At 59.8% G+C, this 112,827-nt stretch carries 101 protein-coding genes and 5 pseudogenes (1 of these 106 cut by a window edge); 45 read left to right on the top strand and 61 right to left on the bottom strand.

What is annotated here, in order from left to right:
- From ACZ9DP_RS06460 to ACZ9DP_RS06405, 12 genes and pseudogenes are all read left to right on the top strand, one after another.
- Positions 1 to 329, top strand: partial view of a CmpA/NrtA family ABC transporter substrate-binding protein gene (locus tag ACZ9DP_RS06460; RefSeq protein WP_194730992.1) — the 3' portion only. Its footprint begins 946 nt before the window's first position; the window shows 329 of its 1,275 coding nt (coding positions 947-1,275); its start codon lies off the left edge, out of view; it ends in the stop codon at positions 327 to 329.
- Positions 330 to 688: 359 nt separating this feature from the next.
- Positions 689 to 1,987, top strand: coding sequence for a CmpA/NrtA family ABC transporter substrate-binding protein (locus tag ACZ9DP_RS06455; protein WP_074073095.1), 1,299 nt, complete (start codon positions 689 to 691; stop codon positions 1,985 to 1,987).
- Between the two features lie 59 nt (positions 1,988 to 2,046).
- Positions 2,047 to 2,937 (top strand): nitrate ABC transporter permease, encoded by an 891-nt coding sequence (gene ntrB / locus ACZ9DP_RS06450; RefSeq protein ID WP_074072121.1) that lies wholly within the window; start codon positions 2,047 to 2,049, stop codon positions 2,935 to 2,937.
- 11 nt (positions 2,938 to 2,948) lie between these two features.
- The gene (locus ACZ9DP_RS06445; RefSeq protein WP_074072122.1) at positions 2,949 to 3,746 is read left to right on the top strand and encodes an ABC transporter ATP-binding protein; all 798 of its coding nucleotides are present in this window, start codon (positions 2,949 to 2,951) and stop codon (positions 3,744 to 3,746) included.
- 209 nt (positions 3,747 to 3,955) lie between these two features.
- Positions 3,956 to 4,558 carry an ANTAR domain-containing response regulator gene (locus ACZ9DP_RS06440; protein WP_022716198.1) on the top strand — a complete coding sequence of 201 codons (603 nt, stop codon included), beginning with the start codon at positions 3,956 to 3,958 and terminating at the stop codon, positions 4,556 to 4,558.
- Complete coding sequence (locus tag ACZ9DP_RS06435; RefSeq protein WP_239600476.1) at positions 4,555 to 5,769, top strand: CmpA/NrtA family ABC transporter substrate-binding protein; 1,215 nt, start codon at positions 4,555 to 4,557, stop codon at positions 5,767 to 5,769. Before ACZ9DP_RS06440 ends, ACZ9DP_RS06435 begins: the two co-directional genes overlap by 4 nt.
- Before the next feature lie 314 nt (positions 5,770 to 6,083).
- Positions 6,084 to 7,355, top strand: coding sequence for an MFS transporter (locus ACZ9DP_RS06430; RefSeq protein WP_074072124.1), 1,272 nt, complete (start codon positions 6,084 to 6,086; stop codon positions 7,353 to 7,355).
- 17 nt (positions 7,356 to 7,372) lie between these two features.
- Positions 7,373 to 9,823, top strand: coding sequence for a nitrite reductase large subunit NirB (gene nirB / locus ACZ9DP_RS06425; RefSeq protein WP_194730988.1), 2,451 nt, complete (start codon positions 7,373 to 7,375; stop codon positions 9,821 to 9,823).
- 10 nt (positions 9,824 to 9,833) lie between these two features.
- Positions 9,834 to 10,163, top strand: coding sequence for a nitrite reductase small subunit NirD (gene nirD, locus ACZ9DP_RS06420; protein WP_476200840.1), 330 nt, complete (start codon positions 9,834 to 9,836; stop codon positions 10,161 to 10,163).
- Positions 10,164 to 12,821, top strand: coding sequence for a nitrate reductase (locus ACZ9DP_RS06415; RefSeq protein ID WP_476200838.1), 2,658 nt, complete (start codon positions 10,164 to 10,166; stop codon positions 12,819 to 12,821).
- The gene (cysG, locus tag ACZ9DP_RS06410) at positions 12,793 to 14,262 is read left to right on the top strand and encodes a siroheme synthase CysG (RefSeq protein ID WP_476200837.1); all 1,470 of its coding nucleotides are present in this window, start codon (positions 12,793 to 12,795) and stop codon (positions 14,260 to 14,262) included. Before ACZ9DP_RS06415 ends, cysG begins: the two co-directional genes overlap by 29 nt.
- A gap of 202 nt (positions 14,263 to 14,464) precedes the next feature.
- Positions 14,465 to 15,075, top strand: a pseudogene (locus tag ACZ9DP_RS06405) (ABC transporter ATP-binding protein); the annotation flags it as partial.
- 19 nt (positions 15,076 to 15,094) lie between these two features.
- Here the strand turns inward: ACZ9DP_RS06405 and ACZ9DP_RS06400 are convergent.
- The 5 genes and pseudogenes from ACZ9DP_RS06400 to ACZ9DP_RS06380 form a co-directional block, all read right to left on the bottom strand.
- Positions 15,095 to 15,832 (bottom strand): ABC transporter ATP-binding protein, encoded by a 738-nt coding sequence (locus ACZ9DP_RS06400; protein ID WP_194730979.1) that lies wholly within the window; start codon positions 15,830 to 15,832, stop codon positions 15,095 to 15,097.
- Complete coding sequence (locus ACZ9DP_RS06395) at positions 15,829 to 16,674, bottom strand: ABC transporter ATP-binding protein (protein WP_476200835.1); 846 nt, start codon at positions 16,672 to 16,674, stop codon at positions 15,829 to 15,831. The genes ACZ9DP_RS06400 and ACZ9DP_RS06395 overlap by 4 nt, the downstream gene beginning before the upstream one ends.
- Positions 16,661 to 17,563 (bottom strand): ABC transporter permease, encoded by a 903-nt coding sequence (locus tag ACZ9DP_RS06390; protein WP_040115694.1) that lies wholly within the window; start codon positions 17,561 to 17,563, stop codon positions 16,661 to 16,663. Before ACZ9DP_RS06390 ends, ACZ9DP_RS06395 begins: the two co-directional genes overlap by 14 nt.
- Positions 17,560 to 18,589 (bottom strand): annotated as a pseudogene (locus ACZ9DP_RS06385) (ABC transporter permease). Before ACZ9DP_RS06385 ends, ACZ9DP_RS06390 begins: the two are co-directional and overlap by 4 nt.
- Before the next feature lie 19 nt (positions 18,590 to 18,608).
- Entirely contained in the window at positions 18,609 to 20,204 is a 1,596-nt protein-coding gene (locus tag ACZ9DP_RS06380; protein WP_476200834.1) for an ABC transporter substrate-binding protein, read from the bottom strand.
- A gap of 140 nt (positions 20,205 to 20,344) precedes the next feature.
- Between ACZ9DP_RS06380 and ACZ9DP_RS06375 the strand changes: the two genes are divergently transcribed.
- The 3 genes from ACZ9DP_RS06375 to kdgD all read left to right on the top strand — a co-directional run bounded on the left by ACZ9DP_RS06375 (position 20,345) and on the right by kdgD (position 23,067).
- Positions 20,345 to 21,046 (top strand): FadR/GntR family transcriptional regulator, encoded by a 702-nt coding sequence (locus ACZ9DP_RS06375; protein WP_040116614.1) that lies wholly within the window; start codon positions 20,345 to 20,347, stop codon positions 21,044 to 21,046.
- 69 nt (positions 21,047 to 21,115) lie between these two features.
- Complete coding sequence (locus ACZ9DP_RS06370) at positions 21,116 to 22,096, top strand: mannonate dehydratase (protein WP_194730973.1); 981 nt, start codon at positions 21,116 to 21,118, stop codon at positions 22,094 to 22,096.
- Between the two features lie 47 nt (positions 22,097 to 22,143).
- Entirely contained in the window at positions 22,144 to 23,067 is a 924-nt protein-coding gene (kdgD, locus tag ACZ9DP_RS06365) for a 5-dehydro-4-deoxyglucarate dehydratase (protein ID WP_476200833.1), read from the top strand.
- Positions 23,068 to 23,168: 101 nt separating this feature from the next.
- Here kdgD and ACZ9DP_RS06360 read toward each other — a convergent pair whose 3' ends face one another.
- Positions 23,169 to 23,318: a hypothetical protein gene (locus tag ACZ9DP_RS06360; protein ID WP_476200832.1), complete on the bottom strand. Its 150-nt coding sequence runs from the start codon at positions 23,316 to 23,318 to the stop codon at positions 23,169 to 23,171.
- Positions 23,319 to 23,423: 105 nt separating this feature from the next.
- Positions 23,424 to 24,758: a dicarboxylate/amino acid:cation symporter gene (locus ACZ9DP_RS06355; protein WP_194730971.1), complete on the bottom strand. Its 1,335-nt coding sequence runs from the start codon at positions 24,756 to 24,758 to the stop codon at positions 23,424 to 23,426.
- 247 nt (positions 24,759 to 25,005) lie between these two features.
- On the opposite strand from ACZ9DP_RS06355, the gene ACZ9DP_RS06350 reads away from it, so the two are divergent.
- From ACZ9DP_RS06350 to ACZ9DP_RS06325, 6 genes and pseudogenes are all read left to right on the top strand, one after another.
- A complete protein-coding gene (locus ACZ9DP_RS06350; RefSeq protein WP_476200830.1) occupies positions 25,006 to 26,868 on the top strand; it encodes a sensor histidine kinase in 1,863 nt (620 codons plus the stop codon).
- Positions 26,865 to 28,233 (top strand): annotated as a pseudogene (locus ACZ9DP_RS06345) (sigma-54-dependent transcriptional regulator). The gene ACZ9DP_RS06350 and the pseudogene ACZ9DP_RS06345 overlap by 4 nt, the downstream one beginning before the upstream one ends.
- Positions 28,234 to 28,843: 610 nt before the next feature.
- Positions 28,844 to 29,968 (top strand): sugar ABC transporter substrate-binding protein, encoded by a 1,125-nt coding sequence (locus tag ACZ9DP_RS06340; RefSeq protein WP_476200828.1) that lies wholly within the window; start codon positions 28,844 to 28,846, stop codon positions 29,966 to 29,968.
- Positions 29,969 to 30,047: 79 nt separating this feature from the next.
- Positions 30,048 to 31,601, top strand: coding sequence for a sugar ABC transporter ATP-binding protein (locus ACZ9DP_RS06335; protein WP_476200827.1), 1,554 nt, complete (start codon positions 30,048 to 30,050; stop codon positions 31,599 to 31,601).
- Complete coding sequence (locus ACZ9DP_RS06330; protein WP_074072158.1) at positions 31,598 to 32,578, top strand: ABC transporter permease; 981 nt, start codon at positions 31,598 to 31,600, stop codon at positions 32,576 to 32,578. Before ACZ9DP_RS06335 ends, ACZ9DP_RS06330 begins: the two co-directional genes overlap by 4 nt.
- Positions 32,575 to 33,561 (top strand): ABC transporter permease, encoded by a 987-nt coding sequence (locus ACZ9DP_RS06325; protein WP_476200826.1) that lies wholly within the window; start codon positions 32,575 to 32,577, stop codon positions 33,559 to 33,561. The genes ACZ9DP_RS06330 and ACZ9DP_RS06325 overlap by 4 nt, the downstream gene beginning before the upstream one ends.
- A 37-nt stretch (positions 33,562 to 33,598) precedes the next feature.
- Here the strand turns inward: ACZ9DP_RS06325 and ACZ9DP_RS06320 are convergent, their stop codons facing one another.
- The 7 genes from ACZ9DP_RS06320 to ACZ9DP_RS06290 all read right to left on the bottom strand — a co-directional run bounded on the left by ACZ9DP_RS06320 (position 33,599) and on the right by ACZ9DP_RS06290 (position 41,231).
- The gene (locus ACZ9DP_RS06320) at positions 33,599 to 34,588 is read right to left on the bottom strand and encodes a beta-ketoacyl-ACP synthase III (protein WP_476200825.1); all 990 of its coding nucleotides are present in this window, start codon (positions 34,586 to 34,588) and stop codon (positions 33,599 to 33,601) included.
- Positions 34,585 to 35,850 (bottom strand): adenosylmethionine--8-amino-7-oxononanoate transaminase, encoded by a 1,266-nt coding sequence (locus ACZ9DP_RS06315; RefSeq protein WP_476200824.1) that lies wholly within the window; start codon positions 35,848 to 35,850, stop codon positions 34,585 to 34,587. Before ACZ9DP_RS06315 ends, ACZ9DP_RS06320 begins: the two co-directional genes overlap by 4 nt.
- On the bottom strand, positions 35,847 to 36,485 hold the full coding sequence (gene bioD, locus ACZ9DP_RS06310; RefSeq protein ID WP_476200822.1) for a dethiobiotin synthase: 639 nt from the start codon (positions 36,483 to 36,485) through the stop codon (positions 35,847 to 35,849). The genes ACZ9DP_RS06315 and bioD overlap by 4 nt, the downstream gene beginning before the upstream one ends.
- On the bottom strand, positions 36,482 to 37,630 hold the full coding sequence (locus tag ACZ9DP_RS06305) for an 8-amino-7-oxononanoate synthase (protein ID WP_476200820.1): 1,149 nt from the start codon (positions 37,628 to 37,630) through the stop codon (positions 36,482 to 36,484). Before ACZ9DP_RS06305 ends, bioD begins: the two co-directional genes overlap by 4 nt.
- Positions 37,627 to 38,640: a biotin synthase BioB gene (bioB, locus tag ACZ9DP_RS06300; protein WP_194730961.1), complete on the bottom strand. Its 1,014-nt coding sequence runs from the start codon at positions 38,638 to 38,640 to the stop codon at positions 37,627 to 37,629. The genes ACZ9DP_RS06305 and bioB overlap by 4 nt, the downstream gene beginning before the upstream one ends.
- 140 nt (positions 38,641 to 38,780) lie before the next feature.
- A complete protein-coding gene (locus ACZ9DP_RS06295) occupies positions 38,781 to 39,449 on the bottom strand; it encodes a GntR family transcriptional regulator (RefSeq protein ID WP_476200819.1) in 669 nt (222 codons plus the stop codon).
- Positions 39,450 to 39,509: 60 nt separating this feature from the next.
- Entirely contained in the window at positions 39,510 to 41,231 is a 1,722-nt protein-coding gene (locus ACZ9DP_RS06290; RefSeq protein ID WP_476200817.1) for an ABC transporter ATP-binding protein, read from the bottom strand.
- 186 nt (positions 41,232 to 41,417) lie between these two features.
- Between ACZ9DP_RS06290 and ACZ9DP_RS06285 the strand changes: the two genes are divergently transcribed.
- The 4 genes from ACZ9DP_RS06285 (at position 41,418) to fhuB (ending at position 47,307) form a co-directional block, all read left to right on the top strand.
- On the top strand, positions 41,418 to 42,182 hold the full coding sequence (locus ACZ9DP_RS06285) for an ATP-binding cassette domain-containing protein (RefSeq protein WP_074072165.1): 765 nt from the start codon (positions 41,418 to 41,420) through the stop codon (positions 42,180 to 42,182).
- Positions 42,183 to 42,332: 150 nt separating this feature from the next.
- Entirely contained in the window at positions 42,333 to 44,453 is a 2,121-nt protein-coding gene (locus ACZ9DP_RS06280; protein WP_476200816.1) for a TonB-dependent siderophore receptor, read from the top strand.
- Entirely contained in the window at positions 44,453 to 45,310 is an 858-nt protein-coding gene (locus ACZ9DP_RS06275) for an ABC transporter substrate-binding protein (RefSeq protein ID WP_476202214.1), read from the top strand. Before ACZ9DP_RS06280 ends, ACZ9DP_RS06275 begins: the two co-directional genes overlap by 1 nt.
- Positions 45,310 to 47,307 carry a Fe(3+)-hydroxamate ABC transporter permease FhuB gene (gene fhuB, locus ACZ9DP_RS06270; protein ID WP_476200815.1) on the top strand — a complete coding sequence of 666 codons (1,998 nt, stop codon included), beginning with the start codon at positions 45,310 to 45,312 and terminating at the stop codon, positions 47,305 to 47,307. Before ACZ9DP_RS06275 ends, fhuB begins: the two co-directional genes overlap by 1 nt.
- A 31-nt stretch (positions 47,308 to 47,338) precedes the next feature.
- On the opposite strand, the pseudogene ACZ9DP_RS06265 reads toward fhuB, so the two are convergent.
- The 6 genes and pseudogenes from ACZ9DP_RS06265 to ACZ9DP_RS06240 form a co-directional block, all read right to left on the bottom strand.
- Positions 47,339 to 48,974 (bottom strand): annotated as a pseudogene (locus ACZ9DP_RS06265) (FGGY-family carbohydrate kinase).
- 2 nt (positions 48,975 to 48,976) lie between these two features.
- Positions 48,977 to 49,705, bottom strand: coding sequence for an SDR family oxidoreductase (locus ACZ9DP_RS06260; RefSeq protein ID WP_194730955.1), 729 nt, complete (start codon positions 49,703 to 49,705; stop codon positions 48,977 to 48,979).
- A gap of 25 nt (positions 49,706 to 49,730) precedes the next feature.
- Positions 49,731 to 50,981, bottom strand: a complete 1,251-nt coding sequence (locus ACZ9DP_RS06255; protein WP_239600455.1) for a sugar ABC transporter permease — start codon at positions 50,979 to 50,981, stop codon at positions 49,731 to 49,733.
- Positions 50,978 to 51,799, bottom strand: coding sequence for an ATP-binding cassette domain-containing protein (locus tag ACZ9DP_RS06250; protein ID WP_074073100.1), 822 nt, complete (start codon positions 51,797 to 51,799; stop codon positions 50,978 to 50,980). Before ACZ9DP_RS06250 ends, ACZ9DP_RS06255 begins: the two co-directional genes overlap by 4 nt.
- A 49-nt stretch (positions 51,800 to 51,848) precedes the next feature.
- Positions 51,849 to 52,934: an ABC transporter substrate-binding protein gene (locus tag ACZ9DP_RS06245; RefSeq protein ID WP_476200813.1), complete on the bottom strand. Its 1,086-nt coding sequence runs from the start codon at positions 52,932 to 52,934 to the stop codon at positions 51,849 to 51,851.
- Positions 52,935 to 53,143: 209 nt separating this feature from the next.
- Entirely contained in the window at positions 53,144 to 54,028 is an 885-nt protein-coding gene (locus ACZ9DP_RS06240; protein ID WP_194730951.1) for an AraC family transcriptional regulator, read from the bottom strand.
- Positions 54,029 to 54,505: 477 nt separating this feature from the next.
- On the opposite strand from ACZ9DP_RS06240, the gene ACZ9DP_RS06235 reads away from it, so the two are divergent.
- The 5 genes and pseudogenes from ACZ9DP_RS06235 to ACZ9DP_RS06215 all read left to right on the top strand — a co-directional run bounded on the left by ACZ9DP_RS06235 (position 54,506) and on the right by ACZ9DP_RS06215 (position 60,045).
- Positions 54,506 to 55,585, top strand: coding sequence for a hypothetical protein (locus tag ACZ9DP_RS06235; RefSeq protein WP_476200812.1), 1,080 nt, complete (start codon positions 54,506 to 54,508; stop codon positions 55,583 to 55,585).
- A gap of 268 nt (positions 55,586 to 55,853) precedes the next feature.
- The gene (locus ACZ9DP_RS06230) at positions 55,854 to 56,441 is read left to right on the top strand and encodes a PE-PGRS family protein (RefSeq protein ID WP_476200810.1); all 588 of its coding nucleotides are present in this window, start codon (positions 55,854 to 55,856) and stop codon (positions 56,439 to 56,441) included.
- Positions 56,442 to 56,539: 98 nt separating this feature from the next.
- Entirely contained in the window at positions 56,540 to 58,255 is a 1,716-nt protein-coding gene (locus ACZ9DP_RS06225; protein ID WP_476200809.1) for a type I secretion system permease/ATPase, read from the top strand.
- A 9-nt stretch (positions 58,256 to 58,264) separates the two neighbouring features.
- Positions 58,265 to 59,708 (top strand): annotated as a pseudogene (locus ACZ9DP_RS06220) (HlyD family type I secretion periplasmic adaptor subunit).
- 67 nt (positions 59,709 to 59,775) lie between these two features.
- Positions 59,776 to 60,045, top strand: coding sequence for a transposase (locus ACZ9DP_RS06215; protein WP_074073102.1), 270 nt, complete (start codon positions 59,776 to 59,778; stop codon positions 60,043 to 60,045).
- Here ACZ9DP_RS06215 and ACZ9DP_RS06210 read toward each other — a convergent pair.
- The 7 genes from ACZ9DP_RS06210 to otnK all read right to left on the bottom strand — a co-directional run bounded on the left by ACZ9DP_RS06210 (position 60,014) and on the right by otnK (position 67,298).
- Complete coding sequence (locus ACZ9DP_RS06210) at positions 60,014 to 60,787, bottom strand: LuxR C-terminal-related transcriptional regulator (protein WP_476200808.1); 774 nt, start codon at positions 60,785 to 60,787, stop codon at positions 60,014 to 60,016. The two genes, ACZ9DP_RS06215 and ACZ9DP_RS06210, sit on opposite strands and share 32 nt — an antisense overlap.
- Positions 60,788 to 61,650: 863 nt before the next feature.
- Positions 61,651 to 62,355: a DUF899 family protein gene (locus tag ACZ9DP_RS06205; RefSeq protein ID WP_476200807.1), complete on the bottom strand. Its 705-nt coding sequence runs from the start codon at positions 62,353 to 62,355 to the stop codon at positions 61,651 to 61,653.
- Between the two features lie 248 nt (positions 62,356 to 62,603).
- Positions 62,604 to 63,434 carry a 3-methyl-2-oxobutanoate hydroxymethyltransferase gene (panB, locus tag ACZ9DP_RS06200; protein WP_022716154.1) on the bottom strand — a complete coding sequence of 277 codons (831 nt, stop codon included), beginning with the start codon at positions 63,432 to 63,434 and terminating at the stop codon, positions 62,604 to 62,606.
- On the bottom strand, positions 63,434 to 64,309 hold the full coding sequence (gene panC, locus ACZ9DP_RS06195; RefSeq protein ID WP_476200805.1) for a pantoate--beta-alanine ligase: 876 nt from the start codon (positions 64,307 to 64,309) through the stop codon (positions 63,434 to 63,436). Before panC ends, panB begins: the two co-directional genes overlap by 1 nt.
- 131 nt (positions 64,310 to 64,440) lie before the next feature.
- Positions 64,441 to 65,334, bottom strand: a complete 894-nt coding sequence (locus tag ACZ9DP_RS06190; RefSeq protein ID WP_476200803.1) for an NAD(P)-dependent oxidoreductase — start codon at positions 65,332 to 65,334, stop codon at positions 64,441 to 64,443.
- A gap of 46 nt (positions 65,335 to 65,380) precedes the next feature.
- Positions 65,381 to 66,022 carry a 3-oxo-tetronate 4-phosphate decarboxylase gene (gene otnC, locus ACZ9DP_RS06185; RefSeq protein WP_074072178.1) on the bottom strand — a complete coding sequence of 214 codons (642 nt, stop codon included), beginning with the start codon at positions 66,020 to 66,022 and terminating at the stop codon, positions 65,381 to 65,383.
- Positions 66,009 to 67,298 (bottom strand): 3-oxo-tetronate kinase, encoded by a 1,290-nt coding sequence (gene otnK / locus ACZ9DP_RS06180; RefSeq protein ID WP_476200802.1) that lies wholly within the window; start codon positions 67,296 to 67,298, stop codon positions 66,009 to 66,011. The genes otnC and otnK overlap by 14 nt, the downstream gene beginning before the upstream one ends.
- Before the next feature lie 189 nt (positions 67,299 to 67,487).
- On the opposite strand from otnK, the gene ltnD reads away from it, so the two are divergent.
- The 3 genes from ltnD (at position 67,488) to ACZ9DP_RS06165 (ending at position 70,322) form a co-directional block, all read left to right on the top strand.
- On the top strand, positions 67,488 to 68,408 hold the full coding sequence (ltnD, locus tag ACZ9DP_RS06175) for an L-threonate dehydrogenase (RefSeq protein ID WP_476200800.1): 921 nt from the start codon (positions 67,488 to 67,490) through the stop codon (positions 68,406 to 68,408).
- Positions 68,408 to 69,184: a 2-oxo-tetronate isomerase gene (otnI, locus tag ACZ9DP_RS06170; protein ID WP_074072181.1), complete on the top strand. Its 777-nt coding sequence runs from the start codon at positions 68,408 to 68,410 to the stop codon at positions 69,182 to 69,184. Before ltnD ends, otnI begins: the two co-directional genes overlap by 1 nt.
- Positions 69,185 to 69,296: 112 nt before the next feature.
- Positions 69,297 to 70,322, top strand: coding sequence for a LacI family DNA-binding transcriptional regulator (locus ACZ9DP_RS06165; protein ID WP_476200799.1), 1,026 nt, complete (start codon positions 69,297 to 69,299; stop codon positions 70,320 to 70,322).
- A gap of 24 nt (positions 70,323 to 70,346) precedes the next feature.
- Here ACZ9DP_RS06165 and ACZ9DP_RS06160 read toward each other — a convergent pair whose 3' ends face one another.
- From ACZ9DP_RS06160 to ACZ9DP_RS06120, 9 genes are all read right to left on the bottom strand, one after another.
- Entirely contained in the window at positions 70,347 to 71,093 is a 747-nt protein-coding gene (locus ACZ9DP_RS06160) for an SDR family NAD(P)-dependent oxidoreductase (protein ID WP_074072183.1), read from the bottom strand.
- A 39-nt stretch (positions 71,094 to 71,132) separates the two neighbouring features.
- A complete protein-coding gene (locus tag ACZ9DP_RS06155; protein WP_027510397.1) occupies positions 71,133 to 72,026 on the bottom strand; it encodes a carbohydrate ABC transporter permease in 894 nt (297 codons plus the stop codon).
- Positions 72,027 to 72,042: 16 nt separating this feature from the next.
- Entirely contained in the window at positions 72,043 to 72,978 is a 936-nt protein-coding gene (locus tag ACZ9DP_RS06150; protein WP_022716144.1) for a carbohydrate ABC transporter permease, read from the bottom strand.
- 66 nt (positions 72,979 to 73,044) lie between these two features.
- Positions 73,045 to 74,358: an ABC transporter substrate-binding protein gene (locus ACZ9DP_RS06145; protein WP_239600439.1), complete on the bottom strand. Its 1,314-nt coding sequence runs from the start codon at positions 74,356 to 74,358 to the stop codon at positions 73,045 to 73,047.
- A gap of 128 nt (positions 74,359 to 74,486) precedes the next feature.
- Positions 74,487 to 75,554, bottom strand: a complete 1,068-nt coding sequence (locus tag ACZ9DP_RS06140) for an ABC transporter ATP-binding protein (RefSeq protein ID WP_476200797.1) — start codon at positions 75,552 to 75,554, stop codon at positions 74,487 to 74,489.
- A 106-nt stretch (positions 75,555 to 75,660) separates the two neighbouring features.
- Positions 75,661 to 76,437 (bottom strand): SDR family oxidoreductase, encoded by a 777-nt coding sequence (locus ACZ9DP_RS06135; protein WP_283072650.1) that lies wholly within the window; start codon positions 76,435 to 76,437, stop codon positions 75,661 to 75,663.
- Between the two features lies 1 nt (position 76,438).
- Positions 76,439 to 77,422 (bottom strand): D-erythronate dehydrogenase, encoded by a 984-nt coding sequence (denD, locus tag ACZ9DP_RS06130; RefSeq protein ID WP_476200796.1) that lies wholly within the window; start codon positions 77,420 to 77,422, stop codon positions 76,439 to 76,441.
- A 29-nt stretch (positions 77,423 to 77,451) separates the two neighbouring features.
- On the bottom strand, positions 77,452 to 78,195 hold the full coding sequence (locus ACZ9DP_RS06125; protein WP_476200794.1) for a FadR/GntR family transcriptional regulator: 744 nt from the start codon (positions 78,193 to 78,195) through the stop codon (positions 77,452 to 77,454).
- 190 nt (positions 78,196 to 78,385) lie between these two features.
- Complete coding sequence (locus ACZ9DP_RS06120; protein ID WP_476200793.1) at positions 78,386 to 78,829, bottom strand: CBS domain-containing protein; 444 nt, start codon at positions 78,827 to 78,829, stop codon at positions 78,386 to 78,388.
- Positions 78,830 to 79,077: 248 nt separating this feature from the next.
- On the opposite strand from ACZ9DP_RS06120, the gene ACZ9DP_RS06115 reads away from it, so the two are divergent.
- The gene (locus ACZ9DP_RS06115) at positions 79,078 to 79,518 is read left to right on the top strand and encodes a DUF2267 domain-containing protein (protein ID WP_239600437.1); all 441 of its coding nucleotides are present in this window, start codon (positions 79,078 to 79,080) and stop codon (positions 79,516 to 79,518) included.
- A gap of 100 nt (positions 79,519 to 79,618) precedes the next feature.
- Here the strand turns inward: ACZ9DP_RS06115 and ACZ9DP_RS06110 are convergent, their stop codons facing one another.
- The 4 genes from ACZ9DP_RS06110 to ACZ9DP_RS06095 form a co-directional block, all read right to left on the bottom strand.
- Positions 79,619 to 80,080, bottom strand: coding sequence for a YbhB/YbcL family Raf kinase inhibitor-like protein (locus ACZ9DP_RS06110; protein WP_194730929.1), 462 nt, complete (start codon positions 80,078 to 80,080; stop codon positions 79,619 to 79,621).
- Positions 80,081 to 80,193: 113 nt separating this feature from the next.
- Positions 80,194 to 80,382 carry a hypothetical protein gene (locus ACZ9DP_RS06105; protein WP_476200791.1) on the bottom strand — a complete coding sequence of 63 codons (189 nt, stop codon included), beginning with the start codon at positions 80,380 to 80,382 and terminating at the stop codon, positions 80,194 to 80,196.
- Positions 80,383 to 80,625: 243 nt separating this feature from the next.
- Entirely contained in the window at positions 80,626 to 81,249 is a 624-nt protein-coding gene (locus ACZ9DP_RS06100; RefSeq protein ID WP_476200789.1) for a TenA family protein, read from the bottom strand.
- 19 nt (positions 81,250 to 81,268) lie between these two features.
- Positions 81,269 to 82,111, bottom strand: a complete 843-nt coding sequence (locus ACZ9DP_RS06095) for a BtpA/SgcQ family protein (RefSeq protein ID WP_074072192.1) — start codon at positions 82,109 to 82,111, stop codon at positions 81,269 to 81,271.
- A 24-nt stretch (positions 82,112 to 82,135) separates the two neighbouring features.
- On the opposite strand from ACZ9DP_RS06095, the gene ACZ9DP_RS06090 reads away from it, so the two are divergent.
- The gene (locus ACZ9DP_RS06090; protein WP_476200788.1) at positions 82,136 to 83,032 is read left to right on the top strand and encodes a ribokinase; all 897 of its coding nucleotides are present in this window, start codon (positions 82,136 to 82,138) and stop codon (positions 83,030 to 83,032) included.
- 3 nt (positions 83,033 to 83,035) lie between these two features.
- Here ACZ9DP_RS06090 and ACZ9DP_RS06085 read toward each other — a convergent pair whose 3' ends face one another.
- The 7 genes from ACZ9DP_RS06085 to ACZ9DP_RS06055 form a co-directional block, all read right to left on the bottom strand.
- Entirely contained in the window at positions 83,036 to 83,806 is a 771-nt protein-coding gene (locus ACZ9DP_RS06085) for a glutamine amidotransferase (RefSeq protein WP_194730926.1), read from the bottom strand.
- Between the two features lie 32 nt (positions 83,807 to 83,838).
- On the bottom strand, positions 83,839 to 84,906 hold the full coding sequence (locus ACZ9DP_RS06080; RefSeq protein WP_476200786.1) for a phosphotriesterase family protein: 1,068 nt from the start codon (positions 84,904 to 84,906) through the stop codon (positions 83,839 to 83,841).
- Positions 84,907 to 84,909: 3 nt separating this feature from the next.
- Positions 84,910 to 85,914: an ABC transporter permease gene (locus tag ACZ9DP_RS06075; RefSeq protein WP_194730925.1), complete on the bottom strand. Its 1,005-nt coding sequence runs from the start codon at positions 85,912 to 85,914 to the stop codon at positions 84,910 to 84,912.
- A complete protein-coding gene (locus ACZ9DP_RS06070; RefSeq protein WP_074072197.1) occupies positions 85,911 to 86,723 on the bottom strand; it encodes an ATP-binding cassette domain-containing protein in 813 nt (270 codons plus the stop codon). Before ACZ9DP_RS06070 ends, ACZ9DP_RS06075 begins: the two co-directional genes overlap by 4 nt.
- Positions 86,720 to 87,676, bottom strand: coding sequence for a substrate-binding domain-containing protein (locus ACZ9DP_RS06065; protein WP_239600431.1), 957 nt, complete (start codon positions 87,674 to 87,676; stop codon positions 86,720 to 86,722). Before ACZ9DP_RS06065 ends, ACZ9DP_RS06070 begins: the two co-directional genes overlap by 4 nt.
- A 4-nt stretch (positions 87,677 to 87,680) precedes the next feature.
- Positions 87,681 to 88,739, bottom strand: a complete 1,059-nt coding sequence (locus ACZ9DP_RS06060; RefSeq protein ID WP_476202212.1) for a LacI family DNA-binding transcriptional regulator — start codon at positions 88,737 to 88,739, stop codon at positions 87,681 to 87,683.
- A gap of 113 nt (positions 88,740 to 88,852) precedes the next feature.
- Complete coding sequence (locus ACZ9DP_RS06055) at positions 88,853 to 89,758, bottom strand: S1C family serine protease (protein ID WP_194730923.1); 906 nt, start codon at positions 89,756 to 89,758, stop codon at positions 88,853 to 88,855.
- A gap of 327 nt (positions 89,759 to 90,085) precedes the next feature.
- On the opposite strand from ACZ9DP_RS06055, the gene ACZ9DP_RS06050 reads away from it, so the two are divergent.
- The 3 genes from ACZ9DP_RS06050 (at position 90,086) to ACZ9DP_RS06040 (ending at position 91,663) form a co-directional block, all read left to right on the top strand.
- On the top strand, positions 90,086 to 90,829 hold the full coding sequence (locus ACZ9DP_RS06050; protein WP_348651989.1) for a metallophosphoesterase: 744 nt from the start codon (positions 90,086 to 90,088) through the stop codon (positions 90,827 to 90,829).
- Positions 90,830 to 91,397: 568 nt separating this feature from the next.
- Entirely contained in the window at positions 91,398 to 91,541 is a 144-nt protein-coding gene (locus tag ACZ9DP_RS06045) for a type II toxin-antitoxin system prevent-host-death family antitoxin (RefSeq protein ID WP_476200784.1), read from the top strand.
- Positions 91,538 to 91,663, top strand: a complete 126-nt coding sequence (locus tag ACZ9DP_RS06040; RefSeq protein WP_476200783.1) for a hypothetical protein — start codon at positions 91,538 to 91,540, stop codon at positions 91,661 to 91,663. Before ACZ9DP_RS06045 ends, ACZ9DP_RS06040 begins: the two co-directional genes overlap by 4 nt.
- A 556-nt stretch (positions 91,664 to 92,219) precedes the next feature.
- Here ACZ9DP_RS06040 and ACZ9DP_RS06035 read toward each other — a convergent pair.
- The 3 genes from ACZ9DP_RS06035 to ACZ9DP_RS06025 all read right to left on the bottom strand — a co-directional run bounded on the left by ACZ9DP_RS06035 (position 92,220) and on the right by ACZ9DP_RS06025 (position 94,653).
- Complete coding sequence (locus ACZ9DP_RS06035; RefSeq protein ID WP_074072204.1) at positions 92,220 to 92,423, bottom strand: hypothetical protein; 204 nt, start codon at positions 92,421 to 92,423, stop codon at positions 92,220 to 92,222.
- A 413-nt stretch (positions 92,424 to 92,836) separates the two neighbouring features.
- Positions 92,837 to 93,835, bottom strand: a complete 999-nt coding sequence (locus ACZ9DP_RS06030) for an ABC transporter permease (RefSeq protein WP_074073105.1) — start codon at positions 93,833 to 93,835, stop codon at positions 92,837 to 92,839.
- Positions 93,836 to 93,873: 38 nt separating this feature from the next.
- Positions 93,874 to 94,653, bottom strand: a complete 780-nt coding sequence (locus tag ACZ9DP_RS06025) for an ATP-binding cassette domain-containing protein (RefSeq protein ID WP_074072206.1) — start codon at positions 94,651 to 94,653, stop codon at positions 93,874 to 93,876.
- Positions 94,654 to 94,868: 215 nt separating this feature from the next.
- Here ACZ9DP_RS06025 and ACZ9DP_RS06020 point away from each other — a divergent pair, with 215 nt between their 5' ends.
- The 3 genes from ACZ9DP_RS06020 to ACZ9DP_RS06010 all read left to right on the top strand — a co-directional run bounded on the left by ACZ9DP_RS06020 (position 94,869) and on the right by ACZ9DP_RS06010 (position 97,772).
- Positions 94,869 to 95,849 (top strand): NAD-dependent epimerase/dehydratase family protein, encoded by a 981-nt coding sequence (locus ACZ9DP_RS06020; protein ID WP_476200780.1) that lies wholly within the window; start codon positions 94,869 to 94,871, stop codon positions 95,847 to 95,849.
- A gap of 48 nt (positions 95,850 to 95,897) precedes the next feature.
- On the top strand, positions 95,898 to 96,884 hold the full coding sequence (locus tag ACZ9DP_RS06015) for a sugar-binding protein (protein ID WP_040115745.1): 987 nt from the start codon (positions 95,898 to 95,900) through the stop codon (positions 96,882 to 96,884).
- Between the two features lie 150 nt (positions 96,885 to 97,034).
- Entirely contained in the window at positions 97,035 to 97,772 is a 738-nt protein-coding gene (locus tag ACZ9DP_RS06010; protein WP_372431320.1) for a FadR/GntR family transcriptional regulator, read from the top strand.
- Positions 97,773 to 97,933: 161 nt separating this feature from the next.
- On the opposite strand, the gene mctP is transcribed toward ACZ9DP_RS06010, so the two are convergent.
- The 4 genes from mctP to mctS form a co-directional block, all read right to left on the bottom strand.
- Positions 97,934 to 99,409 carry a monocarboxylate uptake permease MctP gene (mctP, locus tag ACZ9DP_RS06005; protein WP_476200778.1) on the bottom strand — a complete coding sequence of 492 codons (1,476 nt, stop codon included), beginning with the start codon at positions 99,407 to 99,409 and terminating at the stop codon, positions 97,934 to 97,936.
- Positions 99,399 to 99,596 carry a DUF3311 domain-containing protein gene (locus ACZ9DP_RS06000; protein ID WP_074072210.1) on the bottom strand — a complete coding sequence of 66 codons (198 nt, stop codon included), beginning with the start codon at positions 99,594 to 99,596 and terminating at the stop codon, positions 99,399 to 99,401. Before ACZ9DP_RS06000 ends, mctP begins: the two co-directional genes overlap by 11 nt.
- A gap of 687 nt (positions 99,597 to 100,283) precedes the next feature.
- A complete protein-coding gene (gene mctR / locus ACZ9DP_RS05995) occupies positions 100,284 to 100,928 on the bottom strand; it encodes a two-component system response regulator MctR (protein ID WP_074072211.1) in 645 nt (214 codons plus the stop codon).
- Positions 100,925 to 102,316, bottom strand: coding sequence for a two-component system sensor histidine kinase MctS (gene mctS, locus ACZ9DP_RS05990; protein ID WP_476200776.1), 1,392 nt, complete (start codon positions 102,314 to 102,316; stop codon positions 100,925 to 100,927). The genes mctR and mctS overlap by 4 nt, the downstream gene beginning before the upstream one ends.
- Before the next feature lie 299 nt (positions 102,317 to 102,615).
- Here mctS and ACZ9DP_RS05985 point away from each other — a divergent pair, with 299 nt between their 5' ends.
- Positions 102,616 to 103,017, top strand: a complete 402-nt coding sequence (locus tag ACZ9DP_RS05985; RefSeq protein WP_476202211.1) for a response regulator — start codon at positions 102,616 to 102,618, stop codon at positions 103,015 to 103,017.
- A gap of 322 nt (positions 103,018 to 103,339) precedes the next feature.
- Positions 103,340 to 104,404 (top strand): glycosyltransferase family 2 protein, encoded by a 1,065-nt coding sequence (locus ACZ9DP_RS05980; RefSeq protein ID WP_476200775.1) that lies wholly within the window; start codon positions 103,340 to 103,342, stop codon positions 104,402 to 104,404.
- 39 nt (positions 104,405 to 104,443) lie between these two features.
- Here ACZ9DP_RS05980 and pqqE read toward each other — a convergent pair whose 3' ends face one another.
- From pqqE to ACZ9DP_RS05945, 7 genes are all read right to left on the bottom strand, one after another.
- Positions 104,444 to 105,550 (bottom strand): pyrroloquinoline quinone biosynthesis protein PqqE, encoded by a 1,107-nt coding sequence (gene pqqE / locus ACZ9DP_RS05975; protein WP_283072665.1) that lies wholly within the window; start codon positions 105,548 to 105,550, stop codon positions 104,444 to 104,446.
- Entirely contained in the window at positions 105,547 to 105,846 is a 300-nt protein-coding gene (gene pqqD, locus ACZ9DP_RS05970) for a pyrroloquinoline quinone biosynthesis peptide chaperone PqqD (protein ID WP_476200773.1), read from the bottom strand. Before pqqD ends, pqqE begins: the two co-directional genes overlap by 4 nt.
- On the bottom strand, positions 105,843 to 106,598 hold the full coding sequence (gene pqqC / locus ACZ9DP_RS05965; protein ID WP_476200772.1) for a pyrroloquinoline-quinone synthase PqqC: 756 nt from the start codon (positions 106,596 to 106,598) through the stop codon (positions 105,843 to 105,845). Before pqqC ends, pqqD begins: the two co-directional genes overlap by 4 nt.
- Positions 106,595 to 107,533 (bottom strand): pyrroloquinoline quinone biosynthesis protein PqqB, encoded by a 939-nt coding sequence (gene pqqB, locus ACZ9DP_RS05960; protein WP_476200771.1) that lies wholly within the window; start codon positions 107,531 to 107,533, stop codon positions 106,595 to 106,597. Before pqqB ends, pqqC begins: the two co-directional genes overlap by 4 nt.
- A gap of 294 nt (positions 107,534 to 107,827) precedes the next feature.
- The gene (locus tag ACZ9DP_RS05955; protein ID WP_194730910.1) at positions 107,828 to 108,685 is read right to left on the bottom strand and encodes a substrate-binding domain-containing protein; all 858 of its coding nucleotides are present in this window, start codon (positions 108,683 to 108,685) and stop codon (positions 107,828 to 107,830) included.
- A 4-nt stretch (positions 108,686 to 108,689) separates the two neighbouring features.
- Positions 108,690 to 109,175 carry a c-type cytochrome, methanol metabolism-related gene (locus ACZ9DP_RS05950; protein WP_074073107.1) on the bottom strand — a complete coding sequence of 162 codons (486 nt, stop codon included), beginning with the start codon at positions 109,173 to 109,175 and terminating at the stop codon, positions 108,690 to 108,692.
- A gap of 214 nt (positions 109,176 to 109,389) precedes the next feature.
- Positions 109,390 to 111,237, bottom strand: a complete 1,848-nt coding sequence (locus tag ACZ9DP_RS05945; protein ID WP_476202208.1) for a methanol/ethanol family PQQ-dependent dehydrogenase — start codon at positions 111,235 to 111,237, stop codon at positions 109,390 to 109,392.
- 473 nt (positions 111,238 to 111,710) lie between these two features.
- On the opposite strand from ACZ9DP_RS05945, the gene ACZ9DP_RS05940 reads away from it, so the two are divergent.
- Positions 111,711 to 112,061, top strand: coding sequence for a hypothetical protein (locus tag ACZ9DP_RS05940; RefSeq protein ID WP_476200769.1), 351 nt, complete (start codon positions 111,711 to 111,713; stop codon positions 112,059 to 112,061).
- A gap of 492 nt (positions 112,062 to 112,553) precedes the next feature.
- Entirely contained in the window at positions 112,554 to 112,802 is a 249-nt protein-coding gene (locus tag ACZ9DP_RS05935; RefSeq protein WP_476200767.1) for a hypothetical protein, read from the top strand.
- Positions 112,803 to 112,827 lie beyond the last annotated feature (25 nt).

The raw sequence follows: 112,827 nt of genomic DNA, 5'->3' as shown, positions 1-112,827 counted from the left end.
ATTACTTCATGTTCCATGGCGGCTTTGCAAACTACCCGCGGCCGAGCCAGGCATTGTGGATCTATAGCCAGATGGTCCGCTGGGGACAGGCGTCAATCAGCCTGAATAGCGCGCGCGCGGCAGCTTCCGCCTATCGCCCCGACCTTTACAGGACGGCACTCGGCGAGGCGTGCACGCCTCAGGACGCCGATATCCGCATCGAAGGCGACAGCGACTACGACCGCTTCATGGACGGCCGTATTTTCGATCCGGCGCGGCTCGTGGAGTATGTCCGCGGATTTACGGTTAGGAGCACCCTGCCCTTTGCACCGGACGTGGCCGAAATCTAATTTCTCCTGCTTTGCACAAAAGGCTGGCAGCCGTCTGCGCATGAGAAACATCATTTGCATAATATATAAGCATTTCTATCATAAGCTCAAAAATTATGCATATGAGCTTAAAGCGCGGATCTTGATTTAGTTTCAATGATCTATAGTTCACATCAAAAACTGGCACACGGCTTGCAAGGGTGATCTTGCCCGGATCAATGGCGATCTTGGCGAGAAAGCGCGCGATCAGCGCTTGCAAAAGACATCGACGTCGCACGGGCTTTGCTGTCCGGGAACTCTCCCTTCCCGCAGACGCAATCTCCGGGCGGCGTTTTTTTATTCCGAAAATTCCTGCGACGACCAACAAGGGGAACCAGCGCATGAACAAGATCCTTACGACCGGCATGAGCCGCCGAAGCCTCCTGAAAACGACCGCCGCGGCTGCCTTGATCGGCGCAGTCCGCACAGCTTTTCCGTCCGGCGCCTTTGCAGCAGCCGCAGCACCTGAAGTCACGGGCGCCAAACTCGGCTTCATCGCGCTGACCGACGCTGCCGCGTTGATCGTCGCCAAGGAGAAGGGGCTTTTTGAAAAACATGGCCTTCCCGATGTCGAGGTCGCCAAGCAGGCTTCCTGGGGGGCAACACGCGACAATCTGGTTCTCGGCGGGGCTTCGAACGGTATCGACGGCGCCCATATCCTTTCGCCGCTGCCCTATCTGATGCATACGGGCAAGGTGACCCAGAACAATCAGCCGGTACCGATGGCCCTGCTCGCCCGCCTGAATTACGACAGCCAGGGCATTTCCGTCGCCAAGGAATATGCCGATACCGGCGTCCAGCTCGACGCATCCAAGCTGAAGGCGGCCTTCGAAAAAAAGAAGGCCGAAGGCAAGGAAGTGAAGGCCGCAATGACCTTCCCGGGGGGCACCCATGACCTTTGGATCCGCTACTGGCTTGCCGCCGGCGGCATCGATCCGGACAAGGACGTCTCGACCATCGTCGTGCCGCCGCCGCAGATGGTGGCAAACATGAAGGTCGGCAACATGGATGTCTTCTGTGTCGGCGAGCCGTGGAACGAGCAGCTCGTCAATCAGGGCGTCGGCTTTACCGCAGCAACGACCGGCGAACTCTGGAAGGGACATCCGGAAAAGGCGCTCGGCATGCGCGCCGACTGGGTCGAGAAGAACCCGAATGCCACAAGAGCCCTGCTGATGGCCGTGATGGAAGCCCAGCAATGGTGCGACAGCATGGACAACAAGGAGGAGATGGCGACAATCCTCGGCAAGCGCCAATGGTTCAACGTGCCGCCGAAGGACATCCTCGGCCGCCTCAAGGGTGACATCAACTACGGCAACGGCCGTGTCGCCCATGGCACCGATCTTTACATGAAATTCTGGGCAGGCGGCGCCTCCTACCCCTTCAAGAGCCACGACACCTGGTTCATGGCCGAGAACGTCCGCTGGGGCAAGTTCGCACCTGACACCGACATCAAGGCTCTCGTCGACCAGGTCAACCGGGAGGATCTCTGGCGCGATGCGGCCAAGGCGCTGGGTGTCGCCGCCGCCGACATTCCGTCTTCTCCGTCCCGGGGCAAGGAAACCTTCTTTGACGGCAAGGTCTTCGATCCGGAAAATCCGTCCGCCTATCTCGATAGCCTTGCCATCAAGGCCGCATCCTGATCCCCACCTCCGGCGCGTCACAGGCGCGCCGGCCTTTTGTTCACGACGAGGAGCGCCTCATGTCCGCCCTGGCAAAGAAAGAACCCATACCGGCAAAGACTGCGCCGAAGGCCGCAAATGTCGTCCGCCTTGCAAGACAACCGGCGCCCCGGATCAATGTCCGCGGCGTTGCGATGGTGGCCGCGCGCAGCATCGTGCCGCCGCTTGTCGTGCTTACGATCATTCTGACCATCTGGCAGGTGCTCTGTTCGTCGCCCGACGCCTCGCTGCCCTCTCCGCACCGGGTCTGGCAGGAAAGCTTTGATCTGATCGCTTATCCGTTCTTCAACTACGGCTCCCAGGACATCGGGCTTGGCTGGCGCGTCATCATCTCGCTGCAGCGCGTCGCCTACGGCTTCGGCCTTGCCGCAATCTCGGGTGTCGTCATCGGCGCCGTCATTGGCCAATCGGTCTGGGCCATGCGCGGGCTCGACCCGATCTTTCAGGTATTGCGCACCGTCCCGCCACTTGCCTGGCTGCCGCTGTCGCTCGCTGCCTTCCAGGATTCCAATCCTTCAGCAATCTTCGTGATCTTCATCACCTCCATCTGGCCGGTGATCATCAACACGGCCGTTGGCGTGCGCAATATCCCCCAGGACTATCGCAACGTGGCACAGGTGCTGCGGCTCAACCATTTCGAATTCTTCTTCAAGATCATGCTACCATCGGCTGCGCCCTACATCTTTACCGGCCTTCGTATCGGCGTCGGTCTGTCGTGGCTTGCCATCGTCGCAGCCGAGATGCTGACCGGCGGCGTCGGTATCGGCTTCTTCATCTGGGATGCGTGGAACTCGTCGCGCCTGCCAGACATCATCGTCGCCCTGGCCTATATCGGCGTCGTCGGTTTCGCGCTCGACAAGCTGGTGGCCGCCGCAGGCCGACTGATCACCCGCGGCGCTTCGGCCAACTGAGAGGAACGATCATGACTGCCTATCTCAAGCTCGACCATATCGACAAGCATTTTGACCGGGCCGGAACGCGCGCCGAAGTGCTGAAGGGCATCAACCTGACGATTGCCAAGGGTGAGTTCGTATCGATCATCGGCCACTCCGGCTGCGGTAAATCCACGCTTTTGAACCTGATCGCCGGCTTAACGCCAGTTTCGGCCGGTGCAGTGCTTCTCGAAAACCGGGAAGTCAATGCGCCCGGTCCCGAACGCGCCGTCGTGTTCCAAAACCACAGCCTGCTTCCCTGGCTCACCGTCTATGAAAACGTCAACCTGGCCGTTTCCAAGGTCTTCAGCAGCTCAAAGAGCAGGGCGGAGCGTCACGAATGGGTCATGGCCAATCTTGATCTCGTCCAGATGGCCCACGCCAAGGACAAGCGGCCTTCTGAGATTTCCGGCGGCATGAAGCAGCGTGTCGGCATCGCCCGTGCGTTGTCGATGGAGCCGAAGATCCTCCTGCTCGACGAACCCTTCGGTGCGCTCGACGCGCTAACGCGTGCCCATCTGCAGGATGCGGTGATGGACATCCACGCACGTCTCGGCAACACGATGGTGATGATCACCCACGATGTCGACGAGGCCGTGCTGCTCTCTGACCGCATCGTGATGATGACCAACGGGCCAGCGGCCAAGATCGGTGAAATCCTCGATGTGCCGATCGAGAAGCCCCGCAACCGCATCGAACTCGCTTCGGACCGCACTTATCTCAAGTGCCGCGAGGCCGTTTTGAAGTTTCTTTACGAACGTCACCGCTTCGTTGAAGCCGCGGAGTAACTTACAACGATTACCGCTGTGCAGATGCCGTGTTCGACCACTCGGCTAGGGACGGACCCCGTTCGCGCGGGCAGAGCATGAGATCAGGCAGCCAAGATACTGCTTGATTTTGTGGCTGTATTCGCGCATCTGCGGCGTCGTGTCCGTTGGCTCCTGCACCATCGGCGCGCCTGTAGCGAATGAATGCCAGTAACCCGTGGCGCGGTCTCATGAAAGCTAACAGTCTGAATGTTCTGGTCATTGATGAGAACCGCATTCGTGCGTCCATCATCGAGGACGGTTTGCGCGAGGCCGGTTATGACAGGGTCACGATCATCGATGACATGAATGGTCTTGCCAGGCGCATCACCGAGATCAATCCCGATGTGATCGTCATCGATCTCGAAAACCCCAACCGCGACATGTTGGAGAGCATCTTCCAGATATCGCGTGCGGTGAAGAGGCCCATCGCCATGTTCGTGGACAAGTCCGATGAAGCCTCGATCGAAGCTGCGGTCGAGGCAGGGGTTTCCGCATATATCGTTGATGGCCTGAAGCAGGAACGGGTCCGACCCATCCTCAAGATGGCGATCAGTCGTTTCAATGCGTTTGCGCGATTGAGTCGAGAGCTGGAAGAAACTCGCGGCGAGTTGGAAAAACGCAAACTGATCGATCGCGCCAAGGGGTTGCTGATGCGCACCCGCGGGCTGTCGGAAGAGGAAGCTTACGCGCTATTGCGGCGCACGGCTATGAACCAGAACAGGAAAGTCGTCGAGATCGCTCAAAGCCTCGTCACCGCGGCAAACCTGCTTGATCCTGGAGCGGACGTATGAGGAACAGGCATGACATCACCGCGGGCTTCGTTCCGCTTCTCGACAGCGCGCTGCTCGTCGTCGCCAAAGAGAAGGGCTTTGCTGAAGCGCAGGAAGTGGCCCTCACGCTCGTGCGGGAGCGATCCTGGGCAACGATCAGGGACAGGCTGGCGGTCGGCCATTTCGAAGTCGCTCATATTCTTGCCCCCATGCCGATCGCCTGCAATCTCGGTCTCATGGCCCCCGCGCCGCGCATGATCGTACCCATGGCGCTTGGGCTTGGCGGAAATGCCGTCACCGTTTCGGGCGCCTTGTGGCGGGAAATGGCCGACGATGGCGCAGCCGATGCACTTGATGCGCGCTCAAGCGGTGCGGCGCTGAAAAAAGTGATTTCGCAGCGGGCAGGCGACAGGCTTCGTTTCGGTATCGTACACCCCTACTCCGGACATAACTACGAATTGCGCTACTGGCTTTCTGGAAGCGGTATCGACCCAGACCACGAGATCGAGATCGTGACCCTTCCGCCGCAGGATATGGGTGACGCGCTGAGGTCCGGTCTGATCGACGGCTATTGTGCTGGAGAACCGTGGAATACCTTCGGCGTCCTCAAACGCGGCGCGCACCTTGCAACCGTCAAGGCGGCGATCTGGAAATCCAGTCCCGAAAAGGTGCTGGGCGTGAACAGTCGCTGGGGCGATAGCCATCCTGACGCACTCGTGGCCCTCCTGCGAGCGCTTTACAATGCCTCACTCTGGTGCGCCGACCCCGCCAATCATGAAGAGCTTGCCCTATTGCTTTCGGGTCCGGCCTATATCAACAGCCCGGCAGAGTGGCTGCGTCCATCCGTCACCGGCGTGCTTAAAGTTGGCCGCAACGCAACGCAGACGGTCAGCGACTTCTTCGTCCCGCACGCCAAGGCGGCGACGTTTCCATGGAAGAGCCACGCCCTTTGGTTCTACACGCAGATGGTCCGCTGGGGCCACGTCGATCACACCGCGGCCCACCAGAACGTGGCCGGCAACACCTACCGGCCGGATATCTACCGCAATGCTCTAAAGGCGCTCGGCGTTGCAATGCCGGCTGCAAGTTCGAAGGTTGAGGGCGCCTTGCGCATGGAAACGCCAGTTGGCTCCAGCGGCACGATGACGCTCGGTCCGGATGGCTTTTTCGACGGCAATCTCTTTGATCCCGATTGCGTCGATGCGTATATTGCTGCTCAAAAGCAGGCATAGCATGACGCCTATTTTCTATGCATTGCATAATTTTTGGCCGAAGGAACCGGCGGTCTCGCCCTAGTCATCCTGACCAAAAAGGCTGACTTGCGGAGAGAAAAGACGAAATTCGCCTAGATTTCGAATTGGCACGCCTCTTGCATTGATAATCACGAGGCCGAAAGGTCGCATGTTTCGGCGTCCAAAGACGGGCGCCTCAGGCAAAGCCGCTGATCAGGATATCCCGCGCATTCGTGTGCGCGACCTGGCCAGCGGCTTTTTGTTTTAACTCTCAATGATGGATTGGCACGACATTGTCGGGCCCTGGAGAAGCCATGCCTTTTTCTGAGAAACCCCAGTCTATGTCTGCTGGCGAGCCAGCCAGAGCATTGTGGATTTCGACGGTCGCCTTCACCGTTTGCTTCGCCGTCTGGACGATCTTTGCGATTATAGGCGTTCGTATCAAACAGGAACTCGGCCTCAACGAGGCAGAATTCGGATTGCTGGTGGGCACCCCTGTGTTGACCGGCTCGCTCGTCCGGATCGTGCTTGGCATATGGACGAGCCGCTACGGCGGTCGTCTGGTCTACACGCTCACCATGGTGGCAGCGGCCATAGCGACTTTCCTGCTCTCCTACGCAACAAGCTACACAGAAATGCTGATCGCAGGACTCGGGATCGGCCTCGCCGGTGGTTCCTTCGCAGTTGGTGTCGCATATGTCTCGCCGTTCTTTCCGCCAGAAAAGCAGGGAACCGCGCTCGGGATTTTCGGCGCCGGCAATGTCGGAGCCGCGGTTACCAAGTTCGCGGCGCCCTTCGTGCTCATCGCCTGGGGATGGCAGGCGGTTGCTGAAATCTGGGCTCTCGTTCTTGTGGCGATGGCAATCGTCTTCTGGTTTTCGACCACCGACGACCCGGCCTTTCGCGACCGCCGCTGTCGCGGCGTCGCCTCTAAGAGCTTCCTCGAAGAATTCGCTCCTCTCAAGAACATCCAGGTCTGGCGTTTCTCGCTTTATTATTTTTTCGCCTTCGGCGGCTTTGTCGCCCTGTCTTTGTGGTTGCCGCGTTATCTGGTCGGTGTCTACGGATTCAATCTGGAAATCGCCGGCATGATTGCCGCGGCCTATTCCGTGCCAGGCAGCATCTTTAGAGCATTCGGCGGCGTTCTATCCGACAAGAAGGGCGCAAGAAGCGTGATGTACGCGATGCTGGCCGTTTCCGCCGCCGCCACCCTCATCCTGTCTCTACCGGCTGCATCTCCATCGGGACCCGGGCCTGCGTTTGGTATCACGCCAGCAATCTTCATCATCGTCATCTTCGTGCTCGGGTTCTTCATGAGCCTCGGCAAAGCAGCCGTCTACAAGCACATTCCGGCCTACTATCCAGAAAGCGTCGGCGCAGTCGGCGGCGTCGTCGGGATGATGGGCGGCCTTGGCGGTTTCATCCTTCCGATCGCTTTCGGCCTGCTCAAGGACATCACCGGCCTTTGGTCCAGCTGCTTCCTGCTGCTCTTTGCGATCGTCGTGACGTCGCTCATCTGGATGCACCTGTCCGTAAAGCACCTGTCACGCCAGGGGCACGCCGTGCCTGCAGTGGCGGCAACCTAATCTAAGGACTTGTAACTATGACAGAAAAACTCGTTATCATCGGCAACGGCATGGCGCCCGGGCGCATGCTCGAGCACCTCTTCGAAACGGCCCCAGGCCAATACGAGGTCACAATCTTCAACGCCGAGCCGCGCGTCAATTATGACCGCATCATGCTCTCTCCTGTTCTTTCCGGAGAAAAGGACTATGAGCAGATCATCATTCACGGCGACGGCTGGTACATCAAGCACGGCATCACGCTCTACAAGGGCCACAAGATCGTTGCGATCGATCGGCACGCGAAGACCGTGACCTCCGACCACGGCGTCACCGAAAGCTACGACAAGCTGGTGATCGCCACCGGCTCCGTGCCCTTCATCATTCCGGTTCCCGGCAAGGATCTACCTGGCGTCATTACCTACCGCGACCTCGACGACGTGCAGGCAATGCTGCTTGCTGCCCAGTCACGCGAAAAGGCGATCGTCATCGGCGGCGGCCTGCTCGGTCTTGAGGCGGCAGCCGGCCTTGCCCAGCGTGGCATGGACGTGACCGTGCTGCATGTCATGCCGACGCTGATGGAGCGTCAGCTCGATCCTGCGGCCGGCTATCTGCTGCAAAGGGCAGTCGAGGAGCGCGGCATCAAGGTCATCACCAAGGCCAATACCAAGGCAATCATCGGTGATGGCAGGGTCGAGGGCATCGAGCTCGACGACGGACGGATCATTCCGGCCACGCTCGTCGTCATGGCCGTCGGCATCCGTCCGAATGTCGGCCTGGCGAAAGAGGCTGGCATCGCGGTCAATCGCGGCATCGTCGTCGATAACGGCATGCAGACCTCGGACGGCAGCATCATGGCGCTCGGCGAATGCGCAGAAGTCGGTGGACAGGTCTACGGTCTCGTCGCTCCGCTCTACGAAATGGCCCGCGTTGCCGCAGCCCACCTCTGCGGCGACACCTCGGCGACCTTCGTTCACTCCGACACCCCGACCAAGCTCAAGGTCACCGGCATCGAGCTCTACTCGCTTGGCGATTTCGCCGACGGCGACGACCGCGAGGAGATCGTCCTTCGCGACGCTTCGGCTGGTGTCTACAAGCGCCTGGTGCTGAAGGATAACAAGATCATCGGAACTGTGCTCTACGGCGAAACCGCAGACGGCGCCTGGTTCAACGATCTCAAGAAGAAGCAGACCGATATTTCCGAGATGCGCGAGACGCTGATCTTCGGACAGGCCTACCAGGGAGGGTCCCCACTGGACCCTATGGCGGCCGTTGCAGCCTTGCCGGATGACGCGGAAATCTGTGGCTGCAACGGCGTATGCAAGGGCAAAATCACCTCGACGATCACGGCCAAGGGGCTGACCTCGCTGGACGACGTGCGCGCCCACACAAAGGCGTCGGCGTCCTGCGGCTCCTGTACCGGCCTCGTTGAGCAATTGATGGCGCTGACGCTCGGCGATAGCTATAACCCTGCCGCCGTACAGCCGATGTGCACCTGCACCGAACTTGGCCATGACGACGTCCGACGCCTGATCAAGGCCAAGGGGCTGAAGACCATTCCTGCCGTCATGCAGGAGCTGGAGTGGAAGACATCCTGCGGTTGTGCCAAGTGCCGTCCAGCGCTCAACTACTACCTCGTCTGCGACTGGCCGGACGAATATGCCGACGATTATCAGTCGCGCTTCATCAACGAGCGCGTCCACGCCAACATCCAGAAGGACGGCACTTATTCGGTGGTGCCGCGCATGTGGGGCGGTGTTACCAGCTCCAAGGAGCTGCGGGCCATCGCCGACGTGGTCGACAAGTTCGAAATCCCGATGGTGAAGGTCACCGGGGGCCAGCGCATCGACCTGCTCGGCGTCGAGAAAGAGGACCTTCCGGCCGTCTGGGCCGATCTCGGCAAGGCAGGCTTCGTCTCCGGTCAGGCCTATGCCAAGGGCCTGCGCACGGTAAAGACCTGTGTCGGCTCCGACTGGTGCCGCTTCGGCACGCAGGATTCAACCGGGCTCGGCATCCGCATTGAAAAGTTCATGTGGGGCTCCTGGACGCCGGCAAAGCTAAAGATGGCTGTCTCCGGATGTCCGCGCAACTGCGCGGAGGCGACCTGCAAGGATGTCGGCGTCATCTGCGTGGATTCCGGCTACGAAATTCACTTCGCCGGTGCGGCCGGTCTCGACATCAAGGGCACCGAGATCCTCGGTCTCGTCAAGACCGATGACGAAGCGTTGGAGCATATCGTTGCGCTGACGCAGATGTACCGGGAGCAGGCACGTTATCTCGAGCGCATTTACAAGTGGGCCAAGCGCATCGGCCTCGACGAGATTCGTCGCCAGATCATGGGCGATGCCGAAAAGCGCAAGGCCTATTTCGACCGCTTCGTGTTCAGCCAGAAATTCGCCCAGGTCGATCCCTGGTCGGAGCGTGTTTCCGGCAAGGATAAGCATGAATTCAAGCCGATGGCGACGATCGGCTATCCGCAGGCTGCAGAGTAAGGAGATCAACATGAACTGGATTGCGATCGGTGATATCTCCGACATCCCGCTGCGCGGAGCGCGCTGCGTGAAGACGCCGCAGGGCAAGATCGCCGTCTTCCGGACGGCTGAAAACGAAGTCTTCGCCATAGAAGATCACTGCCCCCACAAGGGCGGCCCTCTCAGCCAGGGTATCGTGCATGCCAAGGCGGTCACCTGCCCGCTGCACAACTGGGTCATCTCGCTCGAAACCGGCAAGGCGCTTGGCGCCGATGACGGCGCGGTGCGGACCATTCCGGTCCGCAACCAGGACGGCGCGCTCTTCATTGCCCTCGAAAGCTTGATGATGGCGGCGGAATAGATGGCAGAAGAGATCAAGACAACCTGTCCCTACTGCGGCGTCGGCTGCGGGGTGATCGCCAAGATCGCAGATGACGGCAATGTGTCCGTCATGGGCGACCCGGACCATCCGGCCAATTTCGGGCGGCTGTGCTCGAAGGGCTCGGCGCTCGCCGAAACGATCGATCTCGACGGACGCGTATTGCATCCGGAGATCGCGGGACGGCGGGCCGGATGGAATGAGGCTCTTGATCTCGTGGCGCAGCGCTTTTCGGATTCCATTGCCGAGCACGGGCCTGACTCCGTCGCCTTTTATGTCTCCGGCCAGCTGCTGACCGAGGACTATTACGTCGCCAACAAGCTGATGAAGGGTTTCATCGGCTCGGCCAACATCGACACCAACTCGCGCCTGTGCATGTCATCTTCCGTCGCCGGCCACCGCCGCGCCTTCGGCACCGATACTGTGCCCGGGACCTATGAGGATCTGGAACTGGCCGATCTGGTCATCCTTACCGGGTCCAACCTCGCCTGGTGCCATCCTGTCATCTATCAGCGGCTGGCGGCCGCCAAGGCGGCGCGTCCCGGCATGAAGGTCGTCGTCATCGATCCGCGCCGGACGATGACTGCCGACATCGCAGATCTGCACCTAGCGATCCGGCCAGACAGCGATGTCGCTCTTTTCCTCGGCCTCTTCGAGCACCTGATCGCAAACAATGCCATCGACCAGAATTATGTAGCCGAACACACGAACGGCTTTGCCGAGGCTTTTGCATCCGCCTCTGGTGTCTCCTTCAACGAGGTCCTGGAACTGACCGGCTTACCGGCAATGCAGCTTCGCGAATTCTATCGCCTCTTCGCGGCGACCGAGAAGGCCGTCACCTGCTACAGCCAGGGCGTCAACCAATCCTCGTCAGGGACCGATAAGGTCAACGCCATCATCAACTGTCACCTCGCCACCGGACGCATCGGCAAGCCGGGCATGGGTCCCTTCTCGCTGACGGGCCAGCCGAACGCGATGGGCGGCCGTGAGGTTGGCGGCTTGGCAAACATGCTTGCCGCCCACATGGCGATTGAGAGCGCACAAGACCGCGATCGCGTGCAACGCTTCTGGCAGTCGCCGGCGATTGCCGAAAAGCCGGGTCTGAAGGCCGTCGACATGTTCGAGGCAGTCGGCGACGGCCGCATCAAGGCGCTCTGGATCATGGCGACGAACCCGGTGGTCTCGCTGCCGGATGCCGATGCCGTCGAGACGGCGATCAAGGCCTGCCCGTTCGTCGTCGTCTCGGATATCCTCAAGACGACCGACACCGCCCGCCATGCCCACGTATTGCTGCCTTCCCTTGGCTGGGGCGAAAAGAGCGGTACAGTCACCAATTCCGAACGCCGCATTTCGCGCCAGCGTTCCTTCATCGACGCCCCCGGCGATGCGCGCGCGGATTGGTGGCAATTGGCCGAGGTCGCACGCCGCATGGGTTTTGCCGATGCGTTCGCCTTTGCCTCTCCGTCAGACATTTTCGATGAGCACGCAGCGCTTTCGGCCTTCGAAAACAGTGGCAACCGCGATTTCGACATCGGCGCCTATGCCGGCATCGAGAAAGCTGCCTACGACGCGATGACACCCTTTCAGTGGCCGCAGCCCGTCGGCGACGAGAGGACTGTGACCCGCTTCTTTGCGAAGGGCAGCTTTTTTCATCCCGATCGCAAGGCACGCTTCGTGCCGGTCGAACCGCCCGCATCCGACCGCACCAGCGCCGACTACCCCTTCACGCTTAACACGGGACGTATCCGAGACCAGTGGCACACGATGACGCGCACTGGCAAAAGTGCGCGCCTTTCCGCCCATATCGCCGAACCCTTTGCCGAACTACACCCCCGAGATGCGATGGAAATCGGTGTCGGCAATGCCGGTCTGGTCAAAATTGAAAGCCCGCAGGGAAAGGCCGTCGTGCGCGCGCTGATCACCGAACGCCAGGCCCGCGGCAGCATTTTCGTACCCATGCACTGGAACGATCAGTTTGCCGCCAAGGCTCGCATCGACGCAGTGGTTGCCCCGCTCACCGATCCGTTCTCCGGCCAGCCTGCCTCCAAGAACGTCGCCGTCGCCGCCCGGCCATTGAAGGCAGCCCGCTACGGCTTTGCAGTCTCGGCGGGCAAACCGCAAAACCTTGGCGCCGCCTATTGGGCCTTGGCGAAAGCAGATGGCGGCTGGCGACTGGAACTCGCCTTCGACCACGCGGTCGAAGACTGGTGCGGCTGGTGCCGCAGCACCTTTGGTATTCCTGCCGAGATCGAGCCGCTCGGCTACGCGGATCAGCAATCCGGCGATCTGCGGCTCGCCTTCTTCGACGGCACGCGCCTTTTTGCTGCGCTGTTCCTCGCCCGCGAACCGGTCGCCGTCGCTCGCAGCTGGGCGATCTCACAGCTTGCCGCCGACCATGGCGACTTGCGCAAGCGCTTTGCTCTTGTCGCCGGCCGGCCGGGCGCCGACAAGCCGGACCCAGGTGCCACGGTCTGTTCCTGCTTCGCCGTCGGCGTCAATCAGATCGTAGCGGCGGTCCGCGGCGGCTGCCGCAGCGTCGAGGCAGTCGGTAAAGAGCTCAACGCCGGCACCAACTGCGGCTCGTGCCGCGCCGAAATCAAGGGGATCATCGATGGATGTCTTGCAGCAGCCGCGGAATGACAATCCCGCCCGCATGGAGCCGCTTGCAAAGCTGCCCGTCTTCTGGGCGCTTGAAGGCAAGCGGTGCGTGGTGGCCGGCGGCTCCGACGCCTGCGCCTGGAAGGCGGAACTTCTTGCTGCCTGCGGCGCTCATGTCGAAATCTACGCCGAAACGCTGAGCGGCACCTTCAAGGCGCTTCTCGCCCGCAATCTCGAGCACGCCGCGGCCAGACTGATCCATCATCCGGGGCACTGGCAGATGGAAGGTCTGACCGGCGCTGCCATTGCAATTGCCGACTGCGACGACGAGATTGAAGCCAGGCGCTTCTTCGACGCGGCATGCGCGACGGGCGTTCCGGTCAATGTCATCGACAAGCCGGATTTCTGCCAGTTCCAGTTCGGATCTATCGTCAACCGCTCCCCCGTCGTTGTTGCAATCTCGACGGATGGCGCAGCACCCATTCTTGCCCAGACCATCCGCCGCAAGATCGAGACCTTGCTCCCGCGCACGCTGAAATCCTGGGCTGGACTTGCCCAGTCGATACGCGGCAGGGTCAACGGGCTCCTTGAAACCGCTTCCGCGCGGCGACTTTTCTGGGAAAAATTCGCCGACATGGCTTTCGACGGTTCTGCTGTCAACCAGGCCGAGGCGCAGCTTTTGCTTGCTGCTCGGGGCTTGAAATCCACAACAAGCACAACCGGACGCGTCACTCTCGTCGGCGCGGGCCCTGGCGATGCCGAGCTTCTGACGCTGAAGGCGGTTCGCGCGCTGCAGGCCGCCGACGTTATCCTTTTCGATGATCTCGTTTCCGCCGAGGTGCTGGAACTCGCGCGCCGCGAGGCCAAGCGCATGCTGGTCGGCAAGCGCGGCGGCCGCAGCAGCTGCCGCCAGGAAGACATCAACGCGATGATGGTAAAACTCGCAAAGGCGGGCAAGCGCGTCGTCCGCCTCAAGGCCGGCGATCCCATGATCTTCGGCCGCGCCGGCGAAGAGATCGCTCATCTTGATCGCGAAAACATTCCGGTCGACGTCATTCCCGGCATCACGGCCGCAAGCGCTATGGCCTCACGCCTCGGCATTTCGCTGACCCATCGCGAGCATGCCCAGTCTGTACGCTTCATCACCGGCCATTCCCGCCATGGCGGATTGCCGATGGATGTCGATTGGACCACCGCTGCCGATCCGCATACGACCACCGTCTTTTATATGGGCGGGAGAACAGCGCCGCTCATTGCCGACCGGCTGATCGCCGAAGGCCTGTCGCCCGAAACGCCAGCCGTCATCATGAGCGACGTGAGCCGCACGACGCAGCGTCAGTGGCACGGGAACCTTGCAGGTCTTGGCGAAGGCATCAGCGAGATCGGCTACGAAAACCCCGTCCTGATCGCAGTCGGTCACGTTTTCGCCGCCCGGCAACACGCCGTGCACGCAGCACCTTTGTCGGCCGCTGCGTCCTTATAGGTGCTTTTCAACTGCTGCGACCGCAAAGATCTATTCTTACGCATAAAGGAGAAACGGCCGAGGGGCAGCGAGATTCTGCGTTGCATTTCCTTCGAAGGAATCTCGGAAAATGGTTTAGAAATAAGCTGTTCGGCGGACTTCTTAAACGAATGGTTCAGGCTGCAGCTCGCAACGGCAGCATCGTCATTGACCCATTTGCGGGCAAACTCTCGACCGCAAGCCGAAGGCGCTTTCCGGCGGGCAAAGGCAGCGCGTTGCCATCGGCCGCGCGATCGTTCGTGATCCGAAGGTCTTCCTGTTCGACGAGCCGCTCTCGAACCTCGACGCATCTTTGCGAGCCCAAATGCGGCTTGAGATTGCAGAACTCCATACCCGCCTGAAGACAACCATGATCTACGTTACCCATGACCAAGTCGAGGCGATGACGATGGCCGACAAGATCGTCGTCTTGAACGGTGGCAAGGTCGAGCAGGTGGGCAGCCCGATGGAACTCTGCCGCAAGCCGGCGACGCCCTTCGTCGCGGGCTTTATCGGCAGCGCGAAGATGAACCTTATACCGGCGAGGTTGCGCAGCGCTTCGGGTGCCAGACCTACGGGTCCGACCCGAGCATATTCGCCTTTCCCAAGCTAAAGGCGCGTGGCAAGGCAGGGTTAGACATATCGAGTTGCCTCGGCGCCGATGCCATCCTCTATCTGGATGTTCCGCAAATCGGCGAAATGGTGGTGCGCGCCGAAGGAGAGACCGCCTTTGCAACAGGTGCCACCGTTTCGGCAAGTCCGGTGGAAGGCGCGGCGCACAGATTCGGCGCATAGCCGGCTCGTCGAGCCGGAATCAGAGAAAACTTGCCTCGAAAAGTTCGCGTGAGTAATCGGCATGGGTGACGCCTGATTGAAGATCGGCTTTCGTCAGTTCATCGACGAAAGCACCATCTTTCATGATAAGCACCCTGTCGCACATGTGCGCGATCACTGCGAGATCGTGGCTCACGAGCACATAGGTCAGCCCATGCTCGTCGCGCTTGTCTGCAAGAAGATTGAGGATCTCGGCCTGAACGGAGACGTCGAGTGCCGAGGTTGGCTCATCGAGCAGCAGGATTGGCGGCGACAGGATAAGCGCCCGCGCAATGGCAACGCGCTGACGCTGGCCTCCCGACAATTCATGGGGAAACCGGTTGGCAAAGCTGTCGGGCAGTCCCACCTGCCGTAGCGCCTTTTGAACGGCAGACCAGCCATCACCGTGTCCCATCGAGCGGAGAGGCTCGGCCAGGGCCGTCCCGATGCGATGACGCGGGTGAAGCGAACCATAGGGATCCTGAAACACCATTTGAGCGCACTTCAGCTCATTTCGCGACCGGATCTTTCCGATTGCCTTGCCGTCGAGTTCTATTGAACCCGTCCATCCCTGCTCGATACCGGCCAGAGCCCGCAGGACCGTTGATTTGCCGCAGCCGGATTCCCCGACGATGCCAAGCGTTTCGCCCTTGCCGACCTCAAAGCCTACCCCTCTTACGACGTGGTTGCGCGTTTTGCCCGCACCATAGACAACATCGAGATTGCTGATCCTGATCATTGCGCCGCCTCTGCTTCCAATGCCTTCCTGTCCAGTACTTTCAGTCTGCGGACCGGATGAAGGGGGTCGGGAAGCGCCGCAATCAGGCCACGGGTATAGGGATGCCGGGCGTCATCGAGGCTCGTGAGCGTTTCAACGACACGACCCGCATACATGACCAGGATCCGCTGGCAGAAAGCCGCGACCATGCGGATATCGTGGCTGATGAGGATGAGGCCGGAATCATTTTCCCGCACCAGTTCGTCGAGCAGGACGAGGACGTCCTTCCTGACACTGACATCGAGTGCCGACGTAGGCTCGTCGGCAATGACCAGCTTCGGCTTGGCAAGCAGCATCATCGCAATCATCACGCGCTGACCCATGCCACCGGATATCTGATGCGGGTAAAGTGCCATGACGCGGTCTGCATCACTGATCCTGACGCGTTGGAGCATGCTTCTTGCACTCTCCATCGCTTGAGCGCGACCAAGGCCAAGATGAAGCCTTGCCGCCTCCGCCACCTGCCTGCCGATGGTCAGCACCGGATTAAGCGAATAGCGTGGATCTTGCATGATAAGCGCCATCTCCTTGCCGCGCAGTGCACCCATCTGTCGTTCGCTCTTTTCAAGCAGCGGACTGCCGGCAAGATCGAAACGCTCCGCCGAGATCGCGGCGCTCGGCGAAAGAAGGCGCATGATCGCCCGTCCGGTTGTCGATTTTCCGGAACCGGATTCGCCCACAATTCCTAGCCTTTCCCGCCCCAGGTCGAAGCTGACTTCGCTTACGGCCGGTATTGAACTGCGCCCAAAGCGCACGTTCAAATTCCGGACGGAAAGGATTGTTGAGGTTTCACGATCTTGCATGGCGCGGATCCAGGATATCGCGCAGCGTATCGCCGGCGATGTTGAAGGCGAGGCTCGTGAGCAAGATGGCAATGCCCGGCATGACGGCAACCCACCAGTAATCGAGCATGAACTTGCGTCCGCTTGATATCATCGCGCCCCATTCGGGCGCCGGCGGCTGCGCGCCAAGCCCGAGGAAGCCGAGCGATGCCGCCGTCAGGATGATGCCGGCCATATTGAGCGTCAGGCGCACGATCACCGACGGGACGCACATGGGTGCGATGTAGAGAAGCAATATTCTCAACGAAGACGCTCCATAAAGGCGGGCTGCGGCGACGTAATCGGCGTTGCGGACGACCAAGGCCTCGGCTCGGGCAAGCCGGGCAATCGGCGGCCAGGCCGTTAAGGAGATCGCGATGATCGCCGTGTTCAATCCCGCTCCAAGGGCGGCGGCAAATGCAAGGGCAAGGATCAGCGAGGGAAAGGACAGGACGATATCGGTTGCACGCATCAAGATTGCGTCTGTCCGACCGCCGAAAAAGCCGGATACGATGCCGATGAGCAAACCCACAGGGCCGACAATTATGGATATCGAGAGAACAGTCTGAATGGTGATCCTTGTCCCATAGACGAGGCGGCTGAAGATATCGCGTCCAAACTCATCTGTCCCTGCAAGATGTGCAAGGCTGGGCGGCTGCAGTGCATCACTCAGCATTTGGACATTTGGATCATAAGGCGCAAGCGCCGGCGCAATGATTGCGACGATGCAAAGCACGGCGAGGATGAGGAAGCCGGAGAGACCGAGCGGCTCGTCGGCAAGCTGACGTCCGGCGCGAGCGAGCGAGGCGGCGATGCGGGCCGGGATTGGCGGCCGCCTGATCTCGCTTTGAGAGTGAAGCGCGTCGGTCATTGCGTGGCCTCCCGGGTGCGCGGATCAAGCAGCGCATAGGCAATGTCTGCTACAAAGTTGAGGAACATGAAGATGAAGCCAACGATGATTGTTGCGGCCAGGATGGCGTTCATATCGCCGATCATCAACGCATTCGTCATGTATTGTCCGATCCCCGGCCATGAGAAGACGATCTCGGTCACGACGGCGCCTTTCCAGAAGATTTCCATAGGAAATCGCAAGGACGGTGATCAGCTGCACGGCAATGTTCGGCAGAACATGACCGATCACCGTATTCGCCGGCCCGACCCCTTTGGCTCGCGCTGCGATGACGTAGTCCTGATTGAGCTGCTCAAGTGTAAAGCTGCGGGTCATGCGGGTGATGTATGCCATCGCGGCGTAAGCAAGGATGATGGCTGGCAGAATGATGTGCGAGAGCGCATTCCAGAAAATTTCGGGCTCGCCTTCAAGCAGGCTGTCCAACAGCATCAGACCGGTCCTTGGGGTTACGATACCCTCGTAATAGACATCGACCCTGCCCGGACCGCCGACCCAGTTAAGCCCGGCATAGAAAATTACCAACCCGACGATACCGAACCAGAAGACCGGTATCGAATGACCGACGAGAGCCACGACCCGCGCCGTCTTGTCGATCCAGCTGTCGCGGAAAAGTGCTGCCGCAAGTCCGAGCGGCACACCTATGAATGTCGATATGATGACCGCCAGGGTGGCAAGCTCAAACGTTGCCGGAAATGCCTGCGCCAGATCCTTCGAAACGGGATTGCCAGTCAGGATTGCCGTTCCGAAATCACCCTGCAGCAAGCCCGTCAGATAAATGAAGAACTGCTGATAAAGTGGCAGATCAAGCCCAAGGCGCGCGCGCATCGCCGCGTAGGCGGCAGGGTCGGCAAGCTCGCCGACCACTGCGCCGACGGGATCGGCGGGCATGACGCGGCCGATCACGAAGGTGACGCAAAGCAGTATGAACAGACTGACGATGAGTTGGAGGACGCGCCTTCCAAGCTCACTCGTGGACAATTCCTTCATGATCGGCTGCCTGCCTCGGTTATTCGGTTTCTGCCTTGGTCACGGCTTCAAGTCGCGTCGTCATGTTCGGATGGCCGACATAGTCTTTAACGCGCGCATTAAGAACGATCGGCTCATAACGCTCGAAGAGCGGCAGCACTGCCGGTTTGAGGTCGACGAACATCTTTTGCATTTCGACATAAAGCTCGCCGCGTTTCTTGGCATCCGGCTCCAGCGAAGCCTTTGCGGTCAGCTTCGTCAGTTCGGGGATATCCCAGGCCGAGCGCCAGACGAAGTTGCCGGCGTTGTTTGCCTCCTTCGAATTGTCCGGATTGCTGGAGAACTGCTCCATCGAGCCAAGGACGTTCGGCATGTAGGCGCCTGTCTGCGGGATCAGGAGGTCGAAATCGCGGGCACGGTGGGCGGCGATGATCTCCGATCCATTACCCTGCTGGATATTGACCTTGATGCCGATCTGCGCAAGCGAGGCCTGGATAGCTGTCGCAAGATCGATACGCGGCGTCTGCGCGATCGTCTTCAAAGATAGCGAAAAGCCATCCTTGAACCCGGCCTCCGCCAACAGCGACTTGGCCTTTTCGACATCGAGATGCCAGTCAGGGCTCGAAATGGCATATTCGTAATTCTCCGGCACCGGCACCGTCCGCACCCTGCCGTAAGGCCCCATGATCGTCTTTTCGATGCCGGCATAATCGATGCCGTAGGCAATCGCCTCGCGGACCTTTGGATGAGACAGATATTGGTTTCCGGCATTCATGGACAGCACATAGAACCCCCCGGTCGGCACGCGCTGAATTTGGAATCCCTGCTTATTTTGAAACGTCCCAAGATCAGATGCGCTCAATGCGCTTGCAATGTCGATGTCGCCGCGCTCCAGCATCAGGCGCTCGACCTGGCTTTCGGGAACATGCCGGATAACGACGCGCCGCATATTCGGTTCGCCCCCGACATAATCCTTGTTGACGTCCAGGATGACGATCTCGTTGGGTGTCCAGCGATTGAGCGTGAATGGCCCCGAACCGGCAGAGTTCGTGCGCAGCCACGCGTTTCCATAGTCGTTATCCTTGACGTGCTTCTCAACCTCGACGCTGTCGACAACGCTGGTAGTCACCATGGCGAGACGATAGAGAAGCAATTCCGGGGTAACCTCGCCCGAAAGATCAATGCGCACTGTGCGCTCATCGGGTGCCGTCACCAGCTTTTCAACATTGTTAGCATTGTAGCCGACTCGCTTCAGGTTGGCCGCAGCCGCCTGGTTCATCTTGAGGAGACGCGTCAGCGAAAAAACAACATCCTTGGATGTCACCGGATTACCGGAGGCAAACGCCGCTTCCCTGAGCTTGAACGTGATCCCTTTGTCATCGATCGCCCAGCTCTCTGCCAGTTGCGGTGCGATCTTGCCCCCCGGCGTCGCCAGGACCAGACGGTCATAGAGATTGCACATGATTTCATTGGCCTTGCCTTCCGTCGCCTGCTGCGGATCAAGCGACAACACCTGGGCAAGCGACGTGCCGATGACGAGTTGGTCCTTCGGCGTTTCGGCTACGGCGGCAGAAGCAGTCAGCGCCAGCAAGCTGATGGCGGCTCCAACGAATAGCCCCTTACGAAAATGCTTCATTTCAATTCCTCCCTGGTCTACTATAGAAGACATATTATGTCATCGGTATGTCGTATTATGATTTACAGAACTTTCCGCGGGTTGGCAAGAGCCGCCCATGGGCATTTGCGACAGGCGCTGTGAGGGGTTGGGATTTAAGAATGCGACGGAGCCGAGAAAGACTTGCACAGCAGTTGATCGATCAGATGCGTGCCCAGATCGAATCAGGAAAACTCAAAGAGGGCGACCAGTTGCCCACCGAGCCGCAACTGGAGGCGACTTTCGGCGTGAGCCGCACCGTTGTTCGCGAAGCCATCGCGGATCTTCGCTCAGCCGGCTATGTCCGACCGATCCAGGGAAAGGGAGTGTTCGTCAGCAATCCATCCGCACAAAAGGCATTTTCGTTAACGCCGGTAGAAATCAAGAGCATCCCGGAAACCCTTGAATTACTTGAATTTCGCATGGCCGCTGAGGGAGAAGCGGCAGCCATTGCGGCCTATCGAAGAACAGCTGAACAAGAGGCTGCGATCCGTGCAGCCAACCGCAAGATGGCCCAGATGATCGAAGATGGCGCCCCCACTGTTGAAGCAGATTACGAGTTTCACATGGCGATCGCAGCGGCGACGAATAACCGCTTCTATGTCGACGTTTTGCGGCATTTCGGGCCTCGCGCCATCCCCAGAGGGCAGTTCCCGACCCTGCCCGAGGCTCATGATCGCGCCTACCTCGACAAGGTCCACGCAGAACACATCGAGATCCTTGAGGCCATTGCGGATCAGGAGCCCGAGCGGGCGCGGCAGGCCATGCGCGCGCATTTGCTTGCCAGCCAGCGGCGCTACCGGATGCTGGCCGAACAGCAATAAGATACTCGACACCTCTCAAAATTCATATTATGTCATACGACATTACTGAATTGGAGAGGATTTCAAAACATGTATGTTGGAACCCAGGTCGCGGTTCGGGACGACGACGATTTCCGTGTTTTCGCACAGCTCGGGCTGAAGCATATCTGCGCCGACCCACCCGGACCGCCTGCGAGCTGGACCCTTGACGATTTGGAACGCCACCGCGACAAGGTCGAGAGCTTCGGATTGATTCTCGATATGGTCCAGCTGCCCCTTCCCTCGCGGCCGATCGAGAACGCCTCTTATCCAGATATTCTTCTTGCCGGTCCTAAGCGTGATCGTCAGATCGATGCCGTCTGCAGACTGATCGAGGATATTGCCGCCGCAGGCATTCCAGCGGCGAAGTACAACCTCAATCTGATCGGCATCCCCCGCACGCCGATGGAACCGGGCCGCGGCGGCTCGATGAACGAGGCCTTTCGCTGGGAAAAAGTCGATCAGGCGGCGGCGCCGGGCCTAGCCGGGGAGCTTTGCGAGGACGAAAACTGGGAAAGAATCGATTATTTCCTCAAGCGTGTCGTGCCGGTTGCCGAAACCAATCGCGTGCGGCTCGCCTGCCATCCGCATGATCCCTACACGCCCCCCGGCTATCGCGGCGTCACCCGCGTCCTTGGGACGGTCGACGGTCTGAAGAAATTCGTGACCATGCACGAAAGCCCCTATCACGGACTGAATTTCTGCCAGGGGTCGATCGGCGAGATGCTTGAGAACCCGCGTGAAGAAATCGATGACATCATCCGCTGGTTCGGAACGCGCGGAAAAATTTTCAATGTCCACTTCCGCAACATCAGAGGCGGAAAACTGTCCTTCATGGAAACCTTTCCCGACGAGGGCGACATGGACATGGTCCGCTCTGCACGGGTCTACAAGGAGGTCGGCTACAAATACATGCTGATGCCCGACCACGTCCCGACGATCAGCGGCAAGGATCCTTCCGGCGTCGCCTTTGCCTTTTGCTACGGCTACATCGCAGCGCTCATCGAAGCGCTTGAGACAGCGTCTGTTTAAGCCGATCCCGCATCCCTTCATCAATGAACATCGAACAGGAATGAACAATGGATCCAATTGAACTCAAGCGAGCGGTGGGCAGCGGGCTCCTCTCCTTCCCGGTCACACATTTCCAACAAGATCTCAAATTCGACGAGGATGCTTACCGCAAACACATCGAATGGCTGGCCGGCTATGACGCAGCCGCTTTGTTCGCCGCGGGCGGTACAGGCGAATTCTTTTCGCTCAATCCGCAGGAAATTCCCTCGGTCGTGGCGGCGGCAAAAGGATCGGCAGGGAAAACACCCATCATCTCCGGCGCCGGATACGGCACCTCGCTTGCAATCGACATCGCGAAATCCGCCGAAAAAGCCGGCGCAGACGGTCTATTGCTTTTGCCGCCCTATCTGATGTTCAGCGAACAAGCCGGCCTCATCAACCATGTGAGGTCCGTCTGCAAATCGGTCGGCATCGGTGTCATCGTCTATAACCGTGATAATGCGGTCTTGACGGCGGACAGCATTGCAAGGCTTTGCGATGAGTGCCCGAACCTCATCGGCTTTAAAGACGGCGTAGGTGATGTCGACAAGGTGATCGAGATCACAACCAAGCTTCAGGACCGTCTGGTCTATGTCGGCGGCATGCCGACGCATGAGGTGTATGCGCAGGCCTATTTTGCAGCCGGCGTCACCACTTACTCCTCGGCCGTGTTCAATTTCGTACCGGCGCTCGCCCACCGTTTCTATCAGGCGCTTCGCTCAGGCAATCAGCCTGTTGTCGACGAGATCCTGAAGAATTTCTTCTTTCCCTTTGTGGCGTTGCGCAATCGCAAGAAGGGCTACGCGGTCTCGATCATCAAGGCCGGGCTGCGGGTGCTTGACCGGGACCCCGGCCCCGTCCGCCCGCCGCTTATTGATCTCAGCCCGGAAGAGACGGCGCTGCTTGAGCGTATCGTTCAGGCAAACGACATCGACAAAATCGCAGCGGAATGAAGAGGCAGCAGGGCTATCCCCTCCCAGCCGTCCTGAACCACCTCTTCAAGAACGGGCGCGCGGCATTATTGGACCCGCGCGGCCGTCTGCTGACCAGGCTTTTAGCCTAACGGCAGGATCAGCACATCGCGCGGCGAAATTTCGAACTGGCCGCCATAATGGATCCAGCCGATGGGCCATGACGCTCTTTCGCCAGTAAACGCTGCCCTTCCCTCGGCAAGCTCGACCCTGGTCGCCTGCGCGTTGCGCATCGGATTGACGAACCAGAGAATGCTGCCTTTTTCGCCTTTGTGGAGGCGGGAAAGCCGCGCCCTCTTCAGAGCGCGGCGACTTCTCGATCAGTGACACCTCAGTCCTTATTCGGCAGCCTGCAGTGCCGGCACGCTCACGTCACCATTCTCCGGCAACTCACCGGCCATTGCCGCAGCAAACTTCGTCTGGTCCAGTTCGTTCTCCCAGCGCGCGACGACAACGGTGGCGACTGCGTTTCCGACGAAATTCGTCAACGCGCGGCATTCCGACATGAAGCGGTCGATGCCGAGGATGAGCGCCATGCCGGCGACGGGAACCGACGGAACGACCGAGAGCGTGGCAGCGAGCGTGATGAAGCCCGCGCCGGTAATGCCTGCAGCACCCTTCGAACTCAACATGGCGACCAGCAAGAGCAGGATCTGGTCGGCGAAGGACAGCGGCGTGTCTGTCGCCTGGGCGATGAACAGGGCTGCAAGCGTCATATAGATGTTGGTTCCGTCGAGATTGAAGGAATAGCCGGTCGGGATCACCAGCCCGACGACGGAGCGTTTGCATCCGGCCTGTTCCATCTTCGCCATGAGGCCGGGAAGGGCTGCTTCCGACGACGACGTACCCAGAACAAGCAGCAGTTCTTCCTTGATGTAGCGGATCAGCGCCAGGATCGAGAAGCCGTTGTAGCGGGCAACCCCGCCAAGCACGACGAGCACGAAAAGCAGCGATGTCAGATAGAAGGTTCCGATGAGCATGGCAAGGTTGGCGATCGAACCGATGCCATATTTGCCGATGGTAAAGGCCATCGCACCGAAGGCTCCGATGGGGGCCGCCTTCATCAGGATCGCCACGAGGCGGAAGATCGGCGTCGTCAAAGCCTGCAGGAAATCCACGACCGGCCGGCCGCGGTCGCCGACCATGGCGAGCGCAATACCGAACAGCACCGAGAAGAACAGCACCTGCAGGATGTCGCCGTCGGCAAAAGCACCGACGATGGTCGTCGGGATGATGTTCATCAAGAAGCCGGTAATGGTCGAGTCATGGGCTTTTTCGGCATAGGTCGCAACCGCCTTGGCGTCGAGCGTGGCCGGATCGATATGCATGCCCGCACCCGGCTGGATGACGTTGGAAACGACAAGACCGACGGCAAGTGCGAGCGTCGAAAAGACGAGGAAGTAGATCATCGCCTTGCCGGCGACGCGCCCGACCTTGTGCAGATCGGACATGCCGGCGATACCGGTTGCCACCGTCAGGAAAATGACCGGTGCGATGATCATCTTGACGAGCTTGATAAAGGCATCGCCAAGCGGTTTCAGCGCCGTGCCGACCTCGGGGTAGAAGTGCCCGAGCAGCATGCCTGCACAGATGGCGAAAACGACCTGCACATAGAGATGCCGGTAGAATGGAACTTTGCCGCGCGCCGGCGCGGCTGGAATTGCTACACCCATAGTGTCCTCCATAAAGCCCCAAACCGACAATGGCCTCCCGGGGCGGATGATGCGGATATCTGGTAATTCAACAGCCACCCGGCTGTTTGCAAATACTTTGCAACGGGCGTGCCAGTTTGCTTTTATGCCTCTAAGGCGCTGTTTTTTCGTATCTTCTTGAAAAGCCGCTCAGGAACGCGAGCTCGCTTGGGCGTCTTTTCGCACAAAGTGATTTGACCATTGTGCGAGATTGCGCACATTCTCCGTCATGCTTCAGCGATCAACCACAGACAACGTTCGAACCCCGCCGGACGTCATTCGCCAGGCGCGCCGTGCCTGGATCCTGTTCTTAGCTGTATCTGCGATCCTCATTGCGGCAGCGCTGGTAGGCGCCGAACTTTACGGGCGCCGGTCGGCGATCGAAGGGCTGGAAAGCCAGGCCCGCACCGACGCCAATCTCAAGGTCGCTTTGCTGACGGCCGTTCTGGAGCGGCCTCGCGCCCTGCCGCTTCTTCTTTCGGAGGATCAACAGGTTCTCGACGCCCTTTCGTCTGCAAAGAGCGGCACGACCGATCTCTTGAACCGCAAGCTGGAGCGGCTCGTCACCGGCACGCAAGCCGCCGTGCTTTATGTCATCGGTCCGGACGGGATAGCCGTCTCCTCAAGCAACTGGCGCGAGCCGATCAGTTTCGTCGGAAACGACTACGCGTTCCGTGACTATTTCCGTCGCGCGATGGAGCAAGGCACGGCTGAGCACTTCGCGCTTGGCAGCGTCAGCAAACGTCCCGGCCTTTACATCTCCCGCAGGGTCGGCAGCGCGGCTGCTCCGCTCGGCGTCGTGGTCGTCAAAATGGAATTCGACCGCCTGGAAAACGACTGGCGTGACGCAAGCAGGCCCGTTTACGTGACGGACAACCACGGGGTCGTTCTGATCACGAGCATTCCTTCCTGGCGTTTCATGACCACCGGGCCGGTACCGCAGCAGGATCTTGCATCCATTCGAAGCAGTCTGCAGTTCGGAGATGCACCGCTGGCAGAGCTTCCCATCATGCATCCGTCAACCATCGGCCCGGACGCATCCATTGTTTCTGCCGTCCTGCCCGGCGGCGGAGAGGCCCAGTATCTGCGCCTCTTTGCGGCCGTTCCGACGACGCCATGGCGGCTGGAATATTTAGTTCCAACCGAAATGCCGGTCGCGTCGGCCGTGCGGGAGATGCGGCTTCTCGCACTGGCGTTTTTGCTGCCCATTCTCGCAATCGCGGCCTTTTTGCTGAGACGGCGGCAGGTCTCCGTGATGAGGATCGCCAGCGAACAGGCCATGCGCGAGGAACTGGAGCGCCGGGTCGTTGCCAGGACAGATGAATTGAGTCGCGCTCGCGATCGCTTGCAGGCGGAAATTTCCGATCATCGCGATACGGAGGCGAAGCTGCAAATCGTGCAACAGGAGCTCGTGCAGGCGAACCGGCTCGCCATCCTCGGGCAGGTTGCAGCCGGCGTCGCCCATGAGATCAATCAGCCGGTTGCCACGATCCGCGCTTACGCAGATAACGCCCGCGTCTTCCTCCAGCGGAAAGAGCCAAGTTCGGCCGAGGAGAATTTAGGCGCCATTGCTCAGCTCACCGAAAGAATCGGCACGATTACCGAGGAATTGAAAGCCTTTGCGCGCAAGGGGAGAACGGCTGCCGAACCCGTTGAGCTTAGCACCATCATCGAAGGCGCCGTCGTCTTGCTGAAGAGCCGGTTTGCCGGGCAGTTGAACGCACTCGACATCCGAATGCCGCCACCGGGTCTCTTCGTCATGGGCAATCGGATCCGGCTGGAGCAAATCCTGATCAATCTCTTCCAGAACGCCCTTGAGGCGCTCGAAGGCCGCGACGACGCGAAGGTGGAGATATCCGTTGCAGAAACGCCCGAGCAGGTCGCCATCGCCGTTTCGGATAATGGACCCGGCATTCCACCGGCAATTCTCGACACTCTTTTTACGCCGTTCCATACATCCAAGGAAAAAGGCTTGGGCCTCGGGCTTGTCATTTCAAAGGACATTGTTGCCGACTACGGCGGCCGGATCGATGTTACAAGCAGCGGCAACGGCACATGTTTTACAGTCCACCTTATGAGGGCAAAGGCATGAGGGATGCGTTATCGATCTTTCTCATCGACGATGACAAGGACCTTCTTCGGGCCACCAAGCAAACCTTGGAGCTTGCGGGCTTAAAAGTTTCAGCCTTTTCGGTGGCAAGTGAAGCGCTCGGTGCCCTTAACGCCGATTTTGCAGGCGCGGTCGTTTCCGATATCCGCATGCCGCAGATTGACGGCCTGCAGCTTTTCGATCGCGTGCGGAAGGAAGATGAGGACCTGCCGGTCATCCTGATCACCGGCCACGGCGATATTCCAATGGCGGTGAAGGCCATTCAGGACGGCGCCTACGACTTCATCACCAAACCGTTTGCAACCGACAGGCTGGTGCAAGCAGTCAAGAGGGCGGTGGAAAAACGCAGCCTCGTTCTGGAGAATAGGGCGCTGCGCCGGGCCGCCGACCAAGCTCGGGACGACCTGCCGCTGATCGGCCAGACACCGACCATGGAGCGGCTGCGCCGGACCTTGCGCCAGATCGCCGATACCGAGGTCGATGTGCTCGTCACGGGCGAGACCGGCAGCGGCAAGGAGGTGGTCGCCAGCCTGCTGCATCGATGGAGCCGCAGAGCGTCGGGCAACTTCGTTGCGCTCAACTGCGGGGCGCTGCCCGAGACGGTCATAGAGAGCGAGCTCTTCGGCCATGAGCCAGGCGCCTTTACCGGAGCGCAAAAGAAGCGCGTCGGGCGCATCGAGCATGCAAGCGGCGGCACGCTTTTTCTCGACGAGATCGAGAGCATGCCTCCATCGACCCAGGTGCACATGCTGCGCGTTCTCGAGATGCGGGAAGTGACGCCGCTCGGCACCAATGAGGTCAGACCCGTCGACCTGCGCGTCGTCGCCGCCGCAAAGGTGGATCTTGGAGACCCGGAACAGCGTGGGGGTTTTTCGTGAGGATCTCTATTATCGGCTCAATGTGGTCACGATCTCGATCCCGCCGCTTAGAGAACGCCGAGACGACATCCCCCTCCTCTTTGGCCATTTTGCCGAACGCGCGGCGTCCCGGTTCAAACGCGAAGTTCCGGCGATCTCGTCAGCCGTTCAACGTCATTTGCAGGGTCACGGCTGGCCAGGCAACGTGCGCGAGCTGTCGCACTTTGCCGAACGCTTCGTCCTCGGCGTTGAGCAGTTACCGGCAAGTACACGGCCGTCGGCACCTGAGACGGGCGAAGTGCTTCCGCTGCCCGATAGACTGGACCGCTATGAGGCCAGCATCATCCGTGAGGCGCTCGATGCCAATGGCGGCGACGTCCGCCGCACGATTGCGGAGCTCGGCATACCGCGCAAGACTTTTTACGACAAGCTCCAGCGCCACGGCATCGTCCGCAGTCAATTCGCAGCATCCAAATCCGGGCAGATTTAAACGGAGCTAGCAAATTCCACCGGGGCGGCTGCGTCCGGCCCGTTTAGGCAATAGCAATGCCTCAACACTGGCCGGCCAGAGTTTGCCGCGCAACGCTTCTGCAAGCTCTTCGTGTTTGGCAAGATTGAAAACCAATATGATGCACCGCGTTTTGCCTGATGCGCGATGCCTCCAAATAGGCCTCGAACCCCGCGGAGGGCTTGGCCGTGGCTCCACAACGGCTGCATGGGCACAGACGGCCTTCAGCCGCGCCGCTAGGTTGTGGCATATCCAGTGCCGGTTTAAAGGTCCGCGCCACGGAAAGGCCGCAGCAGAAAGACCCGCCATCAATCTCGGTTTGGACATCGATTGCTCAAAAATGCAATGCTTCTGAATCGCAAGAATCCCTGACAGAGCAGGTCATTCCAGGCCGCTTTACAATCATGGTTGGCAGCGCTAGCATCGCCCGCATGACGCAGGGGAGAGGAGCCCGTCTGACGTCATCTGGATAGCGTATCGACATGCCTTGCCGGACCGGCACCCGACTGCAGAAAACAATCCGCAGCGGACCGTCGATGATGCCGACACCCATTCGATGCCAGTCCAAGCACGGCAACAATGGGAGGATTCGATGTATAAGACATTGGTCGGCGGCATCCTGGCCGCGGCTGCATTCACGCTTTCCCACTCCACGGCCCTTGCCGAGCCGGAAATCGTCAGCGGGCCTGCGGCCGAAGCTGACTGCTTCGTGCCGTGGGCGGCAGAAACCAAGTTCTTCAAGTTTCCAAAGAAGGACGGCCCCTACCGCATAGCGCTCGCCAACGGCTATATCGCCAATACCTGGCGCATCCAGATGATCCAGACGGCGAAAGCCTATGCCGCGCAGCCGGATGTCGCCTCAAAACTCAAGGAGTTCAAGGTCGTTTCGACCGGCGAGGACGTGCCTGCGCAAATTTCGGCAATCAACAACTTCATCGATTCAGGCTATGACGCCATCGTCGTCAATGCGCAGAACCCGACGGCATTCGGACCGGTCATCAAGCGCGCCAAGCAGGCCGGCGTCATCCTGGTCGCCTTCGACAACATCCTTGACACCGAAGACGCAATCAACGTCAACGTCGATCAGAAGGGCCTCGGCGTATTGTGGGCAAACTGGCTGGCAAAGCACCTGCCTGACGGCGGCAAGGTTCTCGAAGTGCGCGGCGTTGCCGGCACCTCGGTCGATACCGATCGTCACAACGGTATTCACGAAACCTTTGCTGCGACCGGCAAGAAATGGGATGTCGTCGAAGTGCTCGGAAAATGGGACGATCCGACAGCACAAAAGGCGACCGCTGACGCAATTGCCGTGCACAAGAAATTTGACGGCATCACTGCGCAGGGCGGCGATACCGGCGTCGTACAGGCGATGATCGATGCCGGACATCCGTTTGTGCCTTTCGGGGGAGAGACCGAAAACGGTTTTCGCAAGTTCTGCGCCAAGCATGCCGCCGAGGGCCTGAAATGCTCCTCGGCCGGTACGGGACCCGCACAGGTGGCGGTTGCCATCAAGACGGCGATTGCTGCGCTTGAAGGAAAGGTCGTGCCGCAATCCATCAAGCTGCCGCTGGCAATTGTTGAAGACCCGAATTTCAAGGAAGGCGAGGACTTTTATCCCGATCAATCCGACAACTTCTTCGTCGGCAATGCCTTCCCGACCTGCGGCATCAACTTCACCGCGCAGGAGATCATGGGGCAGTCGAAGGAAAACCAGTAGACCGGGTCCAAGCCGCTCGCTTGAACGGCGCGTCGCGGGTACCCGCGACGCGCCAGAAAAACCGGTTTCGAGGAACCTTATGATCACATCAGAAATACCGGCGGCAACGCCCCTCTTCCAGATGAGCGGTGTTTCGAAGCGTTACGGCGGCGTTCACGCACTGGAAAATGCCGAACTTGCCGTCAAACCCGGGCGGATTCACGCTATTCTCGGCGAGAATGGCGCGGGAAAATCGACCCTTATCAAGATCATGGCAGGTGTCGTCGCGCCCGATGAAGGCCAAATGTTGCTGAACGGACGCCCGGTCAGCTTCAGGTCCCCCGCCGAAGCCTCCGCTGCCGGGGTCACCTGTGTGTTCCAGGAGCTTTCGCTCATCCCCGACCTGAGCGTTGCCGACAACATCTGCATCGCCGCGCCGCCGCGCCATTTCGGCCTGATCAACCGCAGGGCCCAGCGTGCGATCGCCGAGGAGATGCTGGCCCGGGCAGGCGCCGAAGACATCCATCCGCGGGCGCTGGTCAAGGATCTGTCATTGTCGCGTCGGCAACTGGTCGAGATCGCCAAGGCGCTCGCATGGAAGCCGCGCATTCTTATTCTCGACGAGGGAACGTCGGCGCTGACGGCAGCTGACGTCGTCAAGGTTTTTTCTGTCCTGAGGCGACTACGATCCGAGGGCTTGGCGCTGCTTTACATTTCACACCGCATGCAAGAGATCGCCGAACTGGCCGATGAATGCACGGTTTTGCGCAATGGCCGCAATGTCATGAGCTTTGCGGCCGGAACGCGCAGCGGCAGCGAGATCGTCGAAATGATGATCGGCCGTGAATATTCCAGCGCCTTCCCGCCGAAGCCGGCGCGAGCGGCAACCGATACGGCTCCTCCCCCTCTTGAGTGCCGCAAGCTCTGCTGGGGGGACAGCCTGCGCGACATTTCTCTTACCGTCGGCAGAGGCGAGGTGGTCGGCCTTGGCGGTCTGGACGGGCAAGGACAGCGCGAAATGCTGCTTGCCCTTTTCGGCGTGCTTCGCGGCACCATCGGCTCCGTCCTTGTCGATGGCAAGCCCGTCGCACTCACCAGTCCGGCAGTCGCACGCTCAAAGCATATAGGCATGGCTCTGATCCCCGAGGACCGCAAGACCGAAGGATTGATGCTGCCGATGACGGTTCGGGAAAATCTCTCCTTCGCGGTGCTGGACCGGGTATCCAAGGGTGGCGTCATAGATCGGCAAAAGGAAGAACAGCTGATCGACGAGATGGTGCAGTTGCTGGCGATCAAGACGGCAGGCCTCGACATTCCGGTCGGCGCGCTTTCTGGCGGCAATCAGCAAAAGGTCGTCATTGCCAAATGGCTGATGCGCCGGCCTCGGATCGTGCTGCTCAACGACCCCACACGCGGCATCGATGTCGGCACCAAACAGGAAATTTACCAGTTGCTGCGGCGGCTTGCCGAGGCAGGCGCGGCCATTCTTTTTTATTCGACGGATTACGATGAACTGATCGGCTGCTGCGATCGCGTTCTCGTGTTTTATAACGGCAGCATCGTGCGCGAACTGAGGGACGACGGCATTACACAGCATGCTTTGGTCGCAAGCGCGCTCAATGTCGAGGGCGAGAAGGCGGAGAGCGCGGCATGAAGGAATGGCGTTACCGGTTGAACGAACGGCGCAGCACGCTGATGGCAGCCGGTATTTTCCTCGTCATGTTTGCCATCTATGTCTCCAACCATCCGGCCGGTTTAACGGCCAACGTCGTGCAGACCGCCGCCAACAAGGGTGTTCTTCTTGCCTTTGTCGCGATGGCGCAGACGCTGGTCGTGATCACGGCGGGCATCGACCTATCCGTCGGCATGATCTTCATCCTTACCAATGCGTTGGCCTCCTGGATCGTTCTTGGAACGGCGATCGAAACGGCCTTCGGCGTGATCGCCGTTCTGGCCACCGGTCTTTTCTGCGGGGCATTGAACGGCCTGATCGTCATTTATGGGAGATTGCAGCCGATTGTCGCCACCATCGCGACGGGCGCGGTCTTCTTCGGGATCGCCTTGCTGCTGCGGCCCTTTCCCGGCGGCTCGGTTAATGAGGAACTGGCAGATATCATGACCGGAAAGATATTCGGCACTGTGCCCGCCAGCCTGGTTGCCCTGGCTGCCATCGTTCTCATCATTTGGGTGCCGTTCAGCCGGTCTGTCATCGGACGGACGGCTTATGCATCCGGCTCGTCGGAGACCGCAGCCTATATGTCCGGACTACCGATCCGCCGCGCCAAGTTTACTGCCTATGCGCTGGCCGGCCTTCTTGCCTCGATCGGCGGTCTGTTTCTCACATTCTTCACTTTCACAGGCGAGGCAGCCCTTGCAAGCGGCAATGCCTACACGCTTTTCTCGATCGCCTCGGTCGTCCTTGGCGGCGTATCCCTTTTTGGCGGCAAGGGCAGTGCGATCGGTGCGATATTCGGAGCGCTCGCCTTCCGCACCATCGGCGACCTGCTTTTCGTCTTCGATTTCGATCCGCTGTGGCAGCCTCTGTTCCAGGGTGTGGTGCTGCTCGTCGCCGTCAGCCTCGGAGCCTTCGGATTGTTCCGCGTCCGCAATCGCCTGGAGTGGTTCGGATGAGCAACGCAGCGCGAGAAGAGCCGGTGAGCTCTCTGCCTAAAATCGTGCGGCGGCTCGATCCGGCGATCGCGACGGCCTTCGGCTGCATCATCCTTTTGCTGATCATCGGCAGTTTTTATTCGACGAGTTTCCTGTCGCCCGAATATCTCCTGCAGCAGTTGAAAGTGGCATCCTTCCTTGGCGTCATTGCCACCGGCATGATGATCGTCATCTTGCTCGGCCAGATTGATCTTTCCGTTCCCTGGTCGGTTGCCGTTGGCGGAATGATGGCTTGTGCTGCGGCCGCATATGGTCCTGCAGGCGAGATGCTTGCTATTCCCTTCGGAATTGTCTGCGGCATGGCAATCGGCCTCGCAAACGGGATCGGCGTCGCTTATCTGCGCATTCCCTCGATGATCATCACGCTTGCGACCAACGCCGTCGCTCAGGGGTTGATGGTCCTTTATACTGGTGGTTTCTCGCCACAGGATTCGGCTACATTTGCCATGCGTTATCTGGCAACCGGCTTTCTTCTCCCCGGCATACCCAATGCCGTGCTCATCTGGGCCGTGATCGGTGCCGGCACGGTCTTTGCCCTCACGCGCACGACATTCGGCCGCTCCGTCTACGGCATCGGCAACCGCGAGAGCGCGGCCTATCTATCCGGCATCAACACCCGCCGGATCGTCCTGATCGCCTTCATCGCCTCCGGTGCCCTTAGCGCCTTTGGCGGCGGCCTGCTTGCCGGCTATGCGTCGAAGGCGGCCCAATCGATGGGCGATGCTTATCTTTTGCCCTCGATCGCCGCCGTCGTCCTCGGCGGAACATCCATTCTCGGCGGCAGGGGCTCCTACCTCGGCACAGTCGCCGGCGTGATCTTAATCACCCTCCTGCAATCGATCCTCTCGGTCATGCAGATGCCGGAGGCAGGACGGCAGATCATCTACGGCATGGTCATCATCGCCATGCTGCTGCTTTACGGCCGCAGCCCTGCCAACCGGTGACCCGCGGCCCTACCGGATTTATCCGCTGGCAAACCTCTCAAAATCCCAAAACCAAGGCACCACCGGTCAATCCGGCGCCCGCAGCCGTTAGAAGCACCGCCTCGCCCGAGGCAAACGGCCGTTTCTCCTTGGCAATCGACAGCGACAGGGCAATGGTCGCGGCAGATGAATTGCCGTAGTCGGCAATTGTGCTGACGGTTTTGACGTCCGAAATACCCAGTTTCTCGCCCACGGCGCTGAAGATTCGCGTATTGGCCTGGTGCGGCACGAACCGGCTGACATTCGACGTGACCATGCCCGCGCGCTCGAGCGCCCGCAGCGAAGAAGCCGTCATCATCTCGACAGCACGCGAAAACACCTCACGTCCGTCGCGCATCGTCATGAGAAAGTCCTCGGCCCTCATCCCCGGCGCAAACGGGCGGTTGCTGCCGCCGGCAGCGATCGAGATCAGGTCGTAACCGCTTCCATCGGACGTAAGATCGACGCCGAGGAGACCGGTGCCGGGCTCGAGCGATGGCGAAAGCACGACCGCACCAGCTGCGTCGGCAAACAGAACCGAGCTCGCGCGCTCGGCCGGGTTGATCCGCCGGCTTAAGATGTTTGCGGCAACGACGAGTACCGGTCTTGCTTGGCTTCGAACAAAGCCGTCGGCAAGTGTCAGCGCATAAAGAAAGCCCGAGCAGGCGCCTGCAAGATCGATCGCTCCGGAATTTGCAAGACCGAGGCGATGGGCAAGCAGGGGCGCTGACGGCGGCAGCAAATGGTCAGGGGTCGAGGTTGCAAGCAGCGTCAAGGCGATTTCGGCCCGGTCGACGCCGGCATCGCTAAGGGCCATGGCCCCGGCGCGGGCCGCAAGCCCGCTCAAGGTGTCGCCCTCTTGCGCCCAGTGCCTGGCACGAATGCCTGTACGGCGTTCGATCCAGCCGGGTTCCAGCCCAAGCGCCCTCTCAATCTCGCCGTTTTCGACCCGTCGCGCCGGCACGCTGTGCCCGAAGCCCGCCAGCCGCGAAGCCCTCGCCGCGGTCATGCCGACACCCTGAAGTGAAAGGCGGCTTCTTCGATCGCTTCATAGGCGCGATCGAGCTCCTTGGCCGTGATGCAATAGGGCGGCATCAGGTAGATGACGTTGCCGAGCGGCCGGATGAGCAGGTGACGCTCGCGGAAGAACGCGCGCAGCCTCGGCCCGACCTCTGCCAAGTATCCGCCCGCCACGACATCGAGATCAAGAGCCGCGATCGTTCCGATTTGCCGAACATTGCGGAAACGCACGTCGTTCGAAAAGCGGGTCAGATGCGCCCGATGCACGTCCGCGAGAGCCTTAAGCCGTGCCTGCACCGGCTCATCCCGCCAGACGGAAAGATTGGCAACCGCTGCTGCGCAGGCGATCGGATTGGCTGTGTAGGAACTCGAATGAAAGAAGGTTCTGCGGCGGTCAGTGGAGAGGTGCGCGTCGAAGATTTCCGCCGTGCACAACGTTGCCGCCAGCGGTAGAGCACCTCCCGTCAGGCCTTTCGACGTACAGAGGATGTCCGGGGTGATCGCTGCCTGCTCACAGCCAAAAAGCGTTCCGGTGCGCCCCCAACCGGTCATCACTTCATCGGCAATGAGAAGCGTACCGCAATGCTCGGCAACCTCCTTGAGGCTCGCAAGAAGCGACGGCGCATAGATCTTCATGCCGCCCGCCCCGAGGACGAGCGGCTCGATGAGAAGAGCTGCGACTTCGCCTGACCGGCAGTAGCTTTCGAAGGCATCGAGAGTTTCCTGCTCGCGGCCGGCCTCTGGGAAAGGCAGCCGGTCGACGGCAAAGAGCAGCGGTTCGTAGGCAGCATTGAACACGCCGCGCTCACCGGCCGACATCGTGCCGATCGTATCGCCGTGATAGGCATGTTCCATGACGACGATGCGATTGCGCCGCTCGCCTTTGTTATGGAAAAAACCGAGCGCCATCTTCAGTGCGACCTCAACTGCGGTCGATCCGCTGTCGGAATAAAAGACATGGGCCAGTCCGGGCGGTGCAACGGCGATCAGCCCTTCAGCCAGCTCTTCGGCCGGCGCATGCGTATATTCGGCGAAGATGAGCTGGTCATAGCGTCCAGCGGCTGCGCCAATTGCGCTCATGATGGCAGGGTGCCGATGGCCGTGGGTGATCACCCACCAGGATGAGATCGCGTCAAGAACATGATTGCCGTCCTCATCGATAAGGTAGGCGCCTACCGTCTCAACGATCGGCTTCATGCGCGGTTCGAGCGCGTGCTGGGTGAAGGGATGCCATACACGAGAATGCGTCATGCCAGGGCTGCCTTGATGCGTTCAATATCGATGTTTTCGGCGAAAGCCTCCTGCAGTGTCTTGGGCGTTGGACCAGACAACCACGGCAGGCGGCCAAGCGACCGAATGCCTCCGATCTCGGCGATGACCCGCTGCGTTTCGGCGTTCTCGTCACCGATGAAAGCAACACCGAGGACCGGCATGACACGGTGCTTCAGCGCCTCTAGCGACAAAAGCGTATGATTGATCGTTCCAAGCGTGGTCCTCGCGCACAAAATGACAGGGACCTGCCAATGGGCAAAAACATCCGCGAACAACAGCCGGTCCGTAAGCGGCACCAAAAGGCCGCCGGCCCCTTCCACGACCAGAGGGTGGTCGGTTTCAGGAAGGTTCAGTCGCTCGGGCTCGACCGACACGCGATCGAGCCTGGCGGAGAGATGCGGAGATGCTGGTGTCTTCAGCCTGTAAGCCTCCGGGATGATCCGTGCCGGAGAAATGCCGCCCAGCCGTGCGACAGCTTGGCTGTCTGTCTCTTCCTCAAGACCCGCCTGCACCGGCTTCCAGTAATAGCCATCCAGTGCCTGCGTCAGCGCAGCGGCGAACCACGTCTTGCCGATGCCGGTATCCGTCCCGGTGACGACGCAAGCCTGCGTCATGACCGATCCTCCTCCGCCAGGACGGCTGCAAGCTGCTCGAACATGCTGGAAATCATGCTGGAATCCACGTTAAGCGTGATTGCGATTCTCAGCCGCGCTGTCCCCTCCGGCACGGTCGGCGGGCGGATTGCCCTGATGTCGAAGCCTTGGTCGCGCATATGCGCGGCAATTGCGACGGCGCGCGCATTGTCGCCGATCATCACCGGCAGGATCTGGGAACCGCTGCCTTTGGCACCGGTCGCAGCCGCAAGTGCGGAGTTTGCAAAAGCCCGCAGCTTGTCGAGCTCCGCGCGCCGCTGCGGCTCGTCCTCGAGAACGCGCAACGCTTCGCCAACAGCAGCCGCCATCAACGGCGAAGGCGCCGTCGCATAGATGAAACCGCGGGCGCGGTTGACGAGGTAGTCGCAAATGACAGCGCTTGCAGAAAGCAGCGCTCCGGCAACACCGAGCGCCTTGCCGCAGGTGTGAAGGACGATGAGGTTGTCTTGCGCTTCCAGACCTGCCGAAAAACCGCGTCCCCCCGGCCCGAAGACACCGGTTGCATGCGCTTCGTCCACGACCAGGAAGGCGTCATGCGCATTCGCAATGCTTGCAAGTTGAGCAAGCGGTGCGCGATCGCCGTCCATGGAATAGAGGCTCTCGACGGCAATCCACGCCCTGCCAGTGCCGCCTGCCCGGCGCCATTTCCTGATCGCCTCATCGAAGGCGGCAACATCGTTGTGAGCGACCGACATCGCCCGTGCCTTGCTCGCCGCGATCCCCTCATGCGCGCTTGCATGGATCAGGGCATCGTGGATGATGATGTCCTCGCGCTGCGGAAGGGTCGAGAAGGCAGCGACGTTGGCCGCGTAGCCGCTGCCGAAATAGACGACCCTTTCGGTTCCGAAATATGCGGCTGCCTGCTCCTCGAGCGCTTCGTGCTCGGGATGATTGCCCCGCAGCAGCCTCGATCCCCCTGCCCCGACCGCAACGCCGCGCCCGATCGCTTCGGCAATCGCGTTCTTAAGGCGCTCCGATTGAGCAAGCCCCAGATAGTCGTTCGACGTAAAATCGATGCCGCTCTGGCCGATCAGCGCCCGGGCGCGGCCCTTCCGTTCAAGGCCGGCCAGTGTCCGCTCGTAGCGGGCAAGGCCCGCAAACCTCATGGGGCCGTCTCCCCGCCGTCCAGTTCCATCGGCTTCAGACCGAGGCGGCGAAACAGTGCGCTGTCATCGTCCTCGCCTGGATTGTCGGCTGTCAAAAGGGTATCGCCGACGAAGATGGAATTGGCACCGGCGAAGAAACAGAGGGCTTGCATCTCATCGCTCATATCGGAGCGTCCCGCCGAAAGCCGCAGGTGCGAGGTCGGCATCAAAATGCGGGCCAGAGCGATCGTTCGCACGAACTCGATCGGATCGACGGGTTCGGCGTCGGCAAGCTTCGAACCCGGGATCGGGATCAGCATGTTGATCGGCACGCTCTCGGGAGGCACGGCCAGATTGGCAAGCGTCACCAGCATCGCGATGCGGTCGGCGGCCGTCTCTCCCATCCCGAGGATGCCGCCCGCACAGACCTTGATGCCGGCGTCACGAACATTCGACAGTGTCTCCAAACGGTCGGCAAATGTCCGCGTGGTTATGATCTCGCCGTAGAAGCGTTCGGAGGTGTCGATATTGTGGTTGTAATAGTCAAGCCCCGCTTGCGCGAGCGCAGCGCTCTGTGCCGGCGTCAGCATGCCGAGCGTCATGCAGGTTTCCATGCCCAGCGCCTTGACGCCCTTAACCATGGCAGCGATCGCATCCATGTCGCGATCCTTCGGGCTGCGCCATGCCGCGCCCATGCAATAGCGGGTCGCGCCGCCCTCCTTTGCCCTGCGCGCTTCAGCAAGGACACGCTCGACCTCCATCAGCTTCGAGGCCTTGAGCCCGGTCGGATAATGGGCTGACTGGCTGCAATAGCCGCAGTCCTCGGCGCAGCCGCCGGTCTTGATGGACAGCAGACGGCTCATCTGGACAGCGTTCGGATCAAAGTTTTCGCGATGAACGCCGTGAGCGCGAAAAAGAAGATCGTTGAATGGCAAATTATAGATAATTTCTGCTTCATCAGCCCGATGCCGAGGGGCGAGAGGCTCCGCAATCTCGTATGCACCATTCAAATCAGCCGTTTCAGCCTGCATCGAACGAGGTCCTCCCTTTTGGATGCGTTGCCATATAGATATCTTCCAGCTTTATCTATAATAATGCAGCGCAACATAAGGCAAGGGCAGAGGTGAATTTTCCGCTAGCGACAGATTGCAGCGATGGGTAAACGGCCTGCTCAGCCGACGATCGCGAAACGCTCGGCGTCGGGAGCAGCGCCGCTTCTTGCCGGCCGCCGGCCGATCCATTGGACATGCCGCTCCAGGACAGTGGCCGCGTGTTCGATTTCTCCTTCGCGAAGAAAACCGAGGATCGCTCGATGATCGCGGTCCTTGGGTGTCATCCAGCCCGAGTTCCACGTTGAAAAAAGAAACCGCGCGCTCGCAGCGTGCAGATCATCGATTGCCGCCAAGAGGCGCGGCATCCCGCAAGGCGAAAGCACCAGCCGGTGAAAGCGCCTGTTTGCCGCTTCCCAGCCGCGAACATCAACGGCCTGATCGCCTTCAAGGGTGGCGCGTTCGGCATGATCGAGGATGGACGGCGTCAGGTGGGGAGCAGCATGGCGAAGCGCCAGAACTTCGAGCGCAGCGCGCATGCGCGCTACTTCCTGCACTTCTGCAAGATCGAATGACGCAACGCGGACGCCTCGCCTCGGCTCGCTGATCGCAAGCCCCTGCGCCTCCAGCCGCCGAAGTGCCTCGCGCACTGGTACGTGGCTGGAGCCGAATTCCTCGGCGATATGATCCTGCTTGAGTTTGGAGCCGGGTGCGAGCTGTCCTGTCACGATCCGGTCAGCAAGTACGCGGCTTATCCGCGCGGCAATTGTCTCGTCACTGTGATCGGTCATTTTTTATAGATAATTCGCTTCGCCACGACTGTCGAGACGGCAACCGCCTCATGGCCGTGGTCAAGAACTGGTGGCAAGTTGGGCATCGTATAGGCGCCTGTAATGGCCGCGCCGCTTTAGCAACTCGGCATGCGAACCCTCTTCCACGACACGTGAGCCGTCGACGACAACGATCCGGTTCGCGTCGCGTATTGTTGCCAGCCGGTGCGCGATAATCAGCGTCGTCCTGCCTTCGGCAAGCTTGGCCAGCGCTTGTTGTATCTGACGTTCGGTCTCTGTGTCGAGCGCCGACGTCGCCTCGTCGAGGATGAGGATCGGCGGGTTCTTCAGGAACATGCGGGCAATTGCCAGGCGCTGTTTTTGGCCACCCGACAATTTGACGCCGCGTTCGCCGATCATCGTATCCAGCCCGTCTGGCAGCGACGCAATCATGCCGTCAAGCTTGGCGCGCATAGCGGCCTCGACAATATCGGCTTCGCCGGCGTCCAGCCTCCCATAGGCGATGTTTTCGCGAATCGTTCCTGCGAACAGAAAGACATCCTGCTGCACGACACCGATCTGACGTCTGAGCGAGGCGAGTTTCATATGGCGGATGTCGATGCCGTCCACTGAGATGGCGCCGTCGCCGACTTCATAAAAACGTGGCAGCAGCGAGCATATCGTCGTCTTTCCCGCGCCAGAGGGGCCGACGAATGCAACCGTCTCGCCTGCCCTGATCGTCAGATTGACATGCTTAAGCGCCGGCTTTCCGCTGCTATAGGCGAAAGACACGTCGCGATAGGCGATTTCGCCCCTCAAATGATCGACTTCGATCGCGTCGGGCGCATCCTCGATATCGGGTTCTGTGTCGATCAGTTCGGTAAACCGCCGGAAACCGGCAATGCCTTTCGGGTAGGTCTCGATCACCGAGTTGATCTTCTCGACGGGCCGGAAGAAGACGCCGACGAGAAGCAGGAAACCAATGAAGCCACCGGCCGTCAGCTCGCCCGCCAGAACGAAATAGCTGCCGGCGATCATCACGATCATCTGCGTCAGCCGCATGCTCATGTAACTCAGCGACGTGCTGGCAGCCATGATGCGGTAGGCTTGGAGTTTCGTCTTCCGGTAGCTTTGATTGTCATTTTCGAAGAGAGCCCGTTCATGGTCCTCGTTGCCGAAGGCCTGCACGACCCTGACGCCGCCGACGCTCTCTTCGATCCGGGCATTGAAATCGCCGACGCGCCCGAAGAGCGCCCGCGAATTCCTCGTCATCCGGGTTCCGTAACGGCTGGTCACCCACGCCGTCAGCGGCACGATGATGGCGGTGATGAGCGCGAGCTGCCAATTGACAGTCAGCATCAAGATGAGTGCGCCTGCAAAAGTCATCACCGCAATGAAAAGATCCTCGGGACCGTGATGGGCCACCTCGCCGATCTCTTCGAGATCCTTCGTTAGACGGCCGACCAGATGTCCGGTCTTCTGATTGTCGTAAAAGCTGAAGGAAAGCTTCTGAAGATGGTCAAAGGCCGCTCGGCGCATGTCGGTCTCGATGTTGATGCCGAGCATGTGGCCCCAATAGGTGACGATCGCCATCAGGCCGGTGTTGATCGCATAAACCACCAGAAGACCGGTCGATGCCAATAAAATGAGCAGCCAGTCCTGGCCGATCAGAAGCCGATCGACGAACAGCTTCACAGCCATCGGAAAGCCGAGCTCGAGCAGGCCGGAGATGATCGCGCAGCTGAAATCCAGCACGAAGAGGCCGCGATAGGGCCTGTAATAGGAAAAGAAGCGGCGGAGCATTTCGACCTTTAAAGGGAGTAAGCTTAGACGGCGGCATTGACGATAAGCGCGCATTGATGCGAAACATGATCCGCATTCTCATATTTTTTGACGAGAGCCAATAGGGCGCTGTGCATGACATTGCATGTTGATAAGAAACCGGCAACTGCCGCTAAGGCGAAAGGTTCCGACGCGGGCACCGCTTCCATGCTCTCTCTTCAAGGCGTCAGCTTCGTCATCGAGGGCCGTACCCTGCTGCACCCGCTGACGCTGGATTTTGAAGCCGGCAAAACGGTCGGGCTGATCGGCCATAACGGTTCCGGAAAATCGACGCTGCTGAAGCTTCTCGCCCGCCAGCAACAGCCTTCTTCCGGCACGATACGCTTCGAAGGCAAGGCGCTTGGCGAATGGCCGGGCCGCGCCTTTGCCCGCCGCCTCGGCTACCTGCCGCAGCAGACGCCGGCAGCGCCGGGGATGCTTGTCAAGGAGCTTGTCGCGCTCGGCCGCTACCCCTGGCATGGTGCGCTCGGCCGCTTCGCAGAAGCGGATCGCACCAAGGTTTCCGAGGCGCTGGAACTGACCGGCACCGCCTCATTGGCCGGCAGGCTTGTCGATACGCTGTCGGGCGGAGAACGCCAACGCGTTTGGCTGGCCATGCTTGTAGCCCAAGATGCCGATTGCCTACTGCTTGACGAACCCATCTCGGCACTCGACATCGGCCATCAACTCGAAGTGCTGGCGCTCACTCAGACACTTTCGCGCGAGAAGGGCCTCAGCGTCATCGCCGTGCTTCACGACGTCAACATGGCGGCGAGATTCTGCGACGAAATCGTCGCGCTGCATTCCGGGCGCTTGATCGCACGGGGGACACCGGCGGAAATCATGAGACCTGCCGAACTCGATAAGATCTACAATGTCCGGATGGATGTGATGCAGCAACGATCCGGTCGGCTTGTGGCGGTGGCCCAATAATCCCTGGATTGCAAGTTCGAAGGCGGAAACTTCCCGCCTGAAAGTTGACAGTTATTGGCAACTTTAATAGGTGTCGGGCACGGAAGCCACGGCCCTGCGCCCCAGCCACCAGCATTTCATTTCGATATCGAATTTGCCTGGGGAGCAGCGATGTCCTTTCGTTCCGCGCTTGGCCGCACCATTCTTTCTCTTTCATGCAGCGCAGGCTTTTTTCTACCAGCGCTTGCGCAGGATCAGGCAGCGACGGCGCTGCAGCCTGTCGTCATCCAAGGGGATGGCGGTGCACATAGCAGCGGCATATTCGAAGAAGAAGGTTACGTTGCCAAAGCCGGGCGCGCAGCCGGCAAGAGCGATACACCGCTGATCGAAACGCCGCAGTCCGTGTCGGTGATCACGGCGGACCAGATCGACGCGCAAGGTGCCGAAACTCTGAATGCGGCCCTGCGTTACAGCGCAGGCGTCGCCGGCGAGAATAATGGATCGGATACTCGCGGCTATGGGCTGCAAATCCGCGGCTTCAACGTCTCCGACGAAATCTTCTATGTCGATGGCCTGCATTCGAAGGGAACGGAATTCGCCTCCTTCCTGTCGCTGGAGACTTACGGCGCCGAAGCCATCGAGCTTGTGCGCGGTCCGGCTTCCGTACTTTACGGGCAGAACAGCCCCGGTGGCATCATCAATTACTCCAGCAAACGCCCGACTGCCGAAGCGTTCGGCGAAGTGGGCCTCAGCGTCGGCAGCTTCGACCGCTACGAAGCACAATTCGATATTGGTGGTCCGATCACCGAAGACGGCGTATTCAGCTACCGCCTGACGGGTCTTAGCCGCAAGGGCGACACACACGTGGACTTCGTCAACGACGATCGCGTCTACCTCGCAACCTCCGTCAAATGGGCGCCGGACGACGAAACGAGCCTGACGGTCTTTGCAAAATACCAGAAGGACTTCACCGGCTGGGGCATCCAGTTTCTGCCTGCATCCGGAACCGTCCTGCCGAACGCGAATGGCGAAATTCCACGCGACAGGTTTGTCGGCGAACCGGATTTTGACCGCTACGACCTGACGATTGCGACGATCGGCTACGCGTTCGAGCACCAGATCGACGAGACGTGGGCTTTCCGGCAGAACGCGCGCTTTTCCTATCTGAAAAACGTACAGGAAGGCGTTTTTGGCAACGGACTCGCCGCCGACGGACGCACACTCATGCGCTATGCCGACGAAGGCCGATCGCAGCTGGCAAGCTTTGCGATCGACAATCAGGCGGAGGCAATGTTCGACACCGGTCCGCTTGCGCATAAGATGCTTTTCGGGCTGGATTATCAGTATACGCATTTCAAAGACTGGGGCACCTATGCCGATGTCGATCCCATAGATGTCTTCAATCCGGTCTACGGCTCGCCGCTGCCAGCACTTGATGTCTATACAGACGCGAAGACGACACAGCATCAGCTCGGCCTTTACGTGAACGACCAGGTCAAGTTCGACAAATTCGTGCTGACGGGCGGCCTCCGTCACGACTGGGCGCGAACGGAAACGCTCGAGCAGTTTGACGGAAGCCGCACGGACAAATCCGATAGTGCCTTTACCGGCCGCCTCGGCCTTGTCTATCTGGCCGATAACGGTCTTGCGCCCTACGCCAGCTATTCGACCTCGTTCATGCCGGTGCTTGACGATCCGAGCTTTGATCCCGAAACCGGGCGACAATACGAGGTCGGCGTGAAGTATCAGCCGGAAGGCTATAACAGCTTCGTGACGCTTTCGGCCTTTGATCTGACGAAAGACAATGCAGTTCGCTATCAAGGAAGTACTGCGGTGCAGACCGGAGAAATCCGCTCCCGCGGCATCGAACTCGAAGGCGTCGCAAGCCTCGATGAGGGCTGGGATATCAAGCTCGCTTATGCCTATCTCGATACCGAGATCATGGACGATACCGAAGGAACCGGCGGCAACACGCCCTACGGCGTGCCGCGCCATCGCGCGTCGTTGTGGGCAAAGTACACGGTCCAGCGCGGCACGTTGGAGGGTCTCGGCCTAGCGGCAGGCATCCGCTACATCGGATCGACCTATGGCGACGATGCGAATTCCTTCAAGGTTCCGAGCGTCACGCTTGTCGACCTTGCCGCAAATTACCAGTGGAGAGACTACGAGTTCCAGCTGAACGTCAGTAATCTCTTCGACAAGCGCTATGTGGCTTCGTGCTTTTCGCAAACGGCCGGATGCTTTTTCGGCGAGGGCCGCAAGATCGTCGGCTCGGTGAAATACCGTTGGTAATGTTTACCCGGCGGACATTACTCGGCGGGCTTGCCGCATCGGCTTTTGCACCGGCGGCCTTCGCAGCCCCGCCGCGACGCATCGTCTGCCTCGAATGGACATCGGCCGAAATGTTCATGTCGCTCGGCGTGCAGCCATTGGCGGTTGCCGATCTCAAAGGCTATCGGGACTGGGTCGCTGCGCCCGCCCTGCCCTTGTCGACATTTGATCTCGGCGCCCGCGGTGAACCGAACCTCGAAGTGATCAGCGCGCTTCGTCCCGATCTGATCGCAGGCGCCTATGGCTACGGGATCGATGAAACAATGTTTGCGCGCTTTGCGCCGATTTTCAGCGTTCCGTTCTATGACGGAAAGAGCACGCCGCTTGCTCAGGCGGCAGCCGAAACCGTAAAACTCGGCGCTCTTCTCCGACGGGAGGAGGAAGCGCGGGAGCATGTCAGCCAAGCCATGCGCACGATCAATGATACCAGGGATGCTCTTCGCACCCGCCCGGCCGGTCCGATCGTGATCGTCAGCATGTTCGACGACCGCCACGTGCGGGTCTATGGAAGAGGCAGCCTGTTTCAAGACGTGTTTGACCGCATCGGGCTGGTCAACGCGTGGACCGGAGGGACATCGGGGTGGGGATTTTCAACCGTTGGCATCGATGCGCTTACGGCAATCGGTAATGCCCGTCTGGTTTCGCTCGATCCAATCCCGGCGCATATCCGCATCCGCATTGAGCAGAGTTCGCTCTGGACCAGCCTGCCCTGTGTCAGAGCTGGAAATGTTGTAACGATTCCGCCGGTCTGGCCCTTCGGCGGGTTGGCCGCTGCCGCCCGTTTCGCCAACTTGATCGAAAACGTCGTGCAGGCATGATGGCAATCGATCAGCCGATATCGGCGGAAGGCAGCGGCCTTTGGAAACTCATCCTGCTCGTCGCCATTCCCGCGATCACCGCGATGGCCCTGACCGTTGCCGGAGCCGAACGGCTGTTGCCGCCTGCCTCCTGGTGGTCCACGCTTGTCGATACCGACAATGCGAAATCGCAGGAACTGCTTTTCCGCCATGCCTTCATGCCGCGTGTCGCGGTCAGCATCCTCGCCGGCCTGGGCCTCGGGCTCTCCGGCATCCTGATCCAGCATCTGCTTCGCAACCCGCTGGCAGAGCCAACGACCATCGGCACGAATGCCGGTGCCGGGCTCGCCTTGACCATCGCAACGCTTTACGCCCCCGTCGCGCTCGAAAACGGACGCGGTGTCATCGCGCTTCTGGGCGGTGCGTTGACGACGTTCCTCGTCTTTTTGCTCGCACAGCGCCGGCAATTTTCGCCAGTCGCCGTCATTGTCTCAGGGCTTGTCGTCAGTTTGACCTGCGGCTCGGCGAGCGCCCTGCTCATGGCCATCAATCGCGAGTACACCGAGGAGCTTTTCATCTGGCAGAGCGGGTCGTTGATCCAGAACGGCGACGCCGTCATCCGAGTGCTCCTTCCGCAGGTTACTGTTTGCAGTGTCCTTACATTCATGTTCCTGCGGCCCTTGCGGCTGCTGGAAGCGGGTGATGAAAGTGCCGGTAGCCTTGGCATGAGGCCGGCAGCCATCAGGCTGATCGGTCTTTCGATCGCAGTAGCAATGAGCGCATTCGTCGTTGCGGCAGCCGGCGTCATAAGCTTCATTGCACTCGCAGCCCCGGCCTTCGCGCGCATAGCCGGCGCAAGGACGCTGCTGCAGCGCATGGTCTGGTCACCACTGATTGCCGCCTCGCAGCTTTGGCTGGTCGATCAACTGATCCAGTTCCACTTCAGAGAGATGGCATTTCCCGCAGGCGCTGCGACAGCACTTCTCGGAGCGCCCTTGCTGTTCTTCTTCCTGCTTCGTTTGAAGACCGTGTCCCTGGACAGCCGAGAGGGCACATTCGCTGCCGTCACTCCTCACGGAATGCCGGCTCTTCTTCTGCTTGCCTTGGCACTTGTTGTTGCGACAAGCCTTGCTTTTTTCTTTGGAAAGGGTGCAAACGGCTGGGGCTCCATCGCGGCAGCAGAGATCGGTCAATTGGCCGAATTGCGGTTGCCACGGATCGGCGTGGCGCTTGCAGCGGGAGCCATGTTTGGCGTTTGCGGCACATTGCTTCAGCGGATGACCACAAACAGCATGGCTGCTCCCGAAGTGATCGGTGTCTCAGGTGGGGCAAGCCTCGGCGTACTTGCGCTTTTTGTCGTCACGTCCAGCATCGATCGGCTTTCACTGGCAGTGGCCGCAAGCGTCGGCGCCTTCGCAACACTCGCGCTCGTCATGTTTGTCGCTGGCCGGCAGCGCCTTTCGCCGGAGAAGCTTCTGCTCGCGGGGACATCTGTGACGACGCTTGCCTCGGCGCTCGCAGCTCTCGCTCTTGCAAGCGGCGATCCGAGGACGGACTTCCTGCTCGCCTGGCTCTCGGGATCCACCTACCGGGCAACTCCAACTCAGGCGACAGCAGCAGCCGCTGTCGCGATCCTTCTTCTATCCGTCGCGCCTTTGACGATCCGCTGGCTCGCCGTCTTGCCGCTTGGCGAAACCGTGTCGCGCTCGCTGGGCCTCGGTGTCGTTGCCGTTCGCGCCATCCTCCTTTGCCTCATCGCGATCCCGACAGCCGTCGCCACGCTGCTGATCGGACCGCTCAGTTTCGTCGGGCTGATGGCGCCGCACTTTGCGAGAATGACGGGGTTCCGAAGACCGGCCGGCGAAATATTCGCATCCGCTTTTTACGGTGCACTCATATTGATCGCGGCCGACTGGACGGGAAGAACCATCATTTTTCCGTGGCAGATACCGGCAGGTCTGCTGACAGCTCTCGCCGGCGGCCCGTTTTTTCTGATCGCAATGAGCCGCTCCCGATAGACATCGCCTTCTGCCTTTAGCAGCGAAGCGATCAATCGCCGGTCAATGAGAGCGAACGGACATTCCGGTCTGCGGACTGCAGCAGTTCGAAAGCCCGGTACCTGTTTTTGTGCAGAGCCGCAACCGCGCCACCGGTTGGACGGAAAGTTTTGGAGAGACGCGACATCGCCTTCATCGCTTCCGGCAGGGAATGATGACGTCCGCCAGCGACGGCCCCGAGCATTGCCGCACCGAGCAGCACAGGCTCCTCGGTGTCGGCGATCGCCACGGGCAGATTCGTCGTATCGGCCAGAAGCTGGCGCACGAGATTGCTTTGCGCCGCGCCACCGCTGGCAACGATCAGGTCAAGCGTAATGCCGTCCTGCGCCAGTTTTTCCAGGAGCTGCTTGAGGCCGTAGCCGATGCCGCAGAGGCCGGCGATGTAGAGGGAAATCAGGTCGGCAATGGCTGTATCAAGTCCGATGCCGGCGACGACTGCCCGCGCGTCGGGGTCGGCATGCGGTGACCGGTTTCCGAGAAACTCCGGCACGACGTGAAGAGACTTGGCAAGCTCGACGGCGCGCCCAAGGTCCGGGCACATCTCGGTGGCTTGCCCGTCAAGCCATGTAACAAGAGACACGCCCGCGGCGGCAGCGTTCGCCTGTGCTTCACCAGACGCGGGATGCATCGTTACAAGATGGTCTATGGCAGCACCTGCCGCTGACTGCCCGCCTTCCGTCAGCCAAAGCCCTGGTACCATGGCCGAGAAGTACGGTCCCCAGACGCCATCGACGAATACCGGGTTGTCGCTTGAGGCCATCGAGCAGGCGGATGTACCGAAGATGTAGGCAAGCCTGTTTCTGACATCCGAATGGCCGCTTGCCTCGGCCCCGCCAAGCGTGCCGACACCGCCCGCATGCGCATCGATCAGCGCAGCTCCGACCGGCGTTGCGACCGTCAATCCGAGATCGGGCGGCGGCTTGTTCGGTGAGCCCATTTGCCAGCGCCGTGCCGGGATCGACGATGTCCGTGCCTATCCTGGAAAAGCCTTCGGCTGCCAATTCTTCGAGCCCGATCGCCTCGAAGTACCGTGCATCCCAACGGTTCTCGTGGGCAAGAAAGGTCCATTTGCAGGTGACCGTGCAGACCGACCGGCTGAGCGAGCCTGTTGCGCGCCAGGTCAGATAGTCCGCAAGGTCGAAGAAGTGACCGGCAGCGGCAAAGGAGGCCGGCAGATTGCGCTTCAGCCAGAGAAGCTTCGGCGTTTCCATTTCCGGGGAGATCCGCCCGCCGACATAACGCAGGACCTTATGGTCTCCAACATTGATTTCCGCAGCTTCGCCGGCGGCACGGTGATCCATCCAGACGATGATATTGCGGTTGGGGTCGCCGGAGGGACCAACGGCGACCGGGGCGCCGTCGGCCGTCACTGAAACGAGAGAACAGGTGGCATCAAAACCCAGACCGGCAACAGCTGCAGGTGGAATTCCCGCCGCTGCGACAGCTTCCTTGACGCTGTCGCAGACCGCTTTCCATATCTGCTCGCTCGATTGCTCGACGATGCTGCCTGCCTCATACCAGATCGTGATGGGGCGTTTTGCAGCCGCCCGCAGAATGCCGTACTCGTCGAAGACCCCTGCGCGCGCGCTGCCTGTACCCACATCGACGCCGATAAAGAACTGCGCCATGGTCAAAGGTCCGTGCTGTGCGGCAAGATGACGAGGTCGCGGATCGTCACGTTGCGTGGTCGCGTCAGCATGAAGAGCACGGCGTCTGCGACCTCCCTGGCTTCCATCAATCCTCCTGCGGCAATCGTCTCATCGAGTTTTTCCTGCGGCCAGTCGCTGATCAGCGCCGTCACCACCGGGCCGGGTGCGACCGCGCCGACGCGAATGCCATGCTTTATGACCTGGCGCCTGACCGTATGGACGAAGGCCTGCACGGCATGTTTGGACGCAGTATAGATCGGCTCCCACACCACGGGAACCAGGCCGGCGATCGAACTGGTCATGATGATGTCGCCGGTCTTTCTCTCCACCATATGAGGCAAGACCGCCTGAACCGATCGGAAGGCTGCATTGATATTCAAGTTCAGCATTCGGTCCCAGGCATCCGGATCGCCGTCCACGACCTGCCCGCCGATGTAGGAGCCCGCATTGGCGTGAAAGATATCGAGCTTTCCGAACCGCTCCAAAATCTGCGGCATCATCATTGAGACGCTGGCAGGATTGGTCAGATCGGCGGCCAGCGGGAAAGCGTTCGCACCCAGCTCGGAGCATATGCTCCTCAGTGAATCTTCGGCCTTGTCGATGAGAGCGACGCTCGCACCCTCCCGCAATAAAGACTTGGCGCATTCAAGACCGATCCCCGAGGCAGCCCCGGTAATCGCTGCGACCTTTCCAGAAAGTTCCTGTCCCATATCAATCCTTGCTTTCGTAGTTGTATCAGGCGCGGCCGTGCGAGACTCTCGACCGGCGTGCCAGCGAGTCGACGATGACTGCGATGGCAAGAACTGCGCCGGTGATCATGTAGCGAAGGGCCGAAGACAGATCGAGCATCGTCAGACCGCTTGCGATCGACTGGATAACGATGATGCCGAGAAGTGCCGAGTAAGCGCTGCCGCGGCCACCGAAGAGGCTTGTTCCGCCGATGACGGCTGCTGCGATCGCATTCAGGTTGACGTCGCCCGTGCCGGCCTGCTGGCTTGCCGATGCCAGGCGCGCCGCCGCAAGCACGCCGCCGAGTGCGGCAAACATGGCGCAGAGAACGAAGGCGCTGGTGTAGATGAGCCGGACATTGATGCCTGCACGGCGTGCCGCCTCGCGATTGCCGCCGACGGCCGCCATCGAGCGGCCCCATTGAGTCCGCGTGAGCGCGTAGTTCATCACGATCGCGAGCGCGACGAAGAGCGCGAACATCCACGGGATGCCGCGATCCTGATTGAGATAAAAGACGACGAATTCGAGAAGGATCGTGATTGCAGCGACACGCACGACGAGAGCACCGATCGAGCGCGACGAGAGATTGGCTTGTCTGCGGCGTTGCGCAGCCCGATAGCCTGAAATCAGCATCACGACGCCCGGCAGCAGCGCAAACAAGTATGCGAGTGGACGCGGAATGACGAGCAGCTGGCCGAAATTCACCAAAGACGAGCCGTAAGGCAGGTTGATCGAGCCTGTTGCGCCAAGCAGATAGAGCTGCATTCCGAGCACCGCCAGCAAGCCGGCAAGCGTCGAAACGAAACTTGGCATTCCAAGGCGATTGAAAAGCAGAGCATAGAGCGAGCCGATCAATCCGCCGACAAGGACGGCGGCAATGATCGCAACCGCCACGGGCCAACCCTGATTGACCCACAGCATGCCGACCATGGCGGAAGCAAAGCCACTGATTGAACCAACGGACAGGTCGATCTCGCCGACCATCAGCACGCAAACGATTCCAAGCGAAATCACCCCGACCGTTGAGGCGTCGAAAAGCAAGTTTGCAAGGTTGTTGCTTGAAAGAAATGTCGGGTTGAGGGTGCCGAAGACTGTCCAGATGATCACCAGGCCGACGACCACGGGAAGCGAGCCGAGATCGCCCGAGCGCACCTTATCGATCGAAGAGCGGATCGTCGCGCCAATGCCCGCATCGTGGCTGACGCGAACATCGCCGCGATCCAGAAGCGTTGCCGTTTGTTTCACATCGCTGGTCATATCTGACCCTCCTGCCTCATATCCTGCTGCGCCTGACGACGGCCGGCGCGGCGCGAGACTGCATTTTCGGTCGCCCCGGTAATGGCGGTGACGAGTTCTTGGTTGGACGCATCGGGATAGAAAACTCCGTTGTTCCGCCCGAGCCTCAAGACGACGATGCGATCGGCTACTGCACGCACGTCCTCCATATTATGGCTGATCATTACGACCCCGAGGCCGCGGTCGCGCACCCGCTCGATCAGGTTCAGCACCTCTGCCGTCTGGGCAACGCCAAGGGCGGCCGTCGGTTCGTCGAGCAGGATGAGCTTCGGCTCCAGAAGCAGGGACCGGGCAATCGCCACCGTCTGTCGCTGTCCACCCGACAGCGATGCGATCGGAATGCGGACACTTGGAATGCGGGCCGAAAGCTCGTTCAACAGCGTCCAGGCACGAACCTCCATCGCGGTCTCGTCAAGCTTTAGCGGACTGAGCTCGCGGCCGAGGAAGATGTTGGCAACGACATCAAGGTTCTCGCAAAGCGCAAGATCCTGAAACACGGTCGCAATCCCCAAGGAGAGCGCCGCACTCGGGTCGGCCAGCGTCACCTTGCTGCCGCGGAAAGTGATCTCGCCCGAACTCGGCTGGTGGACGCCGGCAAGGATCTTCACGAGCGTCGATTTGCCGGCGCCGTTGTCGCCGACGAGCGCCACGACTTCGCCCGCGTGAACGTCAAGATCGATATCGGTGAGCGCCGAGACGGCACCAAAATGTTTTGAGATACCTTTTAGGCTGAGCACCACTTCGCCGGCCGGGGCTGCTTGGTTGGAAGCGTCAGTCATCTGTCGCGAGCCTTTCATCATGAATTTCAGGCCCTTCTGGGAGGATAGATCAGCTGCCGATGCCGAGCTTTTTGCAGCCTTCGGCGTAGCGATCCGTGCAGAGCTGCTCCGGGGTCTGGATCGGTTTGCCATTGACGGTTTTGTCGATGATCTCGGCCTTCAGGTTTTCGGCGGTAACGAGCGCCGGCGTGAAGAGTTGCGTCGGCGTGTCGAAGAGCGTGGTATCGGCCTTCGGGGTTTGGCCCGACAGCAGCTGGATGGCGACATTCGCCGCAGCCGCGGCCACGATCTCGCTTGGCTTGGAGATGGTGTTGTACTGATCGCCTGCGATGATAAGCTGCAGGCCAGCGATCGTCGCATCGTTGCCGGTGACCGGCGGCACAGGATCGATGCCGGCGGCCTTGAAGGCTGCAACGGCAGCACCTCCCGTGCCGTCATTGGCGGCCACAACACCGATGATCTTCTTGCCGAAACGGGTGATCTGTCCGCTCGCCCACTGCTGCGCCTTCGGCGGAGCCCATTCCGGCGTATCGAATTCGGCAAGGATGGGATAGCCGCCTTCGGCGAGACCGGCATGAATGCCCTTCTTGATGAGGCCCGCGGCAGCATCCGTCGGCGAGCCGTTGATCTCAAGAAGACCGCCGTCGCCAGCTTGGACGTTCTTTTCCTTCAGATGATCGACCAGCGATTTGGCGATCATCTTGCCGATTTCCTCATTGTTGAAGGAGACGTAATAGTCTGCAGCGGCAGAGGGAATCGGCCGGTCATAGGCAATCACCTTGACGCCCTGGCTTTGCGCCATTTTGACCAGCGATGCGGCAGCCGTGGAATCGACCGGGTCGAGCACGATCGCCTTGGCGCCTTGCGAGATCGCCGAGTTGAACTGCTGCTGCTGGCGCGAAGCGTCGCCGTTTGCGTTCTGGTAAATCACCTTGCAACCGGCGCAGAGCTTTTTCATTTCCGCTTCAAAGCCCGGATAGTCGTGCTCCTCATAGCGTGTGGAGCTCTGGTCGGGCATCAGAAAGGCGACCGTTGCATCGGTTACCTTTGCAGACTGCGCAAAGGCGGACGTGCCGCTGAGAAGGCCGAGGGCGAGCGCTGCTGCGCCTGCCAATTTCCATGCGAAGTGGGTCATTGGAATTTCTCCGTACCAAATGGTAACTGTTTCAACGAAGTCTCAAGCTCGCTCGAACTCGACACTCTTTGTGCGATCCGGCCGTCCGAGGCGCCTTCTTGACCGGCGTTTCTCAGGCTGGTTTGCGGACAAGCAATCCCTTTCGGGCCACTTGTGTGCCCGTTCGCCTTGCCCTGGTTGTTTGTTTTCTCCTCCCCGATCCTCCCTTTTTAGGCGGCCTCCACCGCTCTTGCATTTTGTGCCAGCAATGTTCTGAAACGCGAGGGCGCCATGCCCTTCTGATCCAGAAAACGGCGATTGAAATTCGAGATATTATTGAAGCCGGCCGCAAAGCAGATGTCGGTTATCGACATGGCGGTTTCGCTCATCAGCAGATGGCAGGCGAAGTTGATCCGCAGCCGGTTGACATATTGAACGAGCGCCATGCCGGTATGCCGACGGAAGCTGCGGGAGAACGCACTTGGGCTTTGCCCGGTCAACTCGGCAAGGTCACCTTCGCTGAAAGGTTCGGTCAGATGCGTGTTGATAAAGGCCAGCGCCTGGTTCACCCCGGCTGACATGAAGCCCGAGGGATCCGGATGATAAAGCGCGCTTGCGAGGGTGCGCGTGCCCTGCGCAGAACTCAGCGCGTCGAGCACGTTCATGAAAAGCTCGATGCGGCGAATTCCCTTGGCTTCCACCAGCTCCCCAAGGAGCGGGCCGACGAGCGACGCCGTTTCCGGTGTGAACAGCGCACCCCGACGGCTCATTTCCAAAATGCCGGCACAAGCCGAGAGTTCGGGAAAAATCCGACTGGCATCTGCAAGGAAGGACTCGCTGAATTGAAGCACCCGGCAGCGCAGCGGCAGGCATGTGCCCGGCGGCACGTCGCTCACCCAATTGTGCGGCAGGTTCGGTCCGGTGAGCACAAGGTTGTCGGGCTCGAATTCGCCGATGAAATCGCCGACGAAATACTGTCCCGTCGTCGCGACGACATGGTGGATTTCATATTCGGGATGGAAGTGCCAGCGGACCGTACGGTAGGGATAACCATGCTCCCAGGCCTTGAAGGACTCGCCGCTGCCGATCGCGACCACTTCCAAATCTGGATTCATGGAACCTTCCTCCCTACGCTTCAGCCGGAATTTCTCCGGCAATGGCGCCTCCTCCCAGAGGTCATCATCTGAAGGGACTTTACGCGCAGGCATCAGCGATCGCTACTACGCCATCGACCTCTCGCTGATACTTTTTTGACAATTCTGTCGGGATTTGTAGGCCGATCGCGCAAGTTCTGTCTGTCATGTCTCTGATTTAGCGCAGATTGCGTGTCCGATCCTCGAATGAATCCCCAAACACCAGCCTTATCTAAGCCTACGGGCCTGAAGTCGTGCAATCTGCGCACACGAGGACATCCGGGACGCGCGGTTTGCGTTCAAATTGCGAACTACACCCGATTGGCTATCGGCCTCCCCAAACGGACGTAGACGAATTGCCGGCTCACCTTTTTGCGCGACAGGCTTCAAAATAAGCATCCGATACGCGCCCGTGCGCGCTGCAAATGACTGCGGCCCAGGTCGCTGGGAGATACGACGATGGCGGAATCACGACTTTTGTCGGAAGACGCACAGGACACGAACACCAATCAGGGTGCAATTGCCACCGGACATCTCGCACTGGTCCCGACGTGGCTGCCGCTCGATATTGCGGCCAATGCCGGCTACAACGCTGCAGGAAACGGCGGCGACGGCACAAGTGTCGGGACGATCAGCAGCAATACACTCGCTGTCTTCATGCCCTCAAATTCGGCCATCGCCGGTCCACAGACCGACTCAGACGCCCAACAAGGCAACAACGCCCTGATCAATCAGGACTCCACCGAAATGGCTGGTCTTGGCGGGCACGGTGGGAGCGGCAACCTGGCGATCGGCAGCGCTGACAACGCCAATCTTGCCGGCAACGGCGGCAACGGAACCTTTCTCGGCGCCCTCGTCAGCACCGACACCGCAGTGTTCGCCCCAGTAAATACGGCGGTCGCAGCAGGGCCGGGCGCGACGGCCTCCGCCGAGCAAACCAACAACGCCGCCATTTTCCAAGGCGGGACCCAGATCGGCGGCGTGGGCGGCTCGGGCGGGGGTCATAACGTTGCAGGCGGCGCGGCATCGGGCTCCCATGGCGCGACGTTCGTCTACAACGGCGACAGCTACGCGGGCCATGGCGGCGACGGCACGTTCATCGGCAGCATGATCGACGTGAACGTAGCCGTTTTTTCGCCAATCAACATTGCCGTCGGTGCTGCGGGCGGCGATGCCGCCGCCGCTCAGACGAACAATGCGATCTTCGATCAGGGCGGCGTGCAGGTTGCGGGGATCGGCGGCAGTGGCGGCGGTTTCAACCTGTCCTCCGACACGATCTTCACCGGCAACGCGGTCGGCGGTGAGGGCGGGACCGGCTATTCGAACGGCAGCCTAGTCGATGTCAGTATAGGTTATTTCCACCCCGTCAACATCGCGGTGCCCGCCGGCGGCACGGCCGAGGCCGACCAGCTCAATCACGTGCTCTACGACCAACATACGCTGCAGATAGGCGGCATCGGCGGCGCCGGTGGCGAGGGCAATATCGCGAATGCCCATTCTGCGCTCGTCGACGATATCCTCAACGTCCTCGACGGCTGATCTCATAAGTTGAGACAGAAGATGCCGGCGGAAAACCGCATACACTTTTCCTCATCCCACGCTGATCCACCGTCCCCGGCAAGCGGGGCCGCGCCGGGCGCAGGACCTGATGTCGCCAGGAGAATCCCTTAAATCTGGACCCTACCCAAAAGGACGTCCCCGAATGTCCAGCTGGCCCCCATTGGAGATCGCGCGCACCATGCTTTGACGTGTCCTGTGGCATCGAACCGTTCAAGTCTACGGGGCAAACAAGTAGAGGAGAGACGCAATGCCTATTACCCAAGTGACATCAGACACGATCAACCTCACCAATCCCAACGGGGGCGATGCGAACGCTGGCAATGGGGGCGATGGCACCAACTATGCTGATATCTACTACACCCCGGTCGCCTATGTCGCCAACACGCAATTCGTCGATGGGGCCGACCCCAATGTCTATAATGGCGACATCGTTGGGCAGATCGCTGGCTGGGGAACTGGCAATGCTGACGGTGGCGGCCTACTACAGATACCAATCGCCGTCCTTGCAGCCCAAACCAATAGCGGTACCGCCGGCGCCGGCGGGAACCCCACCTCAAGTGGCTCCCAGAGCAACGCGAGTGGCGGCAATGTCGTAGGCCTTTCGGCAGACACCACCGCCACGCAGAACACGACGCTCGTCGCCGATCAAAGTGCGACGATCCTTGCTGGCGTGGGCGGTGCCGGCGGCAGCGGTAATGCGGCCTTAGGTGGTGATGTTTCGGCCGCTCTGGTTCACTCGAACCCGATCTCGGAAACCACGACCACGACGACGACCAACACGCTCTCGAGTATTCTCGACAACTTCAACAACCTCGGCATCATCGATGTCGCCTGAACCCCTTGATGAGGATCGCCGGCCATGGCCGGCGATCCTCCCATTCGCCTGTCCTGACCGAGCCGACGTGTCAGTATCGATTGTGCCGAGATCTGATAATGACAACGAATATTACAGCGTCGCAGCCTTCTCCGACGCATCTGATCATAACCCTCAAAGCCTGTGCGGGAGCCTTCTGCCTGGTTTTCCTGTATAGCTGCGGCTATAACCTGTTTCTACTCGCCCCTTCCATATACCTCCTGCAGATCTACGATCGCGTACTGTCGAGCCGCAGTACCGATACGCTCGTCATGCTGACGCTGATCATCGCAGTGGCCGTCGTGGTCGGTTCGATCCTTGACATCATAAGGCGTGCCGCCCTTTCGCGCATTGGCAGCTGGCTGGATCACAGGTTGCGCCCGGTCGTGCTCACCGCGTGCTTCGAATACGGAGCCCGTAGCGACGCGAGCCTTGCCAATGACTGCTACAAGGACCTGTCGACTTTGCGCCAGTTCCTCGATTCGCCGGCCAGCTCATTGCTCTTTGATATCCCTTGGGCGCCTGTGTTCCTGGTTCTTCTGTTTCTGGTTCATCCGGTGCTTGGAACCATCGGCCTGATGAGCGCGGGAGCCCTGCTCGTGCTCGCGATCCTGACCGAGTTGGCAACACGGGAGCCACTGACGCAGGCGAATTTGGCGCTGGCGCGCAGCCATATGCGTTTCGCTACCGCCTTGCGCTATATCCAGGTGATCCGCGCGATGAACATGCAAAGCGGCGCCGCTCAGCTCGTTTACCGTGACGCGGAGACGGCGAGGCGTGCGCAGGACGACGCCATGCAACGGACCGAGATCATTCTTGGGCTATCCAAGTCCGCTCGCATGCTCTCGCAAATCCTGATCATGGGAGTGGCGACCTGGTTGGTCCTCGATGAGAGCGGAAACCCGGGGATCATCTTCGTTTCCAGCCTGCTTCTCGGCCGCGGGCTCGCGCCGATCGAAGGCGCCATCGGCGCGTGGCGCGCCGTCGCCTTTGCCCACGCTGCCTTCAATCGCATCAACCGTATGCTGATTGCGATCGCATCGCAGAACGACACACGAACCATGTTGATACCCGAGCGAGGCGGACTCGTTCTCGACGGTGTTGGCTATGTGCTTCCCTCGGCCAATCGCCAAATACTAAGCGATGTCACCTTGCGCCTGGCACCTGGAGACTGTGTTGCGCTGATCGGGCCTTCAGGATCCGGCAAGTCGACGCTTGGCCGGATCATCGCGGGGGTCCAGCCGGCGACCTGGGGCTGCGCGCTGCTCGGCGGCGTCGATATCTCGGCCTTACGGCTCTACGGCGGTATGCGCCATATCGGCTACCTGCCGCAGGAAATCGAGCTGTTCGGCGGCGCGGTCAAGGATGTCATCGGCCGACTTGACGGCACTGACGTCGGCAAGGTCATCGAAGCGGCCAAGCTCGTTGGACTGCATGAGACCATCACGCGACTACCGCAAGGCTACGACACCGATATCGGCGACGGTGGCGCATTACTGCTGCGCGCTCAACGCCAGCAACTGGGACTGGCACGAGCAGTCTATGGCAACCCCGCGCTCGTGGTCCTCGACGACCCGAACTCGAGCCTCGACTATGACGGCGAGCGCAAGTTGTTTACGGCGATCGCCCGTATGCGCGCCACGCAAATGATGGTCGTCATCATCACCCACCGCATGGGCATCCTCCCCGTCACCAACAAGATCGCGATCATGCGCAATGGCACGATCGACGCGTTCGGAGATAGCGACCACATCTTCGACAGCTACCTTCAACCGCCCGCACGGACGTCCACCTAGGAGGAGGCGATAGACCATGCAACTCGTCAAGATCGACCCTCCTTTCGACCGGGTCCCGCGACGACCGGACGTCGACTACAGTCGCGATACCGGGCGGACGGCCGATCCGGCAATTCCGTCCTCCCTCTTTGCCAATCCTCCATTGACGCTTGCCGATGCCTCCCCGATATCGAGACTGCGCCGGATCGTCTGGACGGGAAACCTGCTGATCGGCGTTTTCATCATCGGCTTGGGCACCTGGTCGGCACTTGCGCCGCTCAGCAGCGCGGCGATTGCGTCAGGTGTCGTCGAGACAGAATCCAACCGCAAGACCATCCAGCACCTCGAGGGCGGGATCGTTAGGCAGATTTTCGTCAGGAACGGCAATGCCGTGGCCGCAGGCCAAGTGCTGATCGAACTCGACGACACAAAATCGCGTTCGGAACGCGACAGCCTGCGAGGACAGCTATGGGACGCGGAGGCACGACGCGCACGGCTGATCGCCGAAGAGAACGGCACGGATCGCATCGGCTTTCCGCCCGAACTCACCGAACACATGGCGAGGTACCATTCGATCAGGGACATCGTTACGGGACAGCAGCGGATATTTGATGCGCGGCGGCAGGTCATGCAATCGGAGATTGCTATCACGCAGCAGAGGATAAAGCAGGTGCTGGAGGAAGTGGCGGGCTTGAGCGCCCAGAAAGCCGCCTTGATCCAGAGGCGTAATATTTCCCATGGGGAGCTTGAAACCGCCTCGATGCTTACCGCCAAGGGCTTGGAAAGGAAGAGCCGGGTTCTTGTCCTGGAGCGGGAAAAGGCAGATATCGGCGGCCAAATCGGTGATGTCACTGCGCGCATTTCGCGCGCGCACCAGGTCATAAGCGAGGCTCATTCCTACCTTGTGAAACTGCGCAGCGACCGGTTGAACGAAGTCGCGCTCAACCTTCGCGACACGGAGAACCAGCTTCTGCAGCTGCGCGAGCGATTGCGCGCGATCGATGACCAATTGGCGAGAACCGAGATCCGGGCGCCCGAGGACGGGGTGATCATGGATCTGCGCATCCATACGACAGGCGGTGTGATCGGTGCCGGCGAACCGTTGGCTGAGCTTGTCCCGCGCACGAGCAATCTTGTGATCGCAGCGCGCGTGAAGCCGGAAGACATCAATGAGGTGCATCCGGGGCTCGAGGCACATGTGCATCTTATCCCGTACAATCAGAGGCGGGTCCCTCTTCTCAGGGGCAAGGTCGAGTATGTGTCCGCGGATCATTTGGTCGATCAGAAGGCTGGCCATTCCTATTATGCAGTGACGATTCGTGTGACGGACGAGCGTCTTGCAAGGATGACCGATGTGGCGATGGTTCCCGGAATGCCGGCGCAGATAATGATAAGGACAGGCACGAGCAGCGTGGCGCTCTATGCATTGCGACCGCTCCTAGACAGCTTCAACAGGGCGTTTCGTGAGAACTGAGGCATCCCGTCACTGGAAAAACCTGTGGACTTGCATGCCTCATTCGGTTCCTCCAAGGACGGCCGCGATGGGCAAGCGAAAATTCAACGATGAAGAAGTCACGGATATCCTCAAGGAACATCAAGCCGGCGCGACCGTCTCTGATGTCTGCCAGCGATATGGCATCAGCCAACCGACTTTCTACCGCTGGCAATCATTGCAGCTCAAGGATGCTAGCCTCGACGCCAAGCGAATGCGGGCGCTCGAGCAGGAAAATCAGAAGCTCAAGAAACTGCTTGCGAAAGCCATGCTGACGGCAGTCACTCTCAGTGAAATGCTCGAAAAGATGTCGCGCTGACGACTGCGCCCTCGGTCGCGGCCGCATCCCTGCCGCCATTTGCTCGACCCCCAAGCATCGCGACCACCTCTGTTCGATTCTGCACCTGCAGCTTGCGCATGATGTGCTGCAGATGCATCTTCACCGTATGATCCGATAGGTTGAGCTTGCCCGCGATCACCTTGTTCGATGAGCCGCGTCGCAGTTCAGCGAGGACGTCCGCCTCACGCGGCGTAAAGCTGGCCAATGCATACTCGCTTTGGTAGGCACCCATTGACACTCTTTCCCCGCCCTCTTGATCACTGGCGGCCGCGCCTTCCTTGAGCGTAGCAAGCGGATCGGGACAAAACACACCACCAGCAAGAACCAGGCGCAAACCAGCAAGCGCAAGTTCGATCCGAAGCGAAGTGGTGAAGAAGCCGCGAACTCCCAGCTTCAGCACCTCGGCGGCGTTCATCATATCGTCTGAGTCCGACAGCACCGCGACTGGTGCTTCGGAAAAGTACCTTCGGATTTCCGCGAGTTCGGTCAGCAGACTGCGGCTTCCGATGCTTCGGCCCGCCAGATCCAGCGTGATTAGACGCACATCACAGCCGAGTGCCGTGTCGAGACTCTCGGTTGAGACCATGTCGATAAAATTCCAGCCGGTGAGTTCACGCTGGAGAAGTGTCACGATGGCGGTACGCGCCAGAGTGTGATGCTCGATCACGATCCCGGTCGGCGTATGGCTCTTGCGGCTTAGCGTTCCTGAACTGATGGACACGAGTCAACCCCAGGATTATTTGCAACCAGCTAGCGGCGAATAAAGTATGTTCTTTATTGCATCATGTCATGAGAAATTCGGGATTAACCCGATTGGGACTACACCTATAAGTGTTTGAAAATCCTGTGCCTTGTACCAAATAAGTTACGGCCCTGTAACATATTTTGAGCAGGAGTTGCGAGAGGGTCTTAGCATGGCGCCAAGCGCAACCTAAAGCGGATGCTCCGATCGTTGTCCAACGGAAGCTTCGCGTGTCTCCGTCCGCCACCATCTTCCCGAGATTCGCATGGTCCGCCCATTGCGATTTGCGGGGTACGGGCCGGTGGTCCGGTGCTGAGGTGTGTCCGGGCCTCCGTGGCGACTTCAACACGTCGCGGCCTCTTAGTTGAATAAGTGGATCAGATTCGACGAGGCGTGCGCAAGGCGCTTATCGACTAAATGATTCTTCCGATCCCGTTTCTGACCGAATGTCCATAATCCTCGGTTCGACCTCACGACATTCCCATCGTCTCGCAATCCCCGGTCTTCGTTACGCAGCGCCAGGGATCGGAGCTTCATGGACGCCACTGCGAGCCATCAAGGCCCAGGGGAGGCGTGCTAATTTGCTTGCCAAGCCACTGATATTAACTTCGGCGGTTTCTTCAAAAGCAATCTCGCCAGCCGCGGCCCGCCGGGGTGCTCCATACCCGTCTGGCCCGGCGGCCAAAGGCGGTAGCAGCCAAGGACAAGGACCCGTGGTCGTGCCAATGCGTCGATAGACTTGGCGCAAATCGCACAGACCCCTGGAATGGTCATCAATCGCGAGGCGGCATCGTCCTGGCGGGCGCGGGGGCGTATCTGCGCTTCAGATCTCCGAACCTAAATTAGTAGGAGAGCTTGGGATACCAGTCCGGCGCACGTCCTTCCGGCGTGGAATCTAGCACCGTCCAGATGGGCATAAGGTCGGGCGCACCGCGCGGATCCTGTCCCGGGTCGGCTGTCGCCGGTCCCATTTCCTCGCTCCAGAAATGCCGGATCGTACCGTCGCGTCGCGTGAAGACGTTAAACGCCGCATCATCGCTGCCGTCCTTACCGAGCGCGCGATAGTCCCGGCTATAGTCGCCATCAATGTCCGAATAAAGCGGCAGATAGCGCCAACCGCGCTCCTTCGTGAACGACAGCAGCCTTTCGAGGGGCGAACGGGCAACGACTGCGAGCGCTATGCGCTGCTGCATGTCGGGCACCTCCCCGTCCCAGGCGGACAATAAGGATGTGCACATAGGACAAGGACGTTCACGTTCAGGACCGAACATGTAGCTGTAGACAACCAGCGTGTCCTTGTCGGCGAACAGGTCTTTCAATGACACGAAACCGGTACTTCCCTCAAACCTGTATTCCTTCGTCACTTCGCCCCCAGGCGGAAGAGCGCGCCTTTGCTCGGCGACGCGTTCTATGTGGCGGCGTAGCTCGATCTCTTCGGCAAGCAGCGCATCGCGCGCACGCCGATAGTCTTCACTCTCATTCGGAAATCGGGCACCGTTTCTGCGGGCGAGTTCGATTGCGGGTGTCAGGTGCTGATGATCAGCCATAATATCCTCCATCGATCTGATCGTGAGAGAGGAGCCGTGTGCCGTCTCTCCCAGGCTTTTGAACGCGAGGCGCCGGCCGTCATTCCGGAACTGGAGCGCTCGCCTGTTCAAGGACGATTGACGGCCGCCGAAATCGACAGCGCTGCTGATAAATGTCTTTTGGTGCATGCCAAGAAAGATCGGCCGACCCGGCGTCGACGACTTGGCCGAGGCGAGCCTATTGGAACATGGCTTGCAGAACCTGCGGATCAAGGCGGTGGAGGTCGAACGTCGAAGGTGTGTTCTTTGGCCGGGAACCGTCGATTCCGGACATCGTCAGCATAGGCGCTTGCCGCCTCCTCGATTGTCTGTGCAAGACCGGCATAGCGTTTGACAAATTTGGGCTTGAAATCGGTGAAGACGCCCAACATGTCCTCGGCAACCAGGATCTGGCCGTCGCAGGCCGGCGAAGCGCCGATGCCGATCGTCGCGGCGTGGATCGAGGCGGTCACCTCGCGCGCCAGGGGCTCCACCATTCCCTCGATCACGACTGCAAAAGCGCCGGATCCGCCGACTGCTCGGGCATCGCGCCTGACCCTGGCGATCTCGCTTTCGTTGTGGCCGAGCGAGCGGTAACCGCCGGCGGTGTGCACCTGTTGCGGCATCAGTCCGATATGTCCGCATACCGGCACGCCGCGCGCGGTCAAAAAGGCGATGGTCTCGACCATCTCCTCGCCGCCCTCCAGCTTGACGCCGTCGCAGCCGGTTTCCTGCATGATCCGCACGGCACTGCGAAAAGCCTGTTCCTTCGATTCCTGGTAGCTGCCGAAGGGCAGATCGACGATGACGCAGGCCCGCGAGACCCCCCGCATGACCGCCTGACCGTGGGCGATCATCATGTCGAGCGTAACCGAAGTCGTGCTCGGCAGGCCGTAGAGCACCATGCCGACGGAATCGCCGACCAAAAGCAGATCGCAATGGGCATCAAGGGCGCGCGCCATCGGTGTCGTATAGGCGGTCAGGCAAACGATCGGCGCTGAGCCCTTCATGGACTGGATGCGGAATGGTGTCAGCCGCTTTTGACTGGAAGGCTTGCTCATCACGCAGCCCTCGACTGGGTTTGGCGCCGGTGGCCGATGATCCTGTTGTCAAGAAGCCTGGTCGAACCGATCCGTACGAAGAGGGCGACAAGGGCTTGCCGATCGCGCAAGGTTTCAAGCCGTGTCAGGGTCTGCGGATCGCGAACGGCGACGACTTCAGCCACGGCGAGCGGCTCGCGTGCAATGAACGCCGCCAATGCCGCCTCCAGAGCCTGCGGCTCGTCGATTCCGTCGCGGTAAAGTCGTTCGGCTTCGTCAAGTGCCTTTGGAACGATCACCGCAGCGGCACGTTCGTCCGCCGTCAGGTAACTGTTTCGCGATGAAAACGCCAGCCCGTCGGCCTCCCGGACAGTCTCGACGGCGACAATGCGGACCGGCAGGGCAAGATCCTCGACCATCCGTTTGATGATTACGACCTGCTGGTAGTCCTTTTTGCCAAAATAGGCCGCATGCGGCTGAACGATATTGAAAAGCTTGGTCACGACGGTCGCAACGCCGGCAAAATGTCCGGGCCGCACGGCACCCTCCAACTCGCTGCCAAGCGCCGGCACGTCCACGATCGTCTGCATCGGCTGCGGATACATCTCCCGAACGCTTGGGGAAAAAAGGATATCGACGCCGGCGGCAGAGAGCATGGCGCTGTCCCTTTCGAAGTCTCTCGGATAGCGCGTAAGGTCTTCGTTCTTTCCGAACTGCAGCGGATTGACGAAAATAGAGACGACGACAGCATCGTTGTCACTGCGTGCACGCGCGACCAGTTCCATATGCCCGGCGTGAAGGTACCCCATCGTCGGGACGAACCCAAGGGACCGGCCTTCATTCTTGATCGCCGCGATGTGCTCCCGCAGTTCGGCAATCCTTGTTACGACACGCATCCTTCAACCTCCCCAAAAAGCGGTGGCGGATAGAAGTTGATTTCGCGCGAAGCGTCAACTTACCTGCTAAGATAATATCGATTAGAAGCTGCTGAAACTGCTTTCACACCGCCGCTTGCTTAGATCTGCGGTCAACCGACATTGTTTTTCCGGGCAACGAAGTCTGCAAGATGCGGCACGTAATCCTCGGGACCGTTGCCGCCGCCTGCCACTGCCGCGGCATAGGAATTCTTCACCGCACTTGCAAGCGGCGTGGCAACCGTCGCGTCATTTGCCATGGATTCCAGATATTTCAGATCCTTATACGCGTTCGAAAGCGTGAAGCGATGCGCATTTCGGTTACCTTCCAGAGCATAACCCATGAAGGTCTGGTAAAATCCGCTGTCCATGCGCCCGCCCCGGATGACGCTGTCGAAGCGTTCCACGGAGATTCCGACCTTCCGGGAGAGTGCCAGAGCCTCGGCAAAGAGAGCTCCCATGCCCAACGAAATGAAATTGTTGAGCAGCTTCATGCGATGACCGTCGGCGACCCCGCCGATATGGACGATCTTCGCCGCCCAGGTCGCTATCACCGGCTGGATCCGCTGGAATGTCGCATCATCGGCACCGACCATGCAGTCCAAGGTCCCCTCCCACGCCTCCTTCGGCGTCCGGCTAAGCGGTGCGTCGGCAAAATAGACTTTCTGCGCCGCAAGCGTTTCGGCAAGATGCATTGTCACCGTTGGATCCCCGGTCGAGCAGTCGACAATCACCGTTTCCGGGGCAAGGGCCGGCCGCATTTCCTCGATAACGCAGGACACTTCCTTCGAGCTTGTGAGGCACAGAAAGATCATGGTCGAATTTTTCGCAAGCTCCGTAAGCGAATGGGCCTCGCGGGCGCCGCGGCCGAGCAGGTCTTCGACGGGTTTGCGATTGCGGTGCGCGATCACCGTCAGCGGGAAGCCTTTTTCGACGATGTTCTTCGCAATACCGTGTCCCATCAGTCCAACACCGACAAATCCCACTCTTTCCTCGATTTCAGCCATTTTTCTCTCCCGTCCAATCGTTTTGAAGTTGCGCCGCCGACGCGGCCTAAGGAAGGTTGAAGCGTTTGCGCAAGTCATCGACCTGTTCTGCGGTCAGCATCCTTTTGGCGTGATGCTGCAGCATGAGAAAAAGCTTTGCAGTTTCTTCAAGCTCTTCGGTGGCGAACTGGGCGTTTGCAAGCGTCGTGCCGGCGACGACCGGCCCATGATTGGCAAGCAGCATCGCGTGATGACGCCCGGCGAGCGACCGGACCGCGTCTGCAAGCGCCATGTCCCCGGGCGCGAAATAGGGGACAAGCGGCAAGCGTCCGACACGCATGACGTAATAGGCGGTCAAGGGCGGCAGGACATCCTCAGGATCGATATCGCGCAGAATGCTGACTGCTGTTGCATGGCTCGAATGGAGATGGACGACGGCGCCGGCATCACCGCGCTCGCCATACATCGAAAAATGCAGAAATGCTTCCTTGGTCGGCGCGTCGCCGGACAGGAGTTTGCCCGAGGCGTCGAAGAGGGAAAGCCGGGCCGGGTCAAGAGAGCCCATCGATGCATTGGTCGGCGTCATCAGCCAACCTCCATCGGAAAGGCGAACCGAAATATTGCCGGTCGAGCCGGAGGTCAGCCCGCGCTCGAACAGCGACTGCCCCGTACGGCATATCTCTTCACGCAGGCGATTAATCTCGTGCATCCGACCCCTCCGATTCAAGCTGCGCCCATGCTTTCAGGAAGAAATCCGGAGCGCCGAAATTGCCGGATTTCAAAGCCAGCACAATGTCCGGACCGCTTAGGCTGCGGGTCCATGGCACGCCTGGATCGATTTCAGGGCCGATGGAAAGCGTCTTGACGCCGAGCGCATTGATCACCGCGCCTGAAGTTTCTCCGCCGGCAATGAGAAAGCGGGTAAAGCCCTTCTGCTTCAGTCGCTCGGCAACCTCGGCCAGCGTCTGTTCGACAAGCGCTCCGGACTCGTGCCGTCCCATGGCCGCCTGGATGCTCTGAAGCTCCTCCGGACTGGCGCTGGAATAAACGAGGGGCAGACGGTCCTTGTCTTGCGAAATCACCCAGTCGGCGATTTCTGCAGCGCTCTGGCTTCCATCGGCAACCGCCGAAATATCAAGCCTCAGAAGCGCGGCAGCGTCATTGCGAGCAACCTCGATCTGGACACGGGTTGCAAGCGAGCAGGATCCGGCAAGGACGACCCGGCGCCCTGCCGGCGCCATCATGCGGGTCATGGCCTCGCGGACTGGCAATTTTTTGCGTTTTCTGAAATTTTCGGGCAACCCCATGGCAATGCCGGAGCCGCCCGTGACAAGCTTCATGCCGTCGCAGGCCGCCCCGATGGTGCGCAGATCGGCATCCGACAATGTATCGACAACGAGGATGCGCTTTCCTGCCGCCTTCTGCTGCGCAAAAGCCGCCCGGATGGCGTCTTCGCCCCTGGCGATCACCGGCCAATCGATAAGACCGACCGGACGTCTTGTCTGCCGTTGCAGGACGCGGACGAGATCGGAATCGTGCATCGGCGTTAAGGGATGGTCCTTCAGAGAGCTTTCCGACAGGAGCCGGTCGCCGACAAAAAGATGCCCCTTATAGACAGTGCGACCGGTTGCAGGAAAGGATGGACAGGCAATCGTCAGCTCGCCTCCGGTCAGATCCTGAAGCGCGTCGGCGACCGGCCCGATATTGCCGTCATCGGTGGAATCGAACGTCGAGCAATATTTGAACAGCAGCTGCTCTGCGCCGGCGGCAATGAGCTTGCCGGCCGCCGCCGTCGATGCCCTGACGGCTTCTTCTGCAGGGATCGTTCTCGATTTGAGCGCAACGACCACCGCATCCGCATCGCCAAAATCAGCCCCCTCCTCGGGCACGCCGATCGCTTGCAGGGTCTTCATGCCTTCACGCGACAGCATGAGGCAAAGATCGGTGGCTCCGGTGATGTCGTCGGCTACTGCACCGATTAGCACATCGTTTCTCCTGCCTGTTTGCGTTGAATGCCCGGGCTGACGAAGGGTCCAATTCCCCGATGAGAAATAGAACTTGCAATCCATTCCGCCGATAAGCTAACCATAGAGTGGCAGCGCTGTCATTAGTTTTTCGCGGATCACAATTCAAGCCAATTCCGCACCGGATGGAAGCAACAATGGATTTCGAACATGAGCGAAGCGGTTAACCTGAAGGTCTGTGTCATCGGTCTCGGATCGATGGGTTTTGGCGTCGCGACATCACTGCTGAAAAAAGGATTTAAGACCGGCGGCTACGACATCAGCCCCGAGACGACAGCACGCTTCGTCGCGGCAGGCGGCAAAGGGGCTGCAAGTCCAGCCGAAGCAGCTATCGGCGCCGATGTTGTCGTGACAGTGGTCGTCAATGGCGCCCAGACAGAACAGGTTCTATTTGGTAAGGGCGGTGCGGCGCAGAGCATGTCGAAGGGCGGCACGATCCTTTCCTTTGCAACGATGCCGCCGCAGACGGCCGAAGATCTGGCACAGCGCGCTGGCGCGCTTGGTCTGAACTATATTGACGGGCCCATCAGCGGCGGCGCAAAGCGCGCCGCTGCCGGGGAACTCACGATCATGGCATCGGGACGACCCGAAGCTTTCAACCATGTGCGCCCCGTGCTCGATGCGATCGCCATGACGGTCTACGAACTCGGAGACCAGGCCGGCATCGGATCATCCTTCAAGATCGTCAACCAGCTCCTTGCCGGCGTTCATATCGCGGCCGCCTGTGAAGCGATAACCTTTGCCAAGGCGCTCGGCCTTGATATCGACAAGGTCTATGAGGTCATCACAGCGTCGGCGGGCAATTCCTGGATGTTCGAAAACCGCGTTCCACACATCCTTCAAGGTGATTACTCGCCAAAGAGCGCCGTCGATATTTTCACGAAGGACCTTGGCATCGTATCGGACCTTGGGCGCGGGATGAAGTTTCCGCTGCCGATCACGTCCACGGCACTTCAGATGTTCATCATGACGGCTGCAGCCGGCATGGGCCGGGACGATGATGCCTCCGTCGCAAGGCTGATCGCAAAGGTGACGGGCATTGAGCTTCCCGGCGGGCCGGAGGCTGCGTGATGCCGCAATTTGCCGCAAATCTTACGATGATGTTCAACGAGGTGGCGTTTTTGGAACGGTTTGCGGCAGCCGCAATGGTCGGCTTTTCCGCCGTCGAGTTCCTGTTTCCCTATGACCACCCGCCGGAGGTCATCGGCGAGCGCCTGCGCGAAAACGGACTGACAGTTGCACTCTTCAATTTGCCGCCAGGAAACTGGCAGGCGGGCGAACGCGGCCTTGCTGCGCTCGACGGCCGGCAGAGCGAATTTCGAACCTCGGTGGATACCGCCTTGCGATACGCCCGAAGCGCAGGCGCCCGCACGCTGCATGTCATGAGCGGTCTGGGCTCGCGCAGGGATCCGGCCGCGATTGCGATTTACCGCGACTCTCTGGCATTCGCCTGCGATCGGGCAGGCGAAAGCGGCATCGACATCGTCATCGAGCCGATCAACCCACGGGACATGCCGGGATATTTTCTCAACAACTTCGACTTTGCTGCCGACATTATCAGTGCATTGAAGAGGCCAAACCTGAAGCTGCAATTCGACATCTATCACCGTCAGATCATTCACGGCGACGTGCTCACGGGGCTCCGGCGGCTGATGCCGCTCATCGGCCACGTACAGATTGCTTCGGTGCCGCTGCGCAACGAGCCCGCAACCGGCGAACTTGACGATTTTCGTCTGCTCACAGAGCTGGATGTTCTCGGCTACAAAGGCTTCGTGGGCTGCGAGTATCGTCCTGCAGGCAAGACGGTGGCAGGTCTTAGCTGGCTTGATGCGTTTGCAAGCCGCTGAGAACAAGCGCTGCGGCAATCGATCGTGTGGGTCTCGTTGAGCTGGCCCTTGATGTATGGGCCAGTGAACGTCTGGAGATGATGCCGCCTGCGGGCTGAAGCAGGAGGACTTAATGCAGCAAAAACAGCGTCTGCCGGCAAGAAAAAGCAAGGTGACCGTCAGGGATATCGCCCTTCGAGCCGGCGTGGGCGAATCGACGGTCTCGCGGATCATGCGCAACAAGGGGCCGGTCGCAGAGGAAACGCGCCGGCGGGTGATGGAGGCCGTTCGGGCAACGGGTTATGTCCCCAACCGGATTGCCGGTTCGCTTGCCTCGCTCGATTCCCATCTGGTTGGCGTCGTCGTTCCCTCACTGTCCAACATCGTCTTTCCCGAAGTTCTGCAAGGCGTCCATGCCGCTTTGCGCGGCAGCGACTACCAGCCCGTCATCAGCATTACGGGCTACGACATTGATCTGGAGGAAACGATCGTTCGCGGACTGCTGTCATGGAAGCCCGCAGCCATCCTGATTGCCGGCTTCGATCATACCCCGGCAACCCACCGCATGCTTTGTGAAAGCGGCATCCGCATTGTCGAGATGATGGACATCGATTCGACGCCGATCGACATCGCCGTCGGCATGTCGCATCGGCGTGCTGGCTACGCTACCGGCCAATACCTCATAGAGCGCGGATACCGCCAGTTCGGATATGTCGGTCATGACTGGAACGCTGACCGGCGGGCGCGGCTGCGCTACGACGGGATTTGTGACGCCTTGGGCGACGCGGGATTGCGAATTGCCGCCCACGCGATCGCCGATGCGCCGAGTTCCGTCGGTGTCGGACGGGAGATGACCGCACGTCTTTTCGCCGAGCCGGTGAAGGTCGATGTGATCATCTATTCCAACGACGACATGGCGGTCGGGGGAGTCTTCCAGTGCCTTGGTGCCGGCGTGCGCATGCCCGACGATCTCGCCATTTTTGGCTTCAATGGCCTGGATATTGGCCGCGAACTGCCCCAGCCCCTTGCAACGGTGCGCTCCAACCGCTTCTTGATTGGACGCACATCAGTGGAAAAGGCCTTCGAAACGCCGGAGCGGCCGCCAACGAAATCAATCGTCGATACAGGCTTCGAGATTTTTCCAGGCGCCACGGCTTAAGGCGCTGAAGCGCGCCCATGTTCTTCAATAGGTGGCACGCCCGCCCGACAGGTCGAATGTCGAGGCTGTGGTAAAGCTGTTTTCCTGAGACACCAGCCAGGCGACCATGGACGCGGCCTCCTCCACCTTCAAAAAGCGGCCGCGCGGGATGCGCGAGCGCATGTATTCGATGAACTCCGGCGTCAGCTGTTCCAGAATCCGCGTCTGAGCGGTTGCCGGCGTAATGCAATTGACGGCGATGTCGTAGCCAGCAAGCTCCTTGCCCAGCGATTTGGTAAGCCCGATGACGCCGGCCTTCGAGGCGGAATAAGCTGCAGCGTTCGGATTGCCCTCCTTGCCTGCGATCGAGGCGATATTGACGATGCGGCCATAGTTGCGCGCCTTCATATCCGGGACCACTGCGCGGTTGACATAGAAGGTGCCGGTGAGATTGATATCGATGATCTTCTTCCACATGGCGATGTCATAGGTATCAACCGGCGCTGCATCTCCGGCGATGCCGGCGGAATTGACGACGATCGATACCGGTGGGCCATCGGCGGTGGTGGCGGCATAGGCAGCCTCGACCTGGTCCCAGCGTGAGATATCGGCGACGGCGCTGCGAGTTCCTGCGCCAAGCGCAGCCTCCGCCTTTTTGAGCAACGGCCCATCCATGTCCCAAAGTGTGACCGCCGCACCGGAGGCAATGAGACGGCTGGCGATTGCAAAACCAATGCCCTGTGCACCTCCTGTGACGATCGCATGCTGGCCTTCCAGATCAATCCTGTTCATCCGCCCCTCTCCCTCACGAACCCTGGCAGTCAAATTTCGTCATTCCTTCACCGCGCCGGTCATCGACGAAACATAGTAGTCGACGAAGAACGAATAGAGGATCACGACGGGCAGCGAGCCGAACAAAGCCCCGGCCATCAGCGATCCCCATTCGAACACGTCGCCGCGCACCAGCTCGGTCAAAACACCGACGGGAATGGTCTTGTTTTCCGACGACTGAATGAATGTGAGCGCATAGATGAACTCGTTCCACGAGAGCGTGAAGGCGAAAATGCCGGCCGATATCAACCCGGGCACGGCAAGCGGCAGGATGATCTTCACCAGGATCTGCCAGCGGTTGGCGCCGTCGACCAAGGCACTTTCCTCGAGCTCAAAAGGGATCGACCGGAAATAGCCCATCAGCAACCAGGTGCAGAACGGGATCAGGAAGGTCGGATAGGTAAAGATCAGCGCCAGCCTGGAATCATAGATGCCGAGCTTGAAGACGATGAAGGCCAGCGGGATGAAGAGGATCGATGGCGGCACGAGATAGGCGAGAAAAATAAGGAGCCCGACCGGGCGCGATCCGGTAAAGCGCACGCGCTCGATTGCGTAAGCGCCGAAAACGGATGCTGCAAGCGACAGCACCGTCGATCCGACCGCAACCAGCATCGTGTTCCAGAGCCAGCCCGGATAGGAGGTTTCAAGGAACAGATATTTAATGTGGTCTAGCGTCGGCTCGACCACCCAGAAGGGGCTGTAGTTGTTGTAATCGGTCAGCTGCGAGTTCGGTTTGACGGCGGTGATCGCCATCCAATAGAACGGAAAGAGCAGCACGAAGACGAAGACCGCCATCGGCAGATAGAGCATGACGATGCGCCGTGGCAGGCGATTGAGATAACTCATCCCCTGGACGTTGTCGGTCAGAACCTGATCGGTAGTGTTGGCGTTCATGATTGTCTCCCGACCGTTAATCCTGGCCGCCCTGCTGCCATTTGCGGCGCTGCAGACCGAAGAAGCTGAACATGATGGCGGCAAGCAGGAAGGGGATCATCGCGACCGCAATGGCAGCTCCCTCGCCCAACTGGCCGCCCGGAATGCCGCGCTGGAAGGACAGCGTCGCCATCAGGTGCGTGGCATTGACCGGCCCGCCTTTGGTCAGCACGTAGATCAGCTGGAAATCGGTGAAGGTAAAAAGCACCGAAAACGTCATCACGACGGCGATGATCGGCGTCAGCATCGGCAGCGTCACATAGCGGAACCGCTGCCAGCTGGTTGCACCGTCGAGCGAGGCGGCTTCCTGGAGCGAGGCGGGAATGGTCTGCAGGCCGGCGAGCAGCGAGATGGCAACGAACGGTATGCCGCGCCAGACATTGGCGATAATCACCGAGATCCGCGCATTGGTGGGATCGCCGAGAAAATTGATCGGTCCATCAATCAGCCCCATCTGCATCAGCGACCAGGAAAGGATCGAGAATTGGGAATCGTAGATCCACCAGAAAGCCAGCCCCGACAGCACCGTCGGAACGACCCATGGAAGCAGGACGATAGCGCGGAAGAAAGACTTGAACGGCAGGTGCTGATTGAGAAGCAGCGCCAGCCAGAGGCCAAGTACGAATTTTAAGACGGAGGCAACGAACGTATAAAGCAGGGTGTTGAAGACCGAGAGCCAGAAAACGGAATCGCTGGCAAGGAACTGATAGTTCTCAAGGCCGATGAAGATACCGTCGCGACCGATCCGGGTGTCGGTGAAGCCGAGCCAGACACCCAGTCCGAGCGGGTAGGTGAGGAAACATACGAGAAAGATGGCCGCCGGCAGCATGAACAAGAAGCCGAGCATATTGTTGTTCTGCATGAGCGATGCGACCCGGCCGCGCGTCGTATCCCCGGATGTCACGGTCGACATGGTTCTATCTCCTGATGGACAATCGCAGCATGCCGTCGCCGGCATGCTGCAGACCTTTAAACGGGCTTAAACCCGGTAGTAGCGGTTTGCCCGGCGCTCTGCTTCTTTCATCGCGTCTTCCGGCGTCATCTGGCCGGTTACTGCAGCGGCGAACATGTCGACGAGCACGTAGTCGGCCATGGTGCCTGCCGAAGCATAGCCGAGGGGGCCCGCATAACCGTTCGGCCGCAGCGTCTCCGAAGCACGCGCATAGGGCGCATGGATCGGATCGGACGTCCAGACGGGATTGTCGGAAAAGGCCTTCAGCGGCTGGCAGCAATAGGCGCTGGAACCTGTAATCCAAGCATTCATCTGGTCGGCTTCCATCATGAACTTGATGTAGGCTTTTGCAGCTTCCGGGTACTCGGTATGGCTAAAGAGAAGCAGCGAGCTCGTCTGGTGCAGCTCGACGCTCTTGCCGACTGGACCAATCGGGAAGTTCGTGGTTCTCATGTCTGCGGCGATTTCGGCAAGCTTTGGATCTTTTTTCGCCGCATAGTAGACCGACACACCGTTTGCGATCAGTGAAACCTGCCCGGCGAGGAATGCCCGGTTGTTGTTGATGTCCTGCCAGCTTTCCGTGCCCGGGATGAAGGTTGCATAGAGTTCCTTCGCATAGTTGATGGCAGCCAGCGTTTCGGGGCTGTTGATGGTCACCTTGCCGCTTTCGTCCACCATCTTGCCGCCATGACTCCAAAGCAGCCAATGGGCATAGTTGTTGCCGTCGCCGACCGCCTTGCCATGAGGGAAGCCGGCGGGCGTGCCCTTGGCCTTCATTGCCTTGCAAAGTTCAAGAAAGCCTGCCGTATCCTTCGGGAACTCGCTGAAGCCGGCCGCCTTCACATGGCTGTCGCGGTAGACGACGGCATTGCCAATCGCCGTGAGCGGCATAGCGATGAACTTGTCGTCGCGGGTTGCATAGCCGCGGACACCGTCATACCAGCCGCCGTACTTGTTGCCGAGATAGGTCGCAAGTTCGGTCAGGTCGACGAGTTTGTCGGGATACTGATGGGCGTCGTCGAACCAGCACATCACCATGTCCGGACCGGAGCCGACATTGGCGGCAACGGCAGCCTTCGGACGGATATCTTCCCAGCTTTCCTTGTCGACGCGAACGTCGACGCCGGTCGCCTCGGTGAACTTCTTGGTGTTGGCAAGCCAGGCATCCTCGTCTCCCTTGACGAAGGGCGTCCAGCGAAGAAGCCTGAGGCTTGCGCCTTCTTCCGGCTTGTAGCTCGGTTCGGCCTGGGCGAAAGACGGTCGGACCCCGAACGGCGAAAGGCCCGCGATACCGGCCGCGGCCGCCGACGCGGCAAGAAAATCACGTCTTTTGATTGTCATAATACTCCTCCTTGAAAAGCGGGAGCGAATTCTCCGGCGTTCACCTTCCCGCTTGGCGAACGACGGTCATCGCATCGGCGGATGAGCAGGGAAGGCTCCTCTTCTTCCCTGCCTCCACTGAAGCGTTATCAGGCACTCAATCTCTGTCCGCTTTCGGCATCGAAGAGATGCACATGCGGCGCGTCGATCGAGACGCGCAGCGTCTCGCCGGGACGCGCGTTGACGCGTTCGCGGAAGACGCAACTGACGTCAGCGCCCGCGAACCTCACGATCAGCTGCGTTTCGTAGCCGGTCGGCTCGATGACGACGATCTCAGCCGGCAGACCATTGGCATCGAGCGCGATATATTCCGGGCGCAACCCATAGATCAGATCGCGTCCCTTTGCCCCGGCAGGCGGATTTGCAACCGGCAGGGCCGTTCCGTCCGACGCAATGAACTGGTTGGCGTTGTCCGGATTGAGGCGGCCCTTGAACATGTTCATCGCCGGCGAGCCGATGAAGCCTGCGACAAAGAGGTTCGCCGGATTGTCGTAAAGATCGAGCGGCGCTCCAACCTGTTCCACGACGCCGTCATGCATGACGACGATCTTGTCGGCCATCGTCATTGCCTCGATCTGATCGTGGGTGACATAGACGGTCGTGGTGCTAAGGCGCTGGTGAAGCTCCTTGATCTCGGCGCGCATGGCGACGCGGAGCTTGGCGTCGAGGTTGGAGAGTGGTTCGTCGAAGAGGAAGACCTGCGGATCGCGCACGATCGCCCGGCCCATGGCGACGCGCTGTCGCTGGCCACCGGAAAGCTGGCGTGGATAGCGGTCGAGAAGTTTGGTGAGGCCGAGGATGCCGGCGGCCTTGTTCACGCGCTGATCCATGTCCGCCTTCGGCGCACGTTTGAGCATCAGCGAAAACGCCATGTTCTGGGCGACCGTCATGTGCGGATAAAGCGCATAGTTCTGAAAGACCATGGCGATGTCGCGTTCTCCAGGCGCCAGCCCGTTGACGACGCGGCTGCCGATGCGGATTTCCCCGGCGGATATGTTTTCGAGGCCGGCGAGCATTCTCAAAAGCGTGGATTTTCCGCATCCGGACGGCCCGACCAGGATCACGAACTCCCCGTCGGCAATCTCGATGTTCACACCCTTGATGACGGGGAACGCCCCGAATGATTTCCTGATATCGACGAACTCGACAGCTGCCATAAAAGTTTCTCCCAGACCTTGTCTTCGCCTTCGGCCTTCATCTGCCCGGCCATCCCTCCTCCAGGATAACACCGCCAGGGCGCAGGCCAATTCAACTTGGTTATGCCTATCCCCTTCCCACGAGGGGCATCTTTGTCGCCATCACAGTCATCGTCAGCACGTTTGCCTCCAACGGCAGGCTTGCCATATAGACGACGGCGCGGGCGATATGCTCGGACGGGATCGTCGGCTCGCTCGCAATCTCTCCATTCGCCTGCAGCACTCCCGAGCTCATCTTCGACGTCATATCCGTTGCGGCATTGCCGATATCGATCTGGCCGCAGGCGATATCGTATGGCCGTCCGTCGAGTGCGGCCGATTTCGTCAGGCCGGTGATCGCATGCTTTGTCGCCGTATAAGGAGCGGAATTCGGCCTCGGCGTCGTGGCGGAAATCGATCCGTTGTTGATGATGCGGCCGCCGCGCGGCTCCTGCGATTTCATCAACCTGAAAGCCTGCTGGGTGCATATAAAGGCGCCGGTGAGGTTGGCCGCAACCACCCCACTCCACTGATCGAAGCTGACGTCCTCCAGGGGGATCGCCGGAATATTGCTGCCGGCATTGTTGACGAGAAGGTCGAGCCTGCCGAACTCGGCTTTGATCTGACCAAAAAGGTCTGCCACCTGCTCGGCAAGGCTGATATCGCAGGTCATCGCCCGGACCGTCCCGCCGGTTTCGGCAGCAAGCTCGGCGGCGGCTTTTTCCAGAACATCGCTCCGGCGGCCGGTAATGACGACGACATAGCCTTCAGCGCTCAAGGCGCCGGCGATGCTGCGGCCGATGCCGGTGCCTCCGCCGGTGACGAGCGCGATCTTGCCTTTCTGCAGGGTTGCGGATTGCGGCATCTTAGATTTTACCCCCGAGTTCGTCGTCTATGTGGATCTTGATGATCTCGTCGAAATTGGCTTCGGCCTTGAAACCGAGCGCGGTGGCGCGCTGCGCGTCGAAATCCGTCGCCCAGCCGGAAACAATCGAACGAACGGCCGGGTCGGCCTCGCGGCGGATGAGCTTGACCGCCTTGTCTCCGGCAACGCGGCGCAGCGCCTCGATCTCTTCGCCGACGAGCGCGGAAAGGCCGGGCATCGTCAGATTGCGGCGCGGCCCGATCTTACTGGTGTCGATCCGCGCGGCATGGACGAAGAAGCCGACCGCCGAACGGGGGCTTGCGAACCAATGGCGGACGTTCTCGTCGACGGGGAGCACGGCCTCCTGGCCGACCAGCGGCTCGCGCAGGATATTGGAAAAAAAGCCGGAGGCGGCCTTGTTGGGTTTGCCGGGACGAATGCAGATCGTCGGAAGGCGGATGCCGATGCCGTCGAAAATGCCACGCCGTGAATAATCGGCCAACAGGAGCTCGCAGATTGCCTTCTGCGTCCCATAGCTCGTCAGCGGCGTCGTGAAGAAATCATCTCTGATCTTCTCCGGGAAAGGCTGGCCGAAGACGGCGATGGATGACGCAAAGATCAGGCGCGGCGTGTAAGGCTCTTTCTGGCCTTCGAACCGGATCGCCTCAAAGAGCGAGCGCGTGCCGTCGAGATTGACGCGGTAGCCTTTGTCGAAATCCGCCTCGGCCTCGCCGGACACGATCGCCGCGAGATGGAAGATCAGATCCGGTCGCAAGGAGGCAAGCGTGCCTGCGACGCCGGCATCCGAGAGATCAAGCGCCAGCGCGTTAGAAACGGAGGCAAGTGCGGCAGGCACCGGCGGAGCAACGACATCGACGAGCGTGAGCCTGTCGATGCTGCGGCCGAGCGCTTCAGCGTTGGAGCCGAGCTTTTCCACCAGTTTGCGTCCGATCATGCCGGCTGCGCCGATAACCATCACATGCATATCAGGCAAATCTCCTCATGCTGTCCGGCTCACGCCGGACCGCCGGCGCTCAAAAGAGCCCTGGTCGTTTCGTAAATGCGCGTCAGATGATGGCGAAACGCGGCGATCACGGCGTCCCGGTCATGCCGTTCAAGGGCCTCGGCGATCGCAACGTGATCGGCGTAGCTGGCCTCAATGGCGCCCGGCCGGGACATGGCGTTGCGTCGGTAGTCCATCATGTAGGTGTATAGATCGGTGACGAAGTCGGCGAGCAGCGGGTTTCCGCAGGCGCGATAGATTGCGACGTGGAATTCACGGTCACAGATGAGAAAGCGCATTGCATCGTCTCCACCCAGACGCTGCGCTTCGATGAGGCCCTGCAGCTTTTTCAGGGTTTCGGCGTCTATCCTTTCGGCGGCATCGCCGACGATCTTGAGTTCGATATGCAGGCGCGCCGCATGGACCGATTCCAAATCGTAGCTGTCGATGGCGTTTGGGGATGCGATGGTGACGGTGATGTGGCTGAGGTCGACCTTGCCGACGCGGCTGCGGCTGCCGTGCGAAACTTCGATGATGCCTTGGGCGGCAAGCATCTGGATTGCGCCGCGCACCGTTTCCCGGCTAACATGAAGAACATTGGCAAGCTCGCGCTCACCCGGCAGCTCGTCGCCCGGCCTCAGCATGTTCGTGGCAATCAGGACCATCAGCTTTTCAGCGATGACGTCGCGCGCCGTCTGGCGGGCAAGGCTTCGCCCGACATTCGGTACCTGCGTCAATATCGGGCTCTCGTCCATGGTCCCCGTCGTCACTGATCCACTGGTTGGTCCACCAGATCAGTTGAGTAAAGGTTACAGCAGGACGGCCGTCAAGAGATATTCGTCGCCGCATTGCAGCATTTGGGGGCGCGCGCCGCGTAACGGCGCGCACCCGGGTACGGCGGGAACGGGTGCCGCCACCCGGCTTTCCGCCTCATCGCGCGGCCGCTTAGTGAAGGCCGCTCGACTGCGAATGGTGGCCTCCGTGCCGCGATATCCCCGCAAGAGCTGCGCCGGCCGACGCTTTTTCGGCGACAGTAGCCAGATCGCCAAGCGACAATATGCCGACCAGCCGTTTGTCGCGATTAACCACCGGAATGCGCCTGATCTGTTGATCGGCAAGGTTCTTGCAGACTTCCTCGGTGTCCTGATCATCAAAGCAGTATCTGACTTCGGACGTCATGATATCGCCGACCTTCGCCTCAGGTCCCTGCCCCTGGGCAATGGCGCGAACCGCGATGTCGCGATCCGTCAGCATGCCAACGAGCCGGTCATTATCCTCGACCGGCACGACGCCGGCGTCGAGTTCGGCCATGATCTTTGCCGCTTCCTCAATCGTGTCACCCGGCCTGACGAGCCGGACGTCGCGCGTCATCACTTCGCTCACTTTCATGATTTTTATCCTCCGCCTTGTATGGATTTCTACAGAAGTCCAACGTATCTGGCTCGGCAATGTTCCAAGCGTCATCGATTAACGTCCCTGTCAGCAATTTGGACGCTCACGCCAGGCAATTGCCCGCATATAGACGCTCCACGGCCGTTTTCTTTGCGAATGACGAAACAATTGCAGCCAATTGCAGTTGTGCTCTTTGAGAAGGATGTTCGGGCTTCGACCGGCCCCTTGCAAAGGAGGGTCTCAATATGAGCACAACCGGTCTCGATGTCTTCGACAAGACACTGCAAACCACCAATATCTGGCTGAACGAAATCATGGCCGACCATGGTCCCGACCGGCACGTCGCATGGCATATTCTGGGCGCCGTCCTTAAGGCCTTGCGCGACAGGCTTTCGCCGGACCTTGCGGCCCATCTCGGCGCAGAACTGCCGCTCATCGTTCGCGGCATCTACTATGATCAGTATCGACCTTCCCAGATGCCGGACAAGACCCGTTCACGCGATGAATTCCTCGAGCGTGTCGCCGAAGGGCTAAAATCCATTCGTCCGGTCGATCCCGCCGATGCGGCGAAATCGGTTTTCCACGTTCTTGCCCGTCATGTCGATCTCGGCCAATCGGCAAAGGTGCGCGACGCACTGCCCAAGGAGATTCAGGCTTTGTGGCCCGACAGCGTCGGCGTAAGATAGCGGCGGAACAGCGGGCCGCCGCCCGTTTCGCCGGAACCTCGGGCGCATTGCGCTGCCCGATCAGCACTTGCCACGTCGGATCAAATGAAATCAGCTCATCCTAGGTCTGATAGGTCCCGGTAATGCTTGCCTCGGCGAGCATATGTTTCCTTGCTTCGTTCCACATCGAAGCGATACCGGCGTCGCCGGGAACCGAAAGCCTCGGGACGTCGAGCGCGGCAAGGCGAAAGATATAGTGATGCGCCTTGTCGCCCCGTGGTGGCTGCGGACCATCATAGCGCGCATTGCCGAAATCATTCGTGTAAAAGCGTGGCGCGTTTTCCGGTGCGGTATCGGCGCTTTCGGCCAGAGCATCCCAATCGGATGGGATATTGGCTATGCCACAATGGCGGAAGGTGCCGCGCGGCGCGTCCGGGTCTTCGACGATCAAGGCAAAGCTTCTCGTTCCTTGCGGAGCCCCGCCCCACTTGAGAGGCGGGAACAGATTTTCGCCGGAGCGCGCATATTTCTTGGGAATGGGATTATCCTGTGTGAATGCCGGGCTCATCAGGGTCAGTGCCATTGCGCTTCTCCTTTCATCCTGCTGCCTCACGCGCAGCCTCTGGGCTTTTGTGTTGAAGCAAGATCAACCTGAAGACAGCGGTATTGTTCCGAATTGATGGCTTTTCGGCAGCTTTATCTTGAGGATCGTCGGTAGCCATTGGCAATCAGCGCCTCGAGATACGGCCCGACGGTGAAGACACCGCCACGCTCGGCCTGTCTAGCAATTTCACCTGCCGCCATCTTAGGCTGACGAAGCGCTTTTTGGCGGCCTTCGATCGCCACCGACAGACCGATCTTGGTGCGATATCGGAAGCCCAGCATGGCGCGACCAAGCCCGCCAGCTGCTTCCGGAAGGCTTAGTAGCTTTCGAAGAGCGCCCCATCTGTGGCTCGACTGCTATCGCAGTTCGCGGGATCGCGCCCAGCAAAGACGCCATCGAGCCTACGCAGCCCGGAGCAAACCGGCACCCCCTTGTTTTTGTCCGGGCGACCGCCTCGACGCCATGAGCCGTCTCACGGATCCCTCGCCAGTGATGCCAACCGCCTGTGTCATGGGCATTCTCCGCTATCGATAGGGCGCGTCGTGAAAACCGATCTCCAGCTGCTGGACCCGGCCGAAGATGCTGCTGAGCCGCGACCGCTCGACGGGATCGGCTGCAAGGTCGAGCTCCGCCTTAAGCCAGCGCGCCTGGGCGGCAAAATCCTCGTGGACGTGGAGGTCCACCCATTCCTTGAGCAATGGATCGTCGATCCGGCATTCGGCCGCCTGTCTCGACCAGGTCCAATACATCCATTCAGCAGCAAACATGGCGGCGATCGTGTCGAGGAAGCCTCCGGATCTTGCGATCTCCAGCATGCCGTTGCGGAAGTCCGCCACCTCCGGACGATCGACATCGAAGGCCGTGGGATCGATCCCGCGTGCGGCGAAGGTCTTCTCGAAATAGGCAATCTGCTGATTGGCGAGCGTGTCAAGCACACCGATCAGCCATCGCTTCTGCGCAATGGTCTCTGCCTTGGCCGTTGCATAGGCGAACATGGAGATGGCAGTTTCGACAAAGGCACCCTCGTAAACGAGGTATCTGTCGAAGACTTCCTTCGACAGGCGACCCGCCTTGATGTCCTCGACAAAGCGATGACTGACCATCGCCTCGAAGACGGACCGGTTTTCCCGGATGACCTGATCCGACATACTCTCCCGCGCATGCCGTTCATCCCTTCAAAGCCGGTCTGGCGGCTGCAACGAAGGCCTTGACGCGCTCGATGTCGACCGGGTTCCACCACACGCCGCCGTGCTTCAGCGAGGAGGCGACGATGACGCCGTTGGTGCGCCTCAGGATTTTGACGATATTCTCCTTGCTGACGCCGGAACCGACCAGCAACGGCAGGTGGGTCGCTGCGCCGATTTCCTCAATCTCCTCGATGCTCGCCGTGTTGCCTGTGCGCTGTCCCGTGGCGATCACGGCATCGGCGTCGAAGAAAGCAAGGTCGCGGGTCAGTTCCTTGATCGTGCGGTCGGCGGTGATGGCGTGTGCGCCATGCTTGACGTGGCTGTCGGCGAAAACCCTAATGTGCTCGGCTCTCAGCATCGACCGGTAGCGCATCGCCTGCGCCGCGCGGCCTTCAATGAAGCCCTCATTCGCGACATAGGCGTTGGCCCACTGGTTGACCCGGATGAACTTCGCGCCGCCGGCCATGGCGATAGCGAATGATGGGATCGGCGCATTCGCAAGGACGTTAATCCCGAGGGGGACATCAACGGCCCGTGCGATGCGATCGGTGACGACCGACATGAAAGCCGCGGTCTCCGGGCCGATATCCTCCGGCTTCGAGAAAGGGATGTCGCCGTGATTTTCGATAATCAGCCCGTGCATACCGCCCTCTATCAGGGCCTCGGCGTCGCGCAGGCAGGCGTCATAGATGGCGTTCATCTCTTTGCCGCGGTAACGCGGCGCGCCGGGAAAGGCGGGGCAATGGATCATGCCGATCAGCGCCTTGTCAGTCCCGAATATTTCCCGTATGGCGCTTGAGGTCTTGTCGGATATTTCCTGCATCTGTTTCCCTTTCGAAAGCCAGTCATGCGCGCTTATGTCATCGGCAACGTCACAGTGGACGAAACCATTTCCGTATCGGCCATGCCCGAGGCAGGCGCCTCGATTCTCGGTCACGAGGAAACCCGTGACCTTGGCGGCAAAGGCGCGAACCAGGCCGTGGTGATGGGCCGTGCCGGTCTTGCCTCCATCCTTGTTGCAGCCGTCGGCGATGATTTTCGCGCTGAGATCATTCGCAGCCAGTTGGCCGAAGAACCGGTCGACGCGCGACTGGTCCGACTCGCCGGAAAAGCGAGCGATTTCTCCATCATCTTCACCACCCCCGATGGCGAGAATGCCATCGTCACGACCACGGATTCTGCCGGTTCGCTGACCCTTTCGGAAGCAATTCGGCCGCTTGCCGAAAGTACCGCTGGCGATCTCGTTGTCCTGCAGGGCAACCTTTCCGATGACGTTACCCGCGGCATCCTTGAAGAAGCCAGGCGCCGACAGCTGGTCACCGCCTTCAATCCCTCACCCCTTCGTCGCTTTTTCGCCGATCTCTGGCCGCTCATCGACATCGCCTTTCTGAATAAAGGCGAAGCCGAGAGCTTGACTGGAACCGGCGGCCAAGCTGCCGCGTCGACCCTGATCTCTGCGGGGGTCAAATATGCTGTCCTGACACTCGGCGGAAAAGGCGCAATGCTCGCAAGCCGGGCAGGCACCCTTAAGATCCCGGCAGCCCCCGTCACCGCCATCGATACGACGGGCGCCGGTGACACCTTCATGGGCACGGCACTCGCCTCTTGTGCCTTGCGCGGCGTGCCGCTCGATGCCCGCGCCATACGCCACGCGACCACTGCTGCTGCCTTAACTGTCAGCCGGCGGGGCACCCGATCTGCGTTTCCCACCAATGCCGAACTCCATGCCATCCTCGCCGCCTGAGCTTCAGCGCGCCTCGGTCATCCAGGCAAGGAGATTGGTCCACAAGCGTCCATACCCTTCCCACTCGCAAAAAGCCGGCGACAGCCAGTGAGGACCGATATCGGAGGTCCAGGCGGCCGTGCGGCCCTTGCCATGCGAACCCAGCACCAGCAAGGGATGGCTCCCCTGATCCTCCGGCAGGCGGGCAAGCACCTCAATATCGGCACGGTCGCGCAGTTCCACTTCGTTGACGCCGAGAAGCAGCGGCCATTCGCCGTCAAGCCCGGCCATGACCGGATGTTCCGGCTTCAGGACAACGGCCGTCGATCCTTCCGGCATTTCAACGCGGTCGTCATAGGGAAGGCAGGTGACGGGCAAGACGTCTTCGACCGGCGTGCGGCGCCAGCGCGCCTTGCCGTCGATCCCCTGAAACGAGAAGTAGCCGCCGACCATCAACAGCGCGCCGCCCTTCTCGACCCAGGCCTTGATGAGTTTCAGCCGGTTCGGCACCGTCTTCGACTGCAGCCAGACCGCCGGCGGCAGGAGCAGCGAGTTCGCGCCGATGTCTGACAGGATGACCGCGTCATAGGCGTCAAGCCCGGCCATGCCGAAGGGAAATTTTTCCACCGCCTCGTGCGCCGGCATGTAGGTCAGTTCGAATTCGCTACCCTGAAGCGCCTTGACCAGCGGCTCGGCGCCCAAATGGAAAGTTACGCTGCCGAACTGGTCGAAGCCCTTGTAGTGGGTGGCCGAACTGACCCAGCTTTCACCGACGAGGAGTACTTTCTTTGTCATTGTCCTTACCGTTTCTTTGATGAATCCAGCCGTCAGGCAGCAGCCTGGAAGACCGACCGTGGATTGTCGCGCATCATTTGGCCGATGATCCGGTCATTGAGGCCGTGGCGTTTGAGGCGCGGGAGGAAATGCCTGAGGACGTAGGCATAGCCGTTGCCGCCGTATTTCGTCAGCATCATCTTCAGGAAAACGTCGTGCGACAGCAGGATACGGCCGGCGTGTCCCATCTCGACGAGCTTGACGATGGCCCGTGCAGCCTCCTCGTCGCTCGGGCATTGCACCTGCTGGTCGGCATAGAAGAAATCCATGCCGATCATGTCGTATTCGAGGAACGCGCCGCGCGAAGCGATCTCGCCCTGATAGCCGAGATCGTCATGCGAGGGATTCATGTGGCAGAGAACGGTGTGGCGGAGATCGCCACCCTCCTTGGCCACGATGTCGAGCACCTTGTGGCCGAGCCGGAACCAGCCGGGCAAATGGACCATCAGCGGCAGACCTGTGCGGCAGTGTGCTTGGGTTGCGCCGCGTAGGGATTTTTCCTCCTGCGCGGTGAAGTCGGAAGAGACGCCAATCTCGCCGATGAGACCGATCTTCACATCCGTGCCTTGAGCACCCTCAAGAGCCTCACAGACGATCTCATCGGCAATCTCTGCGACACTCATGCCAGCAACCTTGGCCGGATGCGACGAGGCCAGGTAATAGCCCGCACCCATCACGATATTGAGTCCCGTGGCCTTGGCAATGCGCCTGAGCGCCAGCGGGTTGCGGCCGATGCCCTGGCATGTCGGCTCGACGACCGTCCTGCCGCCTTCCTTCGCGAAATCCTCAAGCTCGGCAATGGCCAGCGGCTCGTCGTCCAACGTTATGTTGTGCTTATTGACGAACGGGTCCTGGCGGAGCTCACCGAGAATCTCCATGCAAACGAAACCTTCGGAAAGATATTGCCGCTCCGGCGTCTTTGGTGGATGCCACCAGCAACGGCAGTCGTTGAGGACGTGCTCGTGCATCAGCGTAACGCCGAGCGCATCAGCTGCAACCGGCCCGGCAACGGTCATCACCTTGCCGGATCGGATATGGCCTTCGGAGAGTTCACCTTTCATCTCTCAGCCCTTCTTCTTGCCGCCGAAACGGAAACTGGTGGTGAAGATGCGGGTATTGAGCCAGATCGCCAGAAGGATGATTGCACCGGTCACGATCTGGGTGAAGAACGGCGAGATGTGCATCAGGATGAGGCCATTGCCGATCACCGCGATGGTCAGCGTTCCGAGTACCGTGCCGAGGATCGTGCCGCGGCCACCCATCAGCGACGTACCGCCGAGCACCACGGCCGCGACGACCTGCAGTTCGAAACCGACGGCTGCGTTTGATGAGCCGGAGCCAAGACGCGCCGCAATCAACAGCCCGGCCAGCGCCGAGGCCGCGCCGGAAACGAGATAGACCGAGGCAATGATCCACTGCGCCGGCATGCCGACGCGGCGTGCTGCTTCCATGTTGGAGCCGACGGCCACGACCTGGCGTCCATATTTGGTCGAGGAGATCACGACATAGCCGATGGCGGCAACGAGAATGGCGATCAGCGCAGGGACCGGCAAGCCGATAAACTGGCCGCGTCCCAGCCAGAAGAAACCCGGCACGTCCTTGATCGGGATCGAATAGCCCTGCGTCAGATAAAGCGCCAGGCCGCGCAGGATCGAAAGTCCCGCCAGCGTGACGATGAAGGCCGGGATTCCCTGATAGGCAACGAACCATCCCTGCGCTATGCCCATCAGCGCCCCGAAGGTCAGCATACCCGCGACAACGAGCGGCCAGGGGTAACCCATGGCGAGAATGATCGCCGCCACGGCGTTGACGAGCGCCACCTGCGACCCGACCGACAGATCGATACCGCCGGTGACGATGACCAGGGTCATCGCGACGGCCACAATCAGAATCGGCGCCGCCTGCCGTACGACATTCAGGAGATTTCCAACGGTCATGAACGTATCGGTCGTGACTGCAAAGAAGGCCACACAGGCGAGGAAGAAAAAGGCAATCGACAGGACCTGCGCGTGCTCGGCAAAGAAGTCGGCAAGCGGCGAGCCTTTGGCGCGTTCGGTATAGACGGTCACTGCCTTTCTCCTCCGACGATGAGCTTCACGAGATCCTCCAGATCGGTCTTGCCGATCTCGCGCTCGGCGACTTTGGTGCCTTCGTACATGACGGCAATCCGGTCGCAGACCCGGAAGAGGTCCTGCAGGCGATGGGTGATGAGGACGACGGAAACGCCCTTCGCCTTGACGCGGTTGATCAGCGAGAGCACGGCTTCCACCTCGGCAACGGCAAGTGCCGATGTCGGCTCGTCCATGATCAGAACCTTGGGATTGAAGGAGGCGGCCCGGGCAATTGCAATGGCCTGGCGCTGGCCACCGGAAAGCTTTTCGACCTTTGCAGTCAGCCGCGGGATGCGAATTTCCAGCGCATCGAGCATTTTGCGCGCCTCGGAAAGCATGGTCGCACGATCGAGAAAAGGTCCCTTGGTGATTTCGCGGCCGAGAAAGAGATTGCCGACCACATCGATATGATCGCAGAGGCTCAAGTCTTGGAAGACCATCTCTATATTGCGCGAGCGGGCCTCGGCCGGACCGGAAAAACGCACCTCTTCTCCATCGATCGAGATCGTTCCACCGTCGGGGATATAGGTGCCGGAGATAATTTTAGTAAGCGTTGACTTACCTGCCGCATTGTCGCCTACAAGGCCGAGGCATTCCCCGGGGTAAAGGTCGAGGTCGACGCCGCGCAGCGCCTGGTGCGAGCCGAAGGTCTTGCGGATATCGCGGAGCGATATGCGCGGCCGTTTTGTCGCCGCCCCGGATTGCCGGGAGAGCATGGCTCCCCCGGTTCCGGAGACCGCGCTTGGGTGCTGTCCGTGGCTGATCATTTAAAAACGGCCCTGTATGGTTCCACGTTCTCCTTGGTGACGATGGTCACGGGAACCGCGATGTTCTTATCGACCGAACCGCCATCCGAGACCTTCTTCAGCGCGTCGACGGCCGCAGCACCCATGGCTGCCGGATCCTGCTGTATCACGGCGGCAACGTAACCGGCGTCGATGCCGGCGATCGCCTGGGCAGTGAGATCCCAGCCGAACACCTTGATGGCATCCTGCTTGCCCTGGCTTTCGACAGCGGCGATGGCTCCCATCAGCGCCGGTTCGCCGGTCGCATAGACGGCGGTCATATCCGGATTGCCGGTGATCAGGTTCTCGGCGGCGGCAAGCGCATTGTCCTGAATGTTCTGACCATCGACGACGCCAGCCTTTTCGATGCCGGAGACACCTTCGAGCGTCTTTTCAAAGCCCTCCTGGCGGACGTTCTGGATGAACGAATTCAGCGCACCGACGACACCGACCTTTGCCTTGCCGTCCATGTTCGCCTTGACATAGTCGAGGAAGAATTTGCCCATATCAGCGCCGGCCTTGGCGTTGTCGACGCCGATCTGCGCCTTCTGGGGGCCTTCAGGGAGGATTGCATCGATCGCGACCACGGGGATACCGGCGTCTGCCGCCTGCTTGACGGCCGGCATGATGCCGTTGACATCGATGGCAACGACGGCAAGACCGGCGACTTTCTGCTGGATGTAAGTCTCGATTGCGCTGTTTTGGGCAGCCGGATCGTTGTTGGCATTGAAGATCACGAGTTTTACGCCTGCTGCATCGGCCGCCTTCTGGGCACCCTCGTTCATCTGGTTGAAAAACAATGCCTGCTGGTTGATCTGCACCAGCGCAAAGGTCTTTTCCTGCGCACTTGCGCCCAAGCCTGCGAGCGAGGCGGTTGCCAATGCGGTGAAGCCGAGAGCGGCTGTAAATGTTCTGCGTTTGATAGTCCGGGTCATGTTCTCATCCTCTGGTTCTTTTTTTGTCCATTGCGGCTTTTGGATTCGCCGGCGGCGCAACGGAATTCCGCACGACGATTTCGACCGGCAGGAGCTCTTCCACAGCGGATGGGGCACGCTCCTGCCAGTTTGTCTCAAGAAGCAACGACAGCGCGCGCTGGCCGATCTGCCGAACGGGCTGGCGGATGGCCGTCAGCGGCGGCGCAAAAAGATGCAGCGGCCCGACGTCGTCGAAGCCAACGACCGACACATCCTGCGGGATCGAAATGCCTTGGCTGCGCAAGACTTCAATGAGACCGATGGCGATTTCATCCGAACTCGCGAAGATCGCGCTGGCGGGCATGCCCTCGGCTATGAAGCGCTTGGCGGCTTCCCGCCCGAAGGCGACGGTGTATTCGCCCTTGTAGTTGAGCAGCACGGCATCAGCACCCCACAGTTCGTACATCGCCCTTTCGAGCCCTTGGAAACGGCGCTGTGCGCTGATCATCCGTTCGGGCCCGCCGATGAAAAGGACGCGGCGATGCCCCATCTCCGCAAGGTGCGTTCCTGCCAGATAGCCGCCCCTGTCGTTGTCGCAGAAGAGCTTCGGTGCCAGCGCATCCGGGACGTCTTCGTCTACGACGACAACCTTGCCGGTGCGGTTGATGAGCGCCCCGAGTTGCCCGTCATCCGGATGGTTGGTGACGAAGATCAATCCATCGACGTGGTTGCGCTCGATAAGCTGAAGATAGGCAACCTCGCGGCCAGAGCGGTTCAGCGTCGCGTAGAGCGAGACGGCAAGCCCGCGGCGGTCCGCCTCCTCCTCCACCGCCGCGACAAGCGTTGCGAAGAACGGATTGGCGATGTCGGGCACTACGAGACCGATCGTATCCGAGCGCCCGCGGCTTAGGCGCCGGGCATGCGGATTGGGCTGATAGTTGAGATCACGGATCGCATCCTCGATCCTCTTCTTCGTCTCGTGGGGAAGCTCGAGCGATCCGTTCAGCAGTCGCGAGACCGTCGTCACGGAAACGCCGGCAGCACCGGCGACATCCTTCAGACTGGTGACACGTTCATTCGCCATCGCCTTGTAAACCGCTTTAGTAAACCGATTTACCATTTAGGTCACCGATCCCTTTATGAGTCAAGCGGACTTTGTGCGCGTTATTGCGGTTGCCAAACACGAGTGCAGCTTCATTACTGCAGCTGCGGCTTTCGAAGAAAACTGTTGCGGTCGGCCGACTTGATACGCAGCCATGCCTCGCGGCCGTCGCGCAATATCCTCATGGGGATCTCCACGCCGGCGGGGCCGCTCCTCCATAGCTTGCGGTAAAAGTCGGCAAGACCGGCGACCTCCCCATCCCGTATCTCCGAGATGATATCTCCCTCACGCAAGCCCGCTTGAGCCGCCGGACCTCCTTCAGCCACGCTCATGACCACCACGTCGCCATTACTTTCGGCAGAGAAGGCCCCGAGCCATGGACGCGGCGGCTTGTTCACTTGGCCGCGCGTGAGCAGATCATCAAGAATGGGTGGCAGCAGGCTGATCGGCACGACCATGTTGATGTCCGCGCTCTGTCCCCTTTGGCTCATTTGCAGGCGCAGCGAGCCAATGCCAAGAAGTTTGCCGTCGGAGCCGATGAGTGCCGCACCTCCCCAGGAAGGGTGTGCAGGCGCGATGAAAATTGCCTCTTCGAGCAGGTATTCCCAATAGCCGGCGAATTCCTGCTTGGCGACAATCGTAGCCTGCACGAACTGACCGATACCGTCAGCAAGCATGACCGGATCGCCGACCTCCGCTTCGGCAGCATCCCCAAGATCCAATGCGGGAACGTCAAGCGACCCAAGCGCCTGCACCAGACCGAAGCCGGTTTCCTGATCATAGGCAAGCGCATGCGCAGGAACGACATACCCGTCATTGCGCGTCAGCCAAACTTCCTCGGCCTCGGTGATCAGGTAGCCGATCGTGACCACCAGCCCATTTTCCCGGATCACCACGCCGCTTCCCTCCCTTTGGGTACCGAGCGTCATCGCCGTGAAGGCATCTTCGGGAATTGAAGAACGTACGGCCACAACGGACCGCAAAATTCTGTCGATGTTCATGCTTTCGTTCCTGATGAGCAAGATTTACGCACGGCAAAGCGTCACCGCTTTCATGCGGCGCCTGGCATTCCTCTAAAATATGGCTCGTCACGGGGCAGGACAAGCCGGAAGAGCCGAATCTGCTTTCAGGCCGATGCAGCAGACGAAGAGTAACCGGATCAATTGAGCGCCCGCATGAAACTGTCCTTCGATGCGACGTATAGCAGACAGCGGGCAAAGGATTGACGTTTCATACACCACAACAAGCACTTGCCGGGCTCCCTCCCTTGTCAGCAGAGCTGCATCATCTCAGATGAAGGAAGAGTAGTGCTTGTATTGCGTCTGAGTATGCCAATGAAAATCGTCGAGTTAGCCAGTTCTGTGTCTCGCCCCGTTTATGCCATTGGCGATGTTCATGGGATGGCCAGCTTGCTTGAGGTTCTGTTAGCGACAATTGACGAAGATGCCGACAGATGCGGCGCGGAGCCGCGGGTCGTATTCCTTGGCGATATCGTCGACAGAGGGCCGGACAGCCGGCGAGCGATGGAAATGGTGCATGCGACGCTTCAGGAACGTGAGGGATCGCAATTCATTCTCGGAAATCACGACTACCTGTTTCGCGAGGCGTTGAATAACCATCTCGGCGATCCGGCGCTTGATCATTGGCTGTCAGGCCTAGGCGGAAAGTCGACCCTTCGGTCTTACAGTCACCGCATGCCGGGCTGGGCAGGCGAGCTGCCGGACCTGCTGCTTCCCCGATATGCGCATCATCTGGCACTGCTCAATCGAGCCGCAGACATGGTCATCGTGAATGGCTACTGCCTCGTCCATGCCGGGATCGACCCGAAGAAGCCCCTTGCGGACCAGGACGAGCGGGATCTTCGCGAAATACGCGAACGCTTCCTCGATGTCTCAGACCCACTCGAAAAGGTCGTAGTGCATGGTCACACGATCACGGGCTCAGAACTTCCGGAGATCCATTCGAACCGCATAGCGATCGATACGGGGGCCTATCGCACAGGACGCCTGTCAGCCGTCGTGATTGCTGGCAATAGCGAGCCGCGCTTCCTTTATGTCTCCCACTCCGACTAGCCCACCACTTCACGCTTTACTCCTCGCAGAACGGAAAGCGCAGTGCGTTCGTTGGTCTATATGAATGCCTCTGCCGGCCTTCCGCGAACGAGAACAAGAGATCCGAGGCATGAAAGTTCGTGCGATGAAACGTTAGACGAACAGGATGGTGGGATGCGCCCGGTACTTTGATCTTCGATCAGGTCGGCTGCGATACGGGTCATGTTCCATTCAGTTCGGGTGTCTTACGCTGGTTGAACGCCGACATGCCCGTGACGGCACTTTGACCAAGCCGGATCTGATTGCCCTGCCAGATTTGGGAGGCGTAGGACTTATCAGCCCATCACAGCGCAGAGACTGCCGCAGTTTATGTAGATATTTGCGTGAAGCGCCTCCTAAAATGCCTTGACAGCCTGGTACTCACCCGCTTCCCAGGCTCGGAGTTCGCCGGCTTCGCAAGTGTAGTTCTCGTCCGTTTTCACCGGCCTGAATAGGGATGTTATCATAGAGCTCGTTAAAGTCATCCGGACAGGAAACCAGGTTTCCTTTCTTTTCTGTATTATTCAGACAACACAGGAAGGGCAGGTTCATGACCAACAAGACCGCTTCGACAGCCGAATTTATGCGGCACTTCGGACGTTATCACGACGAAGCCAAACGACACCCCATCACTTTGACCAAACATGGCCGCGCATCCGTAGTGGTCGTTCCAATCGATCTTACGAGCGAATGACCGGCAATGAAGACCCACGCCGCGCCTATGGTCCGGGCGAGATGCCCCGCGACCTGGCCGACATGTTCTTGGAACAGCTAGATAAGGATTCCGCCGAGCATCAGGCGTCCAAGGATGACTGAGCATTTCGTCAAGGGCGATATCGTCACCTACCCCTATCTCTGGCGCTGGCAGGATGACAAGCGGCAGGAACACGGCGAAAAAGACCGCCCGGTTTGCCTGCTCCTTGGCAAATCCTACCATTTCGACATGACACAGACGCCGCGAGGAAAATTCAGTGCATTTTCCTTGAGGAAGTGCGCAAGGCCTTCGCGCCTTTCCTCGCTGCAGGACGCGCCCGCGTCGATCGGACGAGATAGGGCAGGTCGCCAATCTGTAGTTCCGGATTTCCTGCCTCGCATACGTAGAGACGATGGGCCGGTAGCTTCCTCGGGGCGAAATCGTATCGCCCGGCGATACATTCTTTTTTCAATCATGCAGGACATTCGGAGCCAACCACTCACGGCGCCAACTTGGCATCTAAAGTCACCTTCCTCGAATTCGCCACTCTTCCCGAAAAACAAATCGATGCAGCTCGCAGTCAGCTGAGCCCAGCTGTTTTGAGACAAGCAAGCGTCAAATCGACGCCAACCGGCGGTAGTTGCCGTTCTGCCTCCCTTCCCCCTTGTCCGGGCAGCGCTATCGACGCTTCTTTAGGTTAGGATATGGGTCTCGCCCCAACGCTTTGGCGACCTTTTGCCAATCCCGTCCGCCCATTCCTGGTATCCGCAGCGCCTCTGCTGGTGACAGGTGTCGTATATCTCCGGCCACTTGATATCCGCGCTGGTTAAGCTCGGTGAGGAGCCAGGGCTTGAGTTTCAAGTCTGCAAGTTTCGTGTCCATGTCGAGATAGGATCAGGCCAACTTGCGTCGTGCAACTGCATGATTATGCAGCATTACTCCGCCCAGACAGGAACGTCCTTACAAAGGTCTCTCTGACGACCTCAGTGTTTTTCCCTTTGGGCCTTTCGACGAAAACGGACATGGCATCGTACAACTCACCGTAACCGCAGCCATATCCCCACGCGATCAGCCGGCACGAAAGCTCGTTTGCGCACCTCTCCAGCTCCGAGCGGCTTCTGATACAGGCAGCGCCAGAATGAAGATCGTCGTCAAAGGCAATCTCATCATCTCCGAATCTGTCGTTTGTAAGCGACTTTCGGATTTGCACCATGGAAAGCCGGCATCGATCTCTATCCACTGGCATTGCGTGTCCACAGTCGTCGAACTCTCGCGGACGGATCCAAGCAAGACCCCTATTCGCTCTGCCGGAAGTTGCGGATCCGGTCGAAAAGCACAGCAAGCACGATGGCGCCGCCAATGAAGGTCCCCTGCCAAAAAGCGTTGATGCCGAGCAGGCCGAGACTGTTGCGGATCACTTCGATCAGGGCGGCTCCGACCAACGCGCCGAGAGCGGTACCGACGCCGCCTGCCAGGTTGGCGCCGCCAATGACGGCGGCCGCGATGACCTGAAGTTCCATTCCGGCACCTATATTGGTGGTAACGGCGCCGAGCCAGCCGGTTTGAACAATGCCGGCAACCCCCGCCGACAGGGCGGAAATCATATAAACTGCCACCTTGATCCTGCGGACCGGAACCCCGGTCAATGTTGCGGCATGCTCATTGCCGCCGATGGCAAAAACATAACGTCCGAACCTCGTCCAGCGCAGCACGAAACCGGTCAGCAGCGCCAGAATGATCATGTAGAGCACCGGGTTGGCGATGCCGAGAAACCACGCGCCGCCACCGAGTGCCAGAAGCGTGTCGTGATCCGGCCCGAATTGGAAGACCACGGTATTGTTTGATGCGACCATCGCAAGACTGCGCGCAATCGACAGCATACCGAGCGTCACGACGAAAGGCGGGAAGTCGAGATAGGCGATCAACAGTCCGTTGAAGGCCCCGATGACCAGGGCGGTGCCGATCGACGCGGCAATACCGACTTCGATGCTGTAGCCGGCATGCATGACCACCGCCAGGACCATGCTGCACAGGCAGAGCACCGATCCCACGGACAAATCGATGCCGCCGGTGATGATCACCAGCGTCATGCCGAGCGCAATGATCGCAACGAAAGTGACGTTGCGGGTGATATTGTAGAGGTTCTTCGCCGTGGCGAAGGAGTCGGTTGCAGCAGACAGGAAAAGACAGGCGAGGATGACTGCGATCAGGACCCAGAAGGTTTGCCCGCCCACGATTGATGCAAGCCAGTTCCGCTGCTTCTGTGCAATTGTCTGGTCAAGAGTAACAGCCATCATCGACCTTCATTTCTTCCACTATCCAAGCAGCGCGATCACACCTGTTCGATCGCGCCGGTGATAAGACCTGTGACTTCTTCTGGCGAACTTGCCGCAATCGGCTTGTCGGCAACTTTTCTGCCTCGCCGCAACACGATGACGCGGTCGGCAACCGTAAAGACGTCCGGCATGCGATGGCTGATCAGGACAACGGCAATGCCGCGGTCACGCAGTTCGCGGATCAGATTGAGCACCTCCGCCACCTGGCGAACGGAGATTGCCGCAGTCGGCTCGTCCATCAGCACGATCTTTGCCTCCGACAGCATGGTGCGCGCAATCGCCACCGCCTGCCGCTGGCCGCCTGACATCTGCCTTACAAGGTCCCGGGGACGCGTCTCCGACTTCAGCTCCCTGAAAATCTCGCCGGCACGCCTATACATGGTCTTGTAGTCCAGGACTTTCAGCGGACCGACGCCGCGCCGCAACTCGCGTCCGAGGAACACGTTCGCCGCTGCCGTCAGATTATTGCAGAGTGCCAGATCCTGGTGAACGATCTCGATGCCGTGCTGGCGCGCCTCCACCGGCCGGTGCATGACGATTTCCGCGCCGTCGAGGCGTATGGCGCCCTCGCTCGGCCGGAAATTGCCGGCAATCATCTTGACCAGTGTCGACTTTCCGGCGCCGTTATCGCCCATGAGGCCGACGACCTGGCCCGCCTCCAGCGAAAGCGAAACGTCGTTGACTGCCTGGATGGCACCGAAATGTTTGGAGATGTTGGTGAGTTCGAGAACCGCCACCAGCCTGCTAACCTCCCAAAACCTCTCAGGCTTCCTCATTGCCCTTAGATGTCGTCCAAGGGATGGATGCCCGCAATCTCGCCTTGCCGATGTCCTCCCAGAAAAGCGATTCCATCGCATTTACGCAAAACCTTACAAAAGCGTCAATCAATTGTCCGGCGAATCAGGCAGACATCACAAAAATCTGTTTTGTATGACAAATACCCGTTGACGTGCGAAGCAGGCGGATATTAGCTGTTTGTGGGAGAGAGAGCATGCTGATCCTTGTTACCGGTGCGACGGGCAAGGTCGGGCAGCGCTTCATTGCTGGGCTGCTTGACGATCCGAGATTTTCGAATGCACGCATCCGCGCGCTTTGCCATAATCGTTTGCTTCCTGAGACCGGCCGTGTCGAAGTCACAAAGGGCTCGATCGCCGACCCGCATGTCGCGGCGGCCGCAATGAAAGACGTTACCCACGTTCTGCATCTTGCCACTTGCAAGGAAACGCCTGACGCCGTCATGGACGTAACGGTCAAGGGTCTTTTCTGGTTACTCGAAGCCTTCCGTACGAGCGCTACTGCACAGCAGTTCATCCTCATCGGCGGGGATGCCGGTATCGGCCATTTCTACTACCGCCACGACGGACCGATCACCGAGGATACGCCGCATTGCGCCTATCCTGGAAGTTACGCGCTTTCCAAGGTTCTCGAGGAGGTGATGCTTGACCAGTTCGCCATCCAGTACGGCATCAACAGCTGCTGCCTTCGCGCACCGTGGATCATGGAAAAGGATGATTTCAGATACACGCTGTCCTTCGGCGATGATGTTTTCGGCGGCCCCGACTGGAAGGCGCTCGTCCCGCAAGGCGATGCGAGACGTTATGTGGAAGCCAGCACAGTGCCGCTGCTGCGCGACGCCGACGGACGTCCGCTAAAGCGTAACTTCGTACATGTCGACGATCTGGTATCGGCCATTCTGGCCGCGATCGACAATCCCCGCGCAAAGCGCCAGCTCTTCAATATCTGTATGGACCGGCCGGTCGACTACGGCGAGGTCGCAGCCTATCTGGCGCACACGCGAAACCTTGAGGCTGTCGACATCCCAAGCCAATATCATTCGAATTGGATGGACAATAGCAAAGCCAAATACCTGCTGGACTGGCAGCCCAGCTACGATCTGGAAAGGCTTATCGACTCGGCCTGGCAGTACGAGCGTTCGCAGGATGACCCTCGCATTGTCTGGTACCCGGGTTGATTTCGTATGGCGGTCGCGTCGCGCCCGTCTGTTTCAAGGGAGGAAACCATGAGGAAGGCATTACTACTTGCATTCACGGCCTTGGCACTCACCGCCGGCCCGGCGCTTGCCAAGAAGCAGCTCGTCATCGTCGTGAAAGGGCTAGACAACCCGTTCTTCGAAGCGATCAACCAGGGTTGCCAGAAATGGAACAAGGAAAATCCAGACTCGGAATATGAGTGCTTCTACACGGGCCCGGCATCGACATCCGATGAAGCCGGCGAGGCCCAGATCGTCCAGGACATGCTGGGCAAGGCCGACACGGCTGCGATCGCCATCTCGCCGTCGAACGCCAAGCTTATCGCTCAGACACTCAAGACAGCCAATCCGAGCGTTCCGGTGATGACGCTCGACGCCGACCTCGCCCAGGAAGACGCCGCTCTGCGAAAGACCTATCTCGGCACCGACAACTATCTGATGGGCAAGCGCATCGGCGATTACATGAAAGAGGCCAAGCCCGATGGTGGCAAGGTCTGCTCGATCCAGGGCAATCCCGGCGCCGACAACATTCTGCGTCGCGCACAGGGCTGGCGCGATTCGCTGTCGGGCAAGGAAGGGCTGACCGAGCTCAAGGGTGAAGGCGGCTGGACCGAGGTCGCCGGCTGCCCAGTGTTCACCAATGACGACGGCGCCAAGGGCGTGCAGGCGATGACTGACATCCTCGCCGCCAATCCCGACCTCGCCGGCTTCGGCATCATGGGCGGCTGGCCGCTCTTCGGCGCCCCCCAACCCTACCGCGACCTGTTCAAGCCGATGGCCGACAAGATCGCCAAGAACGAGTTCGTCATCGGCGCCGCCGACACGATCGGCGACGAAGTGGCGATAGCCAAGGAGGGCCTTGTCACCGCGCTGGTCGGCCAGCGTCCCTTCGAAATGGGCTACAAGGCACCCTCCGTGATGATGGACCTGATCGCCGGAAAGCCGGTTGAGGATCCGGTGTTCACCGGGCTCGACGAATGCACCAAGGACACAGTCGACACCTGCATCCAGAAATAACGCGTGGTTCGGAGCGCCCAAAACCACTGGGCGCTCCGCTTCTCCCGATCATCTCAAGGTGATAAAGGCTCGCTGACGTCTCTTGTCATTGCGGCAACTTTTGACCTAGTCCGTGCTGGGGATCACAAAGTGCTGAGGCGATTGAATCAGATGCCGGACAGGAAAACAGCAAAGCGCTCTGACCCGACCATCCCCCGCATGGCCGGCGGAAGCGTGCATGTTTCGGTGGCCGGCGAGATCGGGCTTCGCATCGTGCGTGGCGACTATCCGCCCGGAACCATTCTGCCGAATGAGGCGAAATGGTCCGAAATGTTCAATGTCAGCCGATCGGCCGTGCGCGAGGCGATCAAGATGCTGATGGCAAAGGGCCTGCTCGCCTCGCGCCCGAAAATCGGTAGCTGGGTGGAGCCCAAAGAGCGCTGGAACCTCTTGGACCGCGACGTCTTGGGCTGGTATGCGGCATCACCCGACCGCGAGCCCTTCTTAAGGGCAGTGCAGGAGCTTCGCCACATGATCGAGCCGGAGGCGACGGCGCTGGCCGCCGAGCGGCGAACCGAAGAGCAGATGATTGAGATCAGCCGGGCCCTTCATGAAATGGCTCGGGCGACATCGCCCCAGCAGCGAAGTGAGTCCGACGCTCGGTTTCATATCGCGATCTTGCGCGCCTCCGGCAACGACCTGCTCGTACCCTTGGGCGTTCTGATCGAATCCGCCCTCAATCATCTTCTTGCCCATGTCGTGCGGGAGGGCAGCAGCCTGCGGCATACGCAGATGCTTCATGAACGCATCGAGAGAAGCATTCGATTGCAACAGCCGCACACGGCCCGCAGTGCGGTTCGAAAGGCCTTGGCAAACACTGATGAAATCATCGCCGGGCGCTCGCGATAGGCGGCGCTTCGCACCGATCCGGCGCGATACTCGGGCTTCGTGGCCGGCCTGCCCGAGGCGATCGCACCTTTCCGCTGCTCCTGCATTTCAACCACAAGAGAACCACACCAGGATGTCTCGTCCGGAGGACCGCATTGCCGCAGTCCTCCGCTCTCCTTGTTTCAAGCCCGCGCCGGGGTCCTTGCCGGCACGACTGCATTGACAGCCACCGCGACGGCGATGTTTGCCGCAAGGGCAAGAAGACCGGTATAGATGGTGAACGGTTCTCCACCGAGGCTAATCAGGTGCAACGGCTTCCAGCCGGCATCCCACACGAGGAAGGTGCCGCCGGTGAAGCCGACGAACCAGCCGGCGAGTAGGCCCGGTGCACGGAACCAGTTGGTATAGAGGCCGAAGACCAGGGCCGGCAGCGTCTGCAGGATCCAGATGCCGCCAAGCAATTGCAGGTCGAGTGCAAACTGCGTCGGCAGGAAGATGATGACCAGCAGTGCGCCGACCTTGACGACGAGCGAGGTCAGTTTGGCGACCTTGGCTTCACCCGCATCGCTGACATGCGGGTTGACATAAGCCTTCCAGAAATTGCGGGTGAAGAGGTTGGCGGCGCCGATGCTCATCACCGCCGCCGGCACGAGGGCACCGATCGCGATCGCTGCGAAGGCGAAGCCGGAGAACCATCCCGAGAACAGCGTCTTGAACAACGCCGGCACGACGTCATTGGCGTTTTCGAGCTTCAGCCCGGCGGCATGGCCCATATATCCGAGCAGGGCGAGAAGACCGAGCAGTAGCGTATAGGCCGGCAGCAAGACGGCATTCTTGCGGATCGTCTTGCCGCTGTTCGAGGCGAAGATACCCGTCAGCGTATGCGGATACATGAAGGCGGCGAGCGCCGAGCCAAAGGCTAGCGTCGCATAGGCGACATACTGGTTGCCGGCGAGCAGGAGATCTCCCTTTCCCTTGACCTGGAAAGCCGCATCAGCCGAGGCAAATACGTTGGCATAGCCGCCGAGCTTCGAGGGAATGAGCGCCACGGCTGCGATGACCACGATATAGATCATGATGTCCTTGACGAAGGCAATCAGCGCCGGGGCACGCAAGCCGGCGGAATAGGTGTAAAGGGCAAGCACGATGAAGGCGATCGCCAGCGGCAGTTCGCCATGCAGGCCGAGCGCCTTGAGCACCGCTGTCATGCCGACGAGCTGGAGCGCGATATAGGGCATGGTGGCGATGACGCCGGTTGCGGCGACGGCGAGCTCGAGGCCGCGCGAACCGTATTGACCGTGCACGACGTCGCCGGCCGTCACATAGCCGAAATCCCTGGCGCGTTTCCAGAGGATGGGCATGACCATGAAGACGAAGGGATAGACGACGATGGTATAGGGCAGTGCGAAGAAGCCGTAGGCACCGACCGTGTAAACGAGTGCCGGAACGGCGATCACCGTATAGGCCGTGTAGAAGTCGCCGCCGACCAGGAACCAGGTGATCCATGTGCCGAAGCTGCGACCACCCAGGCCCCACTCGTCGATATGGGCAAGCGTTTCAGGCTTACGCCAGCGGGAGGCGACGAAGCCCAGGATCGTGACGAGTGCGAAGAAGAAGAGGAAGACGCCGAGCGCCGTTCTGTCGATATCAGTCGTCATGGCGCGTGCTCCGATAGGCGATCCAGGTCAGCGTGGCGGTGATCGGCACCCAGAGAAGCTGGTACCAATAGAAGAAGGGAAATCCGAAGAGTGCCGGCTCGCGGATATTGTAGAGGGGCGGCCAGAGCAGGCCGATATAGGGAATGACGAGCAGCCAGAGCGCTGCTTTGTTCCGTGATTTTTCCATGTCGGATACCTCTCGGGCGCCAGATGTGGCGCCAAGTTGCAGTTGTCGGCGTGGAAGGCGGGCTTGTCAGTCGATCGCTGGGGCGAACCTGGCTCAGGCTGTCGCGACGGCTTTTCCGACTGAACGGAAGCAGGCGTAATGCAATTGAGATCCTCCCAACGGCTCGCTTTGGGCCAGCCGTGGTGAAGTCCTATGGCGGCGGTTTTCGTCTGGCAAGATGGCAGGAAGCGTAAAATACTCGCGTCTACCCAGAAGTGGGTAGATGCGATTTATTCTGCTTTGACGCTTAATCCGTGATCGAGCACACAGCAATCAATCATGCATCGAATTTCGCTGGACGTGAGCATTCCCCGCCAGCCTGCCTTGGCTGACCGCTAGCGCGCCACGCGCTTGCTGTGTCGCCAGGGCGTCGTAGCCGCTTAAGTTGAAGTCTAGGCGAGCTCCTCAAAGGCAGCTATTTCTTCAAACCGGTCAATGTTTCACTTTTATGGGCATGCCCCTTCGAAGGGCTTGCAATGTGGGAGCGAAGGCGAGCCCTTTCAACCGACGGGTCACTGCGGTAGCCCTCCCAGTCGTCAGCCCGCTTTGCGCAGCGCGACCACCGGATGACTGGTATTGCGCGGAAATTTTGGCAACAAGAGCGAAAACCGGCAAAATACGCGGGCCTACCCAGTACGCGTAGGCCGCTTAACTGTCGCCCCAGGTCAATCCGTTCTCGATAGCATAGCGGGTCAATCCGGCCGTCGTCGTAATGTTGAGCTTCTTCTTGATGTTCTTGCGATGCGTCTCGACTGTTGCAGCCGAGATACCGAGTGTCTGGGCAATATCACGGTTGCTCTTTCCTGCCGCCAGCAACAATAAAACATCATGCTCGCGCGTCGTCAGAGGAAGCGCATCCGGCGTCTCCTTTCGCTCGAGCAGAACTTCCGAGACGCCGGAAGAGAAGTAGGTTTTGCCGTTTGCCACGGCTTCGATTGCAGCGATGATCTCGTCGGTGGAGACATCCTTGAGAATGTAACCGGAGGCTCCGTGCAACACCGAGGTGGAAATATATTCGCGACTGTCGTGCATCGACAGCATCAGGATCCGTGTTTCCGGCAGTTGTTCCTTGAAGAGCTCGATGGCATCGATTCCGCTGAGCTGCGGCATATTGATATCCATCAACACGACAGCTGGCCTTTCCCTCAGCGCAATCTCGAGCCCTGCGCGTGCCAATCCGGCGGTACCGACAATCTCGAGGTGTTCATAGGTTTCCAGCACCGCCCCTAACCCGTCCAGAACCAGGGGATGATTGTCGATCAAAAGAACCTTGATACTTTTCCTGCCGCTCATGCTGCTTCCTTGCCTTGCGCGCGGCTCACCGTTGCCGACCTTGGAAGCATCGCTGTCAGGATCGTGCCTGCTGGTGTCGTCTTGATCAGCAGCAGGCCGCCGAAATGGGCCAGGCGCTCCTGCATATTGCGCAGTCCGAGCCCGCCGCCGAGCGCTTTCTTCCCTTCGGCGATGTTTTCATCGAAACCGTTTCCGTTGTCGGAGATCGTCATGCGGACGCGGCCCCCAACGCTCCAAATCCTGATGTCGACACGCGTTGCTCCGGAATGCCGCTCCACATTGTTCAACGCCTCCTGCGCTACGCGATAGAGCGCCGTGCTCGCCTCAGGCTTCAGCATATTCTTGAAGGTCAGCGCCTCAAGATGTGTATCGATGGCCGTACGCTCCGAGAAATTATCGCAAAGCGCCTTGAGCGCCGGTCTCAGGCCAAGATCGTCAAGCGCTCGCGGACGCAGGTCATGGGACAGGCGCCGTACCTCCTTGATCGCCCCGTTCAGCGCCTCCGCCCCGCGATCGATTGCACGGGCGGCATCTTCGGCCTGGCTTGCGACCTTGCGGCTCGCCAGATCGATCGCATAGCGGACGCCGATGAGGTTCTGCGATATCCCGTCATGCAGTTCACGGGCAAGGCGGGCCCTTTCCTCTTCCTGCGTGTCGATGATGCGCTGTGCGAGCTGTTTAAGCTTGCTATCGGCAAGGCGGCGCTCTCTCAACGTCAGCAGCATGCCGGTGGCAAAGACGATGAGAACCGCCGGCACGGCAATCAGGGCAACGATCAGAAATGTCTTGCGGACATTGGCGCGAAAATCGGCATTTGCGGCGGCGGTCTGTGCAAAGACGTCATCAAGATAGACGCCCGTTCCAAGCATCCACTTCCATTTGTCGAGGCCGACGGCGAAGGACAGTTTGTCGGCCACCTCTCCGGAGGAGGGTTTCTGCCACTTGTATTGGTGAAGGCCGCCGCCCTCCTTGGCCTTCTCGATGAGATTGGCAACAACCTTGTCGCCATCGGAATCCGTCAGGTTGAGCCAATTGTGCCCCGGCCGGAACGCCTGGCGCGGATGCACGACATTGTTGCCGTCGTAGTCATAGACAAAGAAGTAGCCATCCTTGCCGTAGTCGAGCGCGGTCAGGATGGCGCGAACCTTCTCCTTTGCGACTTCGTCGTCCGGACCGGCGGCTTCGTAGATGTCATGAATGGCAGAGAGCGCAAGATTAGTCAGATTAAGGAGTTCCGTTTCCTTGGCCTTGAGCATGTTTCGCTCGAACGTGTCGATGCTGCTTCGCACAAGCGTCGCCGATTGCCAGGTGATGAACGCTGTGACGATCAGGATGGCCAGGATCAATGGGATGATGGCCAACGCCACAATCTGATGTCTAAGATTCATAGGCCGCCTCCCTGCCGCCTTGGTCACGCGGGCAAGGTTATATATGAAACGACATCGACGGATAGCTCAAGCTTCGCCCGATCTGCAAACGTCCGGGCGTTTCGGCAAACGGCATCACGCGCGCGGCGGCTTTGCCGGAGGTGGTCTCCCGGAACTTTGCCAAATTTCAGTTCTATCGAGCGTTTGGCCTCGAATGGGTGCACCGGAGGAAGCGAGATCGACCCCTTGAAAGCCAGCGGAATCTTCAGGAGCCGGAGCGAGGTATCAGTACCCGCTAGCCATTGGGCCGCATGCGTAGGATGCTGGGCGTTTTTGCCGCCGGCCGGCTGTTGAACTCGGCATGTAAGCTCATTGTCGAGGAGTTGAACGAGGCCGGATTTGCAACGCTGGAAGCGGCCAACGGTCAGGAAGCACTCGAGTCCATCTTATCGAAGTGGCCCGACATCGTTATCACCGACATCTCGATGCCGATCATGGACGGCCATCAACTGCTCGCCGAGGTTCAGGTCAATCACCCGCAATTCTCCAACATCCCGTTTATCTTGCCGGCACTCACGGATCGGAAAAACATGTTGAGCGGTCTTCGAGCAGGCGCGGCGGACTATCTGACAAAACCCATCGACTTCGACCTATTGCTTGCGAAAGTTACAGGCTGCGTCACGCGGACTGAAAACGACAAAGCGGCCGGCCGCGCATTCTAATTGGCGGTCGACCCATTCCGCAAAGCGTTGACGCAGCACCATGCGCCGGTGCAGTGACCTATCCCAACGCCAGCCAGGACAGTCGCTCTTCTCCTGCCTGACGGAGCTTTCATCGCTATGGTCTTTCAAAAGCCACAAAGCTGCGCAGGCTGGGGAGCGCACAGACTGATCAAACAAGATCTTCGCCGACCGCGTGGCCGGCGTGTCAGTGCAGCGGCTTTTTTCAGCTTTGAAAAGCCGTTCTTGCCCAGACGGACATTACCATCAGGACCTGAATGAGAAGGTTCGCCGCGACCAAAGCAGAAGTGCGAGGTTCAATGCGATGCATTCCATCCAAGAAGACGTTTCAGTTTCGATCATCATTGCGAACTACAACTACGCGCGCTTCTTAAAGCGCTGCATCGATAGCGCGCTGGAACAAAGCCATGACAACGTAGAAGTCATCGTTGTCGACGACGCATCGGCTGACGACAGCCCTTGTGTGATTGCGGCATATGGCTCGAGGATCACAGCTCTCTTAAGAGAGAGCAATGGCGGTCATGCGGCTGCGTTCAACACAGGATTTGCGGTCAGCCGAGGCCAGATCGTTCTGTTTCTCGACGCCGACGACTATCTTTATCCGAACGCCGTATCGGAGATAATCGAGGCATGCGACGGCGATACCGCCCAGGCGCAATTCAGATTGCACATTGTCGACGAGCGTCAACGCGTCAAGGATGTGTTTCCACCTCAGGAGTTCCCCTTCGATTCAGGTGATGTCACCCCCCAGCTGTTGCAGAAGGGACGCTATCAAACCACCGTGACAAGCGGGCTGGCCTTCAGCCGTTCGGCTTTGGAGGCAATCATGCCTATCCCCGAGACGGACTTTCGCCAGGGGGCGGATGGATATCTGGTCACTGTCGCGCCTCTCCATGGAAAGGTGACGTCGATCGATTCTTGCCTTGGCGCCTACCGCATGCATGGCGCCAATCATTCCGTCTTTGCAGAAAGACTTGGCCAGCGGGCACGCTGGCGGGTGGAGCACGACTTCCGCCGGATGGAAGCCTTGTCCGATCAGGCCGCCGATGTCGGCTTGACGGTGCCGCCGGACGTCAGTCTTCACGATACGGTGCATCTCGAAGAGCGCTTGGCATCGCTTTGCATAGACCGCCAACGGCATCCCGTTCCCGATGATTCAAGGCTCACTCTCGGCGCTGCAGGTGCCGTGGCGAGCCTGGAAATGAATGTCTCGCTCAGACGCCGTGCCGTCCTGGCGGCCTGGTTTCTCTCCGTCGGCCTACTTCCCCGGCGCATGGCAAAGGCGCTCTTGTCGTGGAAGCTTGTCGCCTCTTCGAGACCTGCCTTCCTGCTGCGACTGTCGAAAACCATTCGCCATGCCATGGGCTAGCTCCAGGACGACCAGCAGCCAAACCCTCACGGAACTGGCCTACCAAGTCCGTCCGATGCGGCGATACTGGAAATTGTCGGCGCTGGACGAAGGAGCGGAATTGGCTTGGCTGATCAGCATTGCCATACGGCTATGAAGGGGTGACTTGACGCAAGCGGGATCCGTCGCTGCGGCATCGCCCGCTATTGCCATTGCCTGGCATCTGCATCCGCCCCAATCGATGTCACGTCGCTCGCAGCTCCTGCAAGGTTCCAGCATCCACTCGTCGCCGCGAAATGCATTGAAAGCCGGAGAATTAAGCCAGATATCCGTCAGGCTCGATTCTCCGAACCGTTCGAATTGCAAGGACGAGATGGTTGCAGCCGCGTGGCAGGGAAGTGCCGTGCCATCCGGGGCGACCATGAACGCATCACGCGCCCAGCCGCCCATACAGGGCTTCGGATAGACCGCGAAATAATCGGGAGCGACGAAGTCGATCGCGAGAACTCCCTGCAGCCGCGACTGGGCTTCTTCGACAATCTCCACCTGGCGCTCCACCGCGGCGCGATCGGGCATAAGGGCATTGCGGTTAAGAAGAGCCCAGCCTCCATACTGCACATTGGCGATCTCCAATCTCTCTGCCCCAAGCGAAAGGGCAAGATCGATGAAAGCCGGCACTTCCTCTATGTTGTGGCGATGGATCGGAGCATTGATCGTCAGCGGCAGGCCGAGCTCCACGACCCGCCTTGCAGTCTCAAGCTTCTTCTCGTGCGCGCCACGGTGATTGCCGATTTTCTCGGTCGTCGGCGCGTTTGCACCCTGAATGCTTAACTGCACATGATCGAGACCCGCCCCCTGCAGCGCCTCGAGCCGCCCTTCCGGTATCCCGACCCCAGCCGTGATGAGATTGGTGTAGACGCCGCGTCTAGTCAGACAGCCTACAAGCTGCTCGAGATCCGGCCTAACGGTCGGCTCTCCACCGGACAGATGAACCTGTAGGACCCCAAGATCGGCTGCCTCTTCGAAGAGAGCCAGCCATGCGTCTGTCGAAAGCTCCCTGTCCGCCTTCAACAACTCGAGCGGGTTGGAGCAGTAGACGCATTGCAGGGGACAGCGATGCGTAAGCTCGGCCAGCATGCTGATTGGCGGAAGAAGTCTTTCATTCATAGCGTCACCAGAAATCTGTCGGACCATTCCTGCAGGAATTCTTCGACATCGGGAGCAATGTCCTGGCGAGGCGCATCGTATTGTCCGGCAAGCTCGTCGACGATTTGCGGCACCGTGTGCTGGCCATCACACAGTCTCAGGATATCAAGACTGACCTCATCCGGCCAGAAAACCTTTTCCGGCGACAAGACCGCCCAGGCGCTGCGCACCGGATCAAACTGCAGCCGGACGTGACGCTTCAGACGTGGCCTCGACTGTGCGGACAAAACGGCCCGCTGGCGGCGGATCTGCATCATCTTGCCTCCGGCACGAAAGCGCCCGGCGGAATGTTGCCGCCGTCTCGATAGGCATAGTCGAGTGCATCCAGCATTGCCCACAAGATATCGCATTTGAAAATGAGGGCATTTATCACGTCCTGCTGCTTTTCCGGCTCCGTCGCATGCGCAAGGACATAGGCGAGCGCAAAGTCAGAATCGCGTGGCGCCTGCTTCAGCCTCGGTGTGAAATAGGCCAGGATATCTTCGCTCACAAAGCTGTATTTTGCCAGCATGGCCGGAACGCGCTCGCCGATGATCACAGGGGCGAACAATTCCGTCAGGGACGAGGCGATGGCTTCCAAAAGGCTGCGATTGGTGCAGAAAGACAGATAAGCTCCTACGGCAAAGCGGGTCGCGGGCAGAGCGCGGCGCTCGCTCTTCACCAGCTCCTCGTTAAGCCCCAGCCCGCTTGCCAGCTTGAGCCAGCGAGCGATGCCGCCGTCCCAGCCGGTTGCCCCATCATGATCTTCGATCCTTCGGCGCCATTCCGCGCGCAATTCCGGGTCCTCCGCGCGGCTGACGATCATCGCGTCCTTGCGCGGGATCATCGCCTGGTAACAGTACCGGTTGAGCGCCCATGCCTGAAGCTCGGCCTTGGTCAATGCGCCTGCCATCATTCGGTGATGGAAGGGATGCTTGTTGTGGTATCGCTCCTCTCCCACCTGACGCAGGGTTGCTTCGAGTGCGGCGGGCGTCAATCCGTTTCGCGCCGCGTGTGCAAATTCGCTCATATGCCGATCTCCATCCCGTCATAGCCGATCTCCCATCCCCCTGCCCTCACAGCTGCTGCTTCGGCAGAGCGCTCATCGAGGATCGGATTGGTATTATTGATATGAACATAGACGCGGCGCGCTGGCGCGATATCGGCAAGCAGGGCCATGGAGCCGTCAGAGCCGGCGATGTGCATGTGTCCCATGCGCCGGCCGGTCTTGGTCCCGACGCCGGCACTCAGCATCTCGTCATCCGTGTAGACCGTCCCGTCGAACAGCAGACACGACGCCGCGGCAATCTTCTTTTTCAGGTCGGCGTCGATGCTCGCACAACCAGGAATATAAAGCGTCGAGGAATGACAGCCCTCCTGAACAATACGCACCCCTACTGTATCGCCCTCTTCCGTGCCGAACCCCTCCTGCGCCCGGCCCGCATCTTCAAGAAACAGCGCAATCTTGCCCGGAACCGGAAAGGCTTCGACCACGATGGATGTCGGCTTGCCGTGCCAGTCCGCAATGGGGGTCGGCACGTTGAGCAAAAGTTCCCGGCGCTCGACCAGTTGCCTGTCGAGAACATTGAAAATGCTGTTTTCCTCGATCACTCGAAGCACCCGGGCGGTTGCATAAATGACAAAACGATGCCGCTCGCGCAGGCTCAATAGTCCGGCTATATGGTCGACATCGGCATTGGTCAGGACAACAGCCTGGATGGGCGAGGCCCGCAAGGGACCCTCCTCCAGCGGCTGCAGCTCCGGAGCGGCGGCAATCTGTTCGCGAATGTCCGGGGATGCGTTGAAGAGAATCCAGTCCTTGCCGTCGGCGGATACGCCAAGACTCGATTGGGTCCGTCGCCGAAAGCCGCTTTCACCGTTGCGGACGGCGCGGCTCAGCCGATAGTTGCAGTTCCATTGTGGGAATCCGCCTCCTGCCGCGGAGCCGAGGATCTTCAGCCGCATGTGATGGTGCTTCCTTCCGACGGCAGCCGCCCCACGCGGACAAGCCGCATGGAGCGGTAGATGCGCTTATTTCTTAGCCTTGAGTTCGGCGGAACGGTAACGTGACATTTCCATTCCGACGCACACGACGCATGTCGTCGGCTTCTTCCAACTTTTCTTCATAAGCTTCTCCTCTTTACTCTGCCCGAGATCAACCATTGATCTCCTCCCGGCACCGTGCGCCTTCGGCGCAAGCTCTGAATCTCAACAATATTCGCATCTGCCATTGTGGGGAAAATCCGAATGCCGTCGCTGCTAGCCCTTGATCTGGTTACCGGCTTCGTCGATGAGCGGGACCTGATATTGCAGCAGAATCCGGTTTATTTCCGATTGGTTCTCCCGGATCACCTTGTTCAGCGTCCGTTTCCACTCCTGATCGGACGGACGCACGCCCATGGTGATGCGATAGGACATACGACCGGCCTTTTCTTTGAGAAGCGGCACCACGACAAGGTCCGGATTAATCTCCTTGACGTAATAGCCGGCCATCGGTCCCCAGAGGATAGCGACGTCGATGACGTCCTTTTCGAGGTCCTTCAACATGACCTCGGCCATGGACGGCGTCGAGCGCGTATCCACCATCAACGGGTAGGGCTTCGCGTTGCGCATCAGCTTGGCCCTCGCCAGGTTGGCGCTCGGCGGCGTTCCCGCGACGATCCCGATCCGCTTGTCGGCGATTTTGGGATCCTCGAGGCTTTCCAAGCCTTCCAGACCGCTACTCTTCTTGAAGATCATGACATAGGTGGATCGGTAATAGGCGTTGGTGTTCTGCACCAGTTCGTCGCCTTGGGCATAACCCATGATGACATCGCACCGGTTGGCTCTCAGCGTATTGCGGACAAAGCCGGTCGCCATCGGATACCAGGTATAGGAGACCGATTTGCGTTGGGTTTTGGCAGCCACCAGTTCAGCCAGCTTGTTTTCGAAGCCTTCGCCGCTTTCATCCGTAAACGGCATGTTTGAGGGATCGGCACAAACGCGCAGCACGTCCGGATCGACCAGTTCGCCCGCCGCGCCGATCCCGGCACCTTGCGCAAATACCGCCGTCGGGATCGCGGCAATCACCGCGACCACAAACAGAACATGACGACCGCACAATTTGCCTGGCGACATTAGATCAGCTCCCCATACAGGATTTTTCGTGGTCCTTCGCCGCTTGCGGCTTGTCAGCCTTCTTGGGCGGACGACCGCGCGGCGCGTCGCCGACGGCCCGCGCGCGCAGATAGACGTAGATGTCGTCGAGGTAGCAGTAGACGTTCTTGTTTTCGCCGAACGCCGGCATGACGTTTTCCTTGCCGCCGCCGACATTCTTGCGGCCTTCCGCGACGATCGACAGGAAGGTTCCGTAGTCCATGTCTTTCATGGTGTTGGCGAGCGCAGGCGCATAGCTCGAGCCGACGCCGTCCGGTCCATGGCAGACATGACAGTCGGAATGATAGCGCCGGTAGCCGCTGAAGGTATACCAGTCGACCGTCCCGTCATCCTGGATTTTGAATGTTGGATTGCCTTCCGCATCGACATATTTGCCATCCTGTTCGCTGACGGCTGCGGCCTTCTGCTTGTCGTCGGCGGCAAGGATGACGCTGGAACCAATAATAGACATCGCAAGCACTAACACTGTTTTGCGCACTGACATTCGGACCTCTTTCTCATTCGCCATCAATACAGCCTTGCTGTCGCGATGCGGCGTTGACAGGAGAGTTGTGGTTTGCGCGGCGAATTCGAGGGCCCGCTGGGGGAAATCCCGGTCTTCCGGGCCCTCGCTTCTCTACCAGCCACCTCGACCAAGAGGTCGGCGTGCTATGGGTTCCCGCAGATCAATCCGGGAGACCGAAGACGGTGAGCTGACCGCCCAGCGTCGTGTAGTCGGCAAGAGCGGCATAGCCGCCGACAGCGCCGAGACCTGCCGTCGAGATCGACTTTTCTTCCTCGGCCGGAGCCTTCTGACCGGCAACGGCCTGCTGCCAGGCTGCAGCACCTTCCGCACCCAAAAGACCACCGGCAAGTCCGATGCCGGCCCATCCGCCAATACCCGACAGCACGGCAACATACTGCTTGCCCTTGTGCTCGAAGGTGTTGATGTTGCCGATAATGCCGGACGGGGTCTTGAACTTGTAGAGTTCCTTACCGTCCTTATCGACAGCCTTGATGTAGCCTTCCAGCGTGCCGTAGAAGATGACGTCGCCATCGGTCGACAATGCACCCGACCACACAGAGAACTGCTCGGGCTTCGACCAGACGATCTCACCCTTGGCGGCATCCCAGGCGATGAAGTTGCCCATGCCGCCATGACTGTTGGGAGCCGGGTACATCGATACCGTTGCCCCCACATAGGGCTGACCGGCGGTATAGCTGACCTGGTAAGGCTCGTAGTCCATGCAGACATGGTTGGTCGGCACGTAGAACAACCCGGTCTTCGGCGAGTACGTGGCCGGCTGCTGGTCTTTTGTTCCAAGAGCGGCCGGGCAGACGCCCGTCGTGTTGGTGTCCTCGCCGTTCTGCTGCGTCGAGTATTGGGCAACCACCTGCGGGCGGCCATACTCCTTGCTCTTCGGATCCATGACGACTTCCGTCGCCCAGTTGACGGCCGGATCGTATTTCTTGGCAACGAGCAACTCGCCGTTTCCGCGATCCATCGTATAGGCGAAGCCGTTGCGATCGAAGTGCACCAGCACGTCGCGTTTCTGGCCGCTGATGTCCATGCCGTCGACGAGGATCATCTCGTTGACGCCATCGAAGTCCCATTCGTCATGCGGGGTCATCTGGTAGACCCACTTGGCCATGCCTGTATCCGCATCACGTGCGAATATGGTCATCGACCATTTATTGTCGCCCGGTCGCTGAACCGGGTTCCAGGTCGACGGGTTGCCGGTCCCGTAGTAGACCAGGTTGAGCTTCGGATCGAAGGCATACCAGCCCCAGGTCGTTCCGCCACCCTGCTTCCACTGCTCGCCTTCCCAGCTGCTGACGCCCGAATCCTTGCCGACCGGCTTGCCGAGATGAGTGGTCTTTTCCCCATCCATCAAGGTTTCCGCGTCAGGACCGGTCGAATATGCCTTCCAGGCAACCGAACCGTCTTTCAGATTATAGGCGGTCACATGGCCACGCACACCGAACTCGCCGCCCGATATGCCGATCAGCACCTTGTCCTTGAAGACCATGGGTGCGGCCGTTCCGCTCTCTCCCTTGCCGCCGGCCGTATCCTCGCCGTTCTTCACCGACCACACGACCTTGCCGGTCTTGGCGTCGAGCGCAACGACTGTCGTGTCGGCCTGGTTGAGGATGACCTTGCCATCGCCATAGGCAACGCCACGATTGACCGTGTCGCAGCACATGATCGGGATGACGTTCGGATCCTGCTTGGGCTCATACTTCCAGAGGATCTTGCCTTCATTGTTGAGATCGAGAGCATAAACGGTATTTGGGAACGGCGCATGGACATACATCACGTCGCCGATCACCAGAGGTCCACCTTCATGACCGCGTAGCACGCCGGTCGAGAATGTCCATTTGACCTGGAGGTTCTTCACATTGTCCTTGTTGATCTGGTTCAATTTCGAAAACCGGGTATTGGCATAGTCACCCGTCGGAATCGCCCAGTTTTTGGAATCGGAGATCAATTTTTGGACCTCGTCGTTGGCAGTTACTCCTCCCGCCAATGACAAAGATACCGCAGTCGTCACCAATGCCGATTTTATGAAGTTTGCACGTACACGCATTTAGTCCTCCCTAAGTTCGCAAGGATGACGAGTTAAAACGGCGCCTGTTCAGCGACCCGCGTCATCGGTTCAGCGTGTGGGAAGTATTTCCGGCAGCGTGTCACGACCTAAGCCAGGCGCGCGGAGGGCACCGTTACCGCCCACCCGCTTGGCCTACGAAGACAGTCACCACTCCCTTGACGGTAACGTCCTTGAAGCCGGAAACAAATAGACCATAAGAGATAGATTTGCTTTCTGCAAGCGTGTTTGTTCAGCAATGTTCGCTGCGTTGCAGCATTAGTTTTGTGCGACGCAATATTAATATCGTCAAGTTACTGTAAAACTACTGCCAATGTATCGACGTCATTGAATTTATGCTATAATAACACTGCACATCATCTTTGTCAGGCAGAAAACTGCGCTGCATGAAAGGAACCGCCATGATTGCGCTTAAGACACTTGGGATCGCGACCTTCGCAAGCGCAGCAATCAGCTTCACGCTTCCGGCGGCGGCGGGAACACGTTATCCGACCAACGTCATTGCAGAATATGTCTATGCCTGCATGAAGGCGAACGGAGAAAATCGGGCGATCCTCGACCGTTGCTCGTGTTCGATCGACGTCATCGAATCCATCCTGCCCTATGAACGCTACGAGACGGCCTCCACCTTTAAGCAACTGGGGCTCCTCACCGGTGAAAACGGCGCGTTGTTCCGCGAAAGTGCCCCCGCAAAAGCTGCGACGGCGGAGCTGAAAAGAGCCCAGGCCGAAGCAGACATACGATGCTTCTGAATCGGGTTTCGGTTCCTGGACCGAGCCGGGAACCTTTCGCGGTCCGAGTGCAAGATATCGCCGCACACGCATATGTTTTTGAACTGCTGTGTGGGCGGTTCTGACGAACCACGATAGCTGCTTGCTTTATTGATCTATCGGTAGCGTTCAAAGACGCCTAGCCGGAGACCCAAAGACACTGCCGCTCAAAAACCGCCGGAGCTCTAGCTGCCGCTGGGTGATGGTGTAGCGGCAAGTCAAACCACCTCGAGTTGCTGAACACTGCCCCGAGCGAAAACTTCAAGGGCGGGCTGCGTTAAGCCGCCTAAGAACCTTCGGGCTTGGAAAAAGTTTCGAGCCCTCTTCTTCTGCACGAACAATGCCGGACGGGTCGGTAGCTCCATCTCGGGCAAGCATGAGAGCAGATTGATGCGGCTCCTGCATCCTGTGGACTTTATCAGCAATTGTTAAAATGCCGTAGTCTCGCCAAAGGGAATCGGACACTGTCGGTCTATGCGCGATATTTCACGGCCGTTCGCTACCGACGACAATCTGGAAAGGCACCTACGCTGCCAGGAGGCCTTGCAGTTCGCCTTCCTCGACCTGATAGCGGCGGCCGTTGCCGTCGGCTGGAACGAGCGTGAGGCGATTGTCGCCGTCTTGGATCTTGCCGACAATCATATGCTGGCACTGGCGGCAAACGATGGCATGTCCGCCTTGCTCGATGCCTTGAAGACGGCACCTCGACGCTCATCTCCATAAGAACATATGGTCCGCGATGGAGTGG

The sequence above is a fragment of the Rhizobium sp. USDA 4016 genome (assembly GCF_056279705.1).
The sequence above is the reverse complement of the archived record's forward strand: the minus strand, read 5'-3'. Positions and strand labels throughout refer to the sequence as shown.

Excerpts from the sequence above, each read along its gene's own strand:
- ACZ9DP_RS06245 (WP_476200813.1), bottom strand. The coding sequence starts at position 52,934 with ATGACCCACTTCGCATGGAAATTGGCAGGCGCAGCAGCGCTCGCCCTC.
- ACZ9DP_RS06360 (WP_476200832.1), bottom strand. The coding sequence starts at position 23,318 with ATGCGCAACGCGCAGGCGACCAGGGTCGAGCTTGCCGAGGGAAGGGCA.
- ACZ9DP_RS06290 (WP_476200817.1), bottom strand. The coding sequence starts at position 41,231 with ATGCTCCGCCGCTTCTTTTCCTATTACAGGCCCTATCGCGGCCTCTTC.
- ACZ9DP_RS06215 (WP_074073102.1), top strand. The coding sequence starts at position 59,776 with ATGGGCAAGCGAAAATTCAACGATGAAGAAGTCACGGATATCCTCAAG.
- bioD (WP_476200822.1), bottom strand. The coding sequence starts at position 36,485 with ATGACGCAGGCTTGCGTCGTCACCGGGACGGATACCGGCATCGGCAAG.
- ACZ9DP_RS06050 (WP_348651989.1), top strand. The coding sequence starts at position 90,086 with ATGCCAATGAAAATCGTCGAGTTAGCCAGTTCTGTGTCTCGCCCCGTT.
- ACZ9DP_RS06230 (WP_476200810.1), top strand. The coding sequence starts at position 55,854 with ATGCCTATTACCCAAGTGACATCAGACACGATCAACCTCACCAATCCC.
- ACZ9DP_RS06035 (WP_074072204.1), bottom strand. The coding sequence starts at position 92,423 with ATGGACACGAAACTTGCAGACTTGAAACTCAAGCCCTGGCTCCTCACC.
- ACZ9DP_RS06305 (WP_476200820.1), bottom strand. The coding sequence starts at position 37,630 with ATGAGGTTTGCGGGCCTTGCCCGCTACGAGCGGACACTGGCCGGCCTT.
- ltnD (WP_476200800.1), top strand. The coding sequence starts at position 67,488 with ATGAGCGAAGCGGTTAACCTGAAGGTCTGTGTCATCGGTCTCGGATCG.
- ACZ9DP_RS06140 (WP_476200797.1), bottom strand. The coding sequence starts at position 75,554 with ATGGCAGCTGTCGAGTTCGTCGATATCAGGAAATCATTCGGGGCGTTC.
- ACZ9DP_RS06415 (WP_476200838.1), top strand. The coding sequence starts at position 10,164 with ATGGCAGAAGAGATCAAGACAACCTGTCCCTACTGCGGCGTCGGCTGC.
- ACZ9DP_RS06445 (WP_074072122.1), top strand. The coding sequence starts at position 2,949 with ATGACTGCCTATCTCAAGCTCGACCATATCGACAAGCATTTTGACCGG.
- ACZ9DP_RS06145 (WP_239600439.1), bottom strand. The coding sequence starts at position 74,358 with ATGACAATCAAAAGACGTGATTTTCTTGCCGCGTCGGCGGCCGCGGCC.
- ACZ9DP_RS06110 (WP_194730929.1), bottom strand. The coding sequence starts at position 80,080 with ATGGCACTGACCCTGATGAGCCCGGCATTCACACAGGATAATCCCATT.
- ACZ9DP_RS06295 (WP_476200819.1), bottom strand. The coding sequence starts at position 39,449 with ATGACCGATCACAGTGACGAGACAATTGCCGCGCGGATAAGCCGCGTA.
- otnC (WP_074072178.1), bottom strand. The coding sequence starts at position 66,022 with ATGCACGAGATTAATCGCCTGCGTGAAGAGATATGCCGTACGGGGCAG.
- ACZ9DP_RS06190 (WP_476200803.1), bottom strand. The coding sequence starts at position 65,334 with ATGGCTGAAATCGAGGAAAGAGTGGGATTTGTCGGTGTTGGACTGATG.
- mctR (WP_074072211.1), bottom strand. The coding sequence starts at position 100,928 with ATGAGCGGCAGGAAAAGTATCAAGGTTCTTTTGATCGACAATCATCCC.
- nirD (WP_476200840.1), top strand. The coding sequence starts at position 9,834 with ATGAACTGGATTGCGATCGGTGATATCTCCGACATCCCGCTGCGCGGA.
- ntrB (WP_074072121.1), top strand. The coding sequence starts at position 2,047 with ATGTCCGCCCTGGCAAAGAAAGAACCCATACCGGCAAAGACTGCGCCG.
- ACZ9DP_RS06435 (WP_239600476.1), top strand. The coding sequence starts at position 4,555 with ATGAGGAACAGGCATGACATCACCGCGGGCTTCGTTCCGCTTCTCGAC.
- ACZ9DP_RS06065 (WP_239600431.1), bottom strand. The coding sequence starts at position 87,676 with ATGACCCGGACTATCAAACGCAGAACATTTACAGCCGCTCTCGGCTTC.
- ACZ9DP_RS06235 (WP_476200812.1), top strand. The coding sequence starts at position 54,506 with ATGGCGGAATCACGACTTTTGTCGGAAGACGCACAGGACACGAACACC.
- otnI (WP_074072181.1), top strand. The coding sequence starts at position 68,408 with ATGCCGCAATTTGCCGCAAATCTTACGATGATGTTCAACGAGGTGGCG.
- mctP (WP_476200778.1), bottom strand. The coding sequence starts at position 99,409 with ATGACGACTGATATCGACAGAACGGCGCTCGGCGTCTTCCTCTTCTTC.
- ACZ9DP_RS05940 (WP_476200769.1), top strand. The coding sequence starts at position 111,711 with ATGATTGCGCTTAAGACACTTGGGATCGCGACCTTCGCAAGCGCAGCA.
- ACZ9DP_RS06090 (WP_476200788.1), top strand. The coding sequence starts at position 82,136 with ATGCGCGCTTATGTCATCGGCAACGTCACAGTGGACGAAACCATTTCC.
- ACZ9DP_RS05950 (WP_074073107.1), bottom strand. The coding sequence starts at position 109,175 with ATGTCTATTATTGGTTCCAGCGTCATCCTTGCCGCCGACGACAAGCAG.
- ACZ9DP_RS06135 (WP_283072650.1), bottom strand. The coding sequence starts at position 76,437 with ATGCCGCAATCCGCAACCCTGCAGAAAGGCAAGATCGCGCTCGTCACC.
- ACZ9DP_RS06125 (WP_476200794.1), bottom strand. The coding sequence starts at position 78,195 with ATGGACGAGAGCCCGATATTGACGCAGGTACCGAATGTCGGGCGAAGC.
- pqqC (WP_476200772.1), bottom strand. The coding sequence starts at position 106,598 with ATGAGCGAATTTGCACACGCGGCGCGAAACGGATTGACGCCCGCCGCA.
- ACZ9DP_RS06055 (WP_194730923.1), bottom strand. The coding sequence starts at position 89,758 with ATGAACATCGACAGAATTTTGCGGTCCGTTGTGGCCGTACGTTCTTCA.
- ACZ9DP_RS05985 (WP_476202211.1), top strand. The coding sequence starts at position 102,616 with ATGCTGGGCGTTTTTGCCGCCGGCCGGCTGTTGAACTCGGCATGTAAG.
- ACZ9DP_RS06280 (WP_476200816.1), top strand. The coding sequence starts at position 42,333 with ATGTCCTTTCGTTCCGCGCTTGGCCGCACCATTCTTTCTCTTTCATGC.
- panC (WP_476200805.1), bottom strand. The coding sequence starts at position 64,309 with ATGCGTGTCGTAACAAGGATTGCCGAACTGCGGGAGCACATCGCGGCG.
- ACZ9DP_RS06060 (WP_476202212.1), bottom strand. The coding sequence starts at position 88,739 with ATGGCGAATGAACGTGTCACCAGTCTGAAGGATGTCGCCGGTGCTGCC.
- ACZ9DP_RS06380 (WP_476200834.1), bottom strand. The coding sequence starts at position 20,204 with ATGAAGCATTTTCGTAAGGGGCTATTCGTTGGAGCCGCCATCAGCTTG.
- ACZ9DP_RS06455 (WP_074073095.1), top strand. The coding sequence starts at position 689 with ATGAACAAGATCCTTACGACCGGCATGAGCCGCCGAAGCCTCCTGAAA.
- ACZ9DP_RS06395 (WP_476200835.1), bottom strand. The coding sequence starts at position 16,674 with ATGCAAGATCGTGAAACCTCAACAATCCTTTCCGTCCGGAATTTGAAC.
- pqqB (WP_476200771.1), bottom strand. The coding sequence starts at position 107,533 with ATGCGGCTGAAGATCCTCGGCTCCGCGGCAGGAGGCGGATTCCCACAA.
- ACZ9DP_RS06040 (WP_476200783.1), top strand. The coding sequence starts at position 91,538 with ATGACCGGCAATGAAGACCCACGCCGCGCCTATGGTCCGGGCGAGATG.
- nirB (WP_194730988.1), top strand. The coding sequence starts at position 7,373 with ATGACAGAAAAACTCGTTATCATCGGCAACGGCATGGCGCCCGGGCGC.
- ACZ9DP_RS06070 (WP_074072197.1), bottom strand. The coding sequence starts at position 86,723 with ATGATCAGCCACGGACAGCACCCAAGCGCGGTCTCCGGAACCGGGGGA.
- ACZ9DP_RS06095 (WP_074072192.1), bottom strand. The coding sequence starts at position 82,111 with ATGCAGGAAATATCCGACAAGACCTCAAGCGCCATACGGGAAATATTC.
- ACZ9DP_RS06240 (WP_194730951.1), bottom strand. The coding sequence starts at position 54,028 with ATGAATCCAGATTTGGAAGTGGTCGCGATCGGCAGCGGCGAGTCCTTC.
- ACZ9DP_RS06375 (WP_040116614.1), top strand. The coding sequence starts at position 20,345 with ATGCGACGGAGCCGAGAAAGACTTGCACAGCAGTTGATCGATCAGATG.
- ACZ9DP_RS05955 (WP_194730910.1), bottom strand. The coding sequence starts at position 108,685 with ATGTCGCCAGGCAAATTGTGCGGTCGTCATGTTCTGTTTGTGGTCGCG.
- bioB (WP_194730961.1), bottom strand. The coding sequence starts at position 38,640 with ATGCAGGCTGAAACGGCTGATTTGAATGGTGCATACGAGATTGCGGAG.
- pqqD (WP_476200773.1), bottom strand. The coding sequence starts at position 105,846 with ATGATGCAGATCCGCCGCCAGCGGGCCGTTTTGTCCGCACAGTCGAGG.
- kdgD (WP_476200833.1), top strand. The coding sequence starts at position 22,144 with ATGGATCCAATTGAACTCAAGCGAGCGGTGGGCAGCGGGCTCCTCTCC.
- ACZ9DP_RS06080 (WP_476200786.1), bottom strand. The coding sequence starts at position 84,906 with ATGAAAGGTGAACTCTCCGAAGGCCATATCCGATCCGGCAAGGTGATG.
- ACZ9DP_RS06100 (WP_476200789.1), bottom strand. The coding sequence starts at position 81,249 with ATGTCGGATCAGGTCATCCGGGAAAACCGGTCCGTCTTCGAGGCGATG.
- ACZ9DP_RS06260 (WP_194730955.1), bottom strand. The coding sequence starts at position 49,705 with ATGGGACAGGAACTTTCTGGAAAGGTCGCAGCGATTACCGGGGCTGCC.
- ACZ9DP_RS06370 (WP_194730973.1), top strand. The coding sequence starts at position 21,116 with ATGTATGTTGGAACCCAGGTCGCGGTTCGGGACGACGACGATTTCCGT.
- cysG (WP_476200837.1), top strand. The coding sequence starts at position 12,793 with ATGGATGTCTTGCAGCAGCCGCGGAATGACAATCCCGCCCGCATGGAG.
- ACZ9DP_RS06010 (WP_372431320.1), top strand. The coding sequence starts at position 97,035 with ATGCCGGACAGGAAAACAGCAAAGCGCTCTGACCCGACCATCCCCCGC.
- ACZ9DP_RS06255 (WP_239600455.1), bottom strand. The coding sequence starts at position 50,981 with ATGACCAGCGATGTGAAACAAACGGCAACGCTTCTGGATCGCGGCGAT.
- pqqE (WP_283072665.1), bottom strand. The coding sequence starts at position 105,550 with ATGAATGAAAGACTTCTTCCGCCAATCAGCATGCTGGCCGAGCTTACG.
- ACZ9DP_RS06400 (WP_194730979.1), bottom strand. The coding sequence starts at position 15,832 with ATGATCAGGATCAGCAATCTCGATGTTGTCTATGGTGCGGGCAAAACG.
- ACZ9DP_RS06325 (WP_476200826.1), top strand. The coding sequence starts at position 32,575 with ATGAGCAACGCAGCGCGAGAAGAGCCGGTGAGCTCTCTGCCTAAAATC.
- ACZ9DP_RS06335 (WP_476200827.1), top strand. The coding sequence starts at position 30,048 with ATGATCACATCAGAAATACCGGCGGCAACGCCCCTCTTCCAGATGAGC.
- ACZ9DP_RS06225 (WP_476200809.1), top strand. The coding sequence starts at position 56,540 with ATGACAACGAATATTACAGCGTCGCAGCCTTCTCCGACGCATCTGATC.
- ACZ9DP_RS06330 (WP_074072158.1), top strand. The coding sequence starts at position 31,598 with ATGAAGGAATGGCGTTACCGGTTGAACGAACGGCGCAGCACGCTGATG.
- ACZ9DP_RS06315 (WP_476200824.1), bottom strand. The coding sequence starts at position 35,850 with ATGACGCATTCTCGTGTATGGCATCCCTTCACCCAGCACGCGCTCGAA.
- ACZ9DP_RS06085 (WP_194730926.1), bottom strand. The coding sequence starts at position 83,806 with ATGACAAAGAAAGTACTCCTCGTCGGTGAAAGCTGGGTCAGTTCGGCC.
- ACZ9DP_RS06250 (WP_074073100.1), bottom strand. The coding sequence starts at position 51,799 with ATGACTGACGCTTCCAACCAAGCAGCCCCGGCCGGCGAAGTGGTGCTC.
- ACZ9DP_RS06355 (WP_194730971.1), bottom strand. The coding sequence starts at position 24,758 with ATGGGTGTAGCAATTCCAGCCGCGCCGGCGCGCGGCAAAGTTCCATTC.
- ACZ9DP_RS05935 (WP_476200767.1), top strand. The coding sequence starts at position 112,554 with ATGCGCGATATTTCACGGCCGTTCGCTACCGACGACAATCTGGAAAGG.
- ACZ9DP_RS06275 (WP_476202214.1), top strand. The coding sequence starts at position 44,453 with ATGTTTACCCGGCGGACATTACTCGGCGGGCTTGCCGCATCGGCTTTT.
- ACZ9DP_RS06320 (WP_476200825.1), bottom strand. The coding sequence starts at position 34,588 with ATGACCGCGGCGAGGGCTTCGCGGCTGGCGGGCTTCGGGCACAGCGTG.
- ACZ9DP_RS06350 (WP_476200830.1), top strand. The coding sequence starts at position 25,006 with ATGCTTCAGCGATCAACCACAGACAACGTTCGAACCCCGCCGGACGTC.
- fhuB (WP_476200815.1), top strand. The coding sequence starts at position 45,310 with ATGGCAATCGATCAGCCGATATCGGCGGAAGGCAGCGGCCTTTGGAAA.
- denD (WP_476200796.1), bottom strand. The coding sequence starts at position 77,422 with ATGCATGTGATGGTTATCGGCGCAGCCGGCATGATCGGACGCAAACTG.
- ACZ9DP_RS05980 (WP_476200775.1), top strand. The coding sequence starts at position 103,340 with ATGCATTCCATCCAAGAAGACGTTTCAGTTTCGATCATCATTGCGAAC.
- ACZ9DP_RS06205 (WP_476200807.1), bottom strand. The coding sequence starts at position 62,355 with ATGGCTGATCATCAGCACCTGACACCCGCAATCGAACTCGCCCGCAGA.
- ACZ9DP_RS06045 (WP_476200784.1), top strand. The coding sequence starts at position 91,398 with ATGACCAACAAGACCGCTTCGACAGCCGAATTTATGCGGCACTTCGGA.
- panB (WP_022716154.1), bottom strand. The coding sequence starts at position 63,434 with ATGAGCAAGCCTTCCAGTCAAAAGCGGCTGACACCATTCCGCATCCAG.
- ACZ9DP_RS06000 (WP_074072210.1), bottom strand. The coding sequence starts at position 99,596 with ATGGAAAAATCACGGAACAAAGCAGCGCTCTGGCTGCTCGTCATTCCC.
- ACZ9DP_RS06120 (WP_476200793.1), bottom strand. The coding sequence starts at position 78,829 with ATGAAAGTGAGCGAAGTGATGACGCGCGACGTCCGGCTCGTCAGGCCG.
- ACZ9DP_RS06440 (WP_022716198.1), top strand. The coding sequence starts at position 3,956 with ATGAAAGCTAACAGTCTGAATGTTCTGGTCATTGATGAGAACCGCATT.
- ACZ9DP_RS06105 (WP_476200791.1), bottom strand. The coding sequence starts at position 80,382 with ATGCTGGGCTTCCGATATCGCACCAAGATCGGTCTGTCGGTGGCGATC.
- ACZ9DP_RS06285 (WP_074072165.1), top strand. The coding sequence starts at position 41,418 with ATGCTCTCTCTTCAAGGCGTCAGCTTCGTCATCGAGGGCCGTACCCTG.
- ACZ9DP_RS06030 (WP_074073105.1), bottom strand. The coding sequence starts at position 93,835 with ATGGCTGTTACTCTTGACCAGACAATTGCACAGAAGCAGCGGAACTGG.
- ACZ9DP_RS06155 (WP_027510397.1), bottom strand. The coding sequence starts at position 72,026 with ATGAACGCCAACACTACCGATCAGGTTCTGACCGACAACGTCCAGGGG.
- ACZ9DP_RS06115 (WP_239600437.1), top strand. The coding sequence starts at position 79,078 with ATGAGCACAACCGGTCTCGATGTCTTCGACAAGACACTGCAAACCACC.
- mctS (WP_476200776.1), bottom strand. The coding sequence starts at position 102,316 with ATGAATCTTAGACATCAGATTGTGGCGTTGGCCATCATCCCATTGATC.
- ACZ9DP_RS06340 (WP_476200828.1), top strand. The coding sequence starts at position 28,844 with ATGTATAAGACATTGGTCGGCGGCATCCTGGCCGCGGCTGCATTCACG.
- ACZ9DP_RS06390 (WP_040115694.1), bottom strand. The coding sequence starts at position 17,563 with ATGACCGACGCGCTTCACTCTCAAAGCGAGATCAGGCGGCCGCCAATC.
- ACZ9DP_RS06025 (WP_074072206.1), bottom strand. The coding sequence starts at position 94,653 with ATGAGGAAGCCTGAGAGGTTTTGGGAGGTTAGCAGGCTGGTGGCGGTT.
- ACZ9DP_RS06165 (WP_476200799.1), top strand. The coding sequence starts at position 69,297 with ATGCAGCAAAAACAGCGTCTGCCGGCAAGAAAAAGCAAGGTGACCGTC.
- ACZ9DP_RS06430 (WP_074072124.1), top strand. The coding sequence starts at position 6,084 with ATGCCTTTTTCTGAGAAACCCCAGTCTATGTCTGCTGGCGAGCCAGCC.
- ACZ9DP_RS06020 (WP_476200780.1), top strand. The coding sequence starts at position 94,869 with ATGCTGATCCTTGTTACCGGTGCGACGGGCAAGGTCGGGCAGCGCTTC.
- ACZ9DP_RS06015 (WP_040115745.1), top strand. The coding sequence starts at position 95,898 with ATGAGGAAGGCATTACTACTTGCATTCACGGCCTTGGCACTCACCGCC.
- ACZ9DP_RS06150 (WP_022716144.1), bottom strand. The coding sequence starts at position 72,978 with ATGTCGACCGTGACATCCGGGGATACGACGCGCGGCCGGGTCGCATCG.
- ACZ9DP_RS06160 (WP_074072183.1), bottom strand. The coding sequence starts at position 71,093 with ATGAACAGGATTGATCTGGAAGGCCAGCATGCGATCGTCACAGGAGGT.